The following is a 115,343-nucleotide window of genomic DNA, read 5'->3' as shown; positions in this document are numbered from 1 at the left end:
TTCACCACGGTCACCGCCGCCGCGCGCTTCGGTCTGGGCACGGCCGTGACGGACGGCGCGCTGCACCGGCTCGCGGCGGCCGGGCGGGTGGTCCAGGGCGAGTTCCACCCGGCGGGCATCGGCCAGGAATGGTGCGACGCCACAGTTCTGCGACGGCTGCGGCGTCGCTCCCTCGCCGCCCTGCGCCAGGAGCTGGAGCCGGTCCCTCCCGCCTCCCTCGCCACCTTCCTGCCCCAGTGGCAGCACCTGGGCGGAGCCCTGCGCGGCGTCGACGGCCTGGCCCGCGCGATCGAACAGCTCCAGGGCGCCGCCGTTCCCGCCTCCGCCCTCGAACGCCTGATCCTCCCGTCCCGCGTATCGGACTACTCCCCGACCCTCCTGGACGAGCTGACCACCACCGGCGAAGTGGTCTGGGCGGGCGCGGGGGCCCTGCCGGGCAAGGACGGCTGGATCTCCCTCTACCTCGCCGACGCGGCCCCGCTCCTCCTGCCCCCGCCCCACCCCCTGGGGCTCACGCCGCTCCACGAAGCGGTCCTCTCCGCCCTCTCCGGCGGCTACGGCCTGTTCTTCCGGCAGCTCACAGACCGGGTCCGAGCCCTGCACCCGGACGCCTCCGACGCGGACCTCTCCTCCAGCGTCTGGGACCTGGCGTGGTCGGGCCGCCTGACCAACGACACCCTGGCCCCCCTGCGCTCCCTCCTCGGCTCGGGCCGCACGGCGGGCGCCACCGCCCACCGCGCCCGCCGTACGATCCCCCGCGGCCGATACGGCACCCTCACCACCCCTGCTTCCCGTACGGGCCCGCCCACGGTGTCGGGCCGCTGGTCCCTGCTCCCGGCCCACGCCCCTGACCCGACCCACCGCGCACACGCCCTGGCCCGCACCCTGCTGGACCGCCACGGGGTGGTGACCCGGGGCGCGGTGGCCGCGGAAGGCGTGGAGGGCGGGTTCAGCGCGGTCTACCGGGTCCTGTCCGCCGTCGAGGACAGCGGCCAGGCCCGCAGGGGGTACGTGGTCGAAGGCCTGGGCGCGGCCCAGTTCGCCATGGACGGCGCGGTCGACCGCCTCCGCGCCGCCGAGCGGACCCCGCCCCCGCTGGCCGCGGTGGTCCTGGCGGCCGCCGACCCCGCAAACGCGTACGGCGCGGCCCTGCCCTGGCCGGACCCCCCGACCGGCGCCACCCACAAGCCGGGCCGCAAGGCGGGCTCCCTGGTGGTCCTGGTCGACGGCGAACTCACCCTCTACCTGGAGCGCGGCGGCAAAACCCTCCTGGCCTGGCCCGACCCGGACGACCCCCGCCTCACAGCCGCGCTGACGGCCCTCACCACGGCCTCCCGCAAGGGCACCCTCCCCACCCTCACCCTGGAACGCATCAACGCCACCCCGTCCCTCACCTCCCCCTACGCCCCACCCATAGAAGCCACCGGCTTCCACGCCACCCCCCAAGGCCTCCGCCTCCGCCACTAACCCGCAGCCGAAAGGGGGGCCCGGGGCGCAGCCCCGAGGGAACGAGGCCCGGGGCAAAGCCCGGGAACGAGGCCCAGGGCTGCGCCCCGGGGAACGGAGGAAGGGCGGGGCGGGGAGCAAGCACCGCGCAGCGGCGGCACCCCCGGCCCTACCCCACCAGCCCGACTCCGCAGGAGAATGAGGGCATGCCCGAAGGAGACAACGTCTACCGCACCGCGGCCCAGCTCCGCGAAGCCCTCGCGGGCAAGGAACTCACCCGCTCCGACCTCCGCGTCCCCCGCTTCGCCACCGCAGACCTCACCGGCTTCACCGCCCTCGAGGTACTCCCCCGCGGCAAGCACCTCCTCATCCGCCTCGGCCGGCCAACGGCGCCCGACACCGAGGCAGAAGCCGGCACCGGACCACGAACCACCCCCCACCCCCGCCTCACCCTCCACACCCACCTCCGCATGGACGGCGCCTGGCGCATCCTCCCCACCACGACGGCGACAGCCACCCCCGGCCCCGCCCACGAAATCCGCGTCATCCTCGGCACCGCCACCCACACCGCCGTCGGCTACCGCCTCCACGACGTCGAACTGCTCCGCACCGCCGACGAGCACCGCACGGTCGGCCACCTCGGCCCCGACCTCCTCGGTCCCGACTGGAACGAGGAGGTCGCCGCCGCGAACCTCCTCGCCACCCCCGCCCGCCCCCTCGGAGAGGCCCTCCTCGACCAGCGCAACCTGGCCGGCATCGGCAACATCTACAAGGCCGAGCTCTGCTTCCTCGCCCAGGTCACCCCCTGGACTCCGGTGGGCGATCTGCCGACCAGCACGCTGCCCCGCCTCGCCGCCGCCGCACACCGGCTCCTCGACGCGAACAAGGCCCGCCGCCGCAACACCACCGGCAGCCGCCGCCCCGGCCAGGACCTGTTCGTCTACGGTCGCGCCCACCGCCCCTGCCTGCGCTGCGGCAGCCCCGTCCGCGAGGCCCCCCAGGACGGCCGCCCCACCTACTGGTGTCCCCGATGCCAATCCGGCCCGACGCCTTAGTTGACGCACCGTCAGATCCGGTCGTACCGTCCCCGCATGCCTACACCCAGCGCGTACGAACTCACCGGCCGGACCGCCCTGATCACCGGCGCCGCCAGCGGCATCGGCCGGGCGACCGCCGTGCTCCTCGCCGAGGCCGGAGCCGCCGTGCACTGCGCGGACCGCGACGCCCAGGGCCTCGAGGAGACCGTCGAACTGATCGCCAAGGCCGGCGGCCGGGCCACCGCCCACCCCCTCGACGTGACCGACCGCGTCGCGATCAGGACGGCGATCGCACAGGCCGGCCCGCTCGACATCACCGCTGCGATCGCCGGGATCATGCACAGCAGCAGCGTCCTGGAGACGTCCGACGAGGACCTCGACCGGGTCCTGGACATCAACTTCAAGGGGGTCCTGCGCACCTGCCAGGAGGCGGCCCGCGCCATGATCGCGGCCGGCCGACCCGGTTCGATCATCACCATGGCCTCCGGCGCCGTGGACGCCGCCCAGCCCGGCCTGCTCTGCTACAGCGCCTCGAAGGCCGCCGTCGTCCAGCTGACCAAGACCCTCGCCACCGAGGCCGGCCCGCACGGCATCCGCGTCAACGCCGTCGCACCCGGCTGGATCCGCACCCCGATGACCGGCCGGCACAGCCCCGAGGTCCAGGAGCAGACCGAGGCGATGATGACGCGGATGTCCCCGCTGCGCCGCGTGGGCGTGCCCGAGGACATAGCCCAGGCAGTGCTCTACCTCGCCTCGGACGCCTCGTCCTTCATGACGGGCCAGATCCTTCGCCCGAACGGTGGAGTCGCCATGCCCTGGTAACGAACCACCCGGCCCAAACCACCCGGCAGCACCACCCAGCCCAAAGCACCCGGCGCCCAACCACCCGATCACCACCGCAGGGCACCGGAAAACCCGCCACCCGATTACCCGGACCCCGGCTCCCCGCCCCCCGGCGGCACCGCCCCCGGCTCCCCGACCGCCACCGACCCGGCGGCAGCCCACTCCCCACCGTCGCCCGCGACGCCGCCACCACCCCCGGCCCCGCCACCACGCACGCCGCACGCCGCCCCACGGCGGCGACGGCCACCCACCGGACCCGGCACACAGTGCACCGGCAGCAGCCCCAGCCCCCACCCCCCGACGGCGACCGCACCCTCCACCAGCCCGGCCTCGGCCGGCGCCAGCACGAGCCGCAGCACGGCCCACCACCACAGGACGCCCACCGACAGCGCGAGGGCAAGACCCACGGGTATACCCAGCAACCGCCGCACGGCCACCTCCAGGGGCCGGAGACCCGAACGGGCCCATCCTCCCGCACCCCGCCCGCACCCGCACCCCCTCACGCCGGGACCGGAACGCCATCCGCGCCGCCTCCGGAAACCACTCCCACCCCGGGAACGGCAAGGAGCCCCGGCCGGCACCCAGCGGGCACCGGCCGGGGCTCCGGCCACACTCATACGCTCAGCACGCACGCACACACACTCACGCGCACAGGCAGACGCTCACGCACACATCACGCGGCTACAACATTCACCGCTGCTTCCACGGGCGCCTTGATGGTCACCCGTTCCGGGCCACCCGTGACCGAGGCCACGGATACCGAATTGAGCATCGGGCGGACCGGTGCGGACACCGGTTCGCTCGCCGCGGCGGACTGGGCCAGCTCGGCGAGCGAAAGCTCGTCGCTGACTTCCCGCATCAGCTCTGACATCCGTACGTCAAGCGCGTCGCAGATCGCGGAGAGCAGCTCGGAAGATGCCTCCTTCTGCCCCCGCTCCACCTCGGAGAGATAGCCGAGCGAAACTCGGGCGGACGAGGAGACTTCGCGCAGAGTACGGCCCTGGCGCTGGCGCTGCCGACGCAGCACGTCACCCAGCAGGCGACGGAGCAGAATCATCGGTGGCTCCCTCCTCTGACCGTGTAGCCGTAACCTTCACGCCCCACCGTACCGCCTCGCGCGGCGGCCGTGCGGGGAGCGATGTCGTGTTCACTCAGGGCTGCAAACATCAAATCCCCCCGTCCTGTTCCGTATCCTGCCCCCGCAGATTCTCGCGGAGTTCGCTCGCGAGCAGCTCGAGCACTGTCCGTGCACTCTCCCTACGGATTTCCGCGCGGGAGCCTTTCAACCGCAGCCGGGCCGTTTTCCTGACCCCGGGACCCGCCACGGCGACGAAAACAGTGCCCACCGGCTGCCCGTCCTGCGGGTCGGGACCGGCCACTCCGGTGGTCGCGATGCCCCAGGAGGCGCCGAGCACGCGCCGCACTCCGGCCGCCATCTCCTCCGCGACCTGCGGGTTCACCGCGCCTTCGGCTTCGAGCAGCCCGGCGTCCACGCCCAGCACCTGATGCTTGAGCTCGGTCGCGTACGCCGTGACGGACCCGCGGAATGACTTGGAGGCGCCCGGGACGGCCGTGAGCTCCGCGGCCACCATGCCGCCGGTCAGCGACTCCGCCACCGCAACCGTACCGTTACTCTCCGCGAGGAGTCGCAACACATCGGCCGCGACCGCCGCACCGTCCCCAGCAGTCCCAGGGGCGTTCCGCACCGGTTCGCCAACCACAGGAGAACCACCCGCCTCTTGCGCCACTGCGTCATCCCCCGCCAGGTTCACCGCGCGGCACGCTCCGCGGCGAGCCCCTTGCGCCGGAGCACGACGGCCTGCCGGATGTAGTCCAAACCGGTGACGACGGTCAGGACGACGGCGGCCGCCATCACCCAGAACCGCAGCGTCGCCAGCGGCCCGGTCAGTGCGAGCACGTACATGCCCACCGCCACGCCCTGGGTCAGGGTCTTCAGCTTCCCGCCCCGGCTCGCCGGAATCACTCCGTATCTGATGACCCAGAAACGCATGAGCGTGATCCCGAGTTCCCGGCCGAGGATCACCCCGGTGACCCACCAGGGCAGATCGCCGAGCCAGGACAGACACACCAATGCCGACCCCATGATCGCCTTGTCGGCGATGGGGTCGGCGATCTTGCCGAAGTCCGTGACCAGGTTGTACGTACGGGCCAGATGCCCGTCGAAGATGTCGGTGATCATGGCGACGGCGAACGCCGCCCAGGCCAGCGCCCGCCAGACGGGGTCGTATCCCCCGTCGGCGAGCAGCAGCATCACGAATCCCGGCACCAGGACCAGCCGGATCATCGTCAGGATGTTGGCGATGTTCCACAGGCTGGCCTGATTGACCGCCGCGGCGCCCAGCTTCGCGCCGGGCGCGGGCCGGCGGCCGGTCCCGCCCGCCGCAGATGCCGGGGCTCCGGTCATCCGGCCGCCTCCTCAAGATCCATGCCCAGGGGCTCCGCCACCAGGTCCACACCCAGGGTGCCGACCACCTTCGCGGTGACGATACGCCCCGGGACCAGGCCCGCGCCGTCCGTGAAGACGACCTGGCCGTCGGTCTCGGGGGCCTGGTGGGCGGCACGCCCGTAGGCTCCCTCGCCGTCCTCCGCCTCGTCGATCGGGACGACCGTCTCGACGAGCACCTCGAGGGTCTCCCCGATCCGCTCCTCCGCGCGCTGCGAGGTGAGCTCCTCGGCGAGGCGCTGCATGTGGGCGAGGCGCTCGGCGATGGTGTCGGCGTCCAGCTTGTTCTCGTACGTGACGGCCTCGGTGCCGTCCTCGTCGGAGTAGCCGAAGACGCCGATGGCGTCGAGCCGCGCGCTGGTGAGGAAGCGCTCCAGCTCGGCGAAGTCCGACTCCTTCTCGCCGGGGAATCCGACGATGAAGTTGGACCGGACGCCGGCCGTCGGGGCCTTGGAACGGATGGTGTCCAGCAGTTCCAGGAACCGGTCGGTGTCACCGAAGCGGCGCATGGCGCGCAGCACGTCGGGGGCCGAGTGCTGGAAGGAGAGGTCGAAGTACGGGACGACCTTGGGGGTCGAGGTGAGCACGTCGATCAGGCCGGGCCGCATCTCGGCGGGCTGGAGGTAGCTGACGCGGACGCGCTCGATGCCGTCCACCTCGGCCAGCTCGGGCAGCAGGGTCTCCAGCAGGCGGATGTCGCCCAGGTCCTTGCCGTACGAGGTGTTGTTCTCGGAGACCAGCATGATCTCCTTGACGCCCTGCTCGGCGAGCCAGCGCGTCTCGCCCAGCACGTCGCTGGGGCGGCGGGAGATGAAGGAGCCGCGGAAGGACGGGATGGCGCAGAACGAGCAGCGCCGGTCGCAGCCGGAGGCGAGCTTGACCGAGGCGACCGGGCTCTTGTCCAGGCGGCGGCGCAGCGGCGCACGCGGACCGGAGGCGGGCGCGACGCCCTCCGGAAGGTCCGCGGGTGCGGCTGTGTCCTCGGGGGCCTGCGCGTGACCCGGCAGGGCCACGTCGGCGCCCTGGCGCTGGGCCGGGCTGATCGGCAGCAGCTTGCGCCGGTCGCGCGGGGTGTGGGAGGCGTGGATGCCGCCGTTCAGAATGGTCTGGAGGCGGTCGGAGATGTCGGCGTAGTCGTCGAAGCCGAGCACGCCGTCGGCCTCGGGGAGCGCTTCGGCAAGTTCCTTGCCGTAGCGCTCGGCCATACAGCCGACGGCTACGACGGCCTGCGTGCGGCCGTGATCCTTGAGATCATTGGCCTCCAGCAGGGCGTCTACGGAGTCCTTCTTGGCGGCTTCGACGAAGCCGCAGGTGTTGACGACGGCTACGTCCGCATCGGCGGCGTCCTCGACGAGCTCCCAGCCATCCGCCGCCAAGCGGCCTGCGAGCTCCTCCGAGTCCACCTCGTTACGGGCGCAGCCAAGAGTGACAAGGGCGACGGTACGGCGTTCGGGCATGGACTCAAGACTACTTCGTCCCGGCACCGGCCCCCGCCTCCCGTCCCGGACGACAAGATCCCCGGGGTGCGGCGCGGCACCCCGGGGATCCGGAACGTTTTATTCCCTGCTGGTCAGCCCGCCTGGGCCTGGCCCTGACGCGGGTCGTCCTTGGTGTATGTGAGACGTTCCACCTGTCCGGGCTGGAACTCGTCCTTGATCTCCTTGCCGTTCACGAAGAGCGTCACGACCCCGGCATCGCCGAGCACCAGGTCGATGGACTCCTTGTCCGTGAACGTCTTCGACTGACCCTCTTCGAGGGTGCCGTCGAAGAGGAGCCGGCCACTGTGATCCTTGGCCGAGATCCAGCTCTCGCCGCCGTTGGCCGTCAGGACGACCGTGACGAGGTCCTTGGGCGCGGCGGCGATGGCGCTGTCCGAGGGCTCCGGCTTGGGGGCCGTGGGCGCCGGCGGCGCCTGGACCGAGGGCTTGGAGGCGTTCGGGGTGGGTGCGGGCTTCGGCGCGGCGGAACCTTGCGCCACCGGCCGCTTGGTCTTCTCGTCGGCGCCGCCGAAGGCCGTGAAGCCGACGAAGCCGATCACGGCGACGATGGCGGCGACCATGGCGGCGGTCCAGTTGGGCCGCTGCCGTTCGGGGCGGATCCGCTCGGCTTCGAACATCGGCGCGGCGGGGGTGGGTGCCGGCCGGCCGCCGTGGGCCGCGTCGTAGCTGTCGATCAGGGGTTCCGGATCGAGTCGTACGGCACGGGCGAGCGTACGGATGTGGCCGCGGGCATAGACATCGCCGCCGCAGCGCGTGAAATCGTCGGATTCGATCGCGTGCACGATGGGAATGCGCACGCGAGTGGTGGAACTGACCTCGTCGACAGTCAGCCCGGCGGCGATCCGGGCCTTCTTGAGGGCCGTCCCGATCGACGGCTCTTCGACGGAACGTTCGACGAGGCGGTCCTCGGACCGGTCGTCGGTCGAAGGCCGTTCATCTTCGGGGGAGTTGGCGTTGCCGATGGACACGAGGGCGCCTTTCGAGCGTGTAGCCACCTGCTGGAAGTCCAGTCTAGGGGGGTGACGAAAGGGTGGAGCAACCGGAGGGGCACCTCCCTACGCCATACGAATGGCCAAGGGGCTCCCGCCCGGTGCGGCGACCCGGAACAGACCGCCACCTCCCTCAACTAGACACGCGACCGGGGGAAACGGTTGCCCCCGATCCTTTGCCCATTACTCGGGAGTCTCCCCCCGGATCACCGCGAGCACGCCGTCCAGCTCGTCGGCCTTCAGCAGCACGTCGCGCGCCTTCGACCCCTCGCTCGGTCCGACGATCCCCCGCGACTCCATCAGGTCCATCAGCCGCCCGGCCTTCGCGAACCCGACCCGCAGCTTGCGCTGGAGCATCGAGGTGGACCCGAACTGCGTGGAGACGACCAGCTCGGCCGCCTGGCACAGCAGGTCCAGGTCGTCGCCGATCTCCTCGTCGATCTCCTTCTTCTGCTTCTGCCCGACGGTGACGTCGTTGCGGAAGACGGGCGCCATCTGGTCCTTGCAGTGCTGCACGATCCCGGCGATCTCGTCCTCGGTGACGAAGGCCCCCTGGAGCCGCACGGGCTTGTTCGCGCCCATCGGCAGGAACAGGCCGTCGCCCTTGCCGATGAGCTTCTCCGCGCCCGGCTGGTCCAGGATGACCCGGCTGTCGGCGAGCGAGGAGGTGGCGAAGGCGAGCCGCGAGGGCACGTTCGCCTTGATCAGACCGGTCACCACGTCCACCGAGGGCCGCTGGGTCGCGAGCACCAGGTGGATGCCGGCCGCACGGGCCAGCTGGGTGATGCGGACGATCGAGTCCTCCACGTCGCGCGGAGCCACCATCATCAGGTCGGCGAGCTCGTCGACGATCACCAGCAGGTACGGGTACGGGCTCAGCTCCCGCTCGCTGCCCGGCGGCAGTTTGATCTTGCCGTCGCGGATCGCCTTGTTGAAGTCGTCGATGTGCCGGTATCCGAAGGCCGCCAGGTCGTCGTAGCGCAGGTCCATCTCGCGCACGACCCACTGGAGGGCCTCGGCGGCCCGCTTGGGGTTGGTGATGATCGGCGTGATCAGGTGCGGGATGCCCTCGTACGCCGTCAGCTCCACCCGCTTGGGGTCCACGAGCACCATCCGGACGTCCTCCGGGGTCGCCCGCACCATCACCGAGGTGATCAGGCAGTTGATGCAGGAGGACTTACCGGAACCGGTGGCTCCGGCGACCAGTACGTGCGGCATCTTCGCCAGGTTGGCCATGACGTAGCCGCCCTCGACGTCCTTTCCGAGCGCCACCAGCATCGGGTGGTCGTCCTCGGCGGCGTCCGCCAGCCGCAGCACGTCCCCCAGGTTGACCATCTCGCGGTCGGTGTTCGGGATCTCGATGCCGACCGCCGACTTGCCCGGGATCGGGCTGATGATGCGCACGTCGGGCGAGGCCACGGCGTAGGCGATGTTCTTCGCCAGCGCCGTGATCCGCTCGACCTTCACCGCCGGGCCCAGCTCCACCTCGTAGCGGGTCACCGTCGGCCCCCGGGTGAAACCGGTGACCTTCGCGTCGACCTTGAACTCCATGAACACGTTCGTCAGCGAGGCCACGACCGCGTCGTTCGCGGCGCTACGGGTCTTGCCCGGCCCGCCCTTCTCCAGCAGGTCCAGCGAGGGCAGGGAGTACGTGATGTCCCCGCGCAGCTGGAGCTGCTCGGCGCGGGGCGGCAGCGCCTGGGTCTCGGGCGGGGCCTTGGTCAGGTCGGGAACGGACAGCGTCCCGGAGGCCGCCGCCGTGGTGGCGTGCGGCGGAGCCGCGGCCCCGGCGGGCTTCTCCTCGCGGACGGGCTGCTCGTCGCGGGCGGGCCCCTCCTCCCGGGCCGCCGGGACCGGAGCGGTGATCTCCGTGCCCCCGCGCTCCACCGAGATGCCCTGGGTGAGGTCGGCGACCAGCGGGGAGGGCGGCATCCCGCCGTAGACCACCCCGTCCAGCGCTGCGGCGGCCGCCGCGGCCACGTCGACGGCGTCCATCCCGCGGTCCATGGCCGGCCGGCCCGCGGCCCGCCGGGGGCGCCGCCGCCGGGCGAGCGCCTCCTCCTCGGCGGCCTCCGCCGGGTCTCCCGGCCCGGCAGCCCCGGAGCGTGCCCGCCACTGCTCGGCATCGTGCCGGTCCGCGGCGGCCGAGGCCGCGCCCGCGGAGTCCCCCTGCTCCGCGTACTCGGCGTACTCGGCGTCGTGTTCGTTCGGTGCGATGACCCCGAGGCGGATCCCCGCGCTCCGCAGCCGCTGCGGGATCGCGTTGACGGGAGTGGCGGTGACCACCAGCAGCCCGAAGACGGTGAGCAGCACCAGCATCGGCACCGCCAGCGGCGCGCCCATCGTGAAGATCAGCGGCTTCGAGGCGCCCCAGCCGATCAGCCCGCCGGCGTTCTGCATGGCCGTGGTGCCCTCGTCGCGCCCGGGGGCTCCGCAGGCGATGTGCACGAGCCCCAGGACTCCGATGACCAGCGCGGAGAGCCCGATGCCGATGCGGCCGTTGGCGTCGGCCTGTTCGGGATGGCGGATGAAACGTACCGCCATGACGCCGAGCAGGACCGGCACGAGCAGGTCGAGCCGCCCGAAGGCGCCGGTCACCAGCATGGTCACCAGATCCCCGACGGGCCCACTCAGGTTCGACCAGGTCCCGGCGGCGACGATCAGCGCGAGCGCGAGCAGCAGCAGGGCGAGGCCGTCCTTGCGGTGGGCCGGGTCGAGGTTCTTCGCTCCCTGGCCGATGCCGCGGAAGATGGCGCCGACCGCGTGCGCGATGCCGAGCCAGAAGGCGCGCAGCAGCCGCAGCACTCCCCCGGTGGGGGACGGCGCGGGCTTGGGCGCGACCTTCTTGACGGCGGCGCGCTTGGCGGCGGGCGCCGCCTTCTTGGCGGGCGGCTTGCGGGCTGGGGCAGCTTTCTTCGCCGGCGCCGTCGTACGGCCGGTGCGGCCCTTCGCGGTGCCCGCCGTGCTCTGGGAACCCTTACCGGACGTACTTGAGGCCATGCGCCCGAGGTTACCGGTGCGCGCGCCGGTGGACACGCGTGCCCACCGCTTCACCCGTTCGTGTCGTTCCGAGTCCCGGACGGGAGGCACCCGCACCCTCCGCCCGTACCGGCGGCCCGCCATGACGCCCCGCCAGCCCTGACGGACCGCCAAGCGGGCCCGCACACCGGGCCACGCGAGGTCTTCGCGGAGCTCAGCCCTGGGCGGGCAGTACGGGAGCCCCGCCGCCGGTCCCCGGCTCCAGCGCGTCGAGCGCCCGCCGCAGTCCGGTGAGCTTGCGCTCCAGATGGGCCGCGGTGGCCACCACCGAGGGATCGGCCGCCTCTTCGCCGAGCTGCTTGGTCAGCGCCTCCGCCTGCTCCTCGACCGCGGCGAGCCGTGCGGAGAGCTCGGCCAGCAGGCCGGCCGTCTCCTTGGAGCCGTCCACCGCGCCGTTGGAGGAGCTGCCGCCTTCCAGCTGGAGCCTCAGCAGCGCCGCCTGCTCGCGCAGTTGGCAGTTCTTCGTATACAGCTCGACGAACACCGACACCTTGGCCCGCAGCACCCACGGGTCGAAGGGCTTGGAGATGTAGTCCACCGCGCCCGCCGCGTACCCGCGGAAGGTGTGGTGCGGACCGTGGTTGATCGCCGTGAGGAAGATGATCGGGATGTCCCGGGTCCGCTCACGCCGCTTGATGTGTGCGGCCGTCTCGAACCCGTCCATGCCCGGCATCTGCACGTCGAGCAGGATGACCGCGAAGTCGTCCGTCAGCAGCGCCTTGAGCGCTTCCTCCCCCGACGACGCCCGGACCAGTGTCTGATCGAGCGCGGAGAGAATGGCCTCCAGCGCCAGCAGATTCTCCGGCCGGTCGTCGACCAGGAGGATCTTGGCCTTCTGCACCATGCCCTGTCCTCCTCGCCCCGGCATGGGGCCTCCCCGGCTCCTGGCTCCGGCCTGTGCGCCGGGCCCCGCCCCAGAAGACGGCATCCTTGCGCCGTCCGTCCTTGTGCCGGTCATCGTAGCCCCAGTCCCGAGATCGCCACACCCTGTCACCAAGATGTCACAGCGCACGAAGCGGAAACGTGGTGGAAGGGCAGAAGGTTCCCTCGGGAGTTCCCCTCCGCCCGCCCGGTCACGCCCCGGCCCCGCGCATGTGCCCTTCCATGACCGACAGTAGGTAGTCGGGTTCGACCGGCTTGGTCACGTAGTCCGAGGCGCCGGACTCGATCGCCTTCTCCCGGTCCCCCTTCATGGCCTTCGCCGTCAGCGCGATGATCGGCAGCCCCTCGAACTGGGGCATCCGCCGGATCGCCGAGGTCGTCGCGTACCCGTCCATCTCCGGCATCATGATGTCCATCAGCACGAGCGCCACGTCGTCGTGCTGCTCCAGGACCTCGATGCCCTCCCGGCCGTTCTCCGCGTACAGCACTGCCAGCCCGTGCTGCTCCAACACGCTGGTCAGCGCGAAGACGTTGCGCACGTCGTCGTCCACGATCAGCACCCGCTCGCCGTGGAAGTCGTACGTCCGCGGCGCCTGGGGCAGCGGCTCCTCTACGGCCCACGCGTCCGCGTCGCCCTGTCCGGGCACCTCCGCCCGCAGCGGCGGCTCGGCCATCGCCTTGCGGCGCCGCCGGAACAGCGCCGACGACCCGTGCGCGACCGGTTCCCCGGCCCGCGGCAGTGACATCGGCCCCACGGGCGCTACGGGGCCCTGCGCCACCGGCGCCGCCGGCAGCTCGGGCCGCGCCTCCTCGGCGGCCGGGCGGCGGTACAGCTCCCCGCGCGCCCCGCCTGGCGTCGGCGGCGCGTACCCCTGCGGGGGCAGCTCGCTCGGATGCAGCGGCAGGTACAGCGTGAAGGTCGACCCGCGCCCGGGCTCGCTCGCCGCGTGGATCTCCCCGCCCAGCAGCCGGGCGATCTCCCGGCTGATGGACAGCCCGAGACCGGTGCCGCCGTACTTGCGGCTGGTGGTCCCGTCGGCCTGCTTGAACGCCTCGAAGATCACCAGCATCTTGCTCGCGGCGATCCCGATCCCGGTGTCGGTCACCGAGAAGGCGATCAGGTCGGCGTCGGCCTCCCGCAGCGAACCGGCCTCCAGGAGCTGCTCGCGGATCGCGATGGGCACATCGGCCCCGGCGGGCCGGATCACCAGCTCCACCGCCCCGGTGTCGGTGAACTTCACCGCGTTCGACAGCAGGTTGCGCAGCACCTGGAGCAGCCGCTGCTCGTCGGTGTGCAGGGTCGCCGGGAGCTCCGGGGAGACCCGTACCGAGAAGTCGAGCCCCTTCTCGGCGGTCAGCGGCCGGAAGGTGGCCTCCACGTAGTCGACGAGCTGGACCAGCGCGATCCGGGTCGGGGAGACGTCCATCTTCCCGGCCTCGACCTTCGACAGGTCGAGGATGTCGTTGATCAGCTGGAGCAGGTCGGAGCCGGCGCCGTGGATGGTCTCGGCGAACTCGACCTGCTTGGGCGAGAGGTTCTCGTCCGCGTTGTCGGCGAGCAACTTGGCCAGGATCAGCAGGGAGTTGAGCGGGGTCCGCAGCTCGTGGGACATGTTCGCCAGGAACTCGCTCTTGTACCGCATCGAGACCGCGAGCTGCTCGGCACGCTCCTCCAGGACCTGCCGGGCCTCCTCGATCTCGGTGTTCTTCACCTCGATGTCCCGGTTCTGCTGGGCCAGCAGCTCGGCCTTCTCCTCCAGCTCGGCGTTGGCGGCCTGGAGGGCCTTCTGCCGGTTCTCCAGCTCGTCGGAGCGCTCGCGCAGCTGCTCCGTCATCTCCTGCGACTGCTTGAGCAGCATCTCCGTCTTCGAGTTGACGGAGATGGTGTTGACGCTCGTACCGATCATCTCGGCGATCTGGCTGAGGAAGTCCTTCTGGATCTGCGTGAAGGGCTGGAAGGAGGCCAGCTCGATGACGCCGAGCACCTTCCCCTCGAAGAGCACCGGCAGCACGATCACGTGCGCGGGCGGGGCCTCGCCGAGCCCGGAGGAGATCTTCAGGTAGCCGGGCGGGGTGTTCTCGATGAGCACCATCCGCTTCTCCTCGGCCACCATCCCGATCAGTCCCTCCCCCGGCCGGAAGGAGATGGGCATCTGGCCGCCGGCGTACGCGTAACTCCCGCGCATCCGCAGCTCGTACGAACCCTCCGCGCCCCCGTCCGTCCCGATCTCGGTGGTCCCGCCGGCCGGCAGCGCCAGGAAGAACGCGCCGTGCTGCGCGGAAACCACCGGGGTCAGCTCGCTCATGATCAGCGAGGCCACGTCGTCCAGCTCGCGGCGGCCCTGCATCAGGGCGGAGATGCGGGCGAGGTTGCCCTTGAGCCAGTCCTGCTCCTTGTTGGCCAAGGTGGTGTCGCGCAGGTTGACGATCATCGTGTTGATGTTGTCCTGCAGGACCTGGATCTCGCCCGCCGCGTCCACGTCGACCTTCAGGCTCAGGTCCCCGCGGGTCACCGCGGTGGCCACGGCGGCGATCGCGCGCACCTGCCGGGTCAGGTTCCCGGCCATCTCGTTCACGGACTCGGTCAGGTCCCGCCAGGTGCCGTCGACGTCCCGGACCCGGGCCTGGCCGCCGAGGATGCCCTCGGTACCCACCTCGCGGGCGACGCGGGTCACCTGGTCGGCGAAGGAGGACAGCTGGTCGACCATCGTGTTGATCGTGGTCTTGAGCTCCAGGATCTCCCCGCGGGCGTCGATGTCGATCTTCTTGGTCATATCGCCCTTGGCGATGGCGGTCGTGACCATGGCGATCTGCCGCACCTGGCCGGTGAGGTTGGAGGCCATGAAGTTCACCGAGTCGGTGAGGTCCTTCCACGTCCCGGAGACCCCCGGCACGTGCGCCTGGCCGCCCAGGCGGCCCTCCGTACCCACCTCACGGGCCACGCGCGTGACCTCGTCGGCGAAGGAGGACAGGGTCTTGACCATGGTGTTCACGGTGTCGGCGAGCTGCGCGACCTCGCCACGGGCCTCGACGGTGACCTTCTTCGTCAGATCGCCGTTGGCCACCGCCGAGGAAACCTGCGAGATGTTGCGCACCTGCGAAGTGAGGTTGTTGGCCATCAGGTTGACGTTGTCGGTCAGGTCCTTCCAGATGCCCGTCACCCCGCGCACCCGGGCCTGACCGCCGAGGATGCCCTCGGAGCCCACCTCGCGGGCCACCCGGGTCACCTGCTCCGCGAACGAGGACAGCTGGTCGACCATCGTGTTCACGGTGGTGACGAGCTCCAGGATCTCGCCCTTGGCATCGACGGTGATCTTCTTGGAGAGGTCGCCCGTGGCGACCGCCGTGGTCACCTCGGCGATGTTGCGCACCTGCGAGGTCAGGTTGTTCGCCATGAAGTTGACGGACTGGGTGAGGTCCTTCCAGGTGCCGGAGACGCCCTTCACCTCGGCCTGGCCGCCCAGGATGCCCTCGGTGCCCACCTCGCGGGCGACCCGGGTCACTTGCTCCGCGAAGTTCGAGAGCTGGTCGACCATCGTGTTGAGGGTGTTCTTCAGCTCCAGGATCTCGCCGCGCGCGTCCACGTCGATCTTCTGCGACAGGTCACCACGGGCCACCGCGGTCGCGACCTGCGCGATGTTGCGCACCTGGGACGTCAGGTTCCCGGCCATGCCGTTCACCGAATCGGTCAGATCGCGCCACACACCGGCCACGCCCGGCACCTGCGCCTGGCCGCCGAGCCGCCCGTCCGTACCCACCTCGCGGGCGACCCTGGTGACCTGCTCGGCGAAGGCCGAGAGCTGGTCGACCATGGTGTTGATGGTGTTCTTGAGTTCCAGGATCTCGCCGCGCGCGTCCACGTCGATCTTCTGGGAGAGGTCGCCGCGGGCCACGGCCGTGGTCACCTGGGCGATCTGGCGCACCTGCGAGGTCAGGTTCCCGGCCATGAAGTTGACGGAGTCGGTGAGTTCCTTCCAGGTGCCGGACACCCCCTCGACCCGTGCCTGGCCGCCGAGCCGGCCCTCCGTGCCCACGTCCCGCGCCATCCGCGTGACCTGGTCGGCGAAGGAGGACAGCTGGTCCACCATCGTGTTCACGGTGTTCTTCAGCTGGAGCATCTCGCCGGAGACGTCGACCGTGACCTTCTGCGACAGGTCGCCGTTGGCCACCGCCGTCGTCACCTGGGCGATGTTGCGGACCTGCCCGGTGAGGTTGCGGAAGGCGGTGTTCACCGAGTCGGTGAGGTCCTTCCACGTCCCGGCCGCGCCCGGCACCTGCGCCTGCCCGCCCAGTTCGCCCTCGACGCCGACCTCACGGGCCACCCGCGTCACTTCGGCACCGAAGGACTGGAGCTGGTCCACCATCGTGTTGACGGTGTTCTTCAGCTCCAGCATCTCGCCGGCCACGTTCACGGTGACCTTCTGCGACAGGTCGCCGTTGGCCACCGCCGTCGTCACCTGGGCGATGTCGCGCACCTGCGTGGTGAGGTTGCGGAAGACCGTGTTCACCGAGTCGGTGAGGTCCTTCCACGTCCCGGCCGCGCCCGGCACCTGCGCCTGCCCACCGAGCAGGCCCTTCGCCCCGACCTCGCTGGCCACGCGCGTGACCTCGTCCGCGAAGGTCCGTAGCGTCTCGGTCATCTGGTTGATCGTTTCGGCCAGCTGCGCGACCTCGCCGCGCGCGCTGACCCGGACCTTCTGCGACAGGTCGCCGTTGGCCACGGCCGTGGTCACCTGCGCGATGCCGCGCACCTGGGCCGTCAGGTTGCCCGCCATCGTATTGACGGAGTCGGTCAGGTCCTTCCACACGCCCGCGACCCCGGGCACCTTCGCCTGGCCGCCGAGCTCCCCCTCGGTACCCACTTCGCGGGCCACGCGGGTCACCTCGGAGGAGAACGAGGACAGCTGGTCCACCATCGTGTTCACGGTGTTCTTCAGCTGCAGCATCTCGCCGGCCACGTGCACCGTGACCTTGCGCGACAGATCGCCCTTGGCCACCGCTGTCGTCACGAGAGCGATGTCACGCACCTGGGCGGTGAGCCGGTACGCCATCGTGTTGACGGAGTCGGTCAGATCCTTCCAGGATCCGGACATTCCGCGCACTTGCGCCTGGCCGCCGAGCTTGCCCTCGGTACCGACCTCCAGCGCCACCCGCGTCACCTCGTCGGTGAACGCGGAGAGCTGGTCGACCAGGTTGTTGACCGTCCGCCCGACCTTCAGGAACTCCCCGCGCAGCGGGTGCCCGGCACCCTCCGCGGCCTGGGTCCGCAGGTCCATGCGCTGGTCGAGATCACCCTCGGCGACCGCCGACAGCACCCGGCCCACCTCGGACACCGGCCGGGCCAGATCGTCCACCAGCTGGTTCGAGGCGTCGATCGCGGCCGCCCAGGAGCCCTCGCAGGCACCCGTTTCCAGCCGTTCGCTGAGCTTGCCCTCCCGGCCCACCATCCGCCGCACCCGGGACAGCTCCCCGGTCAGGTGGAGATTGCGGTCGGCGACCTCGTTGTAGACGGCGGCGATCTCCGCCATCACCCCGTCGCCGGACACCGTCAGGCGCTTGCGGAAGTTCCCGTCCCGCATCGACACCAGAGCCGTGAGCAGCCTGTTCAGGGCCGCGGTATCGACTTCCGTCGTCACGCCCCGCCGGGAGCGCCCTCCCTTCGGGCGCGTTCCCGTACGCCGCACCGCCGCGCCAGCCTCCACCGTGTCCCTCCCGAAGGGGTCGACCACTGTTCCACCGGGCATCTTGTTCATCAGACTGCGTCCACTTACGCCGTGCCCATTTCCTACCTGACTCCAAGCCTGCCCAGTGTTTCACCCCAGCCGAACCCGGCCATAACACTCGGGCACCATCGCACACCGGCCGCACCCTGTGGGTGGATTCCCCTACGACGGCACCATGGCGACCGTGAAGGTAAGTAACCTGGCATCCGTTGTCCACCGCGTCGAAGGAGACTTGTGATCACGGCACGGGCGGCTGCCAGTTTCGATCCACAGGGGCGTTCAGTCGCTGCTGCCCGCGCATTCGTCCGCGACACCCTCCAGGGCTGGGGATTCTCGGACATCGTCGACGACGCGGTGGTCCTCACGAGCGAGCTCGTCACCAACGCCGTGGTCCACGCCGGCACCCGCGCCGAGGTCCTGTGCCTGCGCACCGAGGACGGCGTACGGGTCGAGGTGGCCGACCGCTACCCGGAGCGCGAGCTCCCGCTCCAGCACCCCGGCGAGCGCCCCTATGCGGACCCCGACCGCGAGAACGGCCGCGGGCTCATGCTCTGCGCCGCCCTCGCCACCCGCTGGGGCGTCGAGTACACGGCCACGCACAAGCACGTGTGGTTCCGTCTCGACATGCCGGACCGTCCGGTCGGTACCCGCTCCGCGGGACCCGTCGTCCCCGACCAGCTCCTGCCCCTGGCCGACAGCCGGGTCCGCGTCGCCGTCCTCCAGATCGACTCCGCCGGCACCGTCTCCGCCTGGAACGAGGACGCCGAGATCATCTTCGGCCACCTCGCCTCGAAGGCGGTCGGCCGCCCGCTCGCCGAGCTCGCCGCCTGGCCCCAGACCCCCGGCACCGGTACCGGCATCGCCGAGGCCCTGCGCCTGTCCCGCTGGGAGGGCAGCTACGGCATCCGCGGCGCCGACGGCCGCGTCATCCCGATCTACGCCTCCCACCTGCGGGTCCGCGATGCCCACGGCGAGCCCTCCATCGTCTGCCTGCTCGTGCACGACGACGAGCGGGCCCTGCTGCAGAGCCCCGTACGGGTCCCCATGGACGGCGGCCAGCTGACCGAGTCCCGCCCCACGGACCCCTTCGAGATCTTCATCGGCTCCCCCGCCCCCGACGACCTCGACGGCCTCCTCCAGCGCACCGTGGAACGCGCCCGCGACCTCCTCGACGCCGACTCCGCCTTCCTCCTCCTCGCCACCGACGACGAGACCGAGCTCGAGGTCCGCGCCACCACCGGTCTGCCCTCCACCCGCCAGCGCTTCGCCCGCGTCCCCGTCGAAGCCGGCACCAACCGGTACGGCAGCGCCCGCATGCCCGCCGTACACGAGGACCTCATCGTCGTCCCCGGCGCGGTACCCCTCCTGGAAGCCACCGGCATGCGCTCCGCCATCACCGTCCCCCTCAAGGTCGAGGGCCGCCTCACCGGCTCCCTCGGCGTCGCCGCCGAGATCCCCGGCCGCTACTCCAACGACGACGCCCTGCGCCTGCAGTTCGCCGCGGACCGCATCGCCCTCGCCGTGGAATCGGCCCGACTCGGCGAGCTCGAACGACTGCGCCGCGGCTCCCTCTCCTTCCTCGTCGAGGCCTCCGACCTGCTCGCCGGCACCCTGGACCGGGACCAGACCCTGGCCCTCATGGCCCAGATGACCGTCCCCACCCTCGCCACCTGGTGCGCCGTCTACACCATCGCCGACCAGTCCTCCGACCCGTTCCTCTCCTACGTCCTGCACGAGGACGAGGACCGCATCGACGGCCTCAAGGCCCTGCTCTCCCAGGTCAGCCCGCCCGAGCCGGTCCGCGAGTCCGGCGCCCGCCCCTGGCCGGAAACCTCGATCGCGGTCGGCGGCGAGACCGTGGTCCTCCCGCTCCTCGCCCGCAACCGCGTGATCGGCATGCTGACCCTCGGCAAACCCTCCGAGGAGCACTTCCGGCAGGAGATCCTCGAACTCGCCGAGGACCTCTCCCGCCGCGCCGCCCTCGCCCTGGACAACGCCCGCCTGTACTCCGAGCGCACCGCCATCAGCCGCTCGCTCCAGCGCAGCCTCCTGCCGCCCGGCTCCCCTACCATCCCCGGCATCGAGGTCGAGGTCATCTACCGCGCCGCCGGCGAGGGCAACGAGGTGGGCGGCGACTTCTACGACGTGTTCCCGATCCGCCCCGGCGTCTACGGGTTCGCCATCGGCGACGTCTGCGGTACGGGCCCGGAGGCAGCCGCCGTCACCGGCCTGGCCCGCCACGCCCTGCGCCTCCTGGCCCGCGAGGGCCTCGGCGGCCCGGCCGTCCTGGAGCGCCTCAACGCGGCGATCCTCGACGAGGGCGACCGCAGCCGCTTCCTCACCCTCCTCTACGGCGAGCTGCACCCCCAGCCCGACGGCGGCGCCCACATGAAGGTCGTCTGCGCGGGCCACCCCCTGCCGCTGCGCCTGCGCCCGAACGGCGAGGTGACCCCCGCCGCCGACCCGCAGCCCCTCCTCGGCGTCCTCGAGGACCTGGACCTCTACGAGCAGACCCTCACCCTGGACCCGGGCGACGTCCTCCTCTGCGTCACGGACGGCGTCACCGAACGCCGCGAGGGCACCCGCATGCTCGGCGACGACGGCCTCACCGAGGTCCTCACCACCTGTACGGGCCTCACCGCCGGCGCCGTCGCCTCCCGCGTCCTGCGCGCGGTGGAACGCTTCGCCGCCGAACCTGCCTCCGACGACATGGCCATCCTGGCCTTCCGCATCCCGCGGCAGCGCGACGGCGACTGAGCACCGTCGCGCCACACCACTTACCGACGGGGCCCCGCGACCAGGATCATGAAGGACGGGGCTGCCATTTCCCCGGGCGTACTGCTCCTGGCCGTATCGACGGCCGTGTCGCGCCCGGTGGCGGACCTGGGGGGAGAGGGAGACGGGGACGGGGAGGCGCCGTCGGCAGCCAGGGCCGTCTTGAAGCTGTGGGCGAGGTGTCGGATCCGTTCGGTACTCATGAGCGGTCCTCCCGTGGATCGAGGGGCTTGGAACTCCTGCTGATCCCATTGCGCCCCGAACCCCGCCCGTGGTCACGGCCCGAAGATTCGGGGCTTGACGAAGGGGCCCGGATCCCCTCACGCACGCGAAGGGCACCCGTCAGTGGGCTAGACCCCGGAAACGCAAAAAGGCCCCCGCCATTGGCGGGGGCCTTCTCGTTTTGGAGCCCTTTAACGGAATCGAACCGTTGACCTTCTCCTTACCATGGAGACGCTCTACCGACTGAGCTAAAAGGGCGGGTTGTTCGGCGGCGTCCTACTCTCCCACAGGGTCCCCCCTGCAGTACCATCGGCGCTGAAAGGCTTAGCTTCCGGGTTCGGAATGTAAACCGGGCGTTTCCCTAACGCTATGACCACCGAAACACTATGAAGTTAACCAAACCGGATATGACACAGTTCGTTACTTCAGAACTAACACAGTGGACGCGAGCAACTGAGGACAAGCCCTCGGCCTATTAGTACCAGTCAGCTCCACCCGTTACCGGGCTTCCACATCTGGCCTATCAACCCAGTCGTCTACTGGGAGCCTTACCCTCTCAAGGAGGTGGGAATACTCATCTTGAAGCAGGCTTCCCGCTTAGATGCTTTCAGCGGTTATCCCTCCCGAACGTAGCCAACCAGCCATGCCCTTGGCAGGACAACTGGCACACCAGAGGTTCGTCCGTCCCGGTCCTCTCGTACTAGGGACAGCCCTTCTCAATATTCCTACGCGCACAGCGGATAGGGACCGAACTGTCTCACGACGTTCTAAACCCAGCTCGCGTACCGCTTTAATGGGCGAACAGCCCAACCCTTGGGACCGACTCCAGCCCCAGGATGCGACGAGCCGACATCGAGGTGCCAAACCATCCCGTCGATATGGACTCTTGGGGAAGATCAGCCTGTTATCCCCGGGGTACCTTTTATCCGTTGAGCGACGGCGCTTCCACAAGCCACCGCCGGATCACTAGTCCCGACTTTCGTCCCTGCTCGACCCGTCGGTCTCACAGTCAAGCTCCCTTGTGCACTTACACTCAACACCTGATTGCCAACCAGGCTGAGGGAACCTTTGGGCGCCTCCGTTACTTTTTGGGAGGCAACCGCCCCAGTTAAACTACCCATCAGACACTGTCCCTGATCCGGATCACGGACCGAGGTTAGACATCCAGCACGACCAGAGTGGTATTTCAACGACGACTCCACAACCACTGGCGTGGCCGCTTCAAAGTCTCCCACCTATCCTACACAAGCCGAACCGAACACCAATATCAAACTATAGTAAAGGTCCCGGGGTCTTTCCGTCCTGCTGCGCGAAACGAGCATCTTTACTCGTAGTGCAATTTCACCGGGCCTATGGTTGAGACAGTCGAGAAGTCGTTACGCCATTCGTGCAGGTCGGAACTTACCCGACAAGGAATTTCGCTACCTTAGGATGGTTATAGTTACCACCGCCGTTTACTGGCGCTTAAGTTCTCAGCTTCGCCACACCGAAATGTGACTAACCGGTCCCCTTAACGTTCCAGCACCGGGCAGGCGTCAGTCCGTATACATCGCCTTACGGCTTCGCACGGACCTGTGTTTTTAGTAAACAGTCGCTTCTCGCTGGTCTCTGCGGCCACCCCCAGCTCACGGAGTAAATCCGATCACCAGTGATGGCCCCCCTTCTCCCGAAGTTACGGGGGCATTTTGCCGAGTTCCTTAACCATAGTTCACCCGAACGCCTCGGTATTCTCTACCTGACCACCTGAGTCGGTTTAGGGTACGGGCCGCCATGAAACTCGCTAGAGGCTTTTCTCGACAGCATAGGATCATCCACTTCACCACAATCGGCTCGGCATCAGGTCTCAGCCTTATATGAGGGACGGATTTGCCTACCCCTCGGCCTACACCCTTACCCCGGGACTACCACCGCCCGGGCTGGACTACCTTCCTGCGTCACCCCATCGCTTACCTACTACAAGTCTGGGTCACCGGCTCCACCACTTTCCTTTCCCCGAAGGGTCCGGAACGGCTTCACGGGCTTAGCATCGCCTGATTCGATATTGGGCGTTTCAAAGCGGGTACCGGAATATCAACCGGTTGTCCATCGACTACGCCTGTCGGCCTCGCCTTAGGTCCCGACTTACCCTGGGCAGATCAGCTTGACCCAGGAACCCTTAGTCAATCGGCGCACACGTTTCTCACGTGTGTATCGCTACTCATGCCTGCATTCTCACTCGTGAACCGTCCACAACTAGCTTCCGCTGCTGCTTCACCCGGCACACGACGCTCCCCTACCCATCACAGCGGGCGTTGGCCCTATTGCTGCAATGACACGACTTCGGCGGTACGCTTGAGCCCCGCTACATTGTCGGCGCGGAATCACTTGACCAGTGAGCTATTACGCACTCTTTCAAGGGTGGCTGCTTCTAAGCCAACCTCCTGGTTGTCTCTGCGACTCCACATCCTTTCCCACTTAGCGTACGCTTAGGGGCCTTAGTCGATGCTCTGGGCTGTTTCCCTCTCGACCATGGAGCTTATCCCCCACAGTCTCACTGCCACGCTCTCACTTACCGGCATTCGGAGTTTGGCTAAGGTCAGTAACCCGGTAGGGCCCATCGCCTATCCAGTGCTCTACCTCCGGCAAGAAACACGTGACGCTGCACCTAAATGCATTTCGGGGAGAACCAGCTATCACGGAGTTTGATTGGCCTTTCACCCCTAACCACAGGTCATCCCCCAGGTTTTCAACCCTGGTGGGTTCGGTCCTCCACGAAGTCTTACCTCCGCTTCAACCTGCCCATGGCTAGATCACTCCGCTTCGGGTCTAGAGCGTGCAACTCAATCGCCCTATTCGGACTCGCTTTCGCTACGGCTTCCCCACACGGGTTAACCTCGCTACACACCGCTAACTCGCAGGCTCATTCTTCAAAAGGCACGCAGTCACGACCGTTATTCCGAAGAATAACGGCGACGCTCCCACGGCTTGTAGGCACACGGTTTCAGGTACTATTTCACTCCGCTCCCGCGGTACTTTTCACCATTCCCTCACGGTACTATCCGCTATCGGTCACCAGGGAATATTTAGGCTTAGCGGGTGGTCCCGCCAGATTCACACGGGATTTCTCGGGCCCCGTGCTACTTGGGAGATTCTTAAGCAAGCCGCTGATGTTTCGTCTACGGGGGTCTTACCCTCTACGCCGGACCTTTCGCATGTCCTTCGACTACATCAACGGTTTCTGACTCGCCGACCGGCCGGCAGACCGATCAAAAGAATTCCCACAACCCCGCATGCGCAACCCCTGCCGGGTATCACACGCATACGGTTTGGCCTCATCCGGTTTCGCTCGCCACTACTCCCGGAATCACGGTTGTTTTCTCTTCCTGCGGGTACTGAGATGTTTCACTTCCCCGCGTTCCCTCCACACTGCCTATGTGTTCAGCAGTGGGTGACAGCCCATGACGACTGCCGGGTTTCCCCATTCGGACACCCCCGGATCAAAGCTCAGTTGGCAGCTCCCCGGGGCCTATCGCGGCCTCTCACGTCCTTCATCGGTTCCTGGTGCCAAGGCATCCACCGTGCGCCCTTAAAAACTTGGCCTACAGATGCTCGCGTCCACTGTGTAGTTCTCAAGCAACGACCAGCCACCCATCACCCCACCAGACAAGCTGGCGAGTTCACTGGGGCCGGCATCACGAAGATAAAGCCTTACGGCCGTACCCTCAGATACCCAACAACGTGCCAAGCACGATCCCCCGTCAGTGAGTCACTTTCCACGCCGAAGCAGTACTTGTGATCCATCCAGGAAACCGTGCCAACTAATCAACGTTCCACCCTGAGCTGACCGTGCAGAACGTTTGTCTGCAATCGGTACTGTGCTCCTTAGAAAGGAGGTGATCCAGCCGCACCTTCCGGTACGGCTACCTTGTTACGACTTCGTCCCAATCGCCAGTCCCACCTTCGACAGCTCCCTCCCTTACGGGTTGGGCCACCGGCTTCGGGTGTTACCGACTTTCGTGACGTGACGGGCGGTGTGTACAAGGCCCGGGAACGTATTCACCGCAGCAATGCTGATCTGCGATTACTAGCAACTCCGACTTCATGGGGTCGAGTTGCAGACCCCAATCCGAACTGAGACCGGCTTTTTGAGATTCGCTCCACCTCACGGTATCGCAGCTCATTGTACCGGCCATTGTAGCACGTGTGCAGCCCAAGACATAAGGGGCATGATGACTTGACGTCGTCCCCACCTTCCTCCGAGTTGACCCCGGCGGTCTCCTGTGAGTCCCCATCACCCCGAAGGGCATGCTGGCAACACAGGACAAGGGTTGCGCTCGTTGCGGGACTTAACCCAACATCTCACGACACGAGCTGACGACAGCCATGCACCACCTGTATACCGACCACAAGGGGGGCACTATCTCTAATGCTTTCCGGTATATGTCAAGCCTTGGTAAGGTTCTTCGCGTTGCGTCGAATTAAGCCACATGCTCCGCTGCTTGTGCGGGCCCCCGTCAATTCCTTTGAGTTTTAGCCTTGCGGCCGTACTCCCCAGGCGGGGAACTTAATGCGTTAGCTGCGGCACCGACGACGTGGAATGTCGCCAACACCTAGTTCCCAACGTTTACGGCGTGGACTACCAGGGTATCTAATCCTGTTCGCTCCCCACGCTTTCGCTCCTCAGCGTCAGTAATGGCCCAGAGATCCGCCTTCGCCACCGGTGTTCCTCCTGATATCTGCGCATTTCACCGCTACACCAGGAATTCCGATCTCCCCTACCACACTCTAGCTAGCCCGTATCGAATGCAGACCCGAGGTTAAGCCTCGGGCTTTCACATCCGACGTGACAAGCCGCCTACGAGCTCTTTACGCCCAATAATTCCGGACAACGCTTGCGCCCTACGTATTACCGCGGCTGCTGGCACGTAGTTAGCCGGCGCTTCTTCTGCAGGTACCGTCACTTTCGCTTCTTCCCTGCTGAAAGAGGTTTACAACCCGAAGGCCGTCATCCCTCACGCGGCGTCGCTGCATCAGGCTTTCGCCCATTGTGCAATATTCCCCACTGCTGCCTCCCGTAGGAGTCTGGGCCGTGTCTCAGTCCCAGTGTGGCCGGTCGCCCTCTCAGGCCGGCTACCCGTCGTCGCCTTGGTGGGCCATTACCCCACCAACAAGCTGATAGGCCGCGGGCTCATCCTTCACCGCCGGAGCTTTTAACCCCCGCCCATGCAGGCAGGAGTGTTATCCGGTATTAGACCCCGTTTCCAGGGCTTGTCCCAGAGTGAAGGGCAGATTGCCCACGTGTTACTCACCCGTTCGCCACTAATCCACCCCGAAGGGCTTCATCGTTCGACTTGCATGTGTTAAGCACGCCGCCAGCGTTCGTCCTGAGCCAGGATCAAACTCTCCATGAATGTTTACCGGTTATCCGGTGCACACGCACTTAGAGCGGGACAGTCATGTCGGAATAAGACTGACCGTCCACTGCGTCCTCGCTGTGTAATTGCCTGCAAGTATCAGGGCCGAAGCCGCGACCTCACAGGTCTTTTTTCAAAGGAACCTCATCCACCGAAATGGACGGGGTATCAACTTTTTGGCGTTGATTTTTGGCACGCTGTTGAGTTCTCAAGGAACGGACGCTTCCTTTGTACTCACCCTCAGTAACAATTACTGGGGCTTTCCTCCGGGCTTTCGTTCTGTTCTTACGTTTCCGACTCTATCAGACTCTTTCGTGTCCGATTCCCAGTCAGCGGGTTTCGCTTTCCAGTTCTTCGCTTTCGCGTTTCCCTTTCCGGCGATTCCAACTCTACCAGATCATTTCCGTGCCCTGCTTCTCGAAAGTCGCAGTCGGCTTGGATTTGAATTGGACGGCCATTGGAGAGCCATTCCCTTTCGGGCGAGCCAGACTTTATCAGGTTTCCCTGCTCTGGAATCCCACCCGCCCGCATCGACGTGGCCGGGCACACGTGTGTGCCGGGGTGCCGTGCGAGGTGGAGACGTAAACGTACTGGAGCGGGGCCCCCGGATGCAAATCCGGTTGCCCCGCTCCGGTGTGGTCGCTACCGCGAGGGTCAGACCTCGACGACGACCGGGAGGATCATCGGGCGGCGGCGGTAGCCGTCCGAGACCCACTTGCCCATCGTGCGGCGGATGAGCTGCTGGATCTGGTGCGGCTCGGCCACACCGTCCGCGGCGGCGCGGGCGATGGCTTCCTCGATCTTCGGCAGGACGGAGGCGAACGCCGAGTCCTCGATGCCGGAGCCGCGGGCCTGGATGTTCGGGCCGCTGACGATCTTGCCCGTGGTGCTGTCCACCACGACGTAGACCGAGATGATGCCCTCGTCACCGAGGATCTTGCGGTCCTTGAGGTGGGCTTCGGTGACGTCGCCGACCGAGAGGCCGTCCACGTAGACGTAGCCGGCCTGGACCTTGCCGGAGATGCGGGCCTTGCCGTCGATGAGGTCGACGACGACGCCGTCCTCGGCGATGACGATGCGGTCCTTCGGTACGCCCGTCAGGGCGCCGAGCTCGGCGTTGGCGCGCAGGTGGCGCCATTCGCCGTGGACCGGCATCAGGTTCCGCGGCTTGCAGATGTTGTAGAAGTACAGCAGCTCGCCGGCGGAGGCGTGGCCGGAGACGTGCACCTTGGCGTTGCCCTTGTGCACGACGTTGGCGCCCCAGCGGGTCAGGCCGTTGATCACGCGGTAGACCGCGTTCTCGTTGCCCGGGATGAGCGACGAGGCCAGGATGACCGTGTCGCCCGGGACGATCCGGATCTGGTGGTCGCGGTTCGCCATGCGGGACAGGGCGGCCATCGGCTCGCCCTGCGAACCCGTGCAGACCAGGACGACCTCGTGGGCCGGCAGGTCGTCGAGGGTCTTGACGTCCACGACCAGGCCGGCCGGGACCTTCAGGTAGCCCAGGTCACGGGCGATGCCCATGTTGCGGACCATCGAGCGGCCGACGAAGGCGACCCTGCGGCCGTACTCGTGGGCGGCGTCGAGGATCTGCTGGATGCGGTGCACGTGGCTCGCGAAGCTCGCCACGATGATCCGGTTGTTGGCGTTGGCGAACACCGTGCGCAGGACGCCCGAGATCTCGCGCTCGGGCGGGACGAAGCCCGGGACCTCGGCGTTCGTCGAGTCCGAGAGGAGAAGGTCGATGCCTTCTTCGCTCAGGCGCGCGAAGGCGTGCAGGTCGGTGAGGCGGTTGTCCAGCGGGAGCTGGTCCATCTTGAAGTCACCGGTGCACACGACCATGCCGGCGCCGGTGCGGATGGCTACCGCCAGGGCGTCCGGGATGGAGTGGTTGACCGCGATGAACTCGCAGTCGAAGGGCCCGAGGTTCTCGCGCTCGCCTTCCTTCACCTCGAGGGTGTAGGGGCGGATGCGGTGCTCCTGGAGCTTGGCCTCGATGAGCGCCAGCGTCAGCTTGGAGCCGATCAGCGGGATGTCCGGCTTCTCCCGGAGGAGGTAGGGGACGGCGCCGATGTGGTCTTCGTGGCCGTGCGTGAGGACGATGCCCTCGATGTCGTCGAGGCGATCCCGGATGGACGAGAAGTCCGGCAGGATCAGGTCGATGCCCGGCTGCTCCTCTTCGGGGAAGAGGACGCCGCAGTCGACGATGAGCAGGCGGCCGTCGAACTCGAAGACGGTCATGTTGCGGCCGATCTCACCGAGCCCGCCCAGGGGGGTGACCCGAAGGCCGCCCTTGGGGAGCTTCGGCGGCGGACCGAGTTCAGGATGCGGATGGCTCAAAAGGTTCTCCTTCACCACGCGCGGCCACGTACCCGTCGAGGCACGTGGCGCGCATGTCATTCGTGCACTTGCTGTCGTCTTGTGTGGTTCTGCTTATTCAGTTGTGAAGTCTGGTGTCAGAGCTGTACCCCGCCGGCGGCAAGATCGATCTTGAGCTGCGCCGTCTCTTCGGCGGTCAGTTCGACCAGCGGGAGCCGCAGCGGGCCCGCGGGCAGGCCCTGCAGGTTCAGTGCGCCCTTGGTGGTGATCACACCCTGGGTGCGGAACATGCCGGTGAAGACGGGGAGCAGCTTCTGGTGGATCTCGGTGGCCTTCTGGACGTCGCCGCCCAGGTGGGCCTCGAGCATCGCGCGGAGCTCGGGGGAAACCACGTGACCGACCACGGAGACGAAGCCGACCGCGCCGACCGACAGGAGCGGCAGGTTCAGCATGTCGTCACCGGAGTACCAGGCCAGACCGCTCTGCGCGATGGCCCAGCTGGCGCGTCCGAGGTCGCCCTTGGCGTCCTTGTTGGCCACGATACGGGGGTGCTCGGCCAGCCGGACGAGTGTTTCCGTATTGATCGGGACACCACTGCGGCCGGGGATGTCGTAGAGCATCACCGGGAGCTCGGTTGCGTCGGCGATCGCCGTGAAGTGCCGGTAGAGGCCCTCCTGCGGCGGCTTGCTGTAGTACGGGGTGACCGCGAGCAGGCCGTGGGCGCCGGTGCGCTCGGCCTGGCGGGCCAGCTCGAGGGTGTGACGGGTGTCATTGGTGCCGATGCCGGCGACCACGTGGGCCCGGTCTCCGACCGCTTCGAGTACGGCTCGTACGAGGTCGTTTTTCTCCGCGTCAGTGGTGGTCGGCGACTCACCGGTGGTGCCGTTGATGATCAGGCCGTCGTTGCCTGCGTCCACCAAGTGGACGGCGAGCTGCTGCGCGCCATCGAGGTCAAGTGCGCCATCCGCCGTAAACGGCGTGATCATGGCGGTGAGGACCCGCCCGAAGGGGGTCTGCGGAGTCGAGATCGGAGCCATGGGTAACACGCTACTCGCTGCCATGCTCGCGGTGTCCCCTCGGGGGACGTGATGAGGGTGTTGGAGCCCGGCACTGCCTGCTCGGGGGTTCAAGCAGTGCCGGGTCCGTTTGATCAGCCTAGATGAACTTTACGAAACGTGGCAATACGGACACTTCGGACTTGCCTCGTACATCCGTGCGGAACTGGGTACTCCGCCCGTACGGGGCACCGCGGCCGACCGCGGGAAGGGCGCGGGCGACGTCGCTCCGCCGGGGAGAAAGGGCCGGCCGGCAGGGCCGAACGGGCAGCTCGGGCTCCGACCGGCTCTCGGGCGGCGGAGCTGACGCAGCGCCATAAAATTTGGTTAATGTCCCGAAAACCGGCACCGATCGGGCCTTTCGCACGTCCTACCCGGTAGAACGCCCGCCCATCCTGCCCCCACCGCCCCAGGGCCCTGACCGTGAGGAGAGTCGTTCCCCATGTTTCGCCGGCGCGAACCCGTCCCGTTCGCCTTCGTCGCCGAGGCCGACCGATTCCGCAGCAACGTCACTCCGCCGCCGCGCGAGCGTCTGAGCAAGACCCAGATCGCCGCCCGTAGTCTGGTCGGACTGACCGTCGTGGCGGGGCTCGTCGGATCGCTGCTCTTCGGCATCCCGGCACTGCAGCCGAGCCACGCACCGGCGAAGTCGCAGCAGTCGGAGGCATCCGAGGGGCGGTAGCCTCACGGGCACAGCCCAACCGAACGTGCATGTGAGTGAGGTCCTGCCGTGCCCCTGCCCTTTTTGACGGCCGACGGCGCATTCGACGCGCACGACAACGGGGAAACGCTCCCCTACGAAGACCCCGACCGCTGGCGTCGCCCCTACCGTCCGGGGCCCTGGCGGGTTGCCATCGCCGCAGTGCTGCTGCTGCTCGGCTCGTTCATGCTGTTCGCCACGGTGATCATCGTCGCCGCCGGCACCTGGGCCGGCGCCCTGGGCGGTCTGCTCGCCTCGCTGGCCGTGGTCGGCTCCGCCCTACGGCTGCTGCGCACGGGCGTCTGGGTGAGCCCCAAGGGGCTGCGTGTGGCGGGGTTCTTCAGCACCCGCTCGATCCCCTGGAGCCAGGTCGGCGAGGTCCGCACCGTGCAGCAGCCCGTGCGCTGGCTCGGGTTGCCGAGGACCGTGCAGGGCCAGGCCCTGACGGTGGCCGCGCGCTCCGGCGCCGAACTGCCGGTGCTGCTGACCGACCACAGCGCAGATTTCCTGTCGCGGACCGAGGCCTTCGACCGGGCCGCCGGCTCGGTCGAGGCCTGGGCCGACGAGTACCGGGCCGTTGCCGGCATCGCCTGACGTCGCGGTTGCGGTGGTCTCCGCCCGGCCACCGCAACCATCAATTGAGGAACCACGACGGCGATCAGCCACGTCCGCGAGAGCGGCGCCGGTTTAGGCGCAAAGAGGGGTGCAGGGAGATGGCCCGCTGCATGGCCTTGCGGGCCCGCGGGGTGTCGCGGGCGTCGTGGTAGGCGACGGCGAGGCGGAACCAGCTGCGCCAGTCCCCCGGCGCGTCCTCAGTCTCGGCCCTGCGGCGCGCGAAGACCTCGTCGGCCGAGTCACGCAGGATCCGGCCGTACTTGTCCCGCTCCAGCTCGTCGACGGGCAGTCCGCCCTCGGCCTCCAGCTCGGCTCCGAGCTGGTTGGCCCTGGTGACGAACTGGGTGTTCTTCCAGAGGAACCAGACGCCGATGACCGGCAGGATCAGCACGGCCACCCCGAAGGTGACGGTGAGCCAGGTCCCGTGCCGGATCAGCATCAGGCCCCGGCTGCCGACCAGGACGAAGTACACGACCAGGACCGCGGCCGTGATGAAGTAGAGGATCTTCGCGCGCATGGGTACCGCCTGCTCGTCAGCCGAGTTCGAGGAAGTTTTCCAGGCCGAAGGTGAGGCCCGGAGTCTGCGTCACGCGCCGCGCGCCGAGCAGGATGCCCGGCATGAAGCTGCTGTGGTGCAGGGAGTCGTGACGGATGGTCAGGGTCTCGCCCTCGCCGCCGAGGAGCACCTCCTGGTGGGCCAGCAGGCCGCGGAGGCGGATCGCGTGCACCGGGACGCCGTCGACGTTCGCGCCACGCGCGCCGTTGAGCCCGGTGGCGGTGGCGTCGGGCTGCGCGCCGAGTCCGGCCTCGGCGCGGGCGGCCGCGATGAGCTGCGCCGTGCGGGTCGCCGTGCCGGAGGGGGCGTCGACCTTGTTCGGGTGGTGCAGTTCGACGACCTCGACGGACTCGAAGTACCGGGCGGCCTGCGCGGCGAACTTCATGGTGAGGACGGCGCCGATGGAGAAGTTCGGGGCGATGAGCACGCCGGTCGCCGGGGAAGCGGCGAGCCAGGTGTTCAGCCGGCCGAGGCGGTCCTCGGTCCAGCCGGTGGTGCCGACCACTCCGTGGATGCCGTGGCGGACGAGGAACTCCAGGTTCTCCATCACCGAGGCGGGGGTGGTCAGCTCGACCGCGACCTGGGCGCCGGCTTCCGCCAGCGTCTCCAGCTTGTCTCCGCGGCCGAGGGCGGCCACCAGTTCCATGTCCTCGGCGGCCTCGACGGCCTTGACCGCCTCGGAGCCGATGCGGCCCTGGGCGCCGAGAACTGCCACGCGCAGCTTGCTCATGTCATTCCTTAAAGTGCGTACGGGCCCGGGCCCTGTCCCGGGGCCCGGGCGACGTGCTCCTGAGAGGGGCCTGGCTAGGCGACGGCCTCGTCGAGACGGGCCGCCTGCTTCTCCTTCAGCGGACCGATCACCGCGAGCGAGGGTCGCTGCGCCAGGACGTCCTGCGCGACCGAGCGCACGTCGTCCGGAGTGACGGCCGCGATCCGGGCCAGCAGGTCGTCGACCGACATCTGGTCGCCCCAGCACAGCTCGCTCTTGCCGATGCGGTTCATGATCGCGCCGGTGTCCTCCAGGCCGAGGACGGTGGAGCCGGACAGCTGGCCGACGGCCCGCCGGATCTCCTCGTCGGTGAGCCCGTCGGCGGCGACCTTGTCCAGCTCGTCCCGGCAGATCCGCAGTACGTCGTGGACCTGGTTGGGGCGGCAGCCGGCGTAGACGCCGAAGAGGCCGGTGTCGGCGAAGCCCGAGGTGTACGAGTACACGCTGTAGGCGAGGCCGCGCTTCTCCCTGACCTCCTGGAAGAGGCGGGAGGACATGCCGCCGCCGAGCGCGGTGTTCAGTACGCCGAGCGCCCAGCGGCGCTCGTCGGTGCGGGCCAGGGCCGGCATGCCGAGGACCACGTGGGCCTGCTCGGTCTTGCGGTTGACCAGCTCGACGCGGCCGGAGGTGCGGATCCGCTTGGTGCCGGAGCGCGGGCCGACCGGCTCGGCGTCGGTGCGGGTCAGCGCGCCGGCCTTCTCGAAGGCCGCGCGGACCTGGCGTACGACCTTGTTGTGGTCCACGTTGCCCGCGGCCGCCACGACCAGGTGGGTGGGGTCGTAGTGCTTCTTGTAGAAGCGGCGGATCCGGTCGGCGGTGAGCGCGTTGATCGTGTCGACGGTGCCGAGGACGGGGCGCCCGAGCGGGGTGTCCCCGTACATGGTCTGGGCGAACAGGTCGTGGACCATGTCGCCCGGGTCGTCCTCGGTCATCGCGATCTCTTCGAGGATGACTCCGCGCTCGGCGTCGACATCGGATTCGAGGATCAGCGAGCCGGTGAGCATGTCGCACACGACGTCGATGGCCAGCGGCAGGTCGGTGTCGAGCACCCGCGCGTAATAGCAGGTGTACTCCTTCGCCGTGAAGGCGTTCATCTCGCCGCCGACCGCGTCGATCGCGGAGGAGATGTCGAGGGCACTGCGCTTCTCGGTGCCCTTGAAGAGGAGGTGCTCCAGGTAGTGCGTGGCGCCGTTCAGCGAAGGCGTCTCGTCCCGGGAGCCGACGTGCGCCCAGATCCCGAAGGTGGCGGAGCGGACGGACGGCAGGGTCTCGGTGACGACGCGCAGTCCGCCGGGGAGGACCGTGCGGCGCACGGTGCCGATGCCGCCTGCGCCCTTGAGCAGTGTTTGGGTACGGGCGACGGCCCGCCCCTCCGAAGAGGGGCGGGCCGTCACACGCGAACTACGCGACGTCACTTGTCGGAGTCGTCCTTGTCAGCGTCGTCGCCGGCGGCCTCGCCGTCGATCACGGGGACCAGGGAGAGCTTGCCGCGGGAGTCGATCTCGGCGATCTCGACCTGGACCTTGGTGCCGACCGCGAGCACGTCCTCGACGTTCTCCACGCGCTTGCCACCGGCGAGCTTGCGGATCTGCGAGATGTGCAGCAGGCCGTCCTTGCCGGGCATGAGGGAGACGAAGGCACCGAAGGTGGTGGTCTTGACGACCGTACCCAGGTACCGCTCGCCGACCTCCGGCATGGTCGGGTTGGCGATCTGGTTGATCGTGGCGCGGGCGGCCTCGGCGGCCGGACCGTCGGAGGCACCGATGTAGATGGTGCCGTCGTCCTCGATCGTGATCTCGGCGCCGGTGTCCTCCTGGATCTGGTTGATCATCTTGCCCTTGGGCCCGATGACCTCACCGATCTTGTCCACCGGGATCTTGACGGTGATGATCCGCGGCGCGAACGGGGACATGGCGTCCGGCGTGTCGATCGCTTCCATCATCACGTCGAGGATGTGGAGGCGGGCGTCGCGGGCCTGCTTGAGGGCGGCGGCCAGAACCGAGGCCGGGATGCCGTCGAGCTTGGTGTCCAGCTGGAGCGCGGTGACGAACTCCTTGGTGCCGGCGACCTTGAAGTCCATGTCGCCGAAGGCGTCCTCCGCACCGAGGATGTCGGTGAGGGCGACGTAGTGGGTCTTGCCGTCGATCTCCTGCGAGATCAGGCCCATGGCGATACCGGCGACGGGGGCCTTGAGGGGCACACCGGCGTTCAGCAGCGACATGGTGGAGGCGCAGACCGAGCCCATGGACGTCGAGCCGTTGGAGCCGAGAGCCTCGGACACCTGGCGGATCGCGTAGGGGAACTCCTCGCGCGTCGGGAGGACCGGCACGATCGCGCGCTCGGCGAGCGCGCCGTGGCCGATCTCGCGGCGCTTCGGCGAACCGACGCGGCCGGTCTCGCCGACCGAGTACGGCGGGAAGTTGTAGTTGTGCATGTAGCGCTTGCGGGTCACCGGGGAAAGGGTGTCCAGCTGCTGCTCCATACGGAGCATGTTGAGGGTGGTGACGCCCAGGATCTGGGTCTCGCCACGCTCGAACAGCGCCGAGCCGTGCACGCGCGGGATGGCCTCGACCTCGGCGGCGAGGGTACGGATGTCCGTGATCCCGCGGCCGTCGATGCGGACCTTGTCCTTGATGACGCGCTCGCGGACCAGGGCCTTGGTCAGGCTGCGGTACGCGGCGGAGATCTCCTTCTCGCGGCCTTCGAAGGCCGGGAGGAGCTTCTCGGCGGCGATCTCCTTGACGCGGTCCAGCTCGGCCTCGCGGTCCTGCTTGCCCGCGATGGTCAGCGCCTGGGAGAGGTCACCCTTGACGGCGGCCGCGAGGGCCTCGTACACGTCGTCCTGGTAGTCCAGGAAGACCGGGAACTCGCCCTCGGGCTTGGCGGCCTTGGCGGCCAGGTCGGCCTGGGCCTTGCAGAGGGCCTTGATGAAGGGCTTCGAGGCGTCGAGACCGGCGGCCACGACCTCCTCGGTCGGCGCCTCGGCGCCGCCCTGGACCAGGGCGATGGTCTTCTCGGTGGCCTCGGCCTCGACCATCATGATCGCGACGTCGCCGTCCTCGAGCACGCGGCCCGCGACGACCATGTCGAAGACGGCGTCCTCGAGCTCGGTGTGCGTCGGGAAGGCAACCCACTGGCCGCGGATCAGCGCGACGCGGACGCCGCCGATCGGGCCGGAGAAGGGCAGGCCGGCCAGCTGCGTGGACGCGGAGGCGGCGTTGATCGCCACGACGTCGTACAGGTGGTCGGGGTTGAGCGCCATGATCGTCGCGACGACCTGGATCTCGTTGCGCAGGCCCTTCTTGAAGGACGGGCGCAGCGGGCGGTCGATCAGGCGGCAGGTGAGGATCGCGTCCTCGGAGGGGCGGCCCTCGCGGCGGAAGAAGGAGCCGGGGATCTTGCCGGCCGCGTACTGCCGCTCCTCGACGTCCACCGTCAGGGGGAAGAAGTCGAGCTGGTCCTTGGGCTTCTTCGACGCGGTGGTGGCGGAAAGCACCATCGTGTCGTCGTCCAGGTAGGCAACGGCGGAGCCGGCGGCCTGGCGGGCCAGACGGCCCGTCTCGAAGCGGATGGTGCGGGTGCCGAAGGAACCGTTGTCAATGACGGCCTCGGCGTAGTGGGTCTCGTTCTCCACTAGCGTTTTCTCCATTTTCGTCGTCTCCGTCCGCCACCCGTGTGGTGGTGGACGGTTGCGGAGAAGCGCTCCTTGCGTGCGGGCCGGTCTTCGATCGAAGCAGCCGGGCGAAGCCACGTACGGGCTTTCCGGATGCCACTACCGAGGACCGGCGGCGTAGGGAGGGCGCTCCTCCTCTTCAGTTGTGCACGTCTTTCGACGTGGACGCTTCCAGACTACAAAGCGTCCGGTACGTCGCGCACGTACAGCAAAGGGAGCGGCCCCCTCAATGTGGGAACCGCTCCCTTCACAGCGTCTTTACTTGGCGCCGGCCGCACCGCGGCGGATGCCGAGGCGCTCGACCAGCGTACGGAAGCGCTGGATGTCCTTCTTGGCCAGGTACTGCAGCAGGCGGCGGCGCTGGCCGACCAGGATCAGCAGACCACGACGGGAGTGGTGGTCGTGCTTGTGAAGCTTCAGGTGCTCGGTCAGGTCCGAGATGCGGCGGGACAGCATCGCGACCTGGACCTCGGGGGAGCCGGTGTCGCCCTCCTTGGCACCAAACTCTGCGATGAGCTGCTTCTTGACTGCGGCGTCGAGCGGCACGCGTACTCCTTGTAAATAGGTCTTCATAGCCACCGAGTGCCCCAGGTCGAATTCTCTGGGGATCTTCCGTAACTCGGGAGGCAGGGTCCGCTGAGCGCAGCCTCCAGAGGATTCCGGGGGCGCGTACACAAACGGCCGTCACACAGCGTACCAGGCTGCCGCAGGCCCCTGTCTCAGCTGGTGAGAGCGCGGGCCCGGGCGTACACGTCGAGCACCGCAAGGGTCAGCGGGACAAGGCTGAGCAGGACCGCCGCCTCGGTGAGGTCGAGCAGCCGCCCCCAGAAGGGTGACAGACCCTTGCGGGGAATGACCAGCGCAATTCCGACGAGGAGGGCCGCGCCGGCGGCCACGGCGGCGGAGAGCCAGAGCGTACGGATCTCCAGGCCGCTGTGGTCTCCGTAGAGGGCGAGCTCCTTGAGCAGAGCGGCCGGCGGGTGGATGGCGAGGCCCAGGACGAGCAGGCCGAGGGCGGCGAAGCCCGCCACCAGGGTGCAGGCGACCTGGGAGGTGTAGCGGAAGAGCCGGGCGCGCAGCAGCATGGCGAGCCCGGTGGCCAGGGCCAGGAGCCGGGCCCAGGTGTTGTCCGAGAAGCCGAGGACGGCGGCGGAGCCGACGGCGACGGCCGCGCAGCCGCCGACGAGGCCGAGGAGCATCTCGTGGCCGCGGCGGGCCTGGGCGGCGATGGCCTCGGCGTCGAGCGGGGCTCCGGAGTCGTGCCCGTCGGTGGCGGAGCGCTCACCGTACGGCTCGGTGTCGTAGCGGTCCGGGGTCTCGTACTCGGCGGTGGCGCTCTGCGGGGCGGCGTAGCCGATGGGGAGCCGGGCGAAGCGGGCGGAGAAGCCGGGGAGGAAGGCGACGAGGCCGATGGCCGCGGGGGCGCAGACGGCCGCGGCGGAGGTCGCGCCCGCGTCGGCGGTGATGGCGGCGAACGTGGCCAGGGTCCCGGTGGCGGCGAGGAAGGTCGTCGCGACGAAGGGTGCGTCGCCGTCGGGGGTGAGGGCGACGAGGGCGACGGAGGCGACGAGCACGCAGGCGCAGCCGAGGAGGAACTGGAGCCGGCCGGGGCCCTGGCCGGCGGCGGGGGCGATGATGCCGGAGCCGGCGAGCAGCAGGTGCGGTACGGCGGCGAGGCCGAGGGCGACGGCGGAGCCGCGGTCGCGGTAGACCCGGGCGCGGACGCCCGCGGCGGCGGTGAGGAGCAGGCCGACGGAGCCGGCGATGATGCCGGGCAGTCCGTGCATGTCGTGCAGGACGGGGTCGGCGTACCAGAGGACGAAGCCGAGGAGGACGAAGAGGACGGCGGCGCCGGTCAGGCCCGCGCCGCGCAGCATGTCGTCGCTCCAGCGGTGGCGGTCGCGCACCACGGCGGCGGCGACGGCGTCGGAGACGTCGTCGAAGACGGCGGGCGGCAGGGATTCGGCGAAGGGGCGCAGGCTCAGCACTTCGCCGTCCAGGACCTGCTGGGCCGCGAGGGTGCGGGCGCCGTCGAGGACGGTGCCGGAGCGCAGGACCAGGTGGAAGCCGGTGGGTGCGCCGACGGGCTGGGTCTGGCCGGTGAGGCGCAGCAGCTCGGGGTAGATGTCGGCGACGGCGATGTCCTCGGGGAGGGCTACGTCTATGCGGCTGTCGGGAGCCACGACGGTGACCCTGCGGAAGCCGGTCGCCTCGGCGGTGTTCACCTGATGCCCCCCGGTGGGTGTGTGCGTTGGTGTGCGTGGGTGCGCCGGCGGCGGTGGTCCGCCCGCCGGTGCGCAGCCGATTCGCGGATGCGCATGCCGCGCGCGCCACCCTACCGGGAGTGCTGATGACTGTCGGCAAGTAGGATCACCCCTCTGCGAAGGAGACCCCCTTCGCGCCCGGGACTTGAGGGCGCCGGTTGCGACGTCCCGTCTGTTTTCGAGGGATTGATGCTCCGGTGAGCCAGATCGTCGTCAAACGTCCGCCCCGGTCGCTGCCGCCCGAAGTCCCTTCGGACGAACTGAGGCTCGAGGCACCGCCGGAACTCCCCCGCGGGCAGCAGGAGGGCGTGCTGATGCAGCTCCTCCCGATGCTCGGGATGGGCTCGTCCGCCGTCTTCTTCTTCATGCCGGGTGCCGCGCCGTTCATGCGCATCATGGGCGTGCTGATGATGGTGTCGACGGTGGGCATGCTGGTGGCCCAGTTGGTGCGGCACCGGCGCGGTACGCAGGGGCAGATGGCCGACATCCGGCGGGACTACCTCAAGTACCTGGCCCAAACCCGCCGTCAGGTACGCAGGACCGCGCGGGCACAGCGTGACGCGCAGCTGTATCTGCACCCGGCTCCTGAGCAGTTGTGGTCGGTGGTCGCCGAGGGTTCGCGCCTGTGGGAGCGCCGGGTCGGCGACGCGGACTTCGGGCAGGCCCGGCTGGGGCTGGGCGCGCAGCGCCTGGCGACCCCGCTGGTGGCTCCGGACACGGCGCCGGTGGACGAGCTGGAGCCGCTGACGGCGGGCGCCATGCAGCGGTTCCTGCGGGTGCACTCCTCGCTGGACGGGCTGCCGATGGCGATGTCGTTGCGGGCGTTCTACCACGTGACGGTCTCCGGGGAGCCCGAGTCGGCGCGGGGCACCGCGCGGGCGCTGGTGGCGCAACTGGCGACGCTGCACTCCCCCGAGGACCTGATGGTGGCCGTGGTGGCGGCGCCGGGCGCGGTGGCGGAGTGGGACTGGGTGAAGTGGCTGCCGCACACCCAGGTGCCGGGTCAGATCGACGGGGCCGGCACGAAGCGGCTGTTCGGCGACGACCTCGGTGAGCTGGAGGGGCTGCTCGGTTCCCGGCTGGAGGGGCGGCCCCGGTTCAGCCGGGAGGGCTCCCCGGTGCTGGACCAGCCGCACGTGGTCCTCGTACTGGACTCGGGTTCCCGCGGGGGTCTGGTGCCGCCGGACTCGGTGTTCGCCGCGGCCGAGGGTCTGCAGGGGGTCACCGTCGTCGAGGTGGTGGCGGGCGAGCTGGACGAGGCGCGCGGCGGACTGTCGGTCGTGGTGCGGCCTGGCCGGCTGCGGCTGGAGTCGGGTGCGGGCTTCGCCTACGAGGGTCTGCCGGACACCCTGTCGCTGCCGGCGGCCGAGGCGCTGGCCCGGCAGCTGGCGCCGCTGCGGACGGGCGGCGGGGACGAGGACGAGCCGCTGCTCGCCAATCTGGACTTCACCGACCTGCTGAACCTGGGCGACGCGGCCGCCGTGGACGTGGCCCGGACCTGGCGGCCGCGCTCCGCCGGCGAGCGGCTGCGCGTGCCGATCGGGGTCGGCGAGGACGGCTCCCCGGTGATGCTGGACCTGAAGGAGGCCGCGCAGGAGGGCATGGGCCCGCACGGGCTGTGCGTGGGCGCGACCGGTTCGGGCAAGTCGGAGCTGCTGCGCACGCTGGTGCTGGGGCTGGCCGTCACGCACACCTCGGAGACGCTGAACTTCGTACTCGCCGACTTCAAGGGCGGTGCGACCTTCACCGGGATGGGGCAGATGCCGCACGTCGCGGCGGTCATCACGAACCTGGCGGACGACCTGACGCTCGTGGACCGCATGGGCGACTCGATCCGCGGCGAGCTGCAGCGCCGGCAGGAGCTGCTGCGCTCGGCGGGCAACTACGCGAACATCCACGACTACGAGAAGGCCCGCGCGGCCGGTGCTCCGCTGGAGCCGCTGGCCTCGCTGGTGCTGGTCATCGACGAGTTCTCCGAACTGCTGACCGCGAAGCCGGACTTCATCGACATGTTCATCCAGATCGGCCGCATCGGCCGGTCGCTGGGCGTGCACCTGCTGCTGGCCTCGCAGCGGCTGGAGGAGGGCAAGCTGCGCGGGCTGGACACGTACCTGTCGTACCGGATCGGTCTGCGGACCTTCTCGGCGGCGGAGTCGCGGACCGCGATCGGCGTGCCGGACGCCTACCACCTGCCGTCGGTGCCCGGTTCGGGCTACCTGAAGTTCGGTACGGACGAGATGACGCGCTTCAAGGCGGCGTACGTCTCGGGCACCTACCGCTCGGGCGGCCCGGACCTGTCGGTCGGGATGTTTCCGGTGGAGCGGCGGCCGGTGCTGTTCACGGCGGCGCCGGTGCCGGTGGTGTACGCGGCTCCGGACCCGGCGTACCTGTCGGCGCGGGCGGAGCAGGAGGCGCGGGCCGGGGACGACGCGCTGGCGGACACGGTGCTGGACGTGATCGTGGGGCGGCTGGAGGGGCAGGGGGTGCCGGCGCACCAGGTGTGGCTGCCGCCGCTGGACCAGGCTCCGCCGCTGGATCAGCTGCTGCCGGCGCTGGCGCCGAGCGCGGAGCGGGGGCTGCACGCGGAGGGGTACACGCGGCCGGGCGGGCTGGTCGTACCGCTCGGGCTCATCGACAAGCCGTTCGAGCAGCGGCGCGAGGTGCTGTACCGGGACTTCTCGGGTGCGGCGGGCCACATGATGGTGGTCGGCGGTCCGCAGTCGGGCAAGTCCACGCTGATGCGGACGCTGATCTCCTCGTTCGCGCTGACGCACACCCCGCGCGAGGTGCAGTTCTACGGGCTGGACTTCGGCGGCGGCGGTCTGTCCTCGCTGGCCGAACTGCCGCACGTGGGCGGGATCGCGTCCCGGCTGGACCCGGAGCGGGTGCGGCGCACGGTCGCGGAGGTGGCCGGAGTGCTGCGCCGGCGCGAGGAGTTCTTCCGCGCGAACGGCATCGACTCGATCGGCACCTACCGGCGCCGGCGGGCCGCGGGCGAGCTGCCCGGGGAGGCCTGGGGCGACGTGTTCCTGGTCGTCGACGGCTGGGGCGGCTTCCGGGGCGAGTACGAGGCCCTGGAGCAGGTCGTCACCGACATCGCGTCCCGCGGGCTGGGATACGGCATCCACGTGGTGATCACGGTCGCCCGGTACATGGAGGTCCGGGCCGCGCTGAAGGACCAGATCCTCAGCCGGCTGGAGCTGCGCCTCGGCGATGTCATGGACTCCGAGTTCGACCGCAAGGTCGCGGCGAACGTGCCGACGGGGATGCCGGGCCGCGGCCAGGTCGCGGAGAAGCTGCACTTCCTGGGCGCGCTGCCGAGGGTCGACGGCTCGCACGCGGCGGAGGACCTGTCGGAGGCCACGGCCGCCTTCGTGGACGCCGTGAAGCAGAACTGGACGGGCCAGGCGGCCCCCGGCGTACGGCTGCTGCCGCGGCTGCTCCACGCCGACCAGCTCCCGAAGGGCGCGGAGTACCCGGAGCGCGGGATCGCGATCGGCATCGACGAGACCGAGCTGGAGCCGGTGTTCGTCGACTTCGAGACCGACCCCTTCCTCCTCGTGTTCGGCGAGAGCGAGTCGGGCAAGACCAACCTGCTGCGGCTCATCGCGCAGCGGATCTCGGAGCGCTACGGCCCGGACCGGGCACGGCTGGTGGTCGGCGACTACCGGCGCAGCCTGCTCGGTGCGCTGCCGGAGGAGCACCTGCTGGAGTACGCGCCGATGGCGAGCTCCCTGCAGATGCACATGGAGGCGCTGGCCGGGGTGTTCGCCCGCCGCCAGCCGCCGCAGGACGTCACTCCTCAGCAGTTGCGCGACCGCAGCTGGTGGACCGGCCCGGACGTGTTCATCATCATCGACGACTTCGATCTGGTGGCCACGAGTCAGGGCAATCCGCTGACGCAGCTGGTGGAGTTCCTGCCGTTCGCCCGGGACACGGGTGTGCGCTTCGTGATCGCGCGCAGCTCGGCGGGTGCCTCGCGCGCGCTGTACGAGCCGTTCATGCAGCGGATCAAGGAGCTGGGCGCGCAGGGCGTGGTGCTGTCCGGCGATCCGTCCGAGGGCGATCTGGTCGGCAACGTGCGGCCGCGCCCCATGCCTCCGGGCCGGGCCTCCTTCGTCTCGCGCAAGCGCGGGACCTCGCTGATCCAGATCGGGCGGATGCCGGGGCTGTAGGACGGGGCTGTAGGACGGGGGCCGGGCACGGGGCGCGTGCGGGAGGAGTGCCGGAGGGTTCCGGAAAGCCTCCCGCGCGCGGCCGGTCACCCTCGATAATCGGCAGGGACCGCACCACCGAGGGAGAGGCCGCGCATGGGCACTCAGCAGGAGAAGGACGAGCTGTACGGGCTCGACATCAGCGGCGTCGAGTGGGAGGGCCCGCCCGGTACCTCTCCCGACGAGGAGCGGGTCGAGATCGCCCGGCTGCCCGAGGGGGCGGTGGCGATGCGGTCCTCGCTGGACCGGGACACGGTGCTGCGCTACACCGCGGCCGAGTGGGAGGCGTTCGTACTCGGGGCCAGGGACGGGGAGTTCGATCTCGACCGGGGTCCGCGCTAGGACCGGGCCGCACGAGGGCCCGTACGGCCTCCGTGGACAGAGGAAGGGGCGCGCCCGGTGCGGGCGCGCCCCTTCCTCGTGTCACGTGCCGCGTGGCACGCAGTCCGGCTCAGTAGGCCTCGGTGAACAGGCGCGAGGCCTTCACGTCGGTGGCGCGGTAGTCGTTCTTGCCGCGCTCGATCAGGTCCGCGACCTGGCGCAGCTGGGCGCGCATGTGGTCGGCCTTGCCGTTGTACTTGCGCTGCAGCTCGACGTACTGGAGGTGCGCCTCGCCGTCCCAGGTGTCGGTGACGACCGTCAGGGCCGCACCCATCTCGTCGAGGTCCTTCTTGATGTTGTCCGAGACGATGCGGATGCGGTCCGCCATCCCCTGGAGGCTCTCGTACTGGACCTTGGTGTGCCCGTCGTTCGCGGTCATGCTCTTCTCCTTCGCACGGGGCTGGGCAGGTGGGTGGGGAAGCGGGTCAGATGCCGTTCAGGGCGGAGGTGTTGCCACCGCCGCTGGAGGCCTTGACCGACTGGAACGCCGAGACCACGTCATCGTCCTGCGCGTTGCTCAGGTTCTTGGTCTGCCCGACCGCGTTGTGCAGGACGCCGAGCAGCCGGCGGATCTCGTCGTGGTCCTCGTTGACGACGGTCTGCGCGGAGGTGAACCCCGACGCACCCACACCGGTCCAGCCCGCGCTGACGGTGGCGAGGATGTCCGCCAGCTCCCGGGACTGCCGGGTGACGCTGTCGGCGGTCTCCGAAATCTTGTTCAGTGCCTGCTTTACCGGGTCATCAGCGAGTCCGAAATTGTTGGTCATCCGAAGCTCCTCATCTCTCAATTCGCCAGACAGAACCGGCGGATCGCGCGGCGGAGCGGTACTACGAGAGGGCGGTTTTCAGCCACGCGCCCCCGGATCCCCCTCCGCTTCACGCACAATCCCCGATCACAGTCGTGAAGCCTCCGAACACTGTAGTCAGTTGATCGGCGCGACCCAACACAGCCCTTGGGGATCTGTTGATGAACCGTGACCGTTCACTGCAAACGGCGCCTGCGGTTCCGGGCGTCCCGGACCACCGTCGCGGTCCCGGCGATCACCGCGATGAGTACGCCGCCGATCCCCAGCGCGTACGTGCCGAGCCGCTCGTCACGTTCGCGCGCCGTCTCGCTCGTGTGCATCACGGCCGGTTCCGGGGCCGCCGCGCGGGGCGGTCCGGGGTCCGCTACGGGGGTCTTGGGACGCTCGGCCCCCACGGCGGACTGGGTGAGCGCGCGGACCGGGTCGACCACGCCCCAGCCCACGTAGTCGTCGTGGCCCTTCACGGACCGCTCGGCGGTGTTCTGGAGCTGCCAGATCACCTCCTGCGCGGTCCACTCGGGATGCTTGGCGCGCAGCAGGGCGGCGACCCCGGCGACGTAGGGGGCGGAGAAGCTGGTGCCGTTGTCCACGCACTGGCCGAAGCCGGGGACGGTGGAGACCATGTCGACCCCGGGCGCCGCGATCCCGACGAAGGAGCCGGGCTGGGAGAAGGCGGCGCGCTCGTTGTTGCGGTCCGAGGAGCCCACGGCCAGGACACCGGGGAAGGCCGCCGGGTAGGTACGGCGCTTCTTGCCGGTCAGGCCGTCGTTGCCCGCCGAGGCGATGACGACCACGTTGGCCTCCACGGCCTTCTTGACGGCCTGGCCGAGCTTGGAGTCCTGGGTCATAGGGATCTCGGTGTCCTGCGAGATGTTGATGACCTGGGCGCCCTTGGCCACGGCGTGCGTGATGGCCTCGCTCAGGGTCTCGGCGTTGCCGTTGCCCTGCCCGTCGTTCTGCCGGATGGGGATGATCGTGGCCTCGGGGGCGAGCCCGACGAAGCCGGTACCGGGCTGCGGGCGGGCCGCGATCAGCCCGGCGACCTTGGTGCCGTGCCCGACGGTGTCCGCGGTGCCGTCGCCCTTGGCATCGAGGAAGTCGCGGCCGGCCCCGATGTCGAGGGCGTCGCTGAGCTGCGGGTTGACCCGGTCGACGCCGGTGTCGATGACGGCCACGCGGACGCTCTTGCCGTCCTTGGAGCGGCCCTTGGTCTGCGCCCAGAGCTCGTCGAGCAGCAGCCGCTGGAGCGCCCAGGGCCGGTCCTCTATCTGCTTCTTCATCGGGAAGGTGCACTCGCCGGCGCCCGCGAGGCGCAGCGGGTACGAGGGCTCGCGCGGGCTCTCGTACGAGGGCTGCGGCGCCGCGCCCAGCGTGAGGGCGGCGGCGGCCAGCAGGGCGGCGAGGGCGGACTTCCCCGTGCGCGGCATCGCTGCGCCCGGGATACCCGTGCTCCGCATGGCCGTGCTCGGCATCGCTGTGCTCCGCATCACGAGCCCTGGGGCTGGCGGGCGGAGTTGCTGTCGAGGCGGGGTCCCTTGGAGAGGAACTCCGACCACGCGATCGGCACCGTCACCGGGACCACGTCCGCGTATCCGAGCCGAGCCTGGGCCTGGCTCGGCGCGGGGCGGCCGTCGGAGGTGGCCGGCCCGCTCTGGCCGGTGCTCGCGCTCTGGTCGGTGCTCGCGCTCGGTCCGGTTGAGGGCTGGGCCGCGTCGCTGTCGCCGTTGGCCTGGACGGCGTACCGCAGGCCGGTGTCGGTGACGAGGAAGAGCGCTCCGCCCGCGGTGGTCTGGCGGCCCTGCGCCTGGGTGTAGAGCAGGCCGGTGCCGGGGGTGACGTAGGCGCTCGTGCCGCTGGCGGTGATGTCGACGGGGAATCCGGTGCCGGCCCAGGTGCTCAGCGTCTGGTCGCCCTGGGCGTCGACCGAGCGCAGCACGCTGCAGACGGTGTCGCGGCGGCCGTCCGAACCGGCGGCGGAGGCGCCGGCGCGGACCTCGTTGATCCGGTCGGTCTTCTTCTGCGGCCATTTCGCGTTGCCCTTGAAGGGGGTGCGGTCCGGGTTGATGGACTGGAGGTCCACCTCGTGGGGCTTGCCGTGCATGTCGAGCCGGTCGGTCGCGGGCGAGGAGATCATCAGCCAGGCCGTGAAGTCGGAGACGGGGACGACCTTGCCCGGCAGCACCAGGTAGTGCTGCGCGCCGGAACCGGTCACGGCCTTCAGGACCATGCCGACCTTGTCGTCCTTGCTGGACAGCCCCTTGACCCCGGCGGCCGTCCCGGCCTTGGCGCCCGGCAGTTCGGGGAAGGCCAGGTCGTCGCCGGAGCCGAGGGTGGCCAGCCACTCCTCGGTAACCGGCTGCGGGACGGCGCTGCCGCCGACGAGGGCGTTGGTCATCGTGCGCGCGTCCGCGGTGCCCTCGGGGAACTTGTACTTCACGCCCGCCGCGTCGACGAGGTAGCGGGCCCTGCCCTGGCCGGTGCTCTGGACGTACAGGGCCTGGGCGTCGGAGAGCCGGCGCCGGTCGTCCATCAGCTTCGCCTCGCGGTCGGCCAGGACGAAGGCGGCCGTCTGCACGCCCTTGCCGTTGCCGCCGGGCTGCTGGCAGACCGCCCAGCGCTTGGCCTTCCCCGCGTCCGCCGGGGCGGGCAGCCGGTCGGGGGCGTACGGGATGCCGATGATGGGGCCGCGCGGGAGCTTGCCCGCGTCCAGCACCTTGTCCGCGACCTGGACGACCTTGGCCTTGTTCGGGTCGAGCAACAGCCGTGCGGAGGCGAGGTTGAGCACCGGGTGCAGCCGCGTCTGGTCCTTGCCGTCGACCTTGGTGGTCAGGACGACGTAGCGGGTCGTCGAGTCCTTGCCGACGATGACGTAGTCACCGGGTCTGTCCCACCCCTTGGGGGCCGTCGGCTTGAACATCCCCCAGGCTCCGAAGGCCGCGAGGACGAGCGCCGCGGTGATCACACCGGGCAGGACGGCGCGCAGCGGTCGCGGAGCGCCCTCCTCGGACCCGCTCGCGGAAGGCTGAAGGAACGCGGCCACCGTGCGTCGCTTGGCAAAGGTGTACGCGTTGAGCTCGTCACGTCGTGAGGCCATGGCCGCCTGATTCTCCCCGCACGGCCCGGTCGGTGGGTACGGTCGCCGGGCCTCTGTTGTCCGACCGGCCACCTACTATGCCTCTTGACGGAGGGTGGGTGGGGGCCGGGTAGGGTGAGGCAGCCGCTCCACGCCTTCCGGGCCGGGGGAAACAGGGGTGTTGGGGCTGATTGGGGAGATTCCGGGGGCGAGCGGCCGGCTGTCGCGCGTGCTGCCGGGGCTCAGGGGTACGAACCCCGGAAAGATGAGGTGCGCGAGTGATGGCCACTGCCGTGAGGCCGCGGACCGGGGCGCCCGCACCCGAGCGCCCCGGAGTGACGCCGCATCCGAAGTCCGGTCCGGGCCGTTTCGGGCCGTTCCGCTTGCAACAGCTCGTACTCCTCCAGGTCGCCGCGGCGGCGCTGTTGGCTGCCTGGGTCGTGGAGCCGCTGCTGCTGGCTCCGGCCGGTGTGCTCGCCCTGGTCCTCGTCCTGCTCGCGGTCGTACGCAGGCACCGGCGCTCGCTGCCCGAGTGGATCGGCGGCGCGCTGGCGCTGCGCGCACGCCGCCGCCGGGCCGCCTCCACGGCCGTGCCGGCCGGCACGGAGCCGGGGCTGGCCCCGCTCGTCGAGGCCGATCCGGCGTTGCGGACGCTCACGTTCAGCGAACGGGAGCGGGACCGTGACCGGCGGCCCGTCGGGATGGTCGGCGACGGCACCTTCCTGACCGCGGTGGTCCAGGTCGACATGGACGCCACCGCGCTGCGGCCCGACCGGGCGGCGCGGCCGCTGCCGCTGGCCCTCGTACGGGACGTCCTCGAAGTGGACGGCATCCGGCTGGAGTCGGCGCAGCTCGTGCAGCACACCCAGCCGGCACCCGCGCCACACCTGCCGGCCCAGTCGATGGCCACGCGCAACTACGCCCCGCTCCAGGCCCTGACCGGGAGCCCGGCGGTGCGCCTCACGTGGATCGCGCTCAAGCTTGATCCCGAGCTGTGCCCCGACGCGGTCACCGCGCGCGGGGGCGGGCTGCCGGGTGCGCAGCGGTGTCTGGTGCGGGTCGCGGACCAGTTGGCGAGCAGGCTCGCGGGGGCCGGGTTCCGCGCGACGGTGCTCACGGAGCAGGAACTGACGGGCGCGCTGGCCACTTCCTCGTGCGCGAACCCGATGGCGATCACCCAGGCGGGGCGGTCGGCGGCCACGGGACGGCGTACCGAGGAGACCGCGCGGACCTGGCGCTGCGACGACCGGCGGCACACCACGTACTGGATCAGCCGCTGGCCCCAGCTGGGCGGGAGCGGGGCCGGACTGCCGCAGTTCGTCGCGCTGTTGACCTCGCTGCCGGCGCTGGCGACGAACTTCAGCCTGACGATGACCCCGGCCGCGCGGCACGAGGTCGCACTGACCGGACACGTACGGGTCACCGGGCGCAGCGACGAGGAACTGGTCACCGCACGGCGCGGACTGGAACAGACGGCTCGGGGAGTCAAGGCCGGGCTGGTGCGGCTGGACCGGGAGCAGGTGCCGGGGCTGCTGGCGTCGCTTCCGCTGGGAGGAGCGCGATGAGGGGCTCTCGATCGGGATCCGGATCGGGAACGGGCACGGGGTCGAGCACGGGAACGGGCTCGGGAACGGGCTCGGTGCGGGGCGGCTTCGGGCTGGTCGGCCCGCGCCGGGAGCGGCACGTGGTGCAGGCGGCGGAGCTGGACGCGCTCGCGCTGCCGGTCGGGGACGACGGGGTCGTCATCGGCGTGGACTCGGCGGGCCGCCCGGCGGTCCTCGGCGTCAACCGGCCGACACCGTACGAGGTCATGCTGATCGGCGGCCTCTGGACGGCGCAGGTCCTGGCCCTGCGGGCGGCCGCCACGGGCGCGCGGGTGACGGTGGAGACCGGGCGCGGCCAGGTGTGGTCCGGCCTGGCACAGGCCGCGGGCGGGGGCCAGCAGTGCGTGACCCTGCACGACGTGGGCCGGGTGCCGCCGCAGGGCGCGTCGGCGGGCAGTCCGGTCCTGGTGATCCGCGACTGCGGCATGCGACCGCCGCGGGGCCGGGTGGCAGCGGGACCCTGGCAGTCGGTCCTGACCCTGCTCCCGTACCTGAGCCCGGCGGCCCCCCGACTGGTGAACAACGCTTCGCTGGTCGGCATCCAGCGGGTCTCCCCGGACGAGGCCGAGCAACTCGGCCGCCTGATGCGGCTGCCCGCGGCGGCGGTGGAGTCGCTGCCGACGCTGGGCGACGGGGTCACGCTGTGGTGCACCGAGCGGGACCGGCAGTTCGTGATGACGCAGCCGACGGACGGGGAGACGGGCCTGCTGGGTCCGGCACGGCGCATCGACTGAACAGGTGGGGCCATCCCCTGCCGGGGGGAGCCGGGGTGCCGCGAGGTTCAGCCTCACGGGGGACCCTGGGTCGCGCGGGTGGACACTCGGGAGGTACCGGTTCGAGGGGTCGCCGCTCGGGGAAGCCGGTTGGACGGGTCTGCACGTGCGGGGCACTCGGGATTTCCACGGACCGACCGTCCGTGGGCCGGCGGGCCGGCGGGCCGGAGGCTGGCGGCCGTGGGCCGGAGGGCCGGAATCGGGCAGAGCACGCACGACCGGACACCCGGCCTGCTCACGGGCCGGGAACGAGCAGGTCACCGGCGGGCAAGCCGAGAACCGCCAGTTCGGGTAACGGCAGTGTGAGAAGCGGAAGTTCGGGGACCCGACGGAACCGAGACTGACAGCTCGGGAACCGACAGCCCGAACCGGCGGTGGCGCGGCGCTGATGTCCGGAACTGACGGGCGCGTAGCCGCCGGCGCCCCGCGGGGCAGGCTCGGGCCGCTGCGCGGAGCCAGTCCCCTACCCGCCCTTCGCCCGTTCCCCGGGGCTCCGCCCCAGACCCGCGCCTCAAACGCCGGCGAGGCCGGAGTGTGCCGCGCAGCGGCATCCTTAGCCCGTCCGGCGTTTGAGGACCGGGTCCGGGCAGAGCCCGGGGAACGGGCGAAGGGCGGGTAGGGGACTTCGCCCCCGCAGGGCCGCCCCACCCACGCCACACGAGCGGCGCACAGGGCACGCACACGCCGAGCCGAGCCGAGCCGAACCGAGCCGGGGCCCACGGGCCAGGAGCAGGCAAGCTCCGAACCGGCGGTCCGGAACGGGCAACACCGCAACGGACCGCACCGCGACGCGCACTGCCGACAAACCCGCCCCCTGGAAGTACGGGCGGGTTGGGGACCCGCAGAGCGGGAACGGGTGGGTTGGGACCGGCCCGCACACGCCGGCGCCCCTCAAAGCGCAGCACGCGGCCGGCAGGGCCGGTACCCGGGCAGGACATGGCGATGTGGCAGGTCGGGGAGGCGGGGATTGGCCGGGGGCCCGGCCGTATGGGCAGGATGGAGGCGGCTCCCGGCCCGTGGTCGACCTCGGGTACGGGCCGACGGGGGCGGATACCCGCTGCGGGACACGATTAGGCTGGGCGCCGGCGTGGCGCGGTGGGACGCCGGACCAGTGTTCGACAGATCAGGAGGACCAGTGAGCGGCGATCGGAACGAGAGGCGCGGCGGGACGTGGGACGTCCCGACGGACGATCAGTCCGACGCGGAGCCCGAGCTGACGGGCGAGTTCACCATCGACTACACCCCGCCGGCCTGGTACACGCAGGGCGCGGCCCCGGCGGCCGCCGCGATCCCGGGACTGCCCGAAGGCAGTGGCTTCGAGCCCCACCGGCCGCCGTCGTCGGACCTGGAGACCCCTCCGACGATGCGCATCGCCCCGCCGGCTCCGCGCGCGGCGTCGACCGCACCGGTGCCGGCACCGGCCATGCCGTACGCAGGAACCCCCGACGCGCCCACGGCGCTGACCGCGGACTCCCCGGCCGCACCGTACGCTCCGGCGGCAGACACCTCAGCCTCGCCGTACCCGTCGCCCGAGGTCACTGCCGTCCCGCCGCTCTACCCATCGGCCCCGGCCAGTGCCCCGCCGTCGTACCCGTCGACGCCGGGCAGCGACGCCCCGCTCCGCACGCCGGCCCCGGACGCCGCCCTGCCGTCGTACCCGTCGGCCTCAGAGACTCCAGCCCCCGCCTACGACAGGGCCCCGGACTCCGCACAGCCGTCCTACCCGTCGGCCTCGGACAGCACCGCCGCCCCGGCCCACAACCCGGCACCGGACGCCTCCCCGCCGTCGTACCCGTCGGCTCCGGACGGCGCCGCCCCGCCCCACACGCCCGGCCCGGACACCGGACTGCCGTCGTACCCGGGTGCCCCCGCCGCGGCGTACCCGTCCGCCTCGGACCTTGCCGCCGCACCCCACACCCCGGCCCCGGGCACCGACCTGCCGCCGGACCCGGCGGCCTCGGCCGGCGTCGTGCCGGGCCGCGCCGACGGTGCCGCTGCGCAGGACGCCTCGCCCGCCGACCCTGCGTACGCGTCGGGCCCGCTGAGCCCGGCCGGTTCGGGTTCCGAGGGCGCCGCCCCGCCTGCGGCCGCACAGGGCGCAGAGGGCTCCCCGGGGGCGTCGTACGCACCGGCGCCCACCAGTGCGGAAGGCACGCAAGGCACGGAGGGTGCCGCACCGGCGGCGTATCCGAGCGGCGCCCTGCCCGCCGGGTCCCCGGCCGATCGGGTCCCCTTGAGCGACCCCTACGCGTCCGCGCCGGCCGCGGCGGAGCACGGCACGCCGCCCGCTGCCGTGCGTACGCCCACTCCCCCGGCGGGGACGGTCATTCCGACGCCGCGCGCAGCGAACACGTTCGAGGGATCCACCGGATCCGGCTCGGCATCCGGCTCGGCATCCGGCTCGGCATCCGGCTCGGCGTCCGGCTCGGCGTCCGGGACCGAACTCCCGCAGTGGTCCTCGGAGTTGTCCGCACCCGCGGATCCCCAGGCCGGGTACGACATCCTGCCGCCCGCGCAGCCCCGGCCCCAGACGCCGGACGCCGGGTACGGATTCCCGCCCGCGCAGCAGACCCCGCAGCCGGGCCCCGGGTTCCCCCCGCCCGCACAGCAGCAACAGCAACAGCAGTACGCCGATTCCCGCGGCGGCCAGTGGCAGCAAGGCCCCCAGGGGCCGCACGGGCCCCAAGGCCCGCAGGGCCCCCACGGGCACGACCCCCGCTACGGCGCCCCCCAGCCCTCCGGCGGCGCCCCCCTCGGCTACACCGCCGCCGTCGAGCTGTCCTCCGACCGCCTGCTCCGCGGCAAGCAGAAGGCGAAGAGCGGCAACAACGCCTCCGGAGGCGGCGGCCTGTTCCGCTTCGGCGGCAAGGCGGCCGAGGCCGAACGGCGCCGCAAGCTGGAGCTGATCCGCACCCCGGTCATGTCGTGCTACCGGATCGCCGTGATCAGCCTCAAGGGGGGCGTCGGCAAGACCACGACCACGACCGCCCTCGGCGCCACCCTCGCCACCGAGCGCCAGGACAAGATCCTGGCCATCGACGCGAACCCCGACGCCGGCACCCTCGGCCGCCGCGTGCGCCGCGAGACCGGGGCCACGATCCGGGACCTGGTCCAGGCGATCCCGTACCTGAACTCGTACATGGACATCCGCCGGTTCACCTCCCAGGCGCCCTCCGGTCTGGAGATCATCGCCAACGACGTGGACCCGGCCGTCTCGACGGCCTTCAACGACGAGGACTACCGCCGCGTCATCGAGACGCTCGGCCGCCAGTACCCGATCATCCTCACCGACTCGGGCACCGGCCTCCTCTACTCCGCCATGCGCGGGGTCCTGGACCTGGCCGATCAGCTGATCATCATCTCGACCCCGTCGGTGGACGGCGCGAGCAGCGCCAGCACCACCCTCGACTGGCTCTCCGCGCACGGGTACGCCGACCTCGTCTCGCGCTCCCTCACCGTGATCTCAGGGGTCCGCGAGACCGCCAAGATGATCAAGGTCGAGGACATCGTGCGGCACTTCGAGACCCGCTGCCGCGGTGTCGTCGTGGTCCCGTTCGACGACCACCTCGCGGCCGGCGCCGAGGTCGACCTCGACATGCTCCGGCCCAAGACGCGCGAGGCCTACTTCAACCTCTCCGCCCTGGTCGCCGAGGACTTCATCCGCGCCCAGCAGCAAGCGCCCCAGAACCACTGGGGCCAGCCGCAGCCGCCCCAGCAGCCCTACCCGCAGCCGCCGCAGCCCCAGCAGCCGCAACCCCCGTACGGGCAGCAGCCCTACCCCACCCCCGGCCAGCCCTGGCCCCAGCAGCCCGCTCCGCCGCAGCCCGGCGGGCCCCCGCGCGACCCGCGCCTGGGCTGACGGAGCCGGCACACGCACGAGGGCCCGTACCGCCCCCGGAATCCCCGGGGCGGTACGGGCCCTCGCCCGTTGTCCAACCATTCGTCAGGCCGTCAGCTCGTCAGGCCATACGGCCGTCAGTGCTCCGCGTCGTACGAGTCCGTCAGCACCCGCGCGCGCTTCACGTCGTCCGCGATGGCCTCCAGCAGCCCGTCCAGCGACTCGAACTTCGCCATCCCGCGCACGTAGGCGAGGAAGTCGACGGCCACGTGCATGCCGTACAGGTCCAGGCCGACGCGGTCGATCGCGTACGCCTCCACGGTCCGCTCGGTCGCGTCGAACTGCACGTTCGTGCCGACCGAGATCGCCGCCGGCATCCGCTCGCCGTCCGCCGTCAGCCAGCCCGCGTACACCCCGTCGGCCGGGATCGCGGTGTGCGGCTGCGTCTCCACGTTCGCCGTCGGGTAGCCGAGCTCACGCCCGCGCTGCGCTCCGCGCACCACGACGCCCTCGACCCGGTGCGGGCGCCCGAGGATCTCGGCCGCGCCCTCCATGTCGCCCTGCCCCACCAGCTTGCGAGCGAGCGTGGAGGAGAACGGCACGCCGCCCCCCGCCTCGCCGCGCTCCACCAGGTCCACGACCTCGACCTCGTAGTCGTAGGTGGCACCGAGCTGACGCAGGAACTCGACGTTGCCCGCGGCCTTGTGGCCGAAGCGGAAGTTCGGCCCCTCGATGACCGCCAGCGCGTGCAGCTTGTCGACGAGCACCTTCACGATGAAGTCGGCCGGGGACAGCTGCGAGAACTCCGCCGTGAAGGGCAGGATCAGCAGCGCGTCCACGCCCAGCCCGGCCATCAGCTCGGCGCGCCGGTCGTACGGGGCCAGGATCGGCGGGTGGCTGCCGGGGCGGACGACCTCGCTCGGGTGCGGGCTGAAGGTGACGACGACGGAGGGGACGCCGAGCTCGCGCGCCTTGGCCACGGCACGTCCGATGATCAGCTGATGACCCCGGTGGACGCCGTCGTAGGAGCCGATGGTGACGACGCCGCGTCCCCAGTCCTGGGGGATGTCCTCCAAGCCACGCCAGCGCTGCACTGTGACCGCTCCTCGCCCGAACCCTGTAGGCCCTGTCCTGGTTGCCGATTGCAGGTCTAAGACTGCCATGCCGGTGGCCGCTGCCCATCATCGGCGTCGTCCGGCGGGGACGCGCTGTTCGCGAGGGTCTCGACCGTCCGGCGCGCGCTCGGCCCCAGCAGCGCCGCAGCCTCCTGCGGCGCCCGCTCCAGCCAGGAGGCCACGAGCGCGCCGAAGGCCGGTTCGGCCCGCGCCAGCTCGACCGTGCGCCGCTCGAAGACGGCCGGGCCGCCCGGGGCCCGCAGCAGTTGCCGGCCGGTGCGTCGCAGCAGGTCCCGGGTGCGGTCCGGTGCGCCGGTGGCCGCCCCCGCCGCCAGCGCGCCGAGGAAGGTGTCGAGCACCGACGGGTCACGCTCCTCGCGGAGCAGTTCCTCCGCCAGCTCTCCACGGAGCGTGTACGAGGACTCCGTTCCCGGGGCGGCCAGTACGCCGGCCAGCGCAGCGCGCACCGGGGGCGGACCGGAGCCCAGGAGGTCCCGTACGAGCGGGCGGAGCACGGGGGCGGCGGCCAGTCCCTGTTCGAGCCGCCGGTCCACGAACGCGGCGGCGTGCGCGGCGTCCTGCGGGTGCCGCGCCAGGTGGTCCCGTACGAGGTCGGCCGCGCGCCTCGCGAGGCCCGGCGTGGTCAGCGCGGCCAGGGCGCGCACCACTTCCCCGTCGGCCCGCTCCCGCAGCGCGGCGAACACCGCGTCCGGGTCGGGCAGCACGGGGAGCGCGGCGACCAGCGCGGAGGCGGGCAGCGGCGTACGGCGCCCGGGGTCGCGGAAGCAGGCGAGGGCTTCGGGGAGGTAGCGGGCCCGTACCTGGGGGTCGCGGAGCAGGATCCCGAGGGCGCTGCCGTGCAGGGAGGCGTCCGCGGGGCGGGCGAGGAGGGCCTGCGCGGCGTAGCGCAGCAGCTCGCGGTCGGCGGGGGTCCTCACGTGCGGGGCGGTGAGCGGCCCGTACGCGGCGGCCGCGACCCGGCGGCCGGGCCGCTCGTCGTGGGCCCAGCGGTCCACGGCCCGGCTGAGGGCGGAGGGCTCGTCCTGGGCGAGTACGGCGAGCAGCTCGTCGGCGCGGGGGTGCGCGGCGGTGACGAGTGCCTCGGTGAGGTCGTCGACGGCGAGGCTGCGGTGGGTGTGCAGGAGCGCCTGCGCGGCGGTGGCGACGGTGGCCCCGGGCCGGCCGAGGAGCCGCCGCTCGTCGCGGAACCAGCCGCAGAGCAGCGGCTGCACGAGCCGCGGCGCCCGGGCCAGCCGACGGGCGGCGGCGTCGAGAAGGCGGTGGTCATGGGGCACCAGCCGCCGCAGCAGCGCGAACCGGTCCTCCTCGGCGACCCGCACCCGGGTCCAGAACCACGCCCCGAACTCCCCCTCGTCCTCCCGGCCCTCACCGGGCTGGGGCGAGCCGCCGGATTCGGTGGTCCCGCCGGTCCCCCCGCCGCCCGCGCGGGCGGCGGCACCGTCAGCCACCTCGGGGCGCAGGTGCCCGGCCTGCCCACCCGGCGCGCCGGCCTGCGGGATCCCGCCCCGGGCGGGGACCCGCGGGTGCTGCCCGGTGGTACCGGGTCCCGCCCACGCGGTGGTACCCGCCGGGCCCGGGCCCCCCAGGGCGCCCGCGTACGCCGCGGAACCGGCCGGCGTCGGGGCCGCCGCGGCCGGCGCCGGGCGCAGCGGGTCCGCCCCGGGAGGGGTGCCTCCCGCCGGGGCGGGCCGGGCCAGGTGCTCGGCCAGGGCGTGCAGGACCGCGAGGCAGGGCGTGGCGTCGGGGGCGCGCAGGAGGGTTTCGCCGACGAGGCGGGCGGCCCACCAGCGGGGTTCGGGGCCGGTGTCCTCGCCGAGCAGGGCCACGAGCCGTTCCAGCGCCGCCGTCCGCTCCCCGGGCGGAAGCAGGCCCACGGCCTCCAGCACGGGACCGATGCGGTGCCGGGGCACGTCCCGGCCCAGGGTGTCCAGGGCGGCGGGGAGGTCCAGGTGGGCGGCCTGCAGCCAGTCGGCGAACTCCTCGTGGGCGAAGCGGTAGCCCTCGCCGGCGGGCACCAGCAGCCCCTCGGCGAGCACCGCGGAGGCCCACCCCGACCGCCAGGGGAACAGTTCCTCGAAGGAGGCCCGGTCCAACTGCCCCTGCCCCGGCCCCAGACAGCGCCGCGCGGCCTCGTGCACCCGCCCGGCCACGCGCGCGGCCAGCCGGCCCGCGCCCGGCCCGTACACCCCGGCCGTGTCCGGCCCTCCGGTGTACGGCCCTCCCCTGTACGGCCACGCCGGCCCGCCCATGTCCGGCCCTCCCGGCCCGCCCATGTCCGGCCATGCCGGCCCGCCCATGTCCGGCCCTCCCGCCCCGCCCATGTCCGGCCATGCCGGCCCGCCCGTGACCGGCCCGCCCGTGCCCGGCCCGGCCATGTCCGGCCCGCCGGTGCCGGCCGGGTCCGCGGCCCCGCCGGGTCTACGGGGCTGCGGCAGCGCGGCCGACACCCGGACGGCCACGCGCAGGCACAGCAGGTCCAGGTGCGCGGCGAACACCTCGTCGCGCGACGGACGGCCCGCGGTGACCCCGGCCGCGCGGAGCTCCGCGAGCAGCCGCAGCGTGAGCGGGTGCCGGGCGTCGGCCGCCGCGACGGCGTCGGCCGGGATCCCCAGCCGGGCCCGGACCTGCGCCGCTTCCTCGGGGGTGAGATCGCCGATCGGGACCGCCGGCGGCAGCCGCCGGGCCGGACGGGCCGGGGTGCGGAGCATCCGCGGCGGGTAGAGCCGCCCGGCCGACTCCCAGTGCTCGGGGCGGGCGGCCACGACCAGCCGGGCCCCGCTCGCGCCGAGCCAGGCGGCGGTGGCCCCGGTCCACGGCCCGGCCCGGCCCGCGAGCCGCGGCGGCATTTCCTCGGACCCGTCCAGGACGACGAGCAGGGCCCGCCCGGCCGAAGCCACCAGCGCGGCCAGCCCCGACGCCGGGTCCGGCCCCTGGGCGGCGGCCGGCACCTCCAGGATCCGGCCCGCCTCCGTCAGTGCCCGCGCCACCGCGTCGGCCAGCGAGGTGTCGTCGGGCCGCAGGTCGGCGCCGCGCAGCCAGAGCGTCGGGGCCGGGCGCGGGCCGCGGGAGCGGCGGACCGCCAGGGCGGCGAGGGCGGTGGTGCGGCCGGTGCCGGGGCGGCCGACCAGGGCGAGGACCGGGCGGTCCCCGGCGGTGAACGCGTCGAGTTCGGCGGCGATCGCCGGGCGGTCCACCGGCTCCGGTCCCCCGGCGGCGAGGGCCGCGCCCAGGGTGGTCCCGGTGAGCTGCAGGGCTCCGGCGAGGTTCAGGTCGGCGCCGTAGCCGGGCACGGTGGCGGCGTTGCGCTCCAGCAGCGCGGCGAGGGGGCCGCCCGCATCGGCGGCGGCCGCGGCAGCGAGGGGCACGGCGAGGCCACCGGAGCGGTGCTCCGCCTGCAGAGCGGTGCACAGGACCGCGAGCACCGCTCCGGTTCCGGCGTCCAGCACCGGGCCCCCGCAGGCCTCGCCGCCGAGCCGCAGCGCGTCGCGCCCGTCGGTCCCGATGGCCAGTTCCAGCGCGGCCGGGAGCAGGTGGAAGCGGTCCGTCGCCGTGTGGGCGACCGTGTAGGTGGCCTCGGCCGCGCCGAGCACCCGCGCCTGGCGCCAGCCCCGCGCGGGCAGCCGTACGTACGTCCCGGGAGCGACCACCCCCCGCGGCGCGACCGGCAGCGGCCGTACCCCGAGCCCGTCGCTCCGTACGAGCGCGAGCCCCAGCTCCGGCAGCGCGGTCACGTCCGAGGCCCCCGCCGTCCAGGTCCGCTCCCCCGCCGCCGGCCCGTGCAGGACCACCCGGGCCAGTCCGTCCACGGCCTCGTGGCTGGTGAGCACCGTCCCGCGGTCGTCCGCGACGAACCCGCTCCCCCGCGGCCGCCCGGCGAGATCGCAGATCCTGATCAGTTCCGCCGTCACCGCACCACTCCCCGCCGCGCGTGCCCCGTAGGCACGACGGTAGGCAGAGGAAGATCAGCGGGAACAGCACGCGTGGCGAAAGCGCCCCCTTACGCTCCCTCCATTCACTCCGAGCGCCTGCTCGGACGGGTGAATAAGGGGGTCCGGGTGGATAGAGACCTACCCGAGGGGGGTCGTGGAGCGGTGAGCAGCAGTTCCTGTGAGCTCACCGCTCCACGTCAATCGGAGACCGGACGCTCGTCTCAGCCGGGCAGCCGGACAGCCGGAGAGCCGGACAACCAGATCAGACCGGTCAGACGAAGACGGCGAGCGACTTGGCCTTGCCGCCCTTGCTCTCCACGAGCCCGAGCAGCTGCCCGTCCGGCCCGTAGACCGCGACCGCCTTGCCCGGTTCGTACTCGTCCGGCATGTCGATCCGTACGCCGTTCGCCAGCAGTGACGCCCGCCGGGCGTCCAGCTGCCAGCGCGGGAACGCGGCAGCCGCCGCGTCGCCGATCGGCATGACGGTCAGCTCCTCCTGGAGCTGGTCGAGCGTGCGCGCCCGGTCGATCTTGTACGGGCCCACCCGCGTGCGCCGAAGCGCCGTGAGGTGCCCGCCGACGCCGAGGTCGGCGCCGAGGTCCCGCGCGAGCGCGCGGATGTACGTACCGCTGGAGCAGACCACGGAGACGACGAGGTCGACGACCTTGGTGCCGTCCTCGGCCTCCGCCTCCCGCATGTCGTACACCTGGAACGAGGAGACGGTCACCGGACGGGCCGGGATCTCGAAGTCCTCGCCGTCGCGTGCGCGCTTGTAGGAGCGCACGCCCTTGATCTTGATGGCGCTGACCTTGGACGGGACCTGCATGATCGCGCCGGACAGCTTGGCGATGCCCGCGTCCACGCCCTCCCGGGTGACCCCGGTGGCGTCCGTGGACGAGGTGATCTCGCCCTCGGCGTCGTCCGTCAGGGTGTTCTGGCCCAGCCGGATGGTGCCGAGGTACTCCTTCTCCGTGAGCGCGAGGTGACCGAGGAGCTTGGTGGCCTTCTCGACGCCCAGGACCAGCACGCCCGTCGCCATCGGGTCGAGCGTGCCGGCGTGGCCGACGCGGCGGGTCTTGGCGATCCCGCGCATCTTGGCGACCACGTCGTGCGAAGTGAAGCCGGACGGCTTGTCGACGATGACCAGGCCGTCCGGCGTCTTCCCTGCGTTGGTGCTCATTACGCGGATGCGTCCCCGTCTTCGTCGGCGTCAGCGTCGTCGGCGTCGTCCTCGTCGGGCTTCTTGTACGGGTCGGCCTCGCCGGCGTACTGGGCGCCGGAGGAGACCTCCCGCACCTGGGCGTCGGAGGTGCGCGCCTTCTCGAGGAGGTCCTCGATGCTCTTGGCGGTCTCCGGAAGGGCGTCCGCCACGAACGTCAGGGTCGGCGTGAACTTGGTCTGCGCCGCCCGGCCGACCGCGGAGCGCAGTACGCCCTTGGCGCTCTCCAGGCCCGCTGCCGCACTGACTCGCGCCTCGTCGTCGCCGTACACCGTGTAGAAGACCGTGGCCTCCCGCAGGTCGCCGGTGACCCTGGTGTCCGTGATGGTCACGTGCGTACCGAGGCGGGGGTCCTTGACGCCGCGCTGCAGCTTCTCGGCCACCACCTCCCGGATGAGGTCCGCCAGCTTCTTCGCCCGCGCATTGTCGGCCACTGGTCCGTCTCCTTCTTCGTCTTGCGGTCAGTCTTCATCACCGTGGAGCCGTCGTCGTACCGACAGCAGCTCCACTTCCGGACGTGCCGCGACCAGCCGCTCGCAGCGGTCCAGTACATCCGAGAGGAACCCCGTGTCCCCACTCACCAGAGCGACCCCTATACGGGCCCTGCGGTGCAGGTCCTGGTCGCCCACTTCGGCCGCGCTCACAGAGAACTTGCGCTGGAGCTCGGCCACGATGGGCCGGACGACGGAGCGTTTCTCCTTCAGCGAGTGAACGTCGCCGAGGAGCAGATCGAAGGACAGAGTCCCCACGTACATGCAGGTCCGGATATCCCGCCGGTGCGGGTTCGGTGGCCTGCCGGCCGTCGCGCGGCAGGGTCATCAGAACCGTACACGCAACGGCCGGGGCCGATCGACGGATATTCCGCCGACCGGCCCCGGTGTTACAGCTACCTACGACACGGTGCGAACCGCCTCGCGCTTACGCGCGGGGCTTCTCGCGCATCTCGTACGTCGCGATGACGTCGTCGATCTTGATGTCGTTGAAGTTACCGAGGTTGATACCGCCCTCGAAGCCTTCGCGGATCTCGGTGACGTCGTCCTTGAAGCGGCGCAGACCGGAGATGGTGAGGCTCTCGGCGATGACCTTGCCATCGCGCAGGAGCCGCGCCTTGGTGTTGCGCTTGACCTCGCCGGACCGGATGAGGACACCGGCGATGTTGCCCAGCTTGGACGAGCGGAAGACCTCGCGGACCTCCGCCGTACCGAGCTCGACCTCTTCGTACTCCGGCTTGAGGAGACCCTTCAGGGCCGCCTCGATCTCCTCGATGGCCTGGTAGATCACCGAGTAGTAGCGAACGTCGACACCCTCGCGCTCCGCCATCTGCGCGGCACGGCCGGCCGCACGGACGTTGTAGCCGATGACGATGGCGTCGGAGCCCATCGCCAGGTTGATGTCGGACTCGGTGACCGCACCCACACCGCGGTGCAGGATGCGGATGTCGACCTCTTCGCCGACGTCGAGCTGGAGCAGCGAGGACTCGAGAGCCTCGACCGCACCGGACGCGTCGCCCTTGATGATGAGGTTGAGTTCCTGGACCAGACCGGCCTTGAGGACCGAGTCGAGGTCTTCCAGGGACACCCGGCGGACGCGCTTGGCGAAGTTGGCGTTGCGCTCACGCGCAGCACGCTTCTCGGCGATCTGACGGGCGGTGCGGTCCTCGTCGACGACGAGGAAGTTGTCGCCGGCGCCGGGGACGTTGGTGAGACCCAGGACCAGGACGGGGGTCGCGGGACCCGCTTCCTCGACGTTGTTGCCCTTGTCGTCGAGCATGGCGCGCACTCGGCCGTAGGCGTCGCCCACGACCATCGTGTCGCCGACGCGGAGGGTACCGCGCTGGACGAGGACGGTGGCAACGGCACCGCGGCCGCGGTCGAGGTGGGACTCGATCGCAATACCCTGAGCGTCCTGCTCCGGGTTGGCACGCAGGTCGAGCGAGGCGTCGGCGGTGAGGACGACGGCCTCGAGCAGGGAGTCGATGTGCAGACCCTGCTTGGCGGAGATGTCGACGAACATCGTGTCGCCGCCGTACTCCTCGGCGACCAGACCGAACTCGGTGAGCTGACCGCGCACCTTGACCGGGTCGGCACCCTCGACGTCGATCTTGTTGACCGCGACGACGATCGGAACGCCGGCGGCCTGGGCGTGGTTGAGCGCCTCGATCGTCTGCGGCATCACGCCGTCGTTGGCCGCGACCACGAGGATCGCGATGTCGGTCGACTTGGCACCACGGGCACGCATGGCGGTGAACGCCTCGTGACCCGGGGTGTCGATGAAGGTGATCTTGCGCTCTTCACCGTTGACCTCGGTACCGACCTGGTACGCACCGATGTGCTGCGTGATGCCACCGGCCTCGCCCGCAACGACGTTCGTCTTGCGGATGGCGTCGAGCAGTCGGGTCTTACCGTGGTCGACGTGACCCATGACGGTCACGACCGGCGGACGCGGCATGAGGAATTCCTCGCCGCCCTCGTCCTCGCCGAACTCGATGTCGAAGCCCTCGAGGAGCTCGCGGTCCTCTTCCTCCGGGCTGACGATCTGAACGACGTAGTTCATCTCGCCGGCCAGCATTTCGAGGGTCTCGTCGGAGACGGACTGCGTGGCAGTGACCATCTCGCCGAGGTTCATCATCACGGCGACGAGCGACGCCGGGTTGGCGTTGATCTTCTCCGCGAAGTCGGTGAGGGACGCACCGCGGGACAGGCGAACGGTCTCGCCGTGACCACGCGGCAGCATGACGCCGCCGACCGACGGGGCCTGCATGGCCTCGTATTCCTGGCGACGCTGGCGCTTGGACTTGCGCCCACGACGCGCGGGACCACCGGGACGACCGAAGGCACCCTGCGTGCCACCACGGGCACCGGGACCACCGGGACGCCCGCCGAAGCCGGGACGACCGCCGCCACCGGCACCAGCCGGACCGCCGCCGAAGCCGCCGCCACCGGGACGGGGACCGCCGAAGCCGCCACCGCCACCCGGACGCGAGCCCGGACCGGCCGGACGACCGGCGAAGCCGCCGCCCGCGGGACGACCGGCGCCACCGGCGCCGCCGGGACGGGGACCGCCCGCACCGGGACCACGGCCACCGGGGCCGCCACCGGGACGGGGACCGGGACCACCGGCAGCGGGACGCTGCGGCATCATGCCCGGGTTCGGACGGTTACCACCGGGGGCACCACCCGGACGCGGAGCGCCGCCCTGCGGGCGGGGCATGCCGCCCGGGGTCGGACGACCCGCACCGGCACCCTGCGGACGCGGAGCGCCGCCGGGGCCGCCCTGCGGGCGGGGAGCACCCTGACCGCGATCGGCGCCGGGGGCACCGGGACGCGGAGCGCCGGCCGGACGGGGCGCCTGCGGGCGCGCCATGCCGGTGGAGCCACCAGAGGTGAACGGGTTGTTGCCCGGACGGGGACCGGCCGGACGGGCGCCCTGCGGACGCGGTGCCTGGGCACCGGGACCTGCGGGACGCTCGGCACGCGCCGGAGCGGCACCGGCCGGACGCGGGGCGCCGGGACGGGCGCCGGACTGGCCGCCCTGGGCCGCCGGACGCTCGGTGCGCTCGGGGCGCTGCTGCGCCGGACGCGGACCGGGGGTCGCGCCGGGGCCGGCGGGACGGTCGGTGCGCGCCGGAGCCGCGGCGGCCGGAGCCGCCGGAGGCGCGGAGAACTCGGTCGCCACGGGAGCCGCCGGAGCGGGCTTCGGGGCGGCCGGAGCCTTGGGACCGGGACGCGGACCACCGGGGGCGGCGGTCGGGGTCACCGGGGCGGGGGCGCTGACGGCCGGGGCCTCGGCAACGACCGGCTTGGGGGCCGGGGCGCCGGGCTTCGGGGCAGCGGGACGTGCAACAGCACCCGGGGTGGGAACCCCGGGCTTGGCGGGGGCGGCCTTGCGGGGCTCACCCGGCTTCGCAGCGGACTTGCCGGCGTTGCCGCCGGGGCCCTGCAAAGCATCGGTCAACTTGCGTACGACCGGCGCCTCGATCGTCGAGGACGCCGAACGGACGAACTCACCGAGTTCCTGGAGCTTGGCCATGACGACCTTGCTCTCAACTCCGAACTCCTTGGCGAGTTCGTATACCCGGACCTTAGCCACTTCGCTCCTTTTAGGTCCGGGTTACGCCGGACCGTCTCTACTTCATGCTCGTACTCATCGCGTACTCATCGAGGGGTGCTCATCGCAATCTCGACCTACTTCCAACTCGCGAGGTACCTGACCGCACGGTGATCCGTGCCGTACTACGTGCTTACGGTGTCGCCTCGGCCTCATCGGCCATGGCGTTGTGCAATTCCGCCGTGTCGAACGGTCCTGCGGACTTGAAGGCCCGGGAGAACGCCCTACGGCGGACAGCCTGGTCGAGGCAGACCACGGCGGGGTGCACGTAGGCACCCCGGCCGGGCAGCGTACCGCGAGGATCGGAGACACATTTGTCACCGACCGCCACGATGCGCAGCAGATCGCTCTTGGCCGCTCGCTCCCGACACCCCACACAGGTGCGTTCGGGGCATGCGCGGGCTTGCGTCCGGCCAGACACGCTTAAGTCTACCTCCCCGCACCGACCTCACCCCTTCGGGCGAAAAATCGAACGGATGTTGTCGTGATCACTAGTGCCGGGTCCGGCCGCTGAAACCTCGGCGGCGGACAGCCGTGCACGTCGGGCAGGGCTCTTTTCGCCCCTGCCGTTCCTGTGTACCGCTCGGACAGCTCCGGGCGGTACCGGTTTTATTCCCCGCGGCGGTCGTCGCGCCGGTCGTCCCGGCGCTCGTCGCCCCGGTCGTCCCGGCGCTCGCCGCGGTCGCGGTCGTCCCCGTCCGAGGGCTGCTCGGTGTCGGGGCGGATGTCGATGCGCCAGCCGGTCAGGCGAGCGGCGAGGCGGGCGTTCTGGCCCTCCTTGCCGATGGCCAGCGACAGCTGGTAGTCGGGCACGGTCACCCGCGCGGACCGGGTGTCCCAGTCCACGACCTCGACCTTGCTCACCCGGGCGGGTGACAGCGCGTTGGCGACCATCTCCGCCGGGTCGTCCGACCAGTCGACGATGTCGATCTTCTCGCCGTGCAGCTCGGCCATGACGTTGCGCACACGGCTGCCCATCGGGCCGATGCAGGCGCCCTTCGGGTTGAGGCCGGAGCGGTTGGCCCGTACGGCGATCTTGGTGCGGTGACCGGCCTCACGGGCGATCGCGCAGATCTCGACGCTCCCGTCGGCGATCTCCGGGACCTCCAGCGCGAACAGCTTCTTCACCAGGTTCGGGTGGGTGCGCGACAGGGTCACGGACGGACCGCGGACACCCTTCGCCACCCGCACGACGTACGACTTCAGGCGCAGTCCGTGCGTGTAGTCCTCGCCGGGGACCTGCTCCTGCACGGGCAGCATGGCCTCCATCTTGCCGATGTCGACCAGAACGTTCTTCGGGTCCTTGCCCTGCTGCACCACGCCGGTGATGACATCACCCTCGCGGCCCAGGAACTCGCCGAAGGTCAGGTCGTCCTCGGCGTCGCGCAGACGCTGGAGGATCACCTGCTTGGCGGTCGTCGCGGCGATGCGGCCGAAGTCCGACGGGGTGTCGTCGAACTCCTTGGCCTCCTGGCCCTCTTCCAGGTCCCTCGGGTCCTCGGTCGCCCACACGATCACGTGACCGTTGGTGCGGTCGAGCACGACGCGTGCGCGCCGGAAGCTTCCCTCGGTGCGGTGGTACGCGATGAGGAGGGCCGACTCGATCGCTTCGACGAGCAGGTCGAAGGAAATCTCCTTCTCCCGAACCAGACCCCGCAGGGCACTCATGTCGATGTCCACGACTACGCCTCCTCTTCCTTCTTGTCCTTGCGGTTGAACTCGATCTCGACACGCGCCTTGGCGATGTCGGTGAAAACGATGCGGCGGGCGGTCGCCTTGCGGCCCTTCACGCCCGGGACTTCGAGGTCGACGCCCTCGTCGTCGACGTCGAGGATGCGGGCGATCACTTCCCCGCCGTCCGACGTCTGGAACTTCACGAGCCGGCCGATCGCCCGGATGTAGTGACGGTGCTCGGTCAGCGGGCGGTCCGCGCCCGGCGAGCTCACTTCGAGGACGTACTCGTCCTCACCCATCGCGTCGGTCTCGTCCAGCAGGTCGGAGACCTCGCGGCTCAGCTCGGCGCACGCGTCCAGCTCCACGCCCTCGTCGGAGTCCACGATGATGCGCAGCATCCGGCGCTTGCCCGCCTTGGACGTCTCGATCTCTTCGAGGTCCAGGCCCTTGGCGGCGACGAGCGGCTCCAGCAATGCGCGCAGCCTGTCGCTCTGGGTGGTGCTCATCCGGGTGACTCCTCGGCCGCGTGTGCTGTTGTGGTTTCCGTCGTGCGTCAGGTCAAAGGGTATCCGGTCGCGGGGGGTGTTGCCGTCCGCGCTGTGGACGGGGCCCCGGGTACCGTGATCACACCCTGCCGGCCATCAGCCCGGCCACCACCCGAAGGACGGCCCCGTGCCCTCGACCCTGCCGTCGCGAAGAGCCCTGCTCGCCGGTGCCGCGGGCATCGCCGGTACCGCGCTGCTCAGCGGTTGCACCGAGGGGAGCCCGCCCGCCGCGGACCCCGAAGTTCCACTCGAACGGCGGATGCGCGAGACGGCCGTTCGTGAAAGCGAGCGACTGCTGGAACGTTACGACGCCACGACCGCCGCCCATCCGTCCCTGGCACAGCACCTCGCACCGCTGCGCGCCTCGGTCGCGGCGCACACGGCGGCCCTCGCCGACGAGGGGTCCCCGGCGGCCTCGTCCGCGCCCTCCCGCTCCGCCTCCGCTCCCGCCCGGTCCGCCTCCCCAGCCCCGTCCTCCCCCGCCCCGTCCTCCTCCGCCGTTCCGTCCGGCGCCGCGGCCGCCGCTGCGCCCGCTGCCGGGGCCGCGCCGGTGCCCGCCGCGCCCGCCGACGCGCTGACCGCGCTCGCGGACGCCGAGCGGAGCCTGGCCGAGGCCCGGACGATCTCCCTGGCCGGCGCCCCCGGGGAGCTGGCCCGGATGCTCGCCTCGGTGGCGGCGTGCGGCCACGTGCACGCGTACCTGCTGACCTCGAACCCGGGAGCCTCCTCGTGACCCCCGCACCCTCCCCCGCCGGCCAGGTCCTGGAGGCCGCGCAGGCCGCGCTCGCGGCCGAGCACGCCGCCGCGTACGGCTACGGCGTGATCGGGGCCCGGGCCGCGGCCGCGCGCTCCGCCGAGGCCCGTGAGGCGTACGGCGGCCACCTCGCGCGCCGCGACGCGCTCGCCCGCACCGTGCGTGAGCTGGGCGGTTCTCCGCGCCCCTCCGAGGCGGCGTACACCCTGCCGTTCACGGTGCGCACGCCCGCCGACGCGGAGCGGCTGGCCGCCGGGATCGAGGACCGGGTGGCGGGCGCGTACTCCGATCTGGTGCGCGCCGCCGAGGGCCGGTTGCGCCGCGAGGCGGCTGACGCGCTCACCGCCGCGGCCGTGCGCGCGGCACGCTGGCGCGGTGTCGGCGTAGCCTTCCCTGGGCTCACGGAACGCGCGGACACGCCGCGGACCTAGCGCGCAAGCATGCGCGACGAGCCCGGGCACAGCTGAAAGGGACCACGCACGCATGGCTTTCGAACCGCCGCAGCGGCTCGTACGGGCGCTCGGCGAGCTGCCGGAATCGGCGCACGTCTCGGACTGGCTGGGGCAGCTGCCCCGGCTGGCGGAGGGCGCGCTGGCCCGGCGCGGGGTACACGCCCAGCGGGTGCAGGCCCCCGGCGGCCGCAGCAGCCTGGTCGTCCTCGTCCGGTACGCCGACGGGACCCCGGCCGCGCTGAAGCTGGCGCCGCCGGTGCTCCGGCCCGACCGTGAGCTGGCCGCGTTGGCGCACTGGGGCGGCTTCGGGGCCGTACGGGTCCTCGACACGCGCCACCACGAGGAGGACGGGGCGCTGCTGCTGGAGCGGCTGCACGCCGAGGTCTCGCTGCGCTCGCTACCGGAGGCGAAGGCGCTGCTGGAGGCCTGCGGCACGCTGCGCCGACTGTGGGTGGCCCCGGCGCCGGGGCACGGCTGGGAGACGGTCGCCGAGCGGACCGCCGAGCAGGCCGAGGTGCTCCGCAAGGCTCCCCCGGAGGCGGCCGAGCTGGCCGCGGCGGCGCTCGCGGCCCGCGAGGAGCTGACGGCGGCGCCGGCCGAGGAACTGCTGCTGCACGGGAACTTCCGGCAGGGCAAGGTCCTCGCCGGCGAGCGCGCTCCGTGGCTGGCGGTGGGGCCGGACCCGATGGTCGGCGAGCGGGCCTACGACCTGGCGCGGCTGGTACGGGACCGGCTGGAGGACCAGATGGCCTCCTCGGCGGGGGCCTCGGGCGCCCGGCGACGGGTGAACAAGCTGGCCGACGCCCTGGAGGTGGACCGGGACCGGCTGCGGGGCTGGACGCTGTTCCGGGCCGTCGAATCGGGCAACCGGGCGCTGGCCTGCGGCCGGCGGCGGGACGCGGAACTGCTGCTGGAGTTCGCGGGCTGGTTGTAGGGCATACCGTTGGTACATAGGTGTGTCCGGCAGGGGGCCGTCATGGTCGAAGAACTGCTGACAGCGGCAATCGCCGCCGGTGTGGGTGTCGTGGTCTACATGGGTGCCGCGGCCCGGGTGGTGAAGCAGTACGAGCGGGGCCTGGTCTTCCGCTTGGGCAGGCTGCGCCAGGAGATCCGGCCGCCCGGCTTCACGGTGGTCGTGCCCGTGATCGACCGGCTGCGGAAAGTGAACATGCAGATCGTGACGATGCCGGTGCCTGCGCAGGAGGGCATCACGCGGGACAACGTCACAGTGCGGGTGGACGCGGTCGTGTATTTCAAGGTCGTCGACCCCGCCAGCGCGGTCATCGCGGTCGAGGACTACCGCTTCGCCGTCTCACAGATGGCGCAGACCTCGCTCAGGTCGATCATCGGCAAGTCCGACCTGGACGACCTGCTGTCCAACCGGGAGATGCTCAACCAGGGCCTGGAGCTGATGATCGACAGCCCCGCAGTGGGCTGGGGCGTCGGGGTCGACCGGGTCGAGATCAAGGACGTGTCCTTGCCGGAGACGATGAAGCGGTCGATGGCCCGGCAGGCGGAGGCCGACCGTGAGCGCCGGGCCCGGGTCATCAACGCGGACGCGGAGCTCCAGGCCTCGCACAAGCTGGCGGAGGCGGCGGCGGTCATGTCCGACCAGCCGGCCGCGCTTCAGCTGCGCCTGCTGCAGACGGTCGTCGCCGTGGCTGCGGAGAAGAACTCCACCCTGGTCCTGCCGTTCCCGGTGGAGCTCCTGCGCTTCCTGGAACGCGCGGCCCCGCCGCCCGCGGCTCCGCCGTCTCCGGGCCCGGCGGCCCCCGCTCCTGCGGCCGCGCCGCCAGGCATCGCGGGTCCTGCTCCCGCGGCGCCGTCCGCGGACACCGGTGCGGGTCTCGGTCCCCGGGCGGCGGACGAGCCCTGCCTGGACGGATCCCCGCTGCCGCCCCCGGCGGAGCCGGACGAGCGCGGCTAGGCGCTTCGCGGAGCCGTCCCCTATCCGCCTTCCACCGTTCCCCGGGGCTGCGCCCCGGACCCCGCGCCTCAAACGCCGGCGGGGCTGGACGTGCCGCGGACCGGGTCCGGGCACCGCCCGGGGAACGGTGGAAGGGCGGGTAGGGGACTGCCCCGCAGGGCTACGCGGAGCCGGTCAGGCGGGACAGGGCCTCCGGCAGGGGGAGTTCCTCGCGGGTGCCGGAGCGGCGGTCCTGGAGTTCGACCACCGACTCCGCCGAGCGGCGGCCCGCGACCAGGATCCACGGGACCCCGATGAGCTCCGCGTCCGTCAGCTTCACCCCGGGTGACAGGCCGGGCCGGTCGTCCAGGAGGACGCGGAGACCGGCCCCGGCCAGGGACTCCGCCGCCGACTCCGCGAGGGCGAGCGGCACCGCCTTGCCCGCCGCCACGACGTGGACGTCGGCCGGGGCGACCGCGGCGGGCCAGCACAGGCCCCGCTCGTCCGCCGTCTGCTCGGCCAGCGCGGCCACCGCGCGGGAGACGCCGATTCCGTACGAGCCCATCGTGACCCGGACCGGCTTGCCCTCCTTGCCGAGGACGTCGAGCCCGAAGGCGTCCGCGTACTTCCGGCCGAGCTGGAAGATGTGCCCGATCTCGATGGCCCGGTCGAGCCGCAGCCCGGCGCCGCAGGAGGGGCAGGGGTCGCCCTCCTGGACGACGACGACGTCCAGGTACCGGTCCACCTCGAAGTCCCGCCCGCAGACCACGTTCCGGGCGTGCGTGTCGGGCTTGTTGGCCCCCGTGACCCAGGAGGTGCCCGGCGCGACGCGGGGATCGGCGAGGTAGCGGACCTTCTCCAGGCCCTGCGGGCCCACGTAGCCCCGTACGAGGTCGGGCCGGCCGGTGAAGTCCTCCGCCGTCACCAGTTCCACGACCGCCGGGGCCAGGTGCTCGCCGAGCTTGCCCAGGTCGACCTCCCGGTCACCCGGTACGCCGACGGCGGTGATCTCGCCGTCCACCTTCACGAGGAGGTTCTTCAGCGTCGCGGAGGCGGGGACGCCCAGGTGCGCCGCCAGGGTCTCGATGGTGGGGGTGTCGGGGGTCGGGATCTCCTCCAGCGGGCCGTGTTCCCCCGCGGCCGGGGTCAGGGCGAAGGTCACCGCCTCCGTGTTGGCCGCGTAGCCGCACGAGGGGCAGTCCGCGAAGGTGTCCTCGCCGGCCGGGGCCGGCGCGAGGAACTCCTCCGACGCCGATCCGCCCATCGCGCCCGACACGGCCGACACCACCCGGTGGTCGAGGCCGAGCCGCTCGAAGATGCGTACGTAGGCCTCGCGGTGGAGCCGGTAGGACTCCGCCAGGCCCTCGTCGGACACGTCGAAGGAGTACGAGTCCTTCATCTGGAACTCGCGGCCTCGCAGCACGCCCGAGCGGGGCCGCGCCTCATCCCGGTACTTGGTCTGGATCTGGTACAGCATGACCGGCAGGTCCTTGTAGGACGTGCACTGGTCCTTGACCACCAGGGTGAAGATCTCCTCGTGGGTGGGTCCGAGCAGGTAGTCCGCGCCCTTGCGGTCCTTGAGCCGGAAGAGCAGGTCCCCGTACTCCGACCAGCGCCCGCTGACCTCGTACGGCTCCTTCGGCAGCAGCGCCGGGAGCAGCACTTCCTGTGCCCCGATCCCGTCCATCTCCTCGCGGACGATGCGCGAGACGTTGTCCAGGACCCGCTTGCCGAGCGGCAGCCAGCTCCACACCCCGGCGGAGCTGCGCCGGACGTAGCCGGCCCGGACGAGCAGGCGGTGGCTGAGGGTTTCCGCGTCGGCGGGGTCCTCGCGGAGGGTCTTGGCCATGAGGCGGGACATGCGCTGCACGTGTTGCGTTGACATGACGGGAGGCTACCGGGGCCCGCGGGGGCCGCGGAAACGGTTTGGGGGCTACGGGGTCGGGGCGTACGGGGTGCGGCCCTACGGGGTCAGGGCCTGCGGGGTCAGGGCCTGCGCAGCGGCAGCGGGGCGCCCATGACGGCGTACGGGAGGCTCGCGCTCGGGAAGAGCACCTGGCGGGCGAGGTCCGTGTAGCCGAGGGAGCGGTAGAGGCCGCGGGCGGGGCTCTCGGTGTCGATCGCGGAGAGGATCGAGCGCTCCTCGGCGGCGGTGTCGGTGATCTGGGTGATGAGGGCGCGGCCGACGCCCTTGCCCTGGAACCCTGGGTGCACGTGCAGCTCGGTGATCACGAAGGAGCCGTCGAGCCAGCCCTCGTGGCCGCCGGCGCGCAGGTAGGGCTCGACGACTCCGGACCACCAGTGCGTGCGGTCGTTGGGCATGCCGTAGACGAACCCGGCGAGCACCCCGTCGTCGGTGAACGCGCCGAGCGCGCGGGCGCCGCGGCAGGTCATGTGGCGCTGGACGATGTAGCGCCGGATGCCGACCTCCTCCTCGCTGAGTCCGAAGGCCATGGCCTGTACGCGCAGGGCCTCGTCGACCCGGGCGGCGAGGTCGAGGGGCCCGATGCGCAGTCCGGCGGGCCGGCCGGGGTCGTCTCCCGCGGGGGTTGGCATCATGCGGCGACCTTACTGGCCGACCGTGGGGTCGGACAGGAAGATCGGAACAGGACGCTCGGATCGCCGCGCAGAGGGCGGCGCCGCGCTCAGAACAGCACGCTCATGAACGCGCCGACCTCGCGGAAGCCGACCCGGCGATAGGAGGCGCGCGCGGCGGTGTTGAAGTCGTTGACGTACAGGCTGACCACGGGGGCCACGTCCCGGAGCGCGTAGGCGACGACGGCGGCCATCCCGGTCTCGGAGTGCCCGCGGCCGCGGAACTCGGGGGCCACCCAGACGCCCTGGATCTGGCAGGCGCGGGAGGTCGCGGCGCCGATCTCGGCCTTGAAGAGGACCTTGCCGTCCTGGACGCGGGCGAAGGAACGGCCGCCGGCGACCAGCTCGGCGACCCGGGCCTGGTAGAGCAGGCCGCCGTCGCCGGTCATCGGGGAGATGCCGACCTCCTCGGTGAACATGGCCACGCAGGCGGGCATGATCAGGTCCATCTCGTCCTTGCGGATCCGGCGGACCCGGGGGTCGGCGGTCACCGTGGTGGACGGCTGCTCCATGACCATGAGCGGCTGGCGGGAGCGGACGTCGCGGGCCGGGCCCCAGCTCGGTTCCAGGAGCTGCCAGAGCAGCCCGGTGGCGTCGGCGGGGCCGACGATGGAGGAGCAGCGGCGGCCGGTGCGCCGGGCGCGGTCGGCGAAGGCCCGTACCGCGTCGGGTCCGGCGCAGACGGGCACCAGGTTGGCGCCGGCGTAGCAGAGCGAGCGGAGCTCGCCGTCGGCGTACCAGCCCCACATCTCGCCGCCCAGGCGCCACGGATCGAGCCCTGCGATCTGGACCCGGGAGGTGACGAAGGCGTTCTCGACCGGCTCGCGGCCGAGGATGTCGAGCGCGGCGTCAAGATCACTGGGCTCAAGGACCCGGGTGGTGGTCTGCGTCAACACTGGGGCCTCACCATGCAAGTCTGCTGATCTCCGCACTGTACCCGGACCGGCTCCGAGATGCCCCCGAGGGCCCTCGGGGGCGCCGGGCGGACCTGTTGCCGCCCCGGCGGAGGTCCGCATGCCGACGGGCCCGGGGCCGCACCTGCGGTCCCGGGCCCGTCATCGTTCCTCCTGCGGAGCCGTACTGCTCCCCGCGGGGAGCTACACGCCGATGGCGACCGTCGGCTCGCCCGACATCACGCCGTCCTTCTCCATCTGCTCGGCGATCTTCATCGCCTCTTCGATGAGGGTCTCGACGATCTTCGACTCGGGCACGGTCTTGATGACCTCGCCCTTCACGAAGATCTGGCCCTTTCCGTTGCCGGAGGCGACGCCCAGGTCGGCCTCACGGGCCTCGCCGGGGCCGTTGACGACGCAGCCCATGACCGCGACGCGCAGCGGGACCTCCATGCCCTCCAGGCCCGCCGTGACCTCCTCGGCCAGCTTGTAGACGTCCACCTGCGCACGCCCGCAGGACGGGCAGGAGACGATCTCCAGGCGGCGCGGCTTGAGGTTCAGCGACTCCAGGATCTGGATGCCGACCTTGATCTCCTCCACCGGCGGGGCCGACAGCGAGACGCGGATCGTGTCGCCGATGCCCTCGGAGAGCAGCGCGCCGAAGGCGACGGCGGACTTGATCGTGCCCTGGAACGCCGGGCCGGCCTCGGTGACGCCGAGGTGCAGCGGGTAGGTGCACTGGGCGGCGAGCTGGCGGTAGGCGTTGACCATGACCACCGGGTCGTTGTGCTTGACCGAGATCTTGATGTCGCTGAAGCCGTGCTCCTCGAAGAGGGAGGCCTCCCACAGCGCGGACTCGACCAGCGCCTCGGGCGTGGCCTTGCCGTACTTCTTCAGCAGTCGCGCGTCGAGCGAGCCGGCGTTGACGCCGATCCGGATCGGGGTACCGGCGTCCTTGGCGGCGCGCGCGATCTCCTTGACCTTGTCGTCGAACTGCTTGATGTTGCCGGGGTTCACACGGACGGCGGCGCAGCCGGCGTCGATCGCGGCGAACACGTACTTCGGCTGGAAGTGGATGTCCGCGATGACCGGGATGTTCGACTTCTTCGCGATCACGGCGAGCGCGTCGGCGTCGTCCTGCGTCGGGCAGGCCACGCGCACGATGTCGCAGCCGGAAGCGGTCAGCTCGGCGATCTGCTGGAGCGTGGCTCCGATGTCGGAGGTCCTGGTGGTGGTCATCGACTGCACGGAGATCTGCGCGTCGCCGCCGACGGCCACCGAGCCGACCTGGATCTTGCGGCTGACCCTGCGGTCGGCGAGCTTCGTCGGCACGGCCGGCATTCCGAGAGAGATGGCAGTCATCTGCTGTGCAACCCCAAGGTGTGGATATAGGTGCCGGGATCGGCGGGCCCCAGCGTCCGAGATTACGCCAACCGGCACGTCTCCCGCGCATCGCAGGGGGTGTGCCACCCGAACGTAGGGAGCCGGGCACGATGCGTGCCCGGCTCCGGTCCGCATGCGGTAGGGGTGCCCCGTACGACGATCCGACGATCTTTCGATCAGGTGATTTTGATGGGGTTGACCACATCCGCGGCCAGCACCAGCAAGGTGAAGCAGAGGAAGACCCCGGCCACCACGTACGCCGCGGGCATCAGCCTCGCCACGTCGAACGGGCCCGGGTCGGCCCGCCGGAAGACCCGGGCGAAGGCCCGCCGCACCGACTCCCACAGGGCGCCCGCGATGTGCCCGCCGTCCAGCGGCAGCAGGGGCAGCATGTTGAAGAGGAAGAGGGAGAGGTTGAACATGCCCAGGACGTTCAGCATGATCGACATCCGCTCCTCGCTCGGAATGTCCAGGTTCGCGACCTCCGCGTTGATCCTGGCCGCGCCGATGATGCCCATCGGGGAGTCGGGCTCCCGCTCGGCGCCGTTGAAGACCGAGTTCCACAGGGCCGGGATCTTGCCCGGGAGCTGGGCCAGGCCCTGCAGGCTGCTCTGGACGACCTCGCCGACCCGGTCCGCGGACTGGGCGAAGGTGAGCGGGGCGATCACGGACTTCGGGCCGACGCCGAGGTAGCCGGCGGAGACGTACTCGCCCTTGACGTAGCCGCCGTGGCCGTCGGTCTTGCCCACGCGGTTCTCCACGAGGCTCGCGTGGAGGGTCAGCTTCTGCCCGTCGCGCAGGACGGTGAGGGTGGCCGGCCCGATGGTGTCCCGGATGTTCTTCTGGAGGGTGCCCCAGTCCTCGACCGGCTTGCCCTGGAAGGCCACGATCTTGTCGCCGGCCTGCAGGCCCGCGGCCTTGCCCGGGGCCGCCGGGTCGCCGGCCCGGCATTCGTCGCGGTTCTCGCTCTGCTTGATCACGCAGTCGGTGACGGTCTGGACCTGGGTGGTCGTCTGCTGCACCCCGAAGGTCATCCAGACGCCGAAGAAGATCGCCATCGCCAGGACCAGGTTCATGAACGGTCCCGCGAACATCACGATCACGCGCTTCCACGGCTTGCGCGTGTAGAAGAGCCGCGATTCGTCGCCCGGCTGCAACTCCTCGTACGCCGCCGAGCGCGCGTCCTCGATCATCGTGCGGAACGGCGACGTCGAGCGGACGGTGACCTTGCCGTCCTCGCCCGGCGGGAACATCCCGATCATGCGGATGTACCCGCCCATCGGGATGGCCTTGAGCCCGTACTCGGTGTCGCCCTTCTTGCGCGACCAGATGGTCCGGCCGAAGCCGACCATGTACTGGGGCACGCGGATGCCGAAGAGCTTGGCCGTGGAAAGGTGGCCGAGCTCGTGCCAGGCGATCGAGAAGAGCAGCCCGACCGCGAAGACGAGCACGCCGATCAAGGTGAGCAGTACGGTCATGCGCGCGCCTCCACTGCGGCCCGTGCCGCCATCTCCTGTGCCCGGGCCCTGGCCCAGGTCTCCGCTTCAAGGACGTCCGCGACGGTGAGGGAAGTTCCCCCGGCGGGGGTTCCGTGCTCATCGACCACGGCAGAGACCGTATCCATGATTGCTGTGAACGGGAGCCGCCCGGCCAGGAAGGCCTCCACGCACTCCTCGTTCGCCGCATTGAACACGGCGGGCGCGGTACCGCCCAGGGCGCCGACGTGCCGGGCCAGGCCCACCGCCGGGAAGGCCTCCGTGTCCAGCGGGAAGAACTCCCAGGTGGACGCCTTGGTCCAGTCGAAGGCGGTGGACGCGTCCGGGACCCGCTGGGGCCAGCCGAGACCGATCGCGATCGGGCCGCGCATGTCGGGCGGGGTGGCCTGGGCCAGCGTGGAGCCGTCCGTGAACTCCACCATGGAGTGCACGTACGACTGCGGGTGGACCACGACCTCGATCCGCTCGAAGGGGATGTCGTAGAGCAGGTGCGCCTCGATGACCTCCAGCCCCTTGTTGACCAGGGTCGCCGAGTTGACGGTGATCACGGGGCCCATCGCCCAGGTCGGGTGGGCCAGGGCGTCCTGCACCGTGACCGAGGCCAGCTCGGCGCGGGTGCGGCCGCGGAAGGGCCCGCCGGAGGCGGTGACCACGAGCCTGCGCACCTCTGCGCGGGTGCCCGCGGCCAGGGCCTGGAAGAGCGCGGCGTGCTCGGAGTCGACCGGGATGATCTGGCCCGGCTTCGCCAGGGCCTTCACCAGCGGGCCGCCGACGATCAGCGACTCCTTGTTCGCGAGGGCCAGGGTCCGCCCGGCGCGCAGCGCGGCGAGGGTGGGCGCGAGGCCGATGGAACCGGTGATGCCGTTGAGCACGGTGTGGCACTCGGAGGCGGCGAGCTCGGTCGCCGCGTCCGGTCCGGCGAGGATCTCGGGCAGCGGCTCACCGGCGCCGTACTCGGCGTCCAGCGCCTCCTTGAGCGCCGGTACGACGTCTTCGCGCGCGACGGCCACGGTCTTGACGCGCAGCAGCCGGGCCTGCTCGGCCAGCAGCGCGACCCGGCCGCCGGCGGCGGACAGGGCAGTGACCCGGAACCGGTCCGGGTTGCGCAGGGCGAGGTCGATGGCCTGGGTCCCGATGGACCCCGTGGAGCCGAGGATGACGATGTCCCGACGGCCGGCCGCGGGGTCGAAGAGGAGATGCGGATCGGCAAGGGGGAATGGGCGGTCGCTCATGGACCCATGTTGCCGCAACTCAGGGGCGCCCGGACACGGAGCCCCCCTCGGTTACCCGAAGGAGGAGGTGCGGGAGCGTCCCGGCGAAGTCCGGGAGGGTACTTGCCACGCGCCACCAGGCGTCCGGATCGGAGCCGAGCGCCAGCGCGAACAGCCGGTCGGCCTCGGCCCGCGCGGCGAGCACCGGGCCGGACGGCTCGTGGCGGTCGGGGTGGTCCACGTCACCCAGCCAGTGGTCCTCGTCCAGGGCCCAGCAGGCGGGCGCCTTGTGCCGGATCACGTCCTCGCCGGTGAGCAGCCCGCGGGCGAGGCAGTCGCGCACCCACCGGATGTCCTCCTGGACGGACTCCATGGGCACCGCGAGGCTCGCCAGGGCCAGTTCGCGGTCCACACCCGCAACGGGCTCGGCGCCCCCGGGCGCCACGGAGCGCACCGCCTCGGCGAGTCCGGGGACCGGTGGTCCTTCGGCGGGCTCCGGCAGGGTGCCGCGCACGATCCGGGCCACCAGGACCGGCAGGGTGCCCGGGAAGGCGGGGGCGTGGCGCAGCAGCTCCGCCCAGAGCCGGGGGTCGTCGCGCAGGGGGCGCAGCGCCCGGGCGACGGCCGTGCGCATCCCCGTCCGTTCGGGCAGGCTCCAGCGCAGGCCGCGGGCCCCGGTCAGGTCGGTGAGCAGCAGGGCGCGGTGTGCGGGGGCCACGTGGGCGACGAGCTCCTCGTGCGTGACCCGGCCCATCCGCACGGCGCGGACGGCCGGCCGGTGCCAGGAGCGCATCTGAGCCGCCGCGGTGGCGAGCAGCCCGTGGACGGTCTCCCGGGGCAGGTCCTCGACGAGCAGCAGGGCTTCGACGGAGCCGGCCGGCAGCGGCCGGCGGAGGTGTTCGGCCAGCAGCAGCTCCGGGTCCGGGTGGTGGCGGAGCGCCAGGATGTCCAGCGGGACCCGCGGCCCGCGCCGCCCGTGCCGGCGGAGCAGCCCGATGAGCTCGGCCGCGGTGAGCGGTCCCTCGCCGGGGTCCCGGCCGAGCTCGGCGCGGAGCACCGGCAGGAGTTCCGGCGGGGTCCGGCGGCGGGCGTACCGGGCGGGCCCGGGCAGGCCGGGCAGCGGCCGGCCCACGACGCGGGGGTTGCGGGCGACGTAGGTCCGGTCGGCCGCGCCTCCGTGGCGGAGCAGCAGGGTGACGGTCGAGGCCGCCAGCCATTCGTCCCGGCACAGGTACTTGAAGGTGGGCTCGTCGAGCCGGCCGATCATGTCGGTGACGACGTGGTCCGGTGCGTGGCGCAGCACGTGCGCCACGCACCAGGCCAGCCGTCGGCTGGTGCGGTCTTCCTCGGCCGTCGGCATCGTTCTCGTCCGCCTCGCGCTGTGCTCGTACGACTACCAGTACCCGTACCGGTACCCATACTCATCCTCGTACATCTGTCCGATGTCCGGCGATGATTTCAGGTCAGCGCAGCGGCCGGTGGACGTTTTCGCGGGTGGAGGGGCCGGGGGTGGCGTCGGCGATCCACGGGCCGTCGCCGGAGGGGTCCAGGACGCCCTCCTCCAGCCACGTGTAGGTGCCGTTCAGGACCCCGGCGACAACCTTGCGGTCCAGGTCGTCGGTGTTGTCCCAGAGCCGCCCGAAGAGCTCCTCGACGCGGAGCCGGGACTGCCGGCAGAAGGCGTCGGCCAGCTGGTAGGCCTCGCGGCCGTGCTCGCCGGAGGCCCGCAGGTGCTCGGCGCGCACGCAGGCCGCGCTCATCGCGAAGAGCTCGGCGCCGATGTCGACGATCCGGCCGAGGAACCCCTGCTTGGTCTCCATCCGGCCCTGCCAGCGGGACATGGCGTAGAAGGTCGACCGGGCGAGTTTGCGCGAGCCGCGTTCGACGTAGCGCAGGTGGGTGGCCAGGTCGGGGTGGCCGCTCGGGTGGAAGGCCCGGTAGGTGCCGGGGACCTGGCCGGCCCCGGTGGCGAGCTGGGGCAGCCAGCGGGCGTAGAACCCGGCGGCGCGGGCGCCCGCCTTCGCCTTGTCGCCGAGTGGCTTCTCCGGGTCGATGAGGTCGCCGGCCACCGACAGGTGGGCGTCCACGGCCTCGCGGGCGATCAGCAGGTGCATGATCTCGGTGGATCCCTCGAAGATCCGGTTGATGCGCAGGTCGCGGAGCATCTGCTCGGCCGGCACGGCCCGCTCGCCGCGGGCGGCGAGGGACTCGGCGGTCTCGAAGCCGCGCCCGCCGCGGATCTGGACCAGCTCGTCGGCCATCAGACAGGCCATCTCGGAGCCGTAGAGCTTGGCGAGGGCGGCCTCGATGCGGATGTCGTTGCGGTCCTCGTCGGCCATCTGGGAGGCCAGGTCGACCACGGCCTCCAGGGCGAAGGTGGTGGCCGCGATGAAGGAGATCTTGGCGCCGACGGCCTCGTGCAGGCCGACGGGCCGTCCCCACTGCTCGCGCACGCCGGACCATTCGCGGGCGATCTTCAGGCACCACTTCCCCGCGCCCACGCACATGGCGGGCAGCGACAGCCGGCCCGTGTTCAGGGTGGTCAGCGCGATCTTCAGCCCGGCGCCCTCGGCGCCGATGCGCTGGGCCGCGGGGACCCTGACCCGGTGGAAGCGGGTGACGCCGTTCTCCAGGCCGCGCAGGCCCATGAAGGCGTTGCGGTGCTCGACGGTGATGCCCGGGGAGTCGGCCTCGACGACGAAGGCGGTGATCCCGCCGCGGTGGTTCTCGCTCTTCGGCACCCGGGCCATGACGACGAGCAGGTCGGCGACGACCCCGTTGGTGGTCCAGAGCTTCACGCCGTCCAGGACGTACGCGTCCTCCCCGTCCGGGACCGCCGTGGTGGCCAGCCGCGCCGGGTCGGAGCCGACGTCGGGCTCGGTGAGGAGGAAGGCGCTGATGGCGGTGGTCGCGCAGCGCGGCAGGTAGGCGTCCTTCTGCTCCTGCGTGCCGAACATCTTCAGCGGCTGGGGTACGCCGATCGACTGGTGGGCGGAGAGCAGGGCGCCGATGGCCGGGCTGACGGAGCCGACGAGGGCGAGGGCCTTGTTGTAGTACACCTGGGTGAGGCCGAGGCCCCCGTACTTCGGGTCGATCTTCATGCCGAGCGCGCCGAGCTCTTTGAGCCCGCGCACGGTCTCGTCTGGGATCTTCGCCTCGCGCTCGATGCGCGCCCCGTCGACGGAGGTCTCGCAGAACTCCCGCATCCGGGCCAGGAAGGCCTCCCCGCGCCGGACGTCCTCCTCGGCGGGGAGCGGGTGGGGGTGGATCAGGTCGAGCCGGAACCGTCCGAGGAACAGCTCCTTGGCGAAGCTCGGCCGCTGCCAGTTCTGTTCCCGGGCCGCTTCCGCGACCTGCCGTGCCTCGCGCTCGGTCACCTTGGGCTGTACGGGCCGTACGGGCTGTGCGGGCTGGGTGTCGCTGTCGCCGGGCTGTGTTGCGGACATGAGGGGGCTCACCTCGCCGCCGAGAGAGGGGGTGCTTACCGGTGGGTGCTACCAGTGAGTCGTACCCGTTTCGGGCGGCGGGGAAGCGGCGGTAAAAGAGGGACGCAGGAGCCCCCGCACAGCGGGGGCTCCTGCGGTCCGGCGCCGCGCAGTCGCTCAGCCCTGTGCCCCGCCGTCCTGCGGGACCGCCGGACGGCGGCGGAGCAGGATCACCAGTACGGCACGGGCGTCCCGGCGGCGGGGGGCCGTACGGGCGAACACCGCGACTGCGGCGGTCACGCCGACCGTCGTGCCGTAGACGATCCCGCCCGCGCCCAGGGCGGTCACGCCGGTGAGAACGGTGTCGATGGTGCTGCTGTTCATGTGCTGCTCCTCCGGTGACTGTCGGCCTCGCGTCGCCTTGCCTCGGCTCGGCCAGGCCCCGATTCAGGCACCGGGCGGGAGGAGAACGGATTCCGGTTTCGGCAATCCCCTGGGACAGTCCAGGTGAGGCGGCCTAGGCTGACTTTTCCGGTCAGGACCGGACCGGAACGGCTCGGCGAAGGGGGGCAGCGGTGGGCGCGCGGCTGGACTTCGCCGCCAGGCTGGCGGAGCTGTACGAGGCAGTGGGACGGCCTCAGCTCAAGCAACTGGTCACAGAGGCGAACCGGGGACTGTCCCCGAAGGGCCAGCAGGTCACGCTCAACCGTGTCAGCGCCTGGAAGAACGGCGACAACGTCCCGCAGTCGGAAGCACAACTGCTCGCCGTGGTGCGTTCCCTGATCAGGGAGGCGAGAGGCCGCACCGCCCCGGACGACGCCACGCGCGGGCTGTACGACGAGGCCTGCTGGCTGACCTGGTGGCGCAAGGCCCGCGTCCCCCGCGGCGAAGCCCGGCGCGGCGGACGGCGCGACGGACGGCGAACAGCCGCGGCACTGGCTGCCGGAGCCGGTACGCGGCGTGCTGGAACGCCAGCGCGAAGCCGCCGAGGAGCTCCCCTACCTGCTGCGCCCCGAGGGACGCCCGCACCGCCTGACCACCGTGTACGTACGCCAGCTGCTGGACCCTTCGGGAGAGGAGCACGCACGCCGCGAAGGTCCGGCGCGGCCGATCGAGGGCGTGCTCGGCACGGGTGAGGGCGGCCATCTGCTGGTGCAGGGCGAACCCGGCGGCGGGAAGTCCACGCTGCTGCACCGGTGCGCGCTCGACCTGGGGCAGGCCGCACAGAGCTCGGCGGCGCCGGGCGGCCTGGTGCCGCTGCTGGTCACCGCGGCGCAGATCGCCGGCGGCGGGCCCGGCTTCGAGGCCGCCGTGGCCGAGGCCACCGGGCTCGGTACGGGAAGGCTTCCGGAACTGCCCCGGGGGGCCCGCTGGCTGATCCTCGTCGACGCCCTCGACGAGGTGGACCGGGAGCACCGCATCCGCCTGATCAACCTGCTCGCCGACCGCCCCTCGGACGGACCACGGCTGCTGCTCACCACCCGGCCCGACCCCGAAGGCACACCGGTCCTCGCGCGGGCGGGCTTCGACGCGTACGAGCTGGAACCCTTCGACCAGGTGAGCCTGGAGGCATTCGCCCGGGCCTGGCTCGAGGACTCCGGGCGTGCGGATCTCGCCGACGGCTTTCTGCGGCAGGTCGACGAGGCGGAGCTGGGCTCGCTGCTGCACAACCCCCTGCTGGCCACGGTCGCGGTGCTCGTGTTCGAGGACGACCCCGGGCGCCCGCTCCCCGACAGCCGCTGGAAGCTGTACGAGGAGGCCAGGGCCCACCTGAGGGCGGCGAAACAGGTCAAGGTCCGCCGCTTCTGGGCGGAGCTGGAGGCACGGGCCCGGCTGACCGCCCGGGGCACGGGAGCGGTGGCGTACCTGCGCCGGCATCTCGACGACCTGGTCACGCACCTGGCCCTCCTCCAGGTGGCGCAGGGCACGGCGGACCTCGTCGAGGAGGCGCGCCGCTGGTGGGAGGAGAACGCCGCCGACGGGCACGGCCGGTTCGGCGCGCTGCCCCCGCTGGACGGCTGGGACGGATCGGTCACCGAGGCCCTGCTGGGCACCGGTCTCCTGGTGCGTACGGGGGCCGGTCTGCGGTTCCTGCACGCCACCTTCGCCGAACACCTGGCGGCCGAGCGCCTGGCCGACGGCCTGCCCGCGGAGTTCGACCCCGAGTCGGACGCGTGGCGCGGCGCGCTGCACCGTACCTTCGGCAACCGCTGGGACCATGGAGGACCGTGGGCCATCCGTGTCGGAGCGCTGGTCCACTACAGCCACCGGCACCGCAAGGGCGGTACGGCGCTGCTGGACTGGCTCCAGGAGGGCCCGTTCCGGGATCAGTTGTCGGCCGGCCGCCTCCTGGCCGAGCGGTGCCCGGCGCAGGACCGCCACGTCGAACGGTTCCTGGCAGCCGTCGCCGGTTCACCGTACGCGGACGTCGGCGGCGAGCGCTGGAGGCTGATGAGACGCATTCGCCACGATCTGGTCGGGCAATACCTGTACGACACCGCGAACGACGAGGACTCGCCGTACTGGATGCAAGCGGCGAAGGCACTGGCGACGCGGGACCAACCGGCCGCCTGCCGGGCGCTGCTGCGGGCGGTCTCGGATCCCGCGGCGAAGTCGAGGGGCCGGGCGGCGCTCGTACTGGCGGACATCGATACCGCCTACGCCCCGGAGGCCGTCGTGGCGTCGCGGGCCGAGGCGCTCGATCGTCGCGCCCATGACATCGAGCGGTGGGGGGCGGTGAGCTCGCTGGAAGCCCTGGCACGGTTCACCGGCGTCGAAGTCGCCTGGGCCCTGCGCGACGTCTTCGACGCCCCCGGCATCGACTCCCAGACCCGGTGGAACGCGGCCAACGCCCTGGCCCGGTTGGGCGGGGCACATGTGGAAGAGGCAGCGGAAGGCTTCCGAAGGGTGATGTCCGACGGTCAGGATCTGAAAGACCGGCTGCTCGCGGCTCAATACTTGGCCCGCCTGGGCAGCGCCCACGGGGCAGAGGCGGCGGAAGCCTTCCGAGGGGTGATCGCAGAAGGCAGCCATGCTCCGGACGACCGGCGGTTCGCGGCCGGCGGCCTGGCCAGGCTCGGCGGGACGTACGTGGAGGAGGCGGCGGCGGCCCTGCATGCCATGGCGGCGGGGAGCGCGGGACAGGAACGGTTGATGGCGGCAAGGGCACTGGCGGGGCTGAAGGGGCCGTACGTGGGTGCGGCGGCACGCATCCTGCACGACGTGACCGGGAACCAGGGCGCGCCCTGGCGCGAACGGATGGCAGCGGCCGATGAGTTGGCGGGTCTGGGCGAGCCGCATGCCGAGGAGGCGGTGCAGTGCCTCCGAGTGATGGCCACGGACCCCCGTACGGCTTGGACCGGCCGGTGGTGGGCGTGGCGGGTACTTCGCGCCCCCGGCGGACCGTACGGGCAGGACACCGGGCACCTGCTGGGTCTGATCGGTGATCATCGGACGGCTCCGCGTGACCGGGTGCGCGCTGTGGACGCCCTGACCCAGCCGGATGGCGAGCACCGGCCGCAGGTTGCCAAAGCCCTGAAGGACCTGGTCGCCGACGGTGACGCGAGTACGCGGGTACGTAGGGACGCCACACGGCTGCTTCTCCTCGCGGAGCCGGACAGGGACTGGCAGGGGAATGTGCCGATCCTGCAATCCCTGCTGGCCGACCGGAGAACGAGCACCGAGCTCCGGGAGAGGATCGTGCATGTTCTGACGGCACGGGCCGGTCTGCGCGAGGCGGGAGCCGTCGACGCCCTGGAAGCAGTGGCGCTCGGGAAGACGGGGTGGAAGAAGCAGAGCCTGGGGGTCCGGGGGCTGGCAGCCCGGAACCTCCTTGCGTTGGACAGGCGTTTCGAGCCGGTCGCGGCCCCGGTCCTGCGGAAGGTGCTCGTCGATCGGACCATCGCACCGGAAGAGAGGTTCTACGCGGCCCAGGAGCTGCTCACCCTGGGCGGTCCGGACGTGCCGCTCGCCGCGGAGGGGATTCGGGCCGTGGCGGCCGACCCCCGGACGCCGTACTACACGCGAGATGTGGCGGTACCGGCCCTCATCGCCCTGGGTGGCCCTCATGTGGCGGCCGCTGCGGAAGCACTGCGGGCCGTGGTGACCGAGCCCGTCGTGTACGGGTTCGACCGCGAGTCGGCGGCGAAATCGCTGGCCGGACTGGGCGAACCGTACGTGGAATGGGCGGCCTGGGCCCTGCGCCAGGCGCTGGGCAAGCGCAGGACGTACGCGAGGGTGCAGGTGGCGAAGATGCTCGCCGGCCTCGGTCCCGCGTACACGGACGACGCCGCGCGGGCGCTGCGGGGAATGATCGGGGCCCGCATGGCCGACGAGTACGAGTGGCGCAATGCGATGGAAGCGCTGGCCGGTCTCGGGAGTCCCTACCGGGCCGAGGTCCTGCACATGCTGACCGGCACGCTCACCGCACCCGGGTCGAAGCCCCGTGAGGTCCGCCGGGCATCGCGGGTACTGGCCCGGATCAGCCCCGGGCACGTGCTGCTCGAGGACTGGTCGGGCTGAGCGGAGTACGAGAAGCGCAACGCACAAAGACGGCCGGAGCCCCCGCACAGTAGGCTCCGGCCGTCGGCTTGGTGGCCGTACGAGTTCGGTCAGATGTCGAGGCCGCTGAGGACCAGGACCCGCTCGTAGGTGTAGTCGTCCATCGCGTAGCGCACGCCCTCGCGGCCCACACCGGACTGCTTGACGCCGCCGTAGGGCATCTGGTCGGCGCGGTAGGACGGGACGTCGCCGACGATCACGCCGCCGACCTCCAGCTCGCGGTGGGCGCGGAACGCGGTCTGGATGTTCCGCGTGAAGACGCCGGCCTGCAGACCGAACTTCGAGTCGTTGACGGCGGCGAAGGCCTCGTCGGTGTTCTCGACCCGGCGCAGGGTGAGGACCGGTCCGAAGACCTCCTCGGTGGCGAGGCTGACTCCCGCGGGCACCTCGGCGACGACGGTGGGCTCGTACGAGGCACCCTCGCGCTTGCCGCCGGTGAGCAGCTTGGCTCCGGCGGACACGGCCTCGTCGACCCAGGACTCGACCCGCTTGGCGGCGTCCTCGGAGACGAGGGGGCCGACGTCGGTGGCGGAGTCGTTCGGGTCGCCGGTGACCTGCTCGCGGACCTTGGCGACGACCTTCTCGACGAGGCGGTCGTAGACCGTCGCGTCGGCGATCACGCGCTGCACGCCGATGCAGGACTGGCCGGCCTGGTAGTTCGAGAAGGTCGCGATGCGGGTCGCGGCCCAGTCGAGGTCGGCCTCGGAGGACCAGTCCTCCAGGACCACGGCCGCGGCGTTGCCGCCGAGCTCCAGGGTGCAGTGCTTGTGGGGCACGGCCTGCTGGATGGCGTAGCCGACCTTGTCGGAACCGGTGAAGGAGATGACGGGCAGGCGCTCGTCCTTGACCAGCTCCGGCATCTTGTCGTTGGCGACGGGGAGCACGGACCAGGAACCGGCCGGCAGGTCGGTCTCGGCGAGCAGCTCGCCGAGGATCAGACCGGAGAGCGGGGTGGCCGGGGCCGGCTTCAGGATGATCGGCACGCCGACGGCGATGGCGGGGGCCACCTTGTGGGCGCACAGGTTCAGCGGGAAGTTGAAGGGCGCGATGCCCAGGACCGGACCCTTGACGAAGCGGCGGGTCAGGGCCAGGCGGCCGACGCCGCCGGCGTCGGTGTCCAGGCGCTGGGCCTCTCCGCCGTTGAAGCGGCGGGCCTCTTCGGAGGCGAAGCGGAACACGGACACCGCACGGCCGACCTCACCGCGCGCCCACTTGATCGGCTTGCCGTTCTCGGCGGAGATCAGCAGCGCGATCTCCTCGGTGCGCTCGGCGAGCCGGCGGGCGACGTGGGCCAGGGCCTCGGCGCGTACGTGGGCCGGGGTCGCGGAGAACTCCGCCGTCACGGCGTGGGCCGCGGCGACGGCCTCTTCGACCTGGGCGTCGGTCGGGACGCTCACGGTACCGACGAGGCGGCCGTCCCACGGGGAGTGGACGTCGAGGCTGTCGTCGCCCGTGGCCTGGCGGCCGGCGAGCCAGAAGGCGTGGGTGGAAGTCATGCTGATCCCGGCCCTTCGGAGTGTGTGCGGTGGGTCCTTGTCCCCTCCACCGTAGGACTCCGCCGGGGTTTCGGCGTTTGTCCGGGGTGGAGTACGTGCGTGGCGCGGCGCGCCGCTTTGTCAGTGTCGGGGGTGGCACGGCCCGTGCGGGGCCCTGCCGGGGGCTTGTACGGGGGCTCCGGGCGGGTCCGGCTGCGCGGGGCGCGGGCGGCCGCTGCGCGGGGCGAAGTGTCCCCTACCCGCCCTTCGCCCGTTCCCCGGGCGCTGCCCAGACCCCGCGCCTCAAACGCCGGACGGGCTGGATTTTGCCGCGCAGCGGCACATCAGCCTCGCCGGCGTTTGAGGCGCAGCGGCGGCTCCCCCGGTCGGTCCTACGCCGGGGCGGAAGTCGCCTTCAGGGCGAGCCACAGCTCCATGCGGACGTCCGGGTCGTCCAGGGAGCGGCCCAGGATCTCCTCCACCCGCCGCATGCGGTAGCGCAGGGTGTGGCGGTGCACGCCCAGGTCGGCCGCCGCCGCGTCCCACTGGCCGTGGCGGGAGAGCCAGGCCTGGAGGGAGGCCACCAGGTCGCCCCGGCCCTTCTCGTCGTGCTCGCGCAGCGCCCGCAGCGTGCCGTCCGCGAAGGCACGTACCGCGTCGTCGGCGAGCAGGGGGAGGACCGAGCCCGCCGCCAGCTCCTCGTGTTCGACCATGGGGCGGCCGCGCCGCCGGGCCACGGCCAAGGCCTGGTCGGCCTGTTTGAAGGCCGCCGCCACGCCGGAGGCCACCGCGGGCGCCGACAGGCCGAGGACCAGCTCGTCCGGCTCCGGTTCGCCCGTCTCCCGGCCGCGCCGCGATTCCAGGACCTCCGCGTATTCCGCGCACGCCTGGACCGCCGAGCCCCCGTCGGCCGCGAGGACCACGAGCCGGCCGGGCTCCGGCACCACCAGCAGGGTCTCCCCCGTGCGCGCCGCCGCCGATTCCACGGCGTCGGCCAGCAGCGCCAGGCCCTCCGGCTGGGCCGTGCCCGCCAGGGCCGGTTCCGCCACGAGGATCCGGAACGGTGCGTCGAGCAGGGCTCCGTACAGGTCCCCGGCCACGGCCTGGGCGTGCTCCGCCTGACCGGCGAGCAGCATGCGCAGCACGGCGGCGCCGAGCCGGGACTCCGCGTCGTGCAGGGAGCGGGAGCGTTCGGTGGTGAGGGTCAGCAGGGCCACCGCGGAGTGGACGGCGTACCGCTCCGCCGTGCCGAGCGGGGCCCCGGTGCCGACCGCGAGGGCTCCCCGGGCCCGCCGCCCGGTGCCCAGCGACTGGAGTTCGACGCGGTCCTCGGAGCCGCCGACCACGGCGCTGGCCGGGGCGGGCCGCTCCCGCAGCCGTTCCACGTCGGGGGTGAGCCGGGCGGCCCGGCGCGCGGCCCAGTCGGGCGCGGCCGCGACGACGGCGCCCGAGGTGTCGTACAGGGCGGCCCAGCCGTGCACGTGCGCCGCCAGCTTCGTCAGCAGTTCGCCGGGCCCGTCGGCGGACAGCGCGGCCCGGGTCAGCTCGCGCTGCGCCTCGAAGCCGGCGGTCACGGCCCGGTACTGGTCGGCGGCGAGGGCGGCGGAGACGGCCTTGCTGATGGCGAGGAACGGGGTGCGCCGGGGCACTTCCAGCAGCGGCAGGTCCTCGGCGAGGGCTGCTGCCACGAGCGCCTCGGGCACGGCGTCGTAGTTCACGCCGATGGCGAAGCCGATGCCGACGACCCCGGCCGCCGCGAGCCTGCGGACGTAGCGCCGCATCTCCTCGGGGTCCTCCGCGTCCAGCTTCATCGCGGTGATGAGGAGGAGCTCCCCGCCCTCCATGTACGGCACGGGGTCGGCGAGCTCACTGACGTGGGCCCAGCGCACGGGGGTGTCGAGGCGGCCCTCCCCGGCCCGGACGCTGAGTTTGAGCGCCGAGTGCTGGACGAGCGAGGCGAGGGTGAGCGGCATGGGTACCGGGGCGCCTTAGGGAGAGGAGGGGTTCGGCGGCGAGGTGCCGACGGAGGATTCTCGCCGTGGACCACCACCGCGGTTTTCGCCGTGTCGTACGAACGGCTCCCCTTGATTCTGCCACCCCGTACGGGTTCGCTCCGTACGGCCGCCGTCCGGGGCCGCCGTCCGCTCGCCGCTTCGACCGTCCCGTCTCAGTCCCGGCCCCCGAGCCGCACCAGCAGCGGGGCGGCCCGCTCGCCGCGGACGGAGGTGAGGGAGAGCACGGCGTGGCCGGGGGGCACCACGTGCGCCAGGTCGGAGGCCGACCAGCGTTCCCGCTCCACCTGGCGCACGGTCACGGCGTCCGTGGTCACCGCCTTGCCGGAGACCAGCTTCCGGAAGGCGTGGATGGCCCGGGTGAGGGGCTGGTCGGCGAAGACCGTCCGGTGGGTGACGTCGCGGGTCTCCACCCATTCGGTGCCCCAGGTCTCGGCGAACCGCTTGCCGTCCCAGGTGGTGACCCCGGAGAAGGCCATCCGGCAGCCCACGGCCCCGAGCAGCGGGGTGCGCAGGGCTTCCGGTACGTCGTCCAGGGTGCGCAGCGTGAGCAGGACGCCCGCGTTGGCCGAGCGGAGCCGCTGGATGCCGCGCACCGCTTCCGCGGTGAGGGTGTGGGAGGCGTCGTCGAAGGCGAGGAGCGCGAAGAGCGAGCGGTCGGTGCGGGTGGCGGCAGCGGCGTTGAACTGGGCGAGCAGCAGCCGGGCCAGCATCCGGGAGGCGTCGGCGTGCCCGCGCTCGGGGAGGTCCACGCGGACCCGCAGCGGATGCTCCAGAGCCCGCAGGGAGAACGGCCGCCCGGCGCCGGTGGTGTCAACGGCTTCAACGTTGAAGAACCCGGCGAAGGCGGGCCGGTCCAGCAGCGCGACCCGGTCGGCGAGGGCCGGTCCCGGGTCGGCGGGGGCGCCGTGCTGGCGTTCGCGCGCGTCGAGCTCGCGGAGCATCCGCTGGTGCCCGGCGGCCTCCAGGGCCTCGCGCAGGGCGGCGAGGGCCACGGGCACGCGGTCGAGCAGTTCCCGCAGCTCGGGCACGGCGGGGAAGCGGCCGTACGCGGCCCGGAACGGCCCGAGGAGCTGGGCGAGGGCGGTGGCGGCGCGGCGGACGTCGATCCCCGGCAGGTCGCCCACGAACCCCTCCGCGAGGAGCATGGCGGCCTCGTCGGGGTCGGTGGCGCCGCCGTAGAGGTCGAGGTCGTAGACGGAGTCGGGATCGCCGACGCGGACGACGACGTCGTAGCCCGCGTCGGGTCCCAGGGCGGTGCCGGCGGAGGCGACCACGACGACGGCGGCCTGGCCGGCCAGCGCCTGCAGGGCCAGCGACTCCACGACGGGGCGGACCAGGCGGGAGGTCTTGCCCGCGCCGGAGGGGCCGATGGCGAGCAGCGAGGTGCCGAGGACCGCGGGGTCGAGGGCGAGGCCGCTGCCGCGGCGGGCGTACGGGTTGCGCTCGCCGTCCTGGACGGTGCCGAGCAGCACCTGCCGGGCGAGCAGATCGTGCCGGGCGGCGCGGACGGGCAGATCGCGCGCCCCCGACGGGTGGACGCAGGCCCCGGCCCCCTTGTCCCGCACGGCGTCGGCGAAGGCCCGCGCCCGCGAGGGGTCGGCCCGTACGGTCTCCCAGGCGCGCCCGATCCGCACGTGGTCCACGTCGTTCATCCGCCCGGCGCGCGCCTCCGCCCCCAGCCGGTCGGCCACCTCCACCAGCCCGGCGGCCCGCACGTCGGCCCAGGCCGCGGGATCGTCGGGGCCGCCGGGCTCCACCGGCCGCGGCGCCGGGACCTCGGCCCGCGCCGCGCGGCCGCCGAGGATCCGGCGGGCCAGCTCCGGCCAGCGGCCGAGGCGGCCGAAGCCGATGGCGAGGGTCGCCGCGACGATGGCGTACCAGACGTAGGAGGCGACGACGGAGGGGAGCGTCCCGGCCCAGGAGTCGGGGGTGAACATGTAGAGCGGCCAGAGCCAGAAGCCGCCGAGGTAGCCGTTCCAGAGGAGGGACCACAGCAGCAGCCCGGCCAGCAGGGAGATGAGCGCCCCGCTGACCAGCTGGCGGGTCGGGGTGACCTCGGGCTCCTGCGCGGCACGGGGGACGTGCCCGTACGACCAGACGCCGGGGCCGGCGGCGGGGCGCGGGACGCGCAGCCAGTCGGCGAGGGTGGGGCCTGCCACGGGGCCCGCCGACGGACCTCCGGCCGGACCTCCTGCCTGGCCTCCCCCCGCGCCTGCGGCCTGGCCTCCCGCCGTACCTCCGGCCGGGCCCGGGACCGCACCGACGGCCGTTCCCGGCGCCGGGGCGTGGGCGGGCTTCGGCGGGAGGCCCTGGATCCCCGGGGGCCCGGCCGGGCGTGGGACGTGCCCGGTGCCGAACGGTGTCCGCCGCTCCCCGCCGTGCGTGCCGTCGGTGTCCATGAAACCCCTGCCCCCTGCCCGTTACCGCACTGCGCTGCGCTGCAACTGCCCTGCACTGGCCCTGCACTGGCCCTGCGCGCTCAATCTAGTGGCCGTCGCCGCCCGGCGGCCCGTACCCGGTCATGATCCACAAGACATGCGCGGATTCCTTCCTATGGCCGTCACGGACAAGGACACGCGGGCACCACTCCCGAACGGAGCATGCAGGACCACGCCTCCCGGGCCTAGCCTGCGGACAAAGACACAAGTGCGTCCGAAAACACCCCCCAGGAGCCCCCTATGACCGCTGTCCCGCAGGAGCGCCGCATCGTCACCGCGATCCCCGGCCCCAAGTCGCAGGAGCTGCAGGCCCGCCGCCTGTCGACGGTGGCCGGTGGCGTGGGCTCCGTGCTCCCCGTCTTCACGGCCCGCGCGGGCGGCGGCATCATCGAGGACGTCGACGGCAACCGCATGATCGACTTCGGTTCCGGCATCGCCGTGACCTCGGTCGGCGCCTCCGCCGAGGCCGTCGTGCGCCGCGCCGCCGCGCAGCTCGCCGACTTCACCCACACCTGTTTCATGGTGACCCCCTACGAGGGCTACGTGGAGGTCTGCGAGGCCCTCGCCGAGCTCACCCCGGGTGACCACGCCAAGAAGTCGGCACTGTTCAACTCCGGCGCCGAGGCCGTCGAGAACGCCGTCAAGATCGCCCGTTCGTACACCAAGCGCCAGGCCGTCGTCGTCTTCGACCACGGCTACCACGGCCGTACGAACCTCACGATGGCGCTGACCTCGAAGAACATGCCGTACAAGCAGGGCTTCGGCCCGTTCGCCCCCGAGGTCTACCGCGTCCCGGTCGCCTACGGCTACCGCTGGCCGACCGGCGCCGAGAACTGCGGCCCCGAGGCCGCCGCCCAGGCGATCGACAACATCGTCAAGCAGATCGGCGCCGAGAACGTCGCCGCGATCATCATCGAGCCGGTCCTCGGCGAGGGCGGCTTCATCGAGCCGGCCAAGGGCTTCCTCCCGGCGATCGTGAAGTTCGCCAACGACAACGGCATCGTCTTCGTCGCCGACGAGATCCAGTCCGGCTTCTGCCGCACCGGCCAGTGGTTCGCGTGCGAGGACGAGGGCATCGTCCCCGACCTCATCACGACCGCCAAGGGCATCGCGGGCGGCCTGCCGCTCGCCGCCGTGACCGGCCGCGCCGAGATGATGGACTCCGTGCACGGCGGCGGCCTGGGCGGCACCTACGGCGGCAACCCGGTGGCCTGCGCCGGTGCGCTCGGCTCCATCGAGACCATGAAGGAGCTCGACCTCAACGCCGCGGCGAAGAAGATCGAGTCGATCATGAAGGCCCGCCTGGCGGCGATCCAGGAGAAGTACGACATCGTCGGCGACATCCGCGGCCGCGGCGCCATGATCGCGATCGAGCTGGTCAAGGACCCCGCTTCCAAGACCCCGAACCCGGAGGCGGCCGGCGCGCTCGCCAAGGCCTGCCACGCCGAGGGCGTGCTCGTCCTCACCTGTGGCACCTACGGCAACGTGCTGCGCTTCCTGCCGCCGCTCGTCATCGGCGAGGACCTGCTGAACGAGGGCCTGGACGTCATCGAGGCCGCGTTCGCGACCCTCTGATCGAACGTCTGACACAGGCGGTAGAACGCGGAGGCGTGATCCTCGATCACCAAGCGATCACTACCGCAGGTAACGGGCGGGCGCTGTGAAGAAGGTGTGGGGGGCCGATGGCGGGAGCGTTTTCCCGCTGTCGGTCCCCCTTCCGCTGCCGTACGGTTTCTGCAGATGAGTGAGACACCCCGCTCCCGGGAAACCGGAAGCGACACCAGTACCGGGCTTCCCCAGCGCCGCACTGGGCATGCGTTCGCGCACACTCCTCACCGATCGGACAGCCGTACGCCCCAAACCCCCCGGGGCGCCCGGCAACCCGGTCCGGGCGGCCGCCCCGGAACCACCCCCCCTGTTCCGGGGCGGCCGGCCACTCTCCTCTCCGCGATCCCGGCGGCCTACGCCGTCTGCGTACTCTGCGTCGCGCTCTTCGCCCTGACCACCTGGCAGGTCCTCGCGTCCGGGCCGCTGTTGGTCCCGGACGCCGGCCTCAGCCGGGCGCTCGTGCGCACCGTCCCCGACGCGGTCACCCAGCGCCTCTCCGACTTCGGCAACGTCCCGGTCGCGGTCCCCGTGCTGCTCCTCGCGGTGCTCTACGCCGTCCGGCGCGGCAACCGCCGGGGCGCGGCGGCCGCGGCGCTGGCCATGGCCCTGGTGCCGGCCCTGGTCGTTCCGCTGAAGGAGTGGACCGGCCGGCCGGGCCCGCTGGAGCCCTGGGCCTCCGGCTACTACCCTTCGGGCCACACGGCCACCGCGTACGTGGCGTACGTGGGCGCGGCCCTGCTCGTGCGCCCGTACACCCGGGGCCGCTGGCCCCTGTTCCTCGCGGCCGCCCTCACCGCCCTGACGGCGGCGGGGCTGATCCTGCGCGGCTACCACTGGCCCCTGGACGTCCTGGCCAGCTTCCTGATGTGCACCCCCCTGCTGCTCGGGGTGCGCGCCGCACGCGTGGCGGCGGGGCCGGGGCGTGTGCGCCCCGGCCCCGCCGTGTCCGAATCCGGCGGCGCCGGTCAGCCGCCGAAGTAGGCGTCGAAGTTCTTCGAGAACTCCCAGCTGCCGAAGCGGTCCCAGTTGATCGACCAGGTCATCAGGCCGCGCAGGGCGGGCCAGGTGCCGTGGGTCTGGTACGACCCGCAGTTCGTCTTCTTCGTCAGGCAGTCCAGCGCCTTGTCGACCTCCGCCGGGGAGGTGTGTCCGTTGCCCGCGTTGGTCGTGGCCGGCAGGCCGATGGCGACCTGGTCCGCGCGCAGCGGCGGGAAGACGCGGGCCGTGTTGCCGGCCACCGGGAAGCCGGTGAGCAGCATGTCCGTCATGGGATGAAGTCCGGGCCGTACTTGGCCTTCAGGGCCTTCAGGGCCTTGATCAGGTTGGCGATCACCAGGGTAGTGTGGGCCCTACGGGAGGCGCGCGCGGCCGTAAGCGAGGCCGAAGCAACGCTAGGCCGATTTCACGCCGACGACCGGGCAGGCTTCTACGCGGGACGCTCCGCGCGGTATCGCCTGCCCGCAAAAACCGACGCCGAGAACCGGCTTACCGAAGCGGAGGAACGTCTTGCCGCGCTGGATACCGAGCGAGTCGATATCACGTTCCTGTTGGCCGGCTACGCGGACCAGTACTGGCAAACGGCCGGTCCAGCACTGAGGCGAGAACTCATTGCTACGGCGATCGACCGGATCCACGTGAGCAAGGCACCTGGCCGGGGCGTGCGACTCACTGACGACCGAGTTCGCATCGTATGGGCAAGCGGTGACGACGAGTAGCTATCGCAGCAGGTGAGCCCCGTGGGGGATGGAGCCGGGCCGCGCACGGGGAAGGCGTGGGGAAGGCGCAGCGGCGCCCAAGATGGTCCAGGCCAATGTTCTTGTCAAGGCTTCCCGCCCGCCCGCCCCACGACGCGCGCGGCCGCCTCGTGCATCGCGATCTCCAGCACCACCGGGTCGGTGAGCGTGCCCTGCCCGTCCGGGACCACGAGCCAGCGGACCCCGCCCGTGGCCCGGCCGGGGTACGGGACGACGATCCAGGTCCCGTGACCGGCTCCCCGTACGCCCGTCCCGACCCAGCGGGAGGCCGTGCCCGGGGGCACGAAAAAGCCCAGCCTGGAGTCGCCGAAATCGGCGAGCACCGGGCCGGGCCTCTCCAGCAGCGCGTCCAGCACTTCGAGGGTGGTGTGTCCCAGCTCCCCCGGCAGGATCAGCACGTCCCACCGGCGGCCGGCGGGCAGCAGGGCGACCCCGAGGGGGTTGCGCTCCCACTCCCACCGGCAGGCGTCCGGATCGGGCGCCACCGAGACCAGCCATTCCACTGCCGTCTTGTCCCCCGGGATCGTCATCGCCCGGCCTCCGCTCTCTGTGGGTGAGGTGAAGCGTTCTCACAGGAGAGAGCGGGGCCGGGCGCAGGTATGACGCGGGTTTCGTTGCTCCATGGTGGTGAAGCAGGTCACACCGCCCGGGGCGATGTGCGCCCGGGGCGCGTGGAGGTCGCTTACCCGATCAGCACACCGTTGCGCGGCCGGTCCCGCGGCCTCAGCTGTCGAAGCCGAGACCGAGGCGGTCCAGCGTCTTCAGCCACAGGTTGCGGTGCCCGCCCAGCCGGTCCGCCCGGGCCAGCGACCACTTCGTCATCGTGATGCCGGTCCAGGCGAGGGGCTCCGGCGGGAAGGGCATCGGCTTGGAGCGGACCATCTCCAGCTCGGTGCGCTCGGTCTTCTCCCCGGCGAGCAGGTCGAGCATGACGTCGGCGCCGAAGCGGCTGGCCCCGACCCCCAGCCCGGTGTAGCCGGCCGCGTAGGCCACCTTGCCCGCGTGCGCGGTGCCGAAGAAGGCCGAGAAGCGGGAGCAGGTGTCGATCGCCCCGCCCCAGGCGTGGCTGAATTTCAGCCCTTCCAGCTGCGGGAAGCAGGTGAAGAAGTGCTCGGCGAGCTTGAGGTACGTCTCGGGCCGGTGGTCGAGCTCGGCGTCGAGCCTGCCGCCGTACGGGTAGATCGCGTCGTAGCCGCCCCACAGGATCCGCCGGTCGGGGGTGATCCGGAAGTAGTGGAACTGGTTGGCGCTGTCGCCGAGTCCCTGCCGGTTCTTCCAGCCGATCGAGGCGAGCTGCTCCTCGGTCAGCTGCTCGGTCATCAGCGCGTAGTCGTAGACCGGGACGGTCAGCGGGCGCACCCGCTTGACCAGCGACGGGAAGATATTGGTGCCCAGCGCCACCCGGCGGGCGAAGACCCGCCCGTACGGGGTCCGCACGGCCATACCGGCTCCCGAGCCGGTCAGGTCCAGCCCGCGCGTGTTCTCGTAGATCCGTACGCCCAGCTCCAGGCAGGCCCGCTTCAGGCCCCAGGCGAGCTTCGCCGGGTTGAGCATGGCGACGCCGTCGCGGTCCCAGATCCCGCCGAGGAAGGTCGGGGAGTCGACCTCGTCCCGTACGGCGTCCGCATCCAGCCATTCGGAGCGGCCGGCGAGGCCGAGCCGCTCGGCCTCGGCGTGGAACTCGCGGAGCTCCGCGACCTGGTGCGGCTCGGTGGCCACGTCGATCTCGCCGCTGCGCTCGAAGTCGCAGTCGATGCCGTAGCGGGCGACCGCCTCCTCGATGGCGTCGAGGTTGCGGGCTCCGAGGTCTTCCAGTTGGGCGAGCTCGTCCGGCCAGCGGGCCATCCCGTTGGCGAGGCCGTGGGTCAGGGAGGCGGCGCAGAAGCCGCCGTTGCGGCCCGAGGCGGCCCAGCCCGCCTCGTGCCCCTCGATCAGTACGACGTCCCGGGCGGGGTCGCGCTCCTTGGCGAGCAGCGCGGTCCACAGGCCGCTGTAGCCGCCGCCGATGACGAGCAGGTCGCAGTGCTCGTCCCCGGTGAGGGCGGGCTCGGCGGCGGGCTTGCCGGGGTCGTCCAGCCAGTACGAGACCGGCCTTGCTTCGGAAAGAGATCGTGCAGCGGTGCGCATGGCGTCTGGGGCCATGTCTTCCAACTCCCTACAGGTGTTACTTGGGCTGTGCTTTCTTGCGGCGGCTGGCGACCATCTGGCCGGCCAGCACCACCAGGACCGCGATGACGAACATCGCGGTGCCGATGACGTTGATCTGTACAGGCGTACCGCGCTGGGCCGATCCCCACACGAACATGGGGAAGGTGACGGTGTTGCCCGAGTTGAAGTTGGTGATGATGAAGTCGTCGAAGGAGAGCGCGAAGGAGAGCAGCGCGCCCGCCGCGATGCCGGGGGCCGCGATCGGCAGGGTGACGCGCAGGAAGGTCTGCACGGGTCCGGCGTAGAGATCGCGGGCCGCTTCCTCCAGACGGGGGTCCATGGAGAGCACCCGCGCCTTGACGGCGGCGACGACGAAGCTGAGGCAGAACATGACGTGGGCGATCAGGATCGTCCAGAAGCCGAGCTGGATGCCCATGTTGAGGAAGAGGGCCAGCAGGGACGCGGCCATCACGATCTCGGGCATGGCCATCGGCAGGAAGATCAGCGAGTTGACCGCGCCGCGCCCGCGGAAGCGGTAGCGGACCAGCGCGAAGGCGATGGCGGCGCCGAGCACGGTCGCGCCGATGGTCGCCCAGAGGGCGATCTGGAGCGAGAGGGACAGGGACTCGCACATGTCGGCGACCCCGCAGGGGTCCTTCCACGCGTCGAGGGAGAACTCCTGCCAGGCGTAGTTGAACCGCCCGGTGGGGTTGTTGAAGGAGAAGACCGTGACGACGACGTTCGGCAGGATCAGGTACGCGAGCGTGCCGAGCCCCGCGATCACGACGAAATGGCTGCGCAGCCAGGTGGTGGCGCTCTTCATCAGACCAGGTCCTCCGTCCCCGCTCGGCGGATGTAGATGGTGACCATGACCAGCACGATGGCCATGAGGATGAAGGACAGCGCGGCCGCGGTCGGGTAGTCGAGGATGCGCAGGTACTGCGACTGGATGACGTTGCCGATCATGCGGGTGTCCGTGGAGCCGAGCAGTTCGGCGTTGACGTAGTCGCCGCTCGCCGGGATGAAGGTGAGCAGGGTCCCGGAGACCACGCCAGGCATGGAGAGGGGGAAGGTCACCTTGCGGAAGACCGTGACGGGACGGGCGTACAGGTCCCCGGCCGCCTCGTGGAGGCGGGTGTCGATGCGCTCCAGCGAGGTGTAGAGCGGAAGGATCATGAAGGGGAGGAAGTTGTACGTCAGACCGCAGACGACCGCGAGCGGCGTGGCGAGGACGCGGTCGCCCTCGGTCATGCCGAGCCAGCTGGTGACGTCCAGGAAGCCGACCGTGTTGAGGACCTCGACCACCGGGCCGCCGTCGGCCAGGATCGTCTTCCAGGCGAGGGTGCGGATCAGGAAGCTGGTGAAGAACGGGGCGATGACCAGCACCAGGAGCAGGTTGCGCCAGCGGCCCGCCTTGAAGGCGATCAGGTAGGCCAGCGGATAGCCCAGCAGCAGGCACAGCGCGGTCGCGGTCCCGGCGTAGAGCAGGGAGCGCAGGAACTGCGGGTAGTACTCGGTGAAGGCGTCCCAGTACGTCTGGAAGTGCCAGGTGACCTTGAAGCCCTCTTCGAGGGAGCCGGTCTGCACCGAGGTCGAGGCCTGGTAGATCATCGGCAGCACGAAGAAGACGAGCAGCCACAGGATGCCCGGGAGCAGCAGCCAGTAGGGGACCAGGCGCTTCTTCAGGGACGGCTTGTGGACCGGGGGCTCGGCGGAGACGGCGACCTCGGGCAGGGTCGCGGGGGCCGTCACGCGCCCTCCTCGACCGTCTCGATGCCGGCGTCGATGTCCTGAGCGGCGTCCAGCCCGAAGGTGTGGTCCGGGTTCCAGTGCAATATCACGTCGGCGCCGGGGGCGAGGCGGGCGTCGCGCTCGATGTTCTGCACGTACACCTCCAGCTCGGAGCCGGCCGGGCTGTCGATGACGAACTGGGTGGAGACGCCGATGAAGGAGGAGGCCACGATCTTGCCGGCGACCTTGTTGCGGCCGGTCTCGATGGTGTCCTCGGCGTCCGCGTGGACCAGGGAGATCTTCTCCGGGCGCACCCCGACCAGCAGCTTGCCGCCGGCGCGGGGTGCGGTCGAACACCGCGCCGCCGGGACGCGCAGCTTCGTACCGGCCGAGGAGACGACGACGTCGGACGCGCCGGCTTCCAGGACCTCGGCCTCGATGAGGTTGGAGGTGCCGAGGAAGTTCGCCACGAAGGTCGTCTTCGGGTTCTCGTAGAGGTCGGCGGGGGCGCCGAGCTGCTCGACGCGGCCGCCGTTCATCACGGCGACCGTGTCGGCCATGGTCATGGCCTCCTCCTGGTCGTGCGTGACGTGCACGAAGGTGATGCCGACCTCGGTCTGGATCCGCTTGAGCTCCAGCTGCATCTGGCGGCGCAGCTTGAGGTCGAGGGCGCCGAGCGGCTCGTCGAGGAGCAGCACCTGCGGGTGGTTGATGAGCGCGCGGGCGACGGCGACGCGCTGCTGCTGGCCGCCGGAGAGCTGGTGCGGCTTGCGCTGGGCGAACTGGCCGAGCTGGACCAGCTCCAGCATGTCGTCGACCTGCTTCTTGACCGACTTGATGCCGCGGCGGCGCAGCCCGAAGGCGATGTTCTCCGAGACGTCGAGGTGCGGGAAGAGGGCGTAGCTCTGGAAGACCGTGTTGACCGGGCGCTTGTACGGCGGCAGGTGCGTGACCTCGCGGTCGCCGAGGCTGACGGTGCCGGTGGAGGGCTCCTCCAGGCCGGCGATCATGCGCAGGGTGGTGGTCTTCCCGCAGCCCGAGGCGCCGAGCAGGGCGAAGAAGGAGCCCTGGGGGATGGTGAGATCCAGCGGGTGCACGGCGGTGAAGGATCCGTAGTGCTTGCTGATCCCGGCGAGGCGGACGTCGCCGCCTTCGGTCTTGTCAGTCATGGGCCTGGGCCTTCGGTGGTGTGTCGTGGAAGGGGCAGGTGCCAGTACGGGTGTCGGCGCCGGTGGGGACGCGGCGGGACCCGTCAGGCTCCGATGAGCTTGGCGAACTTCTCCTCGTACGCCGTCTCTTCCTCACTGGTGAGGGAGCGGAAGGCATGCGACTTGGCGGCCATCTCCTTGTCGGGGACGATCAGGACGTTGTCCGCGAGCTCCGGGTCGATCTTGGCCAGCTCGTCCTTGACGCCCTCGACGGGGCAGACGTAGCTGATGTAGGCGGCCAGCTGGGCGGCGACCGGAAGCTCGTAGTAGTAGTCGATGAGCCGCTCGGCGTTGGCCTTGTGCCGGGCCTTCACGGGGACCAGCAGGTTGTCGCTGGAGGTGATGTAGCCGGGCGCCGGAATCGCGTACTGGATGTCCGGGTTGCCGGCCTGGAGCTGGATGACGTCGCCGGCCCAGGCCAGGCAGGCTGCGAGGTCGCCCTTGTCGAGGTCCGCGGTGTAGTCGTTGCCGGTGAAGCGGCGGATCTGCTTCTTGTCCACGCCCTTCTGGAGCCGGCCGATCGCCTCGTCGTAGTCGGCGTCGGTGAACTTCGCCGGGTCCTTGCCCTGGTCGAGCAGGGTCATGCCGACGCTGTCGCGCATCTCGGTGAGGAAGCCGACGCGGCCCTTGAGGGAGGGGTCGTCCAGCATCTGCGTGACGGAGTCGACCTTCTTCCCGCCGGTCGCCTTGGTGTTGTAGGCGATCACGGTGTCGATGCCGGTCCACGGGTAGCTGTACGCGCGGCCCGGGTCCCAGTCGGGGCTGCGGAACTGCGAGCTCAGGTTGGCGTAGGCGTGCGGGAGGTGGGAGGGGTCCAGCTTCTGGGCCCAGCCGAGGCGGATGATGCGTGCGGCGAGCCAGTCGGTGACGACGATCAGGTCGCGGCCGGTGTCCTGGCCGGCCGCGAGCTGGGGCTTGATCTTGCCGAAGAACTCGACGTTGTCGTTGATGTCCTCGGTGTACTTGACCTTGATACCGGTCCGCTTGGTGAACTCCTCCAGCGTGGGACGGGACTTCTCGTCGTCGCTGGTGTCCATGTACTCGGTCCAGTTGGAGAAGTTGATCTCCTTCTCCTGTGCCGAGTGGTCGTCGGAGGCCGCGGCGTTGCCCTCCGCGCGCTTGGCCGGCGGGATGCCGCAGCCGGCGAGCGCGGACAGGCCGCCGAGGGTGAGCGCTCCGACTCCGGAGGCGCGCAGCACGGAGCGGCGGGTGAGGGCGCCGCGCCCGGTGGTGAGGCTGCGCCGCATCGCGGCGAGTTGCGCCGCCGAGAGGCGGTCGGGCTCGAACTGCTCCATGGGAGGTGCCCTTTCGGGATGGGTGCGGGCCGCTGGTCAGGCGGCTACTGGCCACGCGACGGCAGTCGCAAAGTGTTAGGTGCGGTCCCCGAAGATCGTGCGGTGCCAGTCCTTCGCGGCCACCGCGGTGTTGTCGTACATCACGTGCTTGACCTGCGTGTACTCCTCGAAGGAGTAGGTGCTCATGTCCTTTCCGAAGCCGCTGGCCTTGTAGCCCCCGTGCGGCATCTCGCTGATGATCGGGATGTGGTCGTTGACCCAGACGCAGCCCGCCTGGATCTCGCGGGTGGCGCGGTTCGCCCGGTACACGTCGCGACTCCAGGCGGAGGCGGCGAGCCCGTACGGGGTGTCGTTGGCCAGCGCGATGCCCTCGTCGTCGGTGTCGAAGGGCAGGACCACCAGGACCGGTCCGAAGATCTCGGACTGGACCACCTCGCTGTCCTGGGCGGCGCCGGAGATCAGCGTGGGCCGGTAGTACGCGCCGTCCGCGAGCTCTCCGCCGGGGATCTCACCGCCGGTGACGACGGTGGCGTACGCACGGGCCCGCTCGACGAAACCGGCGACCCGGTCGCGGTGCACGTGCGAGACCAGCGGGCCGAGGTCGGTCGACGGATCGAAGGGGTCGCCGACGCGGACGGTCTCCATCAGCTCGGCGACCCGGGCGACGAAGGCGTCGTGGAGGGGGCGCTGGACGTAGGCACGGGTAGCGGCCGTGCAGTCCTGGCCGGTGTTGATCAGGGAGGCGGCGACGGCGCCGTTGGCGGCGGCCTCCAGGTCGGCGTCGTCGAAGACGAGGAAGGGGGCCTTGCCGCCGAGCTCCAGGTGGAGCCGCTTGACGGTGGCGGTGGCGATTTCGGCGACCCGCTTGCCGATGGCGGTGGACCCGGTGAAGGAGGTCATGACCACGTCCGGGTGGCCGACCAGGTGCTCCCCCGCGTCCCGGCCGGCGCCGGTGACGATGTTGACCACGCCGTCGGGCAGGCCCGCCTCCTTGGCCGCCTGGGCGAACATCAGGGAGGTCAGCGGGGTGAGCTCGGCGGGCTTGAGGACGATGGTGTTGCCCGCGGCGATCGCCGGGAGGATCTTCCAGGCGGCCATCTGCAGCGGATAGTTCCACGGCGCGATGGAGCCCACGACCCCGATCGCCTCGCGGCGCACGTACGAGGTGTGGTCCCCGGAGTACTCGCCGGCGGCCTGGCCCTGGAGGTGGCGTGCGGCGCCCGCGAAGAAGGCGGTGTTGTCGATGGTCCCCGGTACGTCGAACTCCGTCGACAGCTTGACCGGCTTGCCGCACTGCAGGGACTCCGCGTACGCGAACTCCTCGGCCCGCTCGGCCAGCACGCCGGCCAGCCGGTGCAGCGCGTCCGAGCGCTCGCCGGGCGTGGCCCCGGACCAGCCGGGGAAGGCTCGCTTGGCGGCGGCGACGGCGGCGTCCACGTCGGCGGTGGAGGCCAGCTCGTAGGTGAGCACCTCCTCGCCCGTGGCGGGGTCGACCACGGTGTGTGACCGGCCCGAGGTGCCGGGCCGCAGCTGCCCGTCGATGTACTGCGCGCCTGCGGCGAATCGGTCCTTGACCTGGACCTTGACCTGGAAGCGGTTGCCCATCACGCTCTCACGCTCTCCGTAGCTACAGTTCGAGCTACAGCTCGAATTGAGTGCCGATCCTGGCAGAGGTACACCCCTCGGCCAAGTGATTCCGTTGTTGCGCTTTGATTACGCGACGGAATCGGTCGACCATGTGTCGAGGCGCGCCCGAAATCCCGTACGAAGTGTCCGGTGCTCCTGCGAGACTCGCGTGCATGGAGAAGATCGAGGAACTGATCGGGCAGGTCAGCCGGGGTGAGCGGCTGAAGTTCCTGCCGTTCTGGGGACACCGTCCGCGGCCCGACGGAACGCTCGGACCGAGCTGCCTCAGTCAGTGGTGGCCGTCCGAGTTCACCGTGGGTGACGTGCGGTACGCCACCGCCGAGCACTGGATGATGGCCGGAAAGGCGCGCCTGTTCGAGGACGCCGAGGCGGAGCGCGCGGCCCTGGAGGCGAAGAGCCCGGCGGAGGCGAAGAAGGCCGGGCGGCTGGTGCGCGGCTTCGACGACCTGGTGTGGGAGCGGGAGCGGTTCGCGCTGGTGGTGGAGGGCAGCGTGCACAAGTTCGGCTCCGATCCGGCGCTGGCCTCGTACCTCCTCTCGACCGGGAAGCGGGTCCTGGTGGAGGCCAGCCCGATGGACCGGATCTGGGGCGTGGGCCTGGCCCCCGACGACGAGCGGGCCCTGGACCCGGCGCGCTGGCGCGGCCTGAACCTGCTGGGCTTCGCGCTCATGGAGGCGCGCGAGCGGCTGCGGGCGGAGCTTTAATCGTTCGCAGCCGGTGAGGGTGTGCGTCTAGCGTGATCCTTGTCCAGGTGCGCAGGTGAGACTTACTTCCACTGTTAATGGGGCGGCCGCGGGTTCGAGTCCCGTCATCGGCTTCGGGCCGGTGTAGCTCAGTTGGTAGAGCACCTTGTGGTTTCGCCGACCTCGATCTCTGGACACCTACGTTCGCACCTCCCGGTGCGCCGGCCACGGCTACTTCCTCCACGAAACAACGCCGCGGCCACTTCTTTCTCGGGAGGCGCACGTGCGGAGTGCCCGGTGCGCAGGCAACGGTTACTTCCGGATCAACGGGTCGCGGGTTCGAGTCCCGCCCGGCTCCGGCCGGTAGCTCAGTCGGTTAGAGCAGTCGACATAGTCCGTCGCCGACTTCGATCTCGGGCATTCCGAACGTCACGCCTCCCCCGGTTTCCACTGAATTCGGGGGGATTCTCATGGCTCGCTTCAACCTGCTCCGCTCCAAGGCGGCGCCCACGGCGCCCACCGCACCCACGTCTCCGGTCCGCTCGACCGGCCGCCGTGCCGCCAACGCGCACGGCAGCCCCGGCTTCGTCCGCGATCCGCGCTCCGAGCTGTTCCTGCTCGCCGTCGCCAACTTCGTGACGCAGCAGACCGCTTACGAGGGCGGCCCGGCCCGCGACGACCGCTTCGCCGCGCTCGTGCGCAGCCTCGCCGTGGAGGATCCCGAGTGGACCGCCGGCCTGCTCGGCTGGCTGCGCCGGGGCGGCAACATGCGGACGGCCTCGCTCGTCGGAGCCGCCGAGTACGTCAAGGCGCGACTCGACGCCGGAGCGACCGGGGGGCCCTCGAACCGGCAGGTCGTGGACTCCGTACTGCTGCGCGCGGACGAGCCCGGCGAGCTGCTCGCCTACTGGACGGCCACGTACGGACGGGGCGTGCCCAAGCCCGTCAAGCGCGGCATCGCCGACGCGGTGCGCCGCCTCTACTCGGGCACCTCACTGCTGAAGTACGACACCGCCTCCCGGGGATACCGCTTCGGCGACGTCCTCAACCTCGTGCACGCCTCCCCCGACCCGGACAAGCCCTGGCAGGGCGAGCTGTTCCGGCACGCCCTCGACCGCCGGCACAGCCCGGAGACCGCCGAGGTCCCGCCGGGCAACCGCACCCTGCTCGCGCACCGGGCCCTGATGGAGCTGCCCGTGGCGGAGCGCCGGGCCGTGGTCACCGCGGCCGACGGCGCCGAGCGGCTCGCCGCGGCGGGCATGACCTGGGAGGCGCTGGCCGGCTGGCTCCAGGGGCCGATGGACGCGGCCGCCTGGGAGGCGGTCATCCCGTCCATGGGTGCGATGGCGCTGCTGCGCAACCTACGCAACTTCGACCAGGCCGGAGTCTCGGACGAGGTCGCCGCGCGGGTCGCGGCGAAGATCTCCGACCCGGAGACCGTCGCCCGTGCCCGGCAGTTTCCCTTCCGCTACCTCGCCGCCTACCAGCACGCACCCTCGCTGCGGTGGGCGTACCCGCTGGAGCGGGCGCTGGGCCACTCCCTGGCCCACGTACCGGCGCTGCCCGGGCGGACGCTGGTCCTGGTGGACCGGTCCGGGTCGATGTGGTCGCCGCTGTCGGACCGCTCGCAGCTCAACAGGGCCGACGCGGCGGCCGTCTTCGGGACGGCGCTGGCACTGCGCGCCGAGGACGCTGACCTGGTGCAGTTCGGCTCCACCAGCAAGTCGGTCGGTTTCCGTCGCGGCGAGTCGGTGCTGAAGGTGCTGGAGCGGTTCGAGGACCTCGGCGGCACGTTCACGGCGGAGGCGGTGCGCACGCACTACGCGGGGCACGACCGGGTCCTGATCGTCACCGACGAGCAGGCCACGTACGCCTACGGCGGCGACCCAACGGCCCTGGTGCCGGACACGGTCCCGGTCTGCACGTGGAACCTCGCCGGATACCGGGTGGGCCACGCGCCCTCCGGGTCCGCGCACCGGCACACCTTCGGCGGGCTCACCGACGCGGCCTTCCGCATGGTGTCCCTCATCGAGGACGGCCGGGACGCCAGGTGGCCTTGGGAGGCGGGGCGGGCGGACACGGCTGCCTGACAGTTCGGCGCGAGGGCCGGGCCGGGACGTGCGCGTCCCCGCCCGGCCCTCCGCCGTGCCCGCCGGGCGCGGATCAACCCCGGTGGAATACCTGCGTGTTCTCGTACGGAGACGAGAATTCCGAGTCGTAGTCGGAGCCGCCGTCCTCGGACATGACGGCGACGACGACGAAGAACGCGATGAACACGCAGCTGATCACGATGCCGACCGCGCCGGTGATGATGCCGGCCAGCGCCATGCCCTCGTTGTCGGCCTCGCCGCGCTTGGCCTTCCCGCGGCCCAGCACGCCGAAAATGATGGCCGGAACGCCGAACAGGAGGCCGAAGTAGCACGTGACCACGGCGAGGATCCCGAGGACGAGCGCCGTCACTCCGAAGCCGTTGCTCTTGGGCGGGTACACCGGGTATCCGCCGCCGCCCGGGTATCCGGGGTAGCCCGCGTAACCGGGGTAGCCCTGGTATCCGGGCTGTTGGCCCGGCTGCTGCCCGGCGGGGTATCCGTACCCCGCGGGATCCTGCGCGGCCGGGTACCCGTAGGCGGGCGTCTGTCCCGGCTGGGGCGCGGGCGCCCCGGCGGATATCGGCCCGGTCCCGGCCGGCGGCGTCTGCCCCGGCAGCGGCGCTCCCGGGTAACCGCCCGGGTGGCCGCCCTGGTGGCCGCCCGCCCCCGGCATCCCCGTGACGGTCTGCTGGTCGTGCACTCCCGGTGCCGCCGGCGCCGCCGGCCCGCCCTGCTGTTTGCCCAGATCGACCGCGGGCTGCTCCGGCGGCGCCCAGGGGTCTCGCGACTCGGGGCTCTGATCGGTCATACGGCGCCCCCCTCTCGTACGGCCATGCTAAGCGCTCCCTGTGACAAGCCCCTTCTACGGTGCGGGTCCTGCCTACGATGAAGCCCGTTCCATCCGCACCGCGTCCTTCGGAGGCACCCTCATGTCCGACCTGCACCCCTTCATCGCGGGGCTGCCCAAGGCCGAACTGCACGTCCACCACGTCGGCTCGGCCTCCCCGCGCATCGTGGCCGAACTCGCCTCCCGGCACCCCGACTCCAAGGTCCCCACGGACCCCGAGGCCATCGCCGACTACTTCACCTTCACCGACTTCGCCCACTTCATCGAGGTCTACCTCTCCGTCGTCGACCTGGTCCGCACCCCCGACGACGTACGCCACCTCACCTTCGAGATCGCCCGCGACATGGCCCGGCAGAACATCCGCTACGCCGAGCTCACCATCACCCCGTACTCCTCCACCCGCCGCGGAATCGACGAGAAGGCCTTCATGGAGGCCATCGAGGACGCCCGCAAGGCCGCCGAGACCGAGCTCGGCGTGATCCTGCGCTGGTGCTTCGACATCCCCGGTGAGGCCGGCGAGGAAGCTGCCTCGGAGACCGCCCGCCTCGCCCTGGACCTGCGCCCCGAGGGCCTGGTCTCCTTCGGCCTCGGCGGCCCGGAGGTCGGGGTGCCGCGCCCGCAGTTCAAGCCGTACTTCGACGCCGCCCGCGCCGCCGGACTGCACAGCGTGCCGCACGCCGGCGAGACCACCGGCCCGCAGACCATCTGGGACGCGATCCGCGAGCTGGGCGCCGAGCGCATCGGCCACGGCACCAGCGCCACCCGGGACCCGGAGCTGCTCGCCTACCTCGCCGAGCACCGCATCGCGCTGGAGGTCTGCCCCACCTCCAACATCGCCACCCGCGCCGTCGCCACCCTCGACGAACACCCCCTCAAGGAGATGGTGGCGGCCGGCGTGCTCGTCACCATCAACAGCGACGACCCGCCGATGTTCGGCTCCGACCTCAACAACGAGTACGCGGTGGCCGCGCGGCTGCTCGACCTCGACGAGCGCGGACTCGCCCGGCTCGCGAAGAACGCCGTCGAGGCCTCCTTCCTCGACCCGGCCGGCAAGGCGAAGCTCACCGCCGAGATCGACACGTACACCTCCGCCTGGCTGGCTTCCTGACGCCTGCGCAGAATGGGTGCATGCGCAACCTGACTGCCGTCGGCCACCGCGGGGATCCCTACCGCGTCCGCGAGAACACCCTGCCCTCGATCCGCTCCGCCTTCGACCGGGGGGCGGACGCGGTGGAGATCGACGTGCGGATGACCCGCGACGGGGTCCCCGTACTGCTCCACGACGAGGACCTCCAGCGACTGTGGGGTCACGACGTACGCCTCGAAGACGTCACGGCCCCGCAGCTGCGGGAGCTGACGGACGGCGCGATCCCGACGCTGCGCGACGCCCTGATGGCCGCCGGTGCGGGCCGGGTCATGGTCGATCTGCCGGGTGCGACGGCCGATACCGTACGGACCGTCGTCGGCCAGGTCCGCGAGTGCGGGGCCCGCGACCGTACGTACTACTGCGCGGGTCCGGCCACCATGCTGGCGGTGCGCGCCGCCGATCCGGGCGCCGAGATCGCGCTGACGTGGACCACCCTGGCTCCCCCTCGCCGGGTGCTGATCGACGCGGTGGCGCCGGCCTGGCTCAACTACCGCTTCGGGCTGCTCTGCCCGGAGCTGGTGGACGCCCTGCACCGGGACGGCCTGTTGGTGTCGGCCTGGACGCCGGACACCAAGCGTGCGATGCGTGCGCTGGTCAGGGCAGGGGTGGACTCGATCACGACGAACCGGGTGGACGCGCTGGAGGCCGTGCGGGCCGGGCTCGGCCGGTGATGCGGGCCTGGGGGGAGCTGCCGACCCGCGGGGTCCTGCGCGCCTGGGGGGAGCTCGGAGCGCGGATCCGGCGGGCCGGCCCGCGCCGGCAGGACCTGGGGCTGACGCTGCTGGTGCAACTGGCCGTCACGATGCCCTTCGTGGTGCCCCGGCCGGCCGACGCACCGCCCGCGGACTGGACCTCGTACGCGATGACCACGCTCGGCGTGCTTCCGCTGGTCTGGCGGCGACGGGCTCCGGTGACGGTGCTGATCGCGATCCTGGTGGCCGGCGGCGCCTACAAGCTGGCGGTCGACGGCCCGGGGCAGCCGCTTCCGTACGCGGGGCTGATCGCCCTCTACACCGTCGCCCTGCAGGGCACGGCCCGGGTCCGGCTCGGGGTGGGCGGGCTCACGGTCCTCACGGTCGCCTTCTCGGTGGGCTGGAACACCGGGACCGCACGCGAACTGCTCTTCACCCTCTTCGTCTCCGCCGCCGCGTACGCGCTGGGCCGGCTACAGCACACCCGGCAGGCGTACACGGCGGCCCTCCTGGACCGGGCCGCGCAGCTGGAACGGGCCAACCGGATCGAGGCGGAGCAGGCGGCCGCCCGCGAACGGGCCCGGATCGCACGGGAGATGCACGACATCCTCTCGCACGCGGTCAGCATCATGATCGTGCAGGCGGAAGCCGGTCCGGTGGCCGTGCGCAGGGCCCCCGAGCGGGCCGAGGCCGCGTTCGAGGCCATCGCGGAGACGGGCCGCGACGCGATGGCCCAACTGCGCACGATGCTGGGGGTGCTGCGCACGGACGAGGCGGCGCCGCGCTCGCCGCAGCCCGGCATCGGGGAGCTGGCGGGACTGCTGGAGCGGGTCCGGGGCAGCGGGCCGGAGGTGACCTACGAGCGCACGGGCTCGGTGCGCGCCCTGCCGGCGGCGCTGGAGGCGACGGTGCACCGGGTGGTGCAGGAGGCGCTGACCAATGTGGTCAAGCACGCCGGGGCTTCGGCGGTGGCCGTGCGCCTGGAGTACGGGGAGCGGGAGCTCGCGGTGACGGTCACGGACGACGGGCGGGGTCCGGACGCGGGTGCGGGTCCGGACGCGGGTGCGGGTCCAGGTATGGGTACGAGTACGGGCTCCGTGCCGCGGGCCCGACCGGGCGGTCACGGCCTGATCGGGATCCGGGAGCGGGCCGCCGCCCACGGGGGCACCGCCCGGACGGGGCCCGGCCCGGACGGCGTCGGCTTCGAGGTACGGGTGGTGCTTGTAACGTCGGGCGCGGAGGTGGGGAATTGAATCCCCTCCCCTTCCTAAAGGGAGGGGATTCCTGGCTCACGTCGGCTGCGGACCTGCGGTCCGCAAGCTCTTACACGATCAGCACCAGCCGGGTGGAGACCAGCCCGGACGAGCATCACGCGGGCGGAGTTCTTGTCCCTGGGGGACACGGCTCCGCACACGGTGCACGAATAGGTTCGTTCCGAGAGGGGTAGTGCGTGCTTGGTTCTTGCTCCGCACTGCGCACAGTCCATGGTGGTGTGCGCGGGATGGACCAGGTGCACGGCACGACCGTGCTTGCGGCCCATCTGGATCAGGGCCGTCTTCGTGGCGCCGATAGCGGCGTCCACCGCTTTGCGGGCCATGGCGGACTTGGCGAGGAACTTCGCCTTGAAGTCCTCGACGGCAAGGGCGTCATGGTCGCGGACCACCTTCTTCGCCCACTTGCGGCCGGCGTCCTGGCGCTGCCGGGCAATCTTCTTGTGCGCCTTCGCCGCCTGCCGCTGCGTCTGACGGTAGCCCTTCGACTGGGCCTTGCCCCTGGGTGCGCGGCGTCGGGCCATCATGCGCTGGTAGTGCGCGAGGCGACCGGCGGCCTTCCTGCCGTACTCGGCATGGGGCAGGTCGTGGTCGTCGGACGTGGTGGTCGCGATCTCCCTCACCCCCCAGTCAATGCCGATCACCGCACCCGTGGAGGGCAGCGCCTCGGCGGTCGTGGGGACGACGAAACTGGCGTACCAGTGCCCGAGGCTGTCGCGGTACACACGCACCGACGACGGCGACCCGGGCAGATCCCGCGACCACACCACGGTCACGCTGATACCCCCGGCCAGACGCAGACGCCCGTCCTTCAACCGGAAGTCACGCTGCGTGTAGTTGAGCGTGAGGTCTGTTGCGTGCTTCTTCTTGTACTTCGGCATCCCCGCCCGCTGCCGCGTCGGCAACCGGGCCCCGATGTCCTTGAGCGCCTTCGCGCGGGACTTGGCGAAGTCGCGGATGATCTGCTGCTGCGGAACGCTGCTGCCCTCACGCAGCCACTCCATCGAGCATCAGGCCCCGGTCAGCATCTTGTCGAGCTGCGACGGACCACACGTCACCTCGTTCATCGCTGCTGTCGGCACGCTCCCCAACCTAACCGCCCCCACTGACAACGAAAGAGAGTGCAGGTCAGAACAGATGCGCAACGAACTCCGCCGCTACGCGGCTCCGCCCCAAGGACCCATTCCTCCCCGGGCTGAAGCCCAGGGCAGCCTGGGAGAGATCCGGTGACGATCCGTGTGGTGGTGGCCGACGACCAGGAACTGGTGCGCAGCGGCTTCGCGATGATCCTGGACGTGCAGGAGGACATCGAGGTGGTGGCGGAGGTCGGGGACGGGGCGGCGGCGGTCGCGGCGGTACGGGCCCTCGCGCCCGACGTGGCGCTGCTGGACGTCCGGATGCCGGTGCTGGACGGGATCGAGGCGTGCCGGGAGATCTCGGGGACGAGTTCCTGCCGGACGGTGATGCTGACGACCTTCGACTCGGACGAGTACGTGTACGAGGCGCTCCACGCGGGGGCCAGCGGCTTCCTGCTCAAGGACGTGCGGCGGGACGATCTGGTGCACGCCGTACGGGTGGTGGCGGCGGGCGAGTCCCTGCTGGCGCCTTCGGTGGCCCGGCGGCTGATCGCGGAGTACACGGCGGCGACGGCCCGGCCGGCGGCCGGGCAGGCGCTGTCCGCGCAGCGGCTGGAGGTGCTGACGGCCCGGGAGCGGGAGACGCTGCTGCACCTGGGGCGGGGGCTGTCGAACGCGGAGCTCGCCGTAGAGCTGACGGTGAGCGAGCACACGGTCAAGTCGCACGTGGGCAACGTGCTGTCGAAGCTGGGGCTGCGGGACCGGATCCAGGCGGTGATATGCGCGTACGAGACGGGTCTGATCGCGGCTGGCTCTCAGGTATCTCCCTCTGGGGAGTGAGACGAGGCGTATCTCCTCGCTCTCGGTGGTGAGTTGTCGTACCGACAAAGACCCCTCTCGATGGTGATCCGCAACTACCCCTGCGACCAGCAGCATTGAGGTCTCCGGGGCGGAAGTCGCCCCGGAGAACCGACAGGGGGATCCACCATGAACCGAGCGACCCGCACGCTGATCGCCACCGCCCTGGTCCTGGGCGTCGCGGCCGGACCGGCCGTCGCCGCCCAGGCCGGCCCGGCGCGGGCTTCGGCCGCCACGGCCACGGCCACGGCGCAGAGTCCGGCAGCACCGCAGGTTTCGACCCCGCCGAACGCCACGGCGCTGGAGGGGGCGATCGCAGGTCTCGGGGCGGGGCACAAGGATGCGACGGCCGCACTGGTGCGGGTGGGCGGCACGAGCGGTGGCTGGCAGGGGAGTTCCGGTGTCGCGGACATCCACACCGGGCGCGAGGCCATCGAGGAGGGCCGGTTCCGGGCCGGGTCGGTGACCAAGACCTTCACCTCGGCGGTGGTGCTCCAGCTCGCGGCCGAGGGCGAGCTGGACCTCGACGGGCCGGTCCGCCGGTACCTGCCCGAGGCCATCCCCGCGGCGTACGGCACGGTCACCGTCCGGCACTTGCTCAACTACACCAGCGGGATTCCGGCGGCCGACGGTCCGGGCGACTCCTTCGAGGCGCAGTGGGAGCACCGCTTCGACGTGACCGATCCGCACGACCAGATCGCCGAAGCGGTGACCAAGAGCCCCGAGTTCGTCCCGGGCACGGCCCAGCACTACCTGAACATCAACTACACGGTGCTGGGCGTGCTGATCGAGAAGGTGACGGGCACGACGTACGAGAAGGCGGTCGCGGCGCGGGTGCTGAGGCCGCTGGGGCTGCGGGACACCTCTTTCCCGGGCCGTTTCCAGACCCGCATACCGGGTCGCCACAACCACGGGTACCAGGCGGTGGCGCGGGAGGACGGCTCCACCGAGCTGCGGGACGTGACGGAGTGGAACTCCTCGGACCGGTGGGCGGCGGGCGACATCATCTCCACCACGGCCGATCTGGAGCGGTTCACCGTCGCCCTGTTCAGCGGGCGCCTCGTGCCGGCGGCGCAGCTGGAGGAGATGTTCACGGTCCCCGGGGTGAAGGACTTCGTCACGGGCAAGGCCGCGACGCTGACGGCCGGGATGGCGCGGATCAAGCTGCCCGACGGCACGGTCGCCTGGGGCAAGACGGGCGGCCTGCACGGCTACAACACCGCGATAGGCGGGACCCGCGACCTGTCCCGGACCCTCGTGTACTCGGTCAACTCGACCGACGCCAAGGGCCAGGACACCAACCACGTCGCCCTCGCCGTCGTGATGGCCGCCTTCGCCAAGTAGCCCGGCCTCAGCTGCGGGCTTCGGTTCCGTCGCCGGACCGAGATCAGGACCCGACTCTCACAGACCGACGATGCCGTTCCAGCGCTTGGCGAAGGACGAACGCTCGGCGGAGGAGATGTCGCGGGCGACGACCAGCCGCTTGCGCATGTCCTCGTCGGGGAAGATCAGCGGGTTCTCGGCCAGCTCGGCCGTCTCCCGGTCGTCCGAGGCGGCCAGCACCTCGCGGGCGGCCGGGACCGGGCAGACGTAGTTGACGGAGGCTGCGAGCAGCGCGGCCATCTCCGGGTCGTAGTAGAAGTCGATCAGCGCCTCGGCGTTGGCCTTGCGCGGAGCCAGGTTGGGGATGAGCAGGCTCTCCGCCCACAGTTCGCCCCCTTCCTCGGGGACCACGAACTCGATGTCGGGGTTGTCGGCCTGGAGCTGGATCGCGTCCCCGGAGTAGGCCTGGCAGGCCAGCACGTCGCCCTTGCTCAGATCGGAGGTGTAGTCGTTGCCGGTGAAGCGGCGGATGTGCTTCTTCTTCACCATGCTCTCCACCTGGTCGCACATCCGGTGGAAGTCCGTTTCGGTCCACTGGGTCACATCGGCCCCGTTGCCCTGCATCAGCAGGGAGAAGGACTCGTCGAGACCGGAGAAGAGCGTGACCTTGCCCGCCAGGTCCGGGTGCCACAGGTCCTTGACGGACTTGATCTCCCGGCCGAGCGCCTTGCGGTTGTAGGCGATACCGGTGATCCCCGACTGCCAGGGCACGGTGTGCAGGCGGCCCTCGTCGAAGGCGGGCGAGTGCAATTGCGGGTCCAGGTGCTTCGACACGTTCGCCTGCACCGAGCGGTCCATCTTCTGGGCCCAGCCCAGACGGACGAAGCGGGCGGCCATCCAGTCGCTGACCACGACCACGTCGTGGCCGGTCTGCTGGCGGTTCATCAGCGCCGGGCTGATCTTGCCGAAGAACTCGTCGTTGTCGTTGATCTCCTCGGTGTACCGGACCTCGATGCCGGTCTTCTCCGTGAAGGCGTCCAGCGTCGGACGCCTGCTCTCGTCCTCTTCGTCGGTGTCGATGTAGAGGGGCCAGTTGGAGAAGGAGACGCTCCGGTCGCCGGCGGAGCGGTCCTGGCCCTCCCGCCGGTTCTCTGGGACGTACGCGGCCGGGACACCACAGCCGGTGAGACCGGCCAGCAGGCCCGCGGCACCGAAGCCGCGCAACGCCGCACGACGGGAAAAGGCGAGTTCAGGCATGGGCAAAGCCTCGATGAACGCCAAAGGGCGGGCAATAGACATGTTGTCTACTACCCGCCCCTTCAAGGCTGTGACCTGATCGATGCGGCGGCCGGCAGGCCGCCCGCCCGGCCTTGGTCAGCCGTCGAGCGAGGTCATGACGTGCTTGATGCGCGTGTAGTCCTCGAAGCCGTAGGCGGAGAGGTCCTTGCCGTAGCCGGACTTCTTGTATCCGCCGTGGGGCATCTCGGCGACGAGCGGGATGTGGGTGTTGATCCACACGCAGCCGAAGTCGAGGTTCTTGGACATCCGCATCGCGCGGCCGTGGTCCTTGGTCCACACGGACGAGGCGAGGGCGAACTCGACGTCGTTCGCGTACGCCAGGGCCTGGTCCTCGTCCGTGAAGGACTGGACGGTGATGACGGGGCCGAAAACCTCGCTCTGGATGATCTCGTCGTCCTGCTTGAGGCCGGAGACCACGGTCGGGGCGTAGAAGTAGCCCTTCTCGCCGACCTGGTGGCCGCCCGCCTCGACCTTGGCGTGGGCGGGGAGGCGCTCGATGAAGCCCGCGACCTGCTTCAGCTGGTTCGGGTTGTTCAGCGGGCCGTAGAGCACGTCCTCGTCGTCCGGCTGACCGGTCTTGGTGTCGGCCGCGTTCTTGGCCAGCGCCGCGACGAACTCGTCGTGGATCGACTCGTGGACCAGTACGCGACAGGCCGCGGTGCAGTCCTGGCCGGCGTTGAAGAAGCCCGCGACGGCGATGTCCTCGGCGGCCTTGGCGATGTCGGCGTCCTCGAAGACCACGACGGGGGCCTTGCCACCGAGCTCCAGGTGGACGCGCTTGACGTCCTTGGAGGCGCTCTCGGCGACCTGCATGCCCGCGCGCACCGAGCCGGTGATGGAGGCCATCGCCGGAGTGCGGTGCTCGACCATGGCCCGGCCGGTGTCGCGGTCGCCGCAGACGACGTTGAAGACGCCCTTGGGCAGGATCGAGCCGATGATCTCGGCCATCAGGATGGTGGAGGCCGGGGTGGTGTCCGAGGGCTTGAGGACCACGGTGTTGCCCGCGGCGATCGCCGGGGCGAACTTCCAGACGGCCATCATCATCGGGTAGTTCCACGGCGCGACCTGGGCGCAGACGCCGACCGGCTCGCGGCGGACGATGGAGGTCATGCCCTCCATGTACTCGCCGGCGGAGCGGCCCTCCAGCAGGCGCGCGGCGCCCGCGAAGAAGCGGATCTGGTCCACCATCGGCGGCAGCTCCTCGCTGGCCGTGAGGCCGAGCGGCTTGCCCGTGTTCTCCGATTCGGTGGCGACCAGCTCGTCCGCGCGGGCCTCGAAGGCGTCCGCGATCTTCAGCAGGGCCTTCTGGCGCTCGGAGGGGGTCGAGTCGCGCCACGCCGGGAAGGCGGCCGCGGCCGCGGCCATGGCGGCGTCGACGTCCGCCTGGCCGGAGAGGGGAGCGGTCGCGTACGCCTCGCCCGTGGCGGGGTTGACCACCTCGGTGGTCCGCCCGTCGGCGGCGTCCTTGAACTCCCCGCCGATGTAGTTGCGCAGACGACGCAGTTCGGTGGTCACTACAGCCACACTCCTGTGATCACATGTCCAATGGTTGAGACAGCTACCCAGCCTAGCCCCTCGGACGCCGTTTTCGACAGGCCCACACATCACGAACTACGGAATCAGTGAGATCCGAGTCCCGAAACAACGAATTACATCGTTCTCGCCTTGCGGAACAGACGACTCCTCGTGCACAGTGAGGTCGTGGTCAGTCGAAGCGCAGATTCCAGGAACAGACAACCGTCCCCTTCGGTCGATGCTGTGTCCCTGGCGATCATCGAGCAACTGCAAGAGGACGGTCGCCGCCCCTATGCAGCGATCGGCAAGGCCGTCGGCCTGTCCGAAGCGGCGGTGCGCCAGCGGGTACAGAAGCTTCTCGACCAGGGCGTCATGCAGATCGTCGCCGTCACAGACCCGCTCACCGTGGGGCTCCGGCGCCAGGCGATGGTCGGCATCAACGTCGAGGGAGACCTCGACCCCGTGGCCGACGCACTGACTGCCATGGCCGAGTGCGAGTACGTGGTGATGACTGCGGGCTCGTTCGACCTGATGGTCGAAATCGTCTGCGAGGACGACGACCACTTGCTCGAAACGATCAACAAGAAGATCCGTGCGCTCCCCGGCGTGCGATCAACCGAAAGCTTCGTTTACCTGAAGCTGAAGAAGCAGACCTACATGTGGGGAACGAGATAGCCCGTGAGCCAGGACCTCTCCAAGACCGCGTACGACCACCTGTGGATGCACTTCACCCGCATGTCGTCCTACGAGAACTCGCCCGTCCCCACCATCGTGCGGGGTGAAGGCACCTACATCTTCGACGACAAGGGCAAGCGCTACCTGGACGGTCTCGCCGGTCTGTTCGTGGTCAACGCCGGTCACGGCCGCAAGGAACTGGCCGAGGTCGCCTACAAGCAGGCGCAGGAACTCGCGTTCTTCCCCATCTGGTCGTACGCGCACCCCAAGGCCGTCGAGCTCGCCGAGCGCCTCGCGCACTACGCCCCGGG

At 71.1% G+C, this 115,343-nt stretch carries 81 protein-coding genes, 1 tRNA gene, 3 rRNA genes and 1 pseudogene (2 of these 86 running past the window's edge); 28 read left to right on the top strand and 58 right to left on the bottom strand.

Annotated elements, in window-relative coordinates:
* From AC3IYI_RS29375 to AC3IYI_RS29365, 3 genes are all read left to right on the top strand, one after another.
* On the top strand, nucleotides 1-1,467 hold the 3' portion of the coding sequence (locus tag AC3IYI_RS29375; RefSeq protein WP_489406506.1) for an ATP-dependent helicase. 3,138 nt of this gene lie to the left of the window's left edge; the window shows 1,467 of its 4,605 coding nt (coding positions 3,139-4,605); its start codon lies off the left edge, out of view; its stop codon occupies nucleotides 1,465-1,467.
* A 185-nt stretch (nucleotides 1,468-1,652) separates the two neighbouring features.
* The gene (locus AC3IYI_RS29370; RefSeq protein WP_489406505.1) at nucleotides 1,653-2,501 is read left to right on the top strand and encodes a DNA-formamidopyrimidine glycosylase family protein; all 849 of its coding nucleotides are present in this window, start codon (nucleotides 1,653-1,655) and stop codon (nucleotides 2,499-2,501) included.
* 36 nt (nucleotides 2,502-2,537) lie between these two features.
* Nucleotides 2,538-3,305: an SDR family NAD(P)-dependent oxidoreductase gene (locus AC3IYI_RS29365; RefSeq protein WP_489406504.1), complete on the top strand. Its 768-nt coding sequence runs from the start codon at nucleotides 2,538-2,540 to the stop codon at nucleotides 3,303-3,305.
* A gap of 104 nt (nucleotides 3,306-3,409) precedes the next feature.
* Here AC3IYI_RS29365 and AC3IYI_RS29360 read toward each other — a convergent pair whose 3' ends face one another.
* The 9 genes from AC3IYI_RS29360 to AC3IYI_RS29320 all read right to left on the bottom strand — a co-directional run bounded on the left by AC3IYI_RS29360 (nucleotide 3,410) and on the right by AC3IYI_RS29320 (nucleotide 17,943).
* Entirely contained in the window at nucleotides 3,410-3,733 is a 324-nt protein-coding gene (locus tag AC3IYI_RS29360) for a hypothetical protein (RefSeq protein ID WP_489406503.1), read from the bottom strand.
* 266 nt (nucleotides 3,734-3,999) lie between these two features.
* The gene (locus AC3IYI_RS29355; protein WP_243331868.1) at nucleotides 4,000-4,383 is read right to left on the bottom strand and encodes a helix-turn-helix domain-containing protein; all 384 of its coding nucleotides are present in this window, start codon (nucleotides 4,381-4,383) and stop codon (nucleotides 4,000-4,002) included.
* Between the two features lie 109 nt (nucleotides 4,384-4,492).
* Nucleotides 4,493-5,032 carry a CinA family protein gene (locus AC3IYI_RS29350; protein WP_489411718.1) on the bottom strand — a complete coding sequence of 180 codons (540 nt, stop codon included), beginning with the start codon at nucleotides 5,030-5,032 and terminating at the stop codon, nucleotides 4,493-4,495.
* 62 nt (nucleotides 5,033-5,094) lie between these two features.
* Entirely contained in the window at nucleotides 5,095-5,751 is a 657-nt protein-coding gene (pgsA, locus tag AC3IYI_RS29345) for a CDP-diacylglycerol--glycerol-3-phosphate 3-phosphatidyltransferase (RefSeq protein ID WP_266881436.1), read from the bottom strand.
* Nucleotides 5,748-7,247, bottom strand: coding sequence for a 30S ribosomal protein S12 methylthiotransferase RimO (rimO, locus tag AC3IYI_RS29340; protein WP_489406502.1), 1,500 nt, complete (start codon nucleotides 7,245-7,247; stop codon nucleotides 5,748-5,750). The genes pgsA and rimO overlap by 4 nt, the downstream gene beginning before the upstream one ends.
* A 113-nt stretch (nucleotides 7,248-7,360) precedes the next feature.
* Nucleotides 7,361-8,257, bottom strand: a complete 897-nt coding sequence (locus tag AC3IYI_RS29335; protein ID WP_489406501.1) for a helix-turn-helix domain-containing protein — start codon at nucleotides 8,255-8,257, stop codon at nucleotides 7,361-7,363.
* Nucleotides 8,258-8,461: 204 nt separating this feature from the next.
* Nucleotides 8,462-11,278, bottom strand: a complete 2,817-nt coding sequence (locus AC3IYI_RS29330; protein WP_489406500.1) for an FtsK/SpoIIIE family DNA translocase — start codon at nucleotides 11,276-11,278, stop codon at nucleotides 8,462-8,464.
* Nucleotides 11,279-11,471: 193 nt separating this feature from the next.
* Nucleotides 11,472-12,161, bottom strand: coding sequence for a response regulator (locus AC3IYI_RS29325; RefSeq protein WP_243331880.1), 690 nt, complete (start codon nucleotides 12,159-12,161; stop codon nucleotides 11,472-11,474).
* A gap of 229 nt (nucleotides 12,162-12,390) precedes the next feature.
* Nucleotides 12,391-17,943: a HAMP domain-containing protein gene (locus AC3IYI_RS29320; RefSeq protein WP_489406499.1), complete on the bottom strand. Its 5,553-nt coding sequence runs from the start codon at nucleotides 17,941-17,943 to the stop codon at nucleotides 12,391-12,393.
* Between the two features lie 213 nt (nucleotides 17,944-18,156).
* Here AC3IYI_RS29320 and AC3IYI_RS29315 point away from each other — a divergent pair, with 213 nt between their 5' ends.
* Nucleotides 18,157-20,679 carry a SpoIIE family protein phosphatase gene (locus tag AC3IYI_RS29315; protein WP_489406498.1) on the top strand — a complete coding sequence of 841 codons (2,523 nt, stop codon included), beginning with the start codon at nucleotides 18,157-18,159 and terminating at the stop codon, nucleotides 20,677-20,679.
* Between the two features lie 422 nt (nucleotides 20,680-21,101).
* Here the strand turns inward: AC3IYI_RS29315 and AC3IYI_RS29310 are convergent.
* The 6 genes from AC3IYI_RS29310 to dapA form a co-directional block, all read right to left on the bottom strand.
* A tRNA-Thr gene (locus tag AC3IYI_RS29310) sits at nucleotides 21,102-21,177 on the bottom strand.
* Between the two features lie 5 nt (nucleotides 21,178-21,182).
* Nucleotides 21,183-21,300, bottom strand: a 5S ribosomal RNA gene (gene rrf, locus AC3IYI_RS29305).
* A gap of 74 nt (nucleotides 21,301-21,374) precedes the next feature.
* Nucleotides 21,375-24,498, bottom strand: a 23S ribosomal RNA gene (locus AC3IYI_RS29300).
* 286 nt (nucleotides 24,499-24,784) lie between these two features.
* A 16S ribosomal RNA gene (locus AC3IYI_RS29295) occupies nucleotides 24,785-26,309 on the bottom strand.
* The 16S, 23S and 5S rRNA genes sit together here with 1 tRNA gene alongside, the layout of an rRNA operon.
* Nucleotides 26,310-26,966: 657 nt before the next feature.
* Nucleotides 26,967-28,652, bottom strand: coding sequence for a ribonuclease J (locus AC3IYI_RS29290; RefSeq protein ID WP_489406497.1), 1,686 nt, complete (start codon nucleotides 28,650-28,652; stop codon nucleotides 26,967-26,969).
* A 116-nt stretch (nucleotides 28,653-28,768) separates the two neighbouring features.
* A complete protein-coding gene (dapA, locus tag AC3IYI_RS29285; RefSeq protein ID WP_054220975.1) occupies nucleotides 28,769-29,668 on the bottom strand; it encodes a 4-hydroxy-tetrahydrodipicolinate synthase in 900 nt (299 codons plus the stop codon).
* 460 nt (nucleotides 29,669-30,128) lie between these two features.
* Here dapA and AC3IYI_RS29280 point away from each other — a divergent pair, with 460 nt between their 5' ends.
* Together AC3IYI_RS29280 and AC3IYI_RS29275 are read left to right on the top strand one after the other, a co-directional pair.
* Entirely contained in the window at nucleotides 30,129-30,368 is a 240-nt protein-coding gene (locus AC3IYI_RS29280; RefSeq protein ID WP_489406496.1) for a hypothetical protein, read from the top strand.
* A 48-nt stretch (nucleotides 30,369-30,416) separates the two neighbouring features.
* A complete protein-coding gene (locus tag AC3IYI_RS29275; RefSeq protein WP_489406495.1) occupies nucleotides 30,417-30,980 on the top strand; it encodes a PH domain-containing protein in 564 nt (187 codons plus the stop codon).
* Nucleotides 30,981-31,044: 64 nt separating this feature from the next.
* Here AC3IYI_RS29275 and AC3IYI_RS29270 read toward each other — a convergent pair whose 3' ends face one another.
* From AC3IYI_RS29270 to eccD, 6 genes are all read right to left on the bottom strand, one after another.
* Entirely contained in the window at nucleotides 31,045-31,518 is a 474-nt protein-coding gene (locus AC3IYI_RS29270; protein WP_489406494.1) for a hypothetical protein, read from the bottom strand.
* 16 nt (nucleotides 31,519-31,534) lie between these two features.
* Nucleotides 31,535-32,287, bottom strand: coding sequence for a 4-hydroxy-tetrahydrodipicolinate reductase (dapB, locus tag AC3IYI_RS29265; protein ID WP_489406493.1), 753 nt, complete (start codon nucleotides 32,285-32,287; stop codon nucleotides 31,535-31,537).
* Between the two features lie 74 nt (nucleotides 32,288-32,361).
* Nucleotides 32,362-33,741 carry a M16 family metallopeptidase gene (locus AC3IYI_RS29260; protein WP_489406492.1) on the bottom strand — a complete coding sequence of 460 codons (1,380 nt, stop codon included), beginning with the start codon at nucleotides 33,739-33,741 and terminating at the stop codon, nucleotides 32,362-32,364.
* Nucleotides 33,738-35,960, bottom strand: a complete 2,223-nt coding sequence (locus tag AC3IYI_RS29255) for a polyribonucleotide nucleotidyltransferase (RefSeq protein ID WP_489411717.1) — start codon at nucleotides 35,958-35,960, stop codon at nucleotides 33,738-33,740. Before AC3IYI_RS29255 ends, AC3IYI_RS29260 begins: the two co-directional genes overlap by 4 nt.
* A gap of 297 nt (nucleotides 35,961-36,257) precedes the next feature.
* Entirely contained in the window at nucleotides 36,258-36,545 is a 288-nt protein-coding gene (gene rpsO / locus AC3IYI_RS29250) for a 30S ribosomal protein S15 (RefSeq protein WP_267758433.1), read from the bottom strand.
* Between the two features lie 173 nt (nucleotides 36,546-36,718).
* Complete coding sequence (gene eccD, locus AC3IYI_RS29245) at nucleotides 36,719-38,224, bottom strand: type VII secretion integral membrane protein EccD (RefSeq protein ID WP_489406491.1); 1,506 nt, start codon at nucleotides 38,222-38,224, stop codon at nucleotides 36,719-36,721.
* A 236-nt stretch (nucleotides 38,225-38,460) separates the two neighbouring features.
* Between eccD and eccCa the strand changes: the two genes are divergently transcribed.
* Nucleotides 38,461-42,438 carry a type VII secretion protein EccCa gene (gene eccCa / locus AC3IYI_RS29240; protein ID WP_489406490.1) on the top strand — a complete coding sequence of 1,326 codons (3,978 nt, stop codon included), beginning with the start codon at nucleotides 38,461-38,463 and terminating at the stop codon, nucleotides 42,436-42,438.
* Nucleotides 42,439-42,573: 135 nt separating this feature from the next.
* Nucleotides 42,574-42,819 (top strand): DUF397 domain-containing protein, encoded by a 246-nt coding sequence (locus AC3IYI_RS29235; RefSeq protein WP_243337515.1) that lies wholly within the window; start codon nucleotides 42,574-42,576, stop codon nucleotides 42,817-42,819.
* A 109-nt stretch (nucleotides 42,820-42,928) separates the two neighbouring features.
* On the opposite strand, the gene AC3IYI_RS29230 is transcribed toward AC3IYI_RS29235, so the two are convergent.
* From AC3IYI_RS29230 to eccB, 4 genes are all read right to left on the bottom strand, one after another.
* On the bottom strand, nucleotides 42,929-43,237 hold the full coding sequence (locus AC3IYI_RS29230; RefSeq protein WP_489406489.1) for a WXG100 family type VII secretion target: 309 nt from the start codon (nucleotides 43,235-43,237) through the stop codon (nucleotides 42,929-42,931).
* A 46-nt stretch (nucleotides 43,238-43,283) separates the two neighbouring features.
* Entirely contained in the window at nucleotides 43,284-43,625 is a 342-nt protein-coding gene (locus AC3IYI_RS29225; RefSeq protein ID WP_266881417.1) for a WXG100 family type VII secretion target, read from the bottom strand.
* Between the two features lie 215 nt (nucleotides 43,626-43,840).
* Nucleotides 43,841-45,121 carry a type VII secretion-associated serine protease mycosin gene (mycP, locus tag AC3IYI_RS29220; RefSeq protein ID WP_489411716.1) on the bottom strand — a complete coding sequence of 427 codons (1,281 nt, stop codon included), beginning with the start codon at nucleotides 45,119-45,121 and terminating at the stop codon, nucleotides 43,841-43,843.
* A gap of 29 nt (nucleotides 45,122-45,150) precedes the next feature.
* Nucleotides 45,151-46,758 carry a type VII secretion protein EccB gene (gene eccB, locus AC3IYI_RS29215; RefSeq protein ID WP_489406488.1) on the bottom strand — a complete coding sequence of 536 codons (1,608 nt, stop codon included), beginning with the start codon at nucleotides 46,756-46,758 and terminating at the stop codon, nucleotides 45,151-45,153.
* Nucleotides 46,759-47,018: 260 nt separating this feature from the next.
* Here eccB and eccE point away from each other — a divergent pair, with 260 nt between their 5' ends.
* The 3 genes from eccE (at nucleotide 47,019) to AC3IYI_RS29200 (ending at nucleotide 52,973) form a co-directional block, all read left to right on the top strand.
* Complete coding sequence (eccE, locus tag AC3IYI_RS29210) at nucleotides 47,019-48,302, top strand: type VII secretion protein EccE (RefSeq protein ID WP_489406487.1); 1,284 nt, start codon at nucleotides 47,019-47,021, stop codon at nucleotides 48,300-48,302.
* A gap of 74 nt (nucleotides 48,303-48,376) precedes the next feature.
* Nucleotides 48,377-49,075 carry a hypothetical protein gene (locus AC3IYI_RS29205; RefSeq protein WP_489406486.1) on the top strand — a complete coding sequence of 233 codons (699 nt, stop codon included), beginning with the start codon at nucleotides 48,377-48,379 and terminating at the stop codon, nucleotides 49,073-49,075.
* A gap of 1,174 nt (nucleotides 49,076-50,249) precedes the next feature.
* The gene (locus AC3IYI_RS29200; RefSeq protein ID WP_489406485.1) at nucleotides 50,250-52,973 is read left to right on the top strand and encodes an SCO5717 family growth-regulating ATPase; all 2,724 of its coding nucleotides are present in this window, start codon (nucleotides 50,250-50,252) and stop codon (nucleotides 52,971-52,973) included.
* A 116-nt stretch (nucleotides 52,974-53,089) separates the two neighbouring features.
* Here AC3IYI_RS29200 and AC3IYI_RS29195 read toward each other — a convergent pair whose 3' ends face one another.
* From AC3IYI_RS29195 to rimP, 9 genes are all read right to left on the bottom strand, one after another.
* Complete coding sequence (locus AC3IYI_RS29195; RefSeq protein ID WP_489406484.1) at nucleotides 53,090-54,046, bottom strand: bifunctional riboflavin kinase/FAD synthetase; 957 nt, start codon at nucleotides 54,044-54,046, stop codon at nucleotides 53,090-53,092.
* Between the two features lie 56 nt (nucleotides 54,047-54,102).
* A complete protein-coding gene (locus tag AC3IYI_RS29190; RefSeq protein ID WP_489406483.1) occupies nucleotides 54,103-57,996 on the bottom strand; it encodes a serine protease in 3,894 nt (1,297 codons plus the stop codon).
* Between the two features lie 292 nt (nucleotides 57,997-58,288).
* Nucleotides 58,289-59,197, bottom strand: a complete 909-nt coding sequence (truB, locus tag AC3IYI_RS29185; protein WP_243337546.1) for a tRNA pseudouridine(55) synthase TruB — start codon at nucleotides 59,195-59,197, stop codon at nucleotides 58,289-58,291.
* A complete protein-coding gene (rbfA, locus tag AC3IYI_RS29180) occupies nucleotides 59,197-59,670 on the bottom strand; it encodes a 30S ribosome-binding factor RbfA (RefSeq protein WP_478690277.1) in 474 nt (157 codons plus the stop codon). The genes truB and rbfA overlap by 1 nt, the downstream gene beginning before the upstream one ends.
* A gap of 27 nt (nucleotides 59,671-59,697) precedes the next feature.
* Entirely contained in the window at nucleotides 59,698-59,991 is a 294-nt protein-coding gene (locus tag AC3IYI_RS29175) for a DUF503 domain-containing protein (RefSeq protein ID WP_030161467.1), read from the bottom strand.
* Nucleotides 59,992-60,154: 163 nt separating this feature from the next.
* On the bottom strand, nucleotides 60,155-63,325 hold the full coding sequence (infB, locus tag AC3IYI_RS29170) for a translation initiation factor IF-2 (RefSeq protein WP_489406482.1): 3,171 nt from the start codon (nucleotides 63,323-63,325) through the stop codon (nucleotides 60,155-60,157).
* Between the two features lie 151 nt (nucleotides 63,326-63,476).
* Nucleotides 63,477-63,764, bottom strand: coding sequence for a YlxR family protein (locus AC3IYI_RS29165; RefSeq protein ID WP_489406481.1), 288 nt, complete (start codon nucleotides 63,762-63,764; stop codon nucleotides 63,477-63,479).
* Between the two features lie 188 nt (nucleotides 63,765-63,952).
* Nucleotides 63,953-65,023, bottom strand: coding sequence for a transcription termination factor NusA (gene nusA, locus AC3IYI_RS29160; RefSeq protein ID WP_489406480.1), 1,071 nt, complete (start codon nucleotides 65,021-65,023; stop codon nucleotides 63,953-63,955).
* Nucleotides 65,024-65,025: 2 nt separating this feature from the next.
* Complete coding sequence (gene rimP / locus AC3IYI_RS29155; RefSeq protein ID WP_489406479.1) at nucleotides 65,026-65,523, bottom strand: ribosome maturation factor RimP; 498 nt, start codon at nucleotides 65,521-65,523, stop codon at nucleotides 65,026-65,028.
* 166 nt (nucleotides 65,524-65,689) lie between these two features.
* Here rimP and AC3IYI_RS29150 point away from each other — a divergent pair, with 166 nt between their 5' ends.
* From AC3IYI_RS29150 to AC3IYI_RS29135, 4 genes are read left to right on the top strand one after another with little or no spacing between them, the layout of a single operon-like run.
* On the top strand, nucleotides 65,690-66,295 hold the full coding sequence (locus tag AC3IYI_RS29150; protein WP_489406478.1) for a hypothetical protein: 606 nt from the start codon (nucleotides 65,690-65,692) through the stop codon (nucleotides 66,293-66,295).
* Entirely contained in the window at nucleotides 66,292-66,747 is a 456-nt protein-coding gene (locus tag AC3IYI_RS29145) for a ferritin-like domain-containing protein (RefSeq protein WP_489406477.1), read from the top strand. The genes AC3IYI_RS29150 and AC3IYI_RS29145 overlap by 4 nt, the downstream gene beginning before the upstream one ends.
* Nucleotides 66,748-66,799: 52 nt before the next feature.
* Nucleotides 66,800-67,702 carry an aminoglycoside phosphotransferase family protein gene (locus tag AC3IYI_RS29140; RefSeq protein ID WP_489406476.1) on the top strand — a complete coding sequence of 301 codons (903 nt, stop codon included), beginning with the start codon at nucleotides 66,800-66,802 and terminating at the stop codon, nucleotides 67,700-67,702.
* A gap of 42 nt (nucleotides 67,703-67,744) precedes the next feature.
* Nucleotides 67,745-68,695, top strand: coding sequence for a slipin family protein (locus AC3IYI_RS29135; RefSeq protein ID WP_489406475.1), 951 nt, complete (start codon nucleotides 67,745-67,747; stop codon nucleotides 68,693-68,695).
* Nucleotides 68,696-68,855: 160 nt separating this feature from the next.
* Here AC3IYI_RS29135 and AC3IYI_RS29130 read toward each other — a convergent pair whose 3' ends face one another.
* The 9 genes from AC3IYI_RS29130 to AC3IYI_RS29090 all read right to left on the bottom strand — a co-directional run bounded on the left by AC3IYI_RS29130 (nucleotide 68,856) and on the right by AC3IYI_RS29090 (nucleotide 80,061).
* Nucleotides 68,856-70,559 carry a proline--tRNA ligase gene (locus tag AC3IYI_RS29130; RefSeq protein ID WP_489406474.1) on the bottom strand — a complete coding sequence of 568 codons (1,704 nt, stop codon included), beginning with the start codon at nucleotides 70,557-70,559 and terminating at the stop codon, nucleotides 68,856-68,858.
* Nucleotides 70,560-70,660: 101 nt separating this feature from the next.
* Entirely contained in the window at nucleotides 70,661-71,230 is a 570-nt protein-coding gene (locus tag AC3IYI_RS29125; RefSeq protein WP_489411715.1) for a GNAT family N-acetyltransferase, read from the bottom strand.
* Between the two features lie 89 nt (nucleotides 71,231-71,319).
* The gene (locus AC3IYI_RS29120) at nucleotides 71,320-72,165 is read right to left on the bottom strand and encodes a GNAT family N-acetyltransferase (protein ID WP_489406473.1); all 846 of its coding nucleotides are present in this window, start codon (nucleotides 72,163-72,165) and stop codon (nucleotides 71,320-71,322) included.
* A gap of 201 nt (nucleotides 72,166-72,366) precedes the next feature.
* Nucleotides 72,367-73,524, bottom strand: coding sequence for a flavodoxin-dependent (E)-4-hydroxy-3-methylbut-2-enyl-diphosphate synthase (ispG, locus tag AC3IYI_RS29115; RefSeq protein ID WP_243337575.1), 1,158 nt, complete (start codon nucleotides 73,522-73,524; stop codon nucleotides 72,367-72,369).
* Nucleotides 73,525-73,721: 197 nt separating this feature from the next.
* Nucleotides 73,722-75,023 carry a M50 family metallopeptidase gene (locus AC3IYI_RS29110; protein WP_489406472.1) on the bottom strand — a complete coding sequence of 434 codons (1,302 nt, stop codon included), beginning with the start codon at nucleotides 75,021-75,023 and terminating at the stop codon, nucleotides 73,722-73,724.
* On the bottom strand, nucleotides 75,020-76,273 hold the full coding sequence (gene dxr / locus AC3IYI_RS29105; protein WP_489406471.1) for a 1-deoxy-D-xylulose-5-phosphate reductoisomerase: 1,254 nt from the start codon (nucleotides 76,271-76,273) through the stop codon (nucleotides 75,020-75,022). Before dxr ends, AC3IYI_RS29110 begins: the two co-directional genes overlap by 4 nt.
* Before the next feature lie 19 nt (nucleotides 76,274-76,292).
* Nucleotides 76,293-77,612 carry a serine/threonine-protein kinase gene (locus AC3IYI_RS29100; protein WP_489406470.1) on the bottom strand — a complete coding sequence of 440 codons (1,320 nt, stop codon included), beginning with the start codon at nucleotides 77,610-77,612 and terminating at the stop codon, nucleotides 76,293-76,295.
* Between the two features lie 103 nt (nucleotides 77,613-77,715).
* On the bottom strand, nucleotides 77,716-79,698 hold the full coding sequence (locus AC3IYI_RS29095) for an acyl-CoA dehydrogenase family protein (protein WP_489406469.1): 1,983 nt from the start codon (nucleotides 79,696-79,698) through the stop codon (nucleotides 77,716-77,718).
* 156 nt (nucleotides 79,699-79,854) lie between these two features.
* Nucleotides 79,855-80,061, bottom strand: coding sequence for a hypothetical protein (locus tag AC3IYI_RS29090; protein ID WP_489406468.1), 207 nt, complete (start codon nucleotides 80,059-80,061; stop codon nucleotides 79,855-79,857).
* 576 nt (nucleotides 80,062-80,637) lie between these two features.
* Between AC3IYI_RS29090 and AC3IYI_RS29085 the strand changes: the two genes are divergently transcribed.
* A complete protein-coding gene (locus AC3IYI_RS29085; RefSeq protein ID WP_489406467.1) occupies nucleotides 80,638-84,198 on the top strand; it encodes an NACHT domain-containing protein in 3,561 nt (1,186 codons plus the stop codon).
* Between the two features lie 89 nt (nucleotides 84,199-84,287).
* On the opposite strand, the gene AC3IYI_RS29080 is transcribed toward AC3IYI_RS29085, so the two are convergent.
* The 3 genes from AC3IYI_RS29080 to AC3IYI_RS29070 all read right to left on the bottom strand — a co-directional run bounded on the left by AC3IYI_RS29080 (nucleotide 84,288) and on the right by AC3IYI_RS29070 (nucleotide 90,126).
* Entirely contained in the window at nucleotides 84,288-85,733 is a 1,446-nt protein-coding gene (locus AC3IYI_RS29080) for an aldehyde dehydrogenase family protein (RefSeq protein ID WP_489406466.1), read from the bottom strand.
* Between the two features lie 371 nt (nucleotides 85,734-86,104).
* Nucleotides 86,105-87,685 (bottom strand): PucR family transcriptional regulator, encoded by a 1,581-nt coding sequence (locus AC3IYI_RS29075; RefSeq protein WP_489406465.1) that lies wholly within the window; start codon nucleotides 87,683-87,685, stop codon nucleotides 86,105-86,107.
* Between the two features lie 194 nt (nucleotides 87,686-87,879).
* The gene (locus AC3IYI_RS29070; protein WP_489406464.1) at nucleotides 87,880-90,126 is read right to left on the bottom strand and encodes an ATP-binding protein; all 2,247 of its coding nucleotides are present in this window, start codon (nucleotides 90,124-90,126) and stop codon (nucleotides 87,880-87,882) included.
* A 279-nt stretch (nucleotides 90,127-90,405) separates the two neighbouring features.
* Here AC3IYI_RS29070 and gabT point away from each other — a divergent pair, with 279 nt between their 5' ends.
* Complete coding sequence (gene gabT, locus AC3IYI_RS29065; RefSeq protein ID WP_489406463.1) at nucleotides 90,406-91,740, top strand: 4-aminobutyrate--2-oxoglutarate transaminase; 1,335 nt, start codon at nucleotides 90,406-90,408, stop codon at nucleotides 91,738-91,740.
* A 165-nt stretch (nucleotides 91,741-91,905) separates the two neighbouring features.
* The gene (locus tag AC3IYI_RS29060; protein ID WP_489406462.1) at nucleotides 91,906-92,754 is read left to right on the top strand and encodes a phosphatase PAP2 family protein; all 849 of its coding nucleotides are present in this window, start codon (nucleotides 91,906-91,908) and stop codon (nucleotides 92,752-92,754) included.
* On the opposite strand, the pseudogene AC3IYI_RS29055 reads toward AC3IYI_RS29060, so the two are convergent.
* Nucleotides 92,739-93,041: pseudogene (locus AC3IYI_RS29055) on the bottom strand (chitinase); the annotation flags it as partial. The gene AC3IYI_RS29060 and the pseudogene AC3IYI_RS29055 sit on opposite strands and share 16 nt — an antisense overlap.
* A gap of 3 nt (nucleotides 93,042-93,044) precedes the next feature.
* Here AC3IYI_RS29055 and AC3IYI_RS29050 point away from each other — a divergent pair.
* On the top strand, nucleotides 93,045-93,488 hold the full coding sequence (locus tag AC3IYI_RS29050; RefSeq protein ID WP_489406461.1) for a hypothetical protein: 444 nt from the start codon (nucleotides 93,045-93,047) through the stop codon (nucleotides 93,486-93,488).
* 104 nt (nucleotides 93,489-93,592) lie between these two features.
* Here AC3IYI_RS29050 and AC3IYI_RS29045 read toward each other — a convergent pair whose 3' ends face one another.
* The 7 genes from AC3IYI_RS29045 to AC3IYI_RS29015 form a co-directional block, all read right to left on the bottom strand.
* The gene (locus tag AC3IYI_RS29045; protein ID WP_489406460.1) at nucleotides 93,593-94,057 is read right to left on the bottom strand and encodes a hypothetical protein; all 465 of its coding nucleotides are present in this window, start codon (nucleotides 94,055-94,057) and stop codon (nucleotides 93,593-93,595) included.
* Between the two features lie 193 nt (nucleotides 94,058-94,250).
* Nucleotides 94,251-95,669: an NAD(P)/FAD-dependent oxidoreductase gene (locus AC3IYI_RS29040; RefSeq protein ID WP_489406459.1), complete on the bottom strand. Its 1,419-nt coding sequence runs from the start codon at nucleotides 95,667-95,669 to the stop codon at nucleotides 94,251-94,253.
* 22 nt (nucleotides 95,670-95,691) lie between these two features.
* A complete protein-coding gene (locus AC3IYI_RS29035) occupies nucleotides 95,692-96,498 on the bottom strand; it encodes an ABC transporter permease (RefSeq protein WP_489406458.1) in 807 nt (268 codons plus the stop codon).
* Nucleotides 96,498-97,427, bottom strand: coding sequence for an ABC transporter permease (locus AC3IYI_RS29030; protein ID WP_489406457.1), 930 nt, complete (start codon nucleotides 97,425-97,427; stop codon nucleotides 96,498-96,500). Before AC3IYI_RS29030 ends, AC3IYI_RS29035 begins: the two co-directional genes overlap by 1 nt.
* Nucleotides 97,424-98,575, bottom strand: coding sequence for an ABC transporter ATP-binding protein (locus tag AC3IYI_RS29025; RefSeq protein WP_489406456.1), 1,152 nt, complete (start codon nucleotides 98,573-98,575; stop codon nucleotides 97,424-97,426). Before AC3IYI_RS29025 ends, AC3IYI_RS29030 begins: the two co-directional genes overlap by 4 nt.
* Before the next feature lie 83 nt (nucleotides 98,576-98,658).
* Entirely contained in the window at nucleotides 98,659-99,909 is a 1,251-nt protein-coding gene (locus AC3IYI_RS29020) for a polyamine ABC transporter substrate-binding protein (protein ID WP_489406455.1), read from the bottom strand.
* 75 nt (nucleotides 99,910-99,984) lie between these two features.
* The gene (locus tag AC3IYI_RS29015) at nucleotides 99,985-101,514 is read right to left on the bottom strand and encodes a gamma-aminobutyraldehyde dehydrogenase (protein WP_489411714.1); all 1,530 of its coding nucleotides are present in this window, start codon (nucleotides 101,512-101,514) and stop codon (nucleotides 99,985-99,987) included.
* A gap of 194 nt (nucleotides 101,515-101,708) precedes the next feature.
* Here AC3IYI_RS29015 and ybiA point away from each other — a divergent pair, with 194 nt between their 5' ends.
* Complete coding sequence (gene ybiA / locus AC3IYI_RS29010) at nucleotides 101,709-102,260, top strand: riboflavin biosynthesis intermediates N-glycosidase (protein WP_489406454.1); 552 nt, start codon at nucleotides 101,709-101,711, stop codon at nucleotides 102,258-102,260.
* A 449-nt stretch (nucleotides 102,261-102,709) separates the two neighbouring features.
* On the top strand, nucleotides 102,710-104,329 hold the full coding sequence (locus tag AC3IYI_RS29005) for a TROVE domain-containing protein (RefSeq protein ID WP_489406453.1): 1,620 nt from the start codon (nucleotides 102,710-102,712) through the stop codon (nucleotides 104,327-104,329).
* 73 nt (nucleotides 104,330-104,402) lie between these two features.
* Here the strand turns inward: AC3IYI_RS29005 and AC3IYI_RS29000 are convergent, their stop codons facing one another.
* Complete coding sequence (locus AC3IYI_RS29000; RefSeq protein WP_489406452.1) at nucleotides 104,403-105,137, bottom strand: DUF4190 domain-containing protein; 735 nt, start codon at nucleotides 105,135-105,137, stop codon at nucleotides 104,403-104,405.
* Nucleotides 105,138-105,258: 121 nt separating this feature from the next.
* On the opposite strand from AC3IYI_RS29000, the gene AC3IYI_RS28995 reads away from it, so the two are divergent.
* The 3 genes from AC3IYI_RS28995 to AC3IYI_RS28985 are packed head-to-tail and all read left to right on the top strand — an operon-like array spanning nucleotide 105,259 to nucleotide 108,268.
* On the top strand, nucleotides 105,259-106,284 hold the full coding sequence (locus AC3IYI_RS28995) for an adenosine deaminase (RefSeq protein ID WP_489406451.1): 1,026 nt from the start codon (nucleotides 105,259-105,261) through the stop codon (nucleotides 106,282-106,284).
* Between the two features lie 20 nt (nucleotides 106,285-106,304).
* Nucleotides 106,305-106,994 (top strand): glycerophosphodiester phosphodiesterase, encoded by a 690-nt coding sequence (locus AC3IYI_RS28990; protein WP_489406450.1) that lies wholly within the window; start codon nucleotides 106,305-106,307, stop codon nucleotides 106,992-106,994.
* A complete protein-coding gene (locus AC3IYI_RS28985) occupies nucleotides 106,994-108,268 on the top strand; it encodes a sensor histidine kinase (RefSeq protein ID WP_489411713.1) in 1,275 nt (424 codons plus the stop codon). The genes AC3IYI_RS28990 and AC3IYI_RS28985 overlap by 1 nt, the downstream gene beginning before the upstream one ends.
* 14 nt (nucleotides 108,269-108,282) lie before the next feature.
* Here AC3IYI_RS28985 and AC3IYI_RS28980 read toward each other — a convergent pair whose 3' ends face one another.
* On the bottom strand, nucleotides 108,283-109,290 hold the full coding sequence (locus AC3IYI_RS28980) for an RNA-guided endonuclease InsQ/TnpB family protein (RefSeq protein ID WP_489406449.1): 1,008 nt from the start codon (nucleotides 109,288-109,290) through the stop codon (nucleotides 108,283-108,285).
* A 222-nt stretch (nucleotides 109,291-109,512) separates the two neighbouring features.
* Between AC3IYI_RS28980 and AC3IYI_RS28975 the strand changes: the two genes are divergently transcribed.
* On the top strand, nucleotides 109,513-110,202 hold the full coding sequence (locus tag AC3IYI_RS28975; RefSeq protein ID WP_489406448.1) for a response regulator: 690 nt from the start codon (nucleotides 109,513-109,515) through the stop codon (nucleotides 110,200-110,202).
* Between the two features lie 147 nt (nucleotides 110,203-110,349).
* Nucleotides 110,350-111,564 (top strand): serine hydrolase domain-containing protein, encoded by a 1,215-nt coding sequence (locus tag AC3IYI_RS28970; protein ID WP_489406447.1) that lies wholly within the window; start codon nucleotides 110,350-110,352, stop codon nucleotides 111,562-111,564.
* A 57-nt stretch (nucleotides 111,565-111,621) separates the two neighbouring features.
* Here the strand turns inward: AC3IYI_RS28970 and AC3IYI_RS28965 are convergent, their stop codons facing one another.
* Together AC3IYI_RS28965 and AC3IYI_RS28960 are read right to left on the bottom strand one after the other, a co-directional pair.
* On the bottom strand, nucleotides 111,622-112,800 hold the full coding sequence (locus AC3IYI_RS28965; RefSeq protein WP_489406446.1) for an ABC transporter substrate-binding protein: 1,179 nt from the start codon (nucleotides 112,798-112,800) through the stop codon (nucleotides 111,622-111,624).
* A gap of 117 nt (nucleotides 112,801-112,917) precedes the next feature.
* On the bottom strand, nucleotides 112,918-114,357 hold the full coding sequence (locus AC3IYI_RS28960) for a gamma-aminobutyraldehyde dehydrogenase (RefSeq protein ID WP_489406445.1): 1,440 nt from the start codon (nucleotides 114,355-114,357) through the stop codon (nucleotides 112,918-112,920).
* A 171-nt stretch (nucleotides 114,358-114,528) separates the two neighbouring features.
* Between AC3IYI_RS28960 and AC3IYI_RS28955 the strand changes: the two genes are divergently transcribed.
* Both AC3IYI_RS28955 and AC3IYI_RS28950 read left to right on the top strand, forming a co-directional pair.
* Nucleotides 114,529-115,032 carry an Lrp/AsnC family transcriptional regulator gene (locus AC3IYI_RS28955; protein ID WP_073910973.1) on the top strand — a complete coding sequence of 168 codons (504 nt, stop codon included), beginning with the start codon at nucleotides 114,529-114,531 and terminating at the stop codon, nucleotides 115,030-115,032.
* Nucleotides 115,033-115,035: 3 nt separating this feature from the next.
* Nucleotides 115,036-115,343: the 5' end (the start) of an aspartate aminotransferase family protein gene (locus AC3IYI_RS28950; RefSeq protein ID WP_308401445.1), read on the top strand. 1,054 nt of this gene lie beyond the right edge of the window; the window shows 308 of its 1,362 coding nt (coding positions 1-308); the start codon lies at nucleotides 115,036-115,038; its stop codon lies off the right edge, out of view.

This window comes from Streptomyces sp. GL_148, from assembly GCF_057834205.1.
Note: the sequence above shows the minus strand (reverse complement) of the source record. Positions and strands in the feature narration are given on the sequence as shown.

Bases quoted from the DNA above. Each gene is read 5' to 3' on its own strand.
- AC3IYI_RS29020 (WP_489406455.1), bottom strand. From the start codon at position 99,909: ATGGAGCAGTTCGAGCCCGACCGCCTCTCGGCGGCGCAACTCGCCGCG.
- AC3IYI_RS29000 (WP_489406452.1), bottom strand. From the start codon at position 105,137: ATGACCGATCAGAGCCCCGAGTCGCGAGACCCCTGGGCGCCGCCGGAG.
- AC3IYI_RS28980 (WP_489406449.1), bottom strand. From the start codon at position 109,290: ATGGAGTGGCTGCGTGAGGGCAGCAGCGTTCCGCAGCAGCAGATCATC.
- AC3IYI_RS28995 (WP_489406451.1), top strand. From the start codon at position 105,259: ATGTCCGACCTGCACCCCTTCATCGCGGGGCTGCCCAAGGCCGAACTG.
- eccB (WP_489406488.1), bottom strand. From the start codon at position 46,758: ATGGCCTCACGACGTGACGAGCTCAACGCGTACACCTTTGCCAAGCGA.
- dxr (WP_489406471.1), bottom strand. From the start codon at position 76,273: ATGAGCGACCGCCCATTCCCCCTTGCCGATCCGCATCTCCTCTTCGAC.
- AC3IYI_RS29050 (WP_489406461.1), top strand. From the start codon at position 93,045: ATGAAGTCCGGGCCGTACTTGGCCTTCAGGGCCTTCAGGGCCTTGATC.
- AC3IYI_RS29280 (WP_489406496.1), top strand. From the start codon at position 30,129: ATGTTTCGCCGGCGCGAACCCGTCCCGTTCGCCTTCGTCGCCGAGGCC.
- AC3IYI_RS29060 (WP_489406462.1), top strand. From the start codon at position 91,906: ATGAGTGAGACACCCCGCTCCCGGGAAACCGGAAGCGACACCAGTACC.
- AC3IYI_RS29110 (WP_489406472.1), bottom strand. From the start codon at position 75,023: ATGACCGTACTGCTCACCTTGATCGGCGTGCTCGTCTTCGCGGTCGGG.
- rimO (WP_489406502.1), bottom strand. From the start codon at position 7,247: ATGCCCGAACGCCGTACCGTCGCCCTTGTCACTCTTGGCTGCGCCCGT.
- AC3IYI_RS29025 (WP_489406456.1), bottom strand. From the start codon at position 98,575: ATGACTGACAAGACCGAAGGCGGCGACGTCCGCCTCGCCGGGATCAGC.
- AC3IYI_RS29035 (WP_489406458.1), bottom strand. From the start codon at position 96,498: ATGAAGAGCGCCACCACCTGGCTGCGCAGCCATTTCGTCGTGATCGCG.
- AC3IYI_RS29365 (WP_489406504.1), top strand. From the start codon at position 2,538: ATGCCTACACCCAGCGCGTACGAACTCACCGGCCGGACCGCCCTGATC.
- dapB (WP_489406493.1), bottom strand. From the start codon at position 32,287: ATGAGCAAGCTGCGCGTGGCAGTTCTCGGCGCCCAGGGCCGCATCGGC.
- dapA (WP_054220975.1), bottom strand. From the start codon at position 29,668: ATGGCTCCGATCTCGACTCCGCAGACCCCCTTCGGGCGGGTCCTCACC.
- AC3IYI_RS29075 (WP_489406465.1), bottom strand. From the start codon at position 87,685: ATGCCGCTCACCCTCGCCTCGCTCGTCCAGCACTCGGCGCTCAAACTC.
- AC3IYI_RS28985 (WP_489411713.1), top strand. From the start codon at position 106,994: ATGCGGGCCTGGGGGGAGCTGCCGACCCGCGGGGTCCTGCGCGCCTGG.
- ybiA (WP_489406454.1), top strand. From the start codon at position 101,709: ATGGAGAAGATCGAGGAACTGATCGGGCAGGTCAGCCGGGGTGAGCGG.
- truB (WP_243337546.1), bottom strand. From the start codon at position 59,197: ATGAGCACCAACGCAGGGAAGACGCCGGACGGCCTGGTCATCGTCGAC.
- AC3IYI_RS29135 (WP_489406475.1), top strand. From the start codon at position 67,745: ATGGTCGAAGAACTGCTGACAGCGGCAATCGCCGCCGGTGTGGGTGTC.
- AC3IYI_RS29330 (WP_489406500.1), bottom strand. From the start codon at position 11,278: ATGGCCTCAAGTACGTCCGGTAAGGGTTCCCAGAGCACGGCGGGCACC.
- AC3IYI_RS28970 (WP_489406447.1), top strand. From the start codon at position 110,350: ATGAACCGAGCGACCCGCACGCTGATCGCCACCGCCCTGGTCCTGGGC.
- AC3IYI_RS29325 (WP_243331880.1), bottom strand. From the start codon at position 12,161: ATGGTGCAGAAGGCCAAGATCCTCCTGGTCGACGACCGGCCGGAGAAT.
- AC3IYI_RS29225 (WP_266881417.1), bottom strand. From the start codon at position 43,625: ATGACCAACAATTTCGGACTCGCTGATGACCCGGTAAAGCAGGCACTG.
- mycP (WP_489411716.1), bottom strand. From the start codon at position 45,121: ATGCGGAGCACGGGTATCCCGGGCGCAGCGATGCCGCGCACGGGGAAG.
- AC3IYI_RS29130 (WP_489406474.1), bottom strand. From the start codon at position 70,559: ATGTCAACGCAACACGTGCAGCGCATGTCCCGCCTCATGGCCAAGACC.
- AC3IYI_RS28990 (WP_489406450.1), top strand. From the start codon at position 106,305: ATGCGCAACCTGACTGCCGTCGGCCACCGCGGGGATCCCTACCGCGTC.
- AC3IYI_RS29100 (WP_489406470.1), bottom strand. From the start codon at position 77,612: ATGCCGACGGCCGAGGAAGACCGCACCAGCCGACGGCTGGCCTGGTGC.
- ispG (WP_243337575.1), bottom strand. From the start codon at position 73,524: ATGACTGCCATCTCTCTCGGAATGCCGGCCGTGCCGACGAAGCTCGCC.
- AC3IYI_RS29045 (WP_489406460.1), bottom strand. From the start codon at position 94,057: ATGACGATCCCGGGGGACAAGACGGCAGTGGAATGGCTGGTCTCGGTG.
- AC3IYI_RS29140 (WP_489406476.1), top strand. From the start codon at position 66,800: ATGGCTTTCGAACCGCCGCAGCGGCTCGTACGGGCGCTCGGCGAGCTG.
- gabT (WP_489406463.1), top strand. From the start codon at position 90,406: ATGACCGCTGTCCCGCAGGAGCGCCGCATCGTCACCGCGATCCCCGGC.
- AC3IYI_RS29090 (WP_489406468.1), bottom strand. From the start codon at position 80,061: ATGAACAGCAGCACCATCGACACCGTTCTCACCGGCGTGACCGCCCTG.
- AC3IYI_RS29015 (WP_489411714.1), bottom strand. From the start codon at position 101,514: ATGGGCAACCGCTTCCAGGTCAAGGTCCAGGTCAAGGACCGATTCGCC.
- AC3IYI_RS29040 (WP_489406459.1), bottom strand. From the start codon at position 95,669: ATGGCCCCAGACGCCATGCGCACCGCTGCACGATCTCTTTCCGAAGCA.
- AC3IYI_RS28965 (WP_489406446.1), bottom strand. From the start codon at position 112,800: ATGCCTGAACTCGCCTTTTCCCGTCGTGCGGCGTTGCGCGGCTTCGGT.
- AC3IYI_RS29235 (WP_243337515.1), top strand. From the start codon at position 42,574: ATGGGCACTCAGCAGGAGAAGGACGAGCTGTACGGGCTCGACATCAGC.
- AC3IYI_RS29080 (WP_489406466.1), bottom strand. From the start codon at position 85,733: ATGACTTCCACCCACGCCTTCTGGCTCGCCGGCCGCCAGGCCACGGGC.
- AC3IYI_RS29355 (WP_243331868.1), bottom strand. From the start codon at position 4,383: ATGATTCTGCTCCGTCGCCTGCTGGGTGACGTGCTGCGTCGGCAGCGC.
- AC3IYI_RS29070 (WP_489406464.1), bottom strand. From the start codon at position 90,126: ATGGACACCGACGGCACGCACGGCGGGGAGCGGCGGACACCGTTCGGC.
- pgsA (WP_266881436.1), bottom strand. From the start codon at position 5,751: ATGACCGGAGCCCCGGCATCTGCGGCGGGCGGGACCGGCCGCCGGCCC.
- AC3IYI_RS29175 (WP_030161467.1), bottom strand. From the start codon at position 59,991: ATGTACGTGGGGACTCTGTCCTTCGATCTGCTCCTCGGCGACGTTCAC.
- AC3IYI_RS29370 (WP_489406505.1), top strand. From the start codon at position 1,653: ATGCCCGAAGGAGACAACGTCTACCGCACCGCGGCCCAGCTCCGCGAA.
- AC3IYI_RS29320 (WP_489406499.1), bottom strand. From the start codon at position 17,943: ATGCCCGGTGGAACAGTGGTCGACCCCTTCGGGAGGGACACGGTGGAG.
- rimP (WP_489406479.1), bottom strand. From the start codon at position 65,523: ATGAGCACCACCCAGAGCGACAGGCTGCGCGCATTGCTGGAGCCGCTC.
- AC3IYI_RS29005 (WP_489406453.1), top strand. From the start codon at position 102,710: ATGGCTCGCTTCAACCTGCTCCGCTCCAAGGCGGCGCCCACGGCGCCC.
- AC3IYI_RS29230 (WP_489406489.1), bottom strand. From the start codon at position 43,237: ATGACCGCGAACGACGGGCACACCAAGGTCCAGTACGAGAGCCTCCAG.
- AC3IYI_RS29270 (WP_489406494.1), bottom strand. From the start codon at position 31,518: ATGCGCGCGAAGATCCTCTACTTCATCACGGCCGCGGTCCTGGTCGTG.
- eccE (WP_489406487.1), top strand. From the start codon at position 47,019: ATGGCCACTGCCGTGAGGCCGCGGACCGGGGCGCCCGCACCCGAGCGC.
- AC3IYI_RS29125 (WP_489411715.1), bottom strand. From the start codon at position 71,230: ATGCCAACCCCCGCGGGAGACGACCCCGGCCGGCCCGCCGGACTGCGC.
- AC3IYI_RS29095 (WP_489406469.1), bottom strand. From the start codon at position 79,698: ATGTCCGCAACACAGCCCGGCGACAGCGACACCCAGCCCGCACAGCCC.